General features: G+C 59.3%; 112 protein-coding genes (2 of these 112 only partly in view). 64 read left to right on the top strand and 48 right to left on the bottom strand.

What is annotated here, in order from left to right; translation table 11 throughout:
• On the top strand, positions 1–177 hold the end of the coding sequence (locus BM074_RS11010) for a cell cycle histidine kinase CckA (RefSeq protein WP_091921950.1). 2,421 nt of this gene lie to the left of the window's left edge; 177 of the gene's 2,598 nt are visible here — the last part of the coding sequence; its start codon lies beyond the left edge, outside the window; the stop codon is at positions 175–177.
• Between the two features lie 472 nt (positions 178–649).
• On the opposite strand, the gene cysK is transcribed toward BM074_RS11010, so the two are convergent.
• Both cysK and BM074_RS11000 read right to left on the bottom strand, forming a co-directional pair.
• Positions 650–1,624: a cysteine synthase A gene (gene cysK / locus BM074_RS11005; protein WP_091921948.1), complete on the bottom strand. Its 975-nt coding sequence runs from the start codon at positions 1,622–1,624 to the stop codon at positions 650–652.
• Positions 1,625–1,765: 141 nt separating this feature from the next.
• Positions 1,766–2,386: a LysE family translocator gene (locus tag BM074_RS11000; protein WP_091922431.1), complete on the bottom strand. Its 621-nt coding sequence runs from the start codon at positions 2,384–2,386 to the stop codon at positions 1,766–1,768.
• 135 nt (positions 2,387–2,521) lie between these two features.
• On the opposite strand from BM074_RS11000, the gene mbfA reads away from it, so the two are divergent.
• Entirely contained in the window at positions 2,522–3,505 is a 984-nt protein-coding gene (gene mbfA / locus BM074_RS10995) for an iron exporter MbfA (RefSeq protein WP_091921946.1), read from the top strand.
• A 227-nt stretch (positions 3,506–3,732) separates the two neighbouring features.
• Positions 3,733–3,873, top strand: a complete 141-nt coding sequence (locus BM074_RS23010) for a hypothetical protein (RefSeq protein ID WP_153669021.1) — start codon at positions 3,733–3,735, stop codon at positions 3,871–3,873.
• Here BM074_RS23010 and BM074_RS10990 read toward each other — a convergent pair.
• A complete protein-coding gene (locus BM074_RS10990) occupies positions 3,870–4,217 on the bottom strand; it encodes an antibiotic biosynthesis monooxygenase family protein (protein ID WP_091921944.1) in 348 nt (115 codons plus the stop codon). The two genes, BM074_RS23010 and BM074_RS10990, sit on opposite strands and share 4 nt — an antisense overlap.
• A complete protein-coding gene (locus BM074_RS10985) occupies positions 4,214–4,546 on the bottom strand; it encodes an NIPSNAP family protein (protein WP_091921943.1) in 333 nt (110 codons plus the stop codon). Before BM074_RS10985 ends, BM074_RS10990 begins: the two co-directional genes overlap by 4 nt.
• A gap of 132 nt (positions 4,547–4,678) precedes the next feature.
• On the opposite strand from BM074_RS10985, the gene BM074_RS10980 reads away from it, so the two are divergent.
• Complete coding sequence (locus BM074_RS10980; protein WP_027231656.1) at positions 4,679–5,374, top strand: ArsR/SmtB family transcription factor; 696 nt, start codon at positions 4,679–4,681, stop codon at positions 5,372–5,374.
• On the opposite strand, the gene BM074_RS10975 is transcribed toward BM074_RS10980, so the two are convergent.
• On the bottom strand, positions 5,371–6,084 hold the full coding sequence (locus BM074_RS10975; protein WP_091921941.1) for an SDR family oxidoreductase: 714 nt from the start codon (positions 6,082–6,084) through the stop codon (positions 5,371–5,373). The genes BM074_RS10980 and BM074_RS10975 overlap by 4 nt on opposite strands.
• Before the next feature lie 186 nt (positions 6,085–6,270).
• On the opposite strand from BM074_RS10975, the gene BM074_RS10970 reads away from it, so the two are divergent.
• From BM074_RS10970 to BM074_RS10960, 3 genes are all read left to right on the top strand, one after another.
• Positions 6,271–6,507 carry a hypothetical protein gene (locus tag BM074_RS10970; RefSeq protein WP_091922430.1) on the top strand — a complete coding sequence of 79 codons (237 nt, stop codon included), beginning with the start codon at positions 6,271–6,273 and terminating at the stop codon, positions 6,505–6,507.
• Positions 6,508–6,709: 202 nt separating this feature from the next.
• Positions 6,710–7,225, top strand: a complete 516-nt coding sequence (locus BM074_RS10965; RefSeq protein WP_244532817.1) for a GNAT family N-acetyltransferase — start codon at positions 6,710–6,712, stop codon at positions 7,223–7,225.
• Between the two features lie 220 nt (positions 7,226–7,445).
• Positions 7,446–8,108, top strand: a complete 663-nt coding sequence (locus tag BM074_RS10960) for a YiaD family glycine zipper/OmpA-like lipoprotein (protein WP_091921937.1) — start codon at positions 7,446–7,448, stop codon at positions 8,106–8,108.
• On the opposite strand, the gene BM074_RS10955 is transcribed toward BM074_RS10960, so the two are convergent.
• Positions 8,101–9,018, bottom strand: a complete 918-nt coding sequence (locus BM074_RS10955) for a pseudouridine-5'-phosphate glycosidase (RefSeq protein ID WP_091921935.1) — start codon at positions 9,016–9,018, stop codon at positions 8,101–8,103. The genes BM074_RS10960 and BM074_RS10955 overlap by 8 nt on opposite strands.
• 14 nt (positions 9,019–9,032) lie before the next feature.
• Positions 9,033–9,983 carry a carbohydrate kinase family protein gene (locus BM074_RS10950; protein ID WP_027231650.1) on the bottom strand — a complete coding sequence of 317 codons (951 nt, stop codon included), beginning with the start codon at positions 9,981–9,983 and terminating at the stop codon, positions 9,033–9,035.
• A 317-nt stretch (positions 9,984–10,300) separates the two neighbouring features.
• On the opposite strand from BM074_RS10950, the gene recA reads away from it, so the two are divergent.
• Both recA and alaS read left to right on the top strand, forming a co-directional pair.
• Entirely contained in the window at positions 10,301–11,392 is a 1,092-nt protein-coding gene (gene recA / locus BM074_RS10945; protein ID WP_027231649.1) for a recombinase RecA, read from the top strand.
• A gap of 250 nt (positions 11,393–11,642) precedes the next feature.
• On the top strand, positions 11,643–14,306 hold the full coding sequence (alaS, locus tag BM074_RS10940) for an alanine--tRNA ligase (RefSeq protein ID WP_091921933.1): 2,664 nt from the start codon (positions 11,643–11,645) through the stop codon (positions 14,304–14,306).
• 421 nt (positions 14,307–14,727) lie between these two features.
• On the opposite strand, the gene BM074_RS10935 is transcribed toward alaS, so the two are convergent.
• On the bottom strand, positions 14,728–15,042 hold the full coding sequence (locus tag BM074_RS10935) for a YciI family protein (RefSeq protein WP_027231647.1): 315 nt from the start codon (positions 15,040–15,042) through the stop codon (positions 14,728–14,730).
• Between the two features lie 152 nt (positions 15,043–15,194).
• The gene (locus BM074_RS10930; RefSeq protein ID WP_027231646.1) at positions 15,195–16,409 is read right to left on the bottom strand and encodes an NADP-dependent isocitrate dehydrogenase; all 1,215 of its coding nucleotides are present in this window, start codon (positions 16,407–16,409) and stop codon (positions 15,195–15,197) included.
• Positions 16,410–16,596: 187 nt separating this feature from the next.
• On the opposite strand from BM074_RS10930, the gene BM074_RS10925 reads away from it, so the two are divergent.
• The 4 genes from BM074_RS10925 to BM074_RS10910 all read left to right on the top strand — a co-directional run bounded on the left by BM074_RS10925 (position 16,597) and on the right by BM074_RS10910 (position 20,390).
• On the top strand, positions 16,597–17,448 hold the full coding sequence (locus BM074_RS10925; RefSeq protein WP_027231645.1) for an RNA methyltransferase: 852 nt from the start codon (positions 16,597–16,599) through the stop codon (positions 17,446–17,448).
• Positions 17,423–18,289, top strand: a complete 867-nt coding sequence (gene murI / locus BM074_RS10920) for a glutamate racemase (RefSeq protein WP_244532816.1) — start codon at positions 17,423–17,425, stop codon at positions 18,287–18,289. Before BM074_RS10925 ends, murI begins: the two co-directional genes overlap by 26 nt.
• Positions 18,290–18,460: 171 nt before the next feature.
• On the top strand, positions 18,461–18,904 hold the full coding sequence (locus BM074_RS10915) for a hypothetical protein (RefSeq protein WP_091921929.1): 444 nt from the start codon (positions 18,461–18,463) through the stop codon (positions 18,902–18,904).
• A gap of 262 nt (positions 18,905–19,166) precedes the next feature.
• Positions 19,167–20,390, top strand: coding sequence for a hypothetical protein (locus tag BM074_RS10910; RefSeq protein ID WP_091921927.1), 1,224 nt, complete (start codon positions 19,167–19,169; stop codon positions 20,388–20,390).
• Between the two features lie 10 nt (positions 20,391–20,400).
• On the opposite strand, the gene BM074_RS10905 is transcribed toward BM074_RS10910, so the two are convergent.
• Together BM074_RS10905 and BM074_RS10900 are read right to left on the bottom strand one after the other, a co-directional pair.
• Positions 20,401–21,447, bottom strand: a complete 1,047-nt coding sequence (locus BM074_RS10905; protein ID WP_091921925.1) for an LLM class flavin-dependent oxidoreductase — start codon at positions 21,445–21,447, stop codon at positions 20,401–20,403.
• A 145-nt stretch (positions 21,448–21,592) separates the two neighbouring features.
• On the bottom strand, positions 21,593–22,234 hold the full coding sequence (locus BM074_RS10900; RefSeq protein WP_091921923.1) for an NAD(P)-dependent oxidoreductase: 642 nt from the start codon (positions 22,232–22,234) through the stop codon (positions 21,593–21,595).
• A 147-nt stretch (positions 22,235–22,381) separates the two neighbouring features.
• On the opposite strand from BM074_RS10900, the gene BM074_RS10895 reads away from it, so the two are divergent.
• The 3 genes from BM074_RS10895 to BM074_RS10885 all read left to right on the top strand — a co-directional run bounded on the left by BM074_RS10895 (position 22,382) and on the right by BM074_RS10885 (position 23,828).
• A complete protein-coding gene (locus BM074_RS10895) occupies positions 22,382–22,798 on the top strand; it encodes a winged helix-turn-helix transcriptional regulator (RefSeq protein ID WP_036814544.1) in 417 nt (138 codons plus the stop codon).
• A 165-nt stretch (positions 22,799–22,963) separates the two neighbouring features.
• Positions 22,964–23,503: a DUF992 domain-containing protein gene (locus BM074_RS10890; protein WP_091921921.1), complete on the top strand. Its 540-nt coding sequence runs from the start codon at positions 22,964–22,966 to the stop codon at positions 23,501–23,503.
• A 136-nt stretch (positions 23,504–23,639) separates the two neighbouring features.
• Complete coding sequence (locus BM074_RS10885) at positions 23,640–23,828, top strand: DUF3008 family protein (RefSeq protein ID WP_027231638.1); 189 nt, start codon at positions 23,640–23,642, stop codon at positions 23,826–23,828.
• Between the two features lie 18 nt (positions 23,829–23,846).
• On the opposite strand, the gene BM074_RS10880 is transcribed toward BM074_RS10885, so the two are convergent.
• On the bottom strand, positions 23,847–24,776 hold the full coding sequence (locus BM074_RS10880; RefSeq protein ID WP_244532814.1) for an extensin-like domain-containing protein: 930 nt from the start codon (positions 24,774–24,776) through the stop codon (positions 23,847–23,849).
• A gap of 368 nt (positions 24,777–25,144) precedes the next feature.
• On the opposite strand from BM074_RS10880, the gene rpsD reads away from it, so the two are divergent.
• The 3 genes from rpsD to ttcA all read left to right on the top strand — a co-directional run bounded on the left by rpsD (position 25,145) and on the right by ttcA (position 27,672).
• A complete protein-coding gene (gene rpsD / locus BM074_RS10875) occupies positions 25,145–25,762 on the top strand; it encodes a 30S ribosomal protein S4 (protein WP_027231636.1) in 618 nt (205 codons plus the stop codon).
• Between the two features lie 70 nt (positions 25,763–25,832).
• Positions 25,833–26,762, top strand: a complete 930-nt coding sequence (locus BM074_RS10870) for a glutaminase (protein ID WP_091921917.1) — start codon at positions 25,833–25,835, stop codon at positions 26,760–26,762.
• 67 nt (positions 26,763–26,829) lie between these two features.
• Positions 26,830–27,672 (top strand): tRNA 2-thiocytidine(32) synthetase TtcA, encoded by an 843-nt coding sequence (gene ttcA, locus BM074_RS10865; protein ID WP_027231634.1) that lies wholly within the window; start codon positions 26,830–26,832, stop codon positions 27,670–27,672.
• Positions 27,673–27,846: 174 nt separating this feature from the next.
• Here the strand turns inward: ttcA and BM074_RS10860 are convergent, their stop codons facing one another.
• Positions 27,847–29,262: an aminotransferase-like domain-containing protein gene (locus BM074_RS10860; RefSeq protein WP_091921915.1), complete on the bottom strand. Its 1,416-nt coding sequence runs from the start codon at positions 29,260–29,262 to the stop codon at positions 27,847–27,849.
• A gap of 93 nt (positions 29,263–29,355) precedes the next feature.
• Here BM074_RS10860 and BM074_RS23160 point away from each other — a divergent pair, with 93 nt between their 5' ends.
• Positions 29,356–29,589, top strand: a complete 234-nt coding sequence (locus tag BM074_RS23160) for a DUF1127 domain-containing protein (protein ID WP_210186479.1) — start codon at positions 29,356–29,358, stop codon at positions 29,587–29,589.
• 84 nt (positions 29,590–29,673) lie between these two features.
• Entirely contained in the window at positions 29,674–29,895 is a 222-nt protein-coding gene (locus BM074_RS10850; RefSeq protein ID WP_027231632.1) for a DUF1127 domain-containing protein, read from the top strand.
• Between the two features lie 456 nt (positions 29,896–30,351).
• On the opposite strand, the gene BM074_RS10845 is transcribed toward BM074_RS10850, so the two are convergent.
• The 6 genes from BM074_RS10845 to purC form a co-directional block, all read right to left on the bottom strand.
• Positions 30,352–30,768, bottom strand: coding sequence for a hypothetical protein (locus BM074_RS10845; protein WP_091921912.1), 417 nt, complete (start codon positions 30,766–30,768; stop codon positions 30,352–30,354).
• A 104-nt stretch (positions 30,769–30,872) separates the two neighbouring features.
• Positions 30,873–31,532: a glutathione S-transferase family protein gene (locus BM074_RS10840; RefSeq protein ID WP_027231630.1), complete on the bottom strand. Its 660-nt coding sequence runs from the start codon at positions 31,530–31,532 to the stop codon at positions 30,873–30,875.
• 402 nt (positions 31,533–31,934) lie between these two features.
• Positions 31,935–32,603 (bottom strand): phosphoribosylformylglycinamidine synthase subunit PurQ, encoded by a 669-nt coding sequence (purQ, locus tag BM074_RS10835; RefSeq protein WP_091921910.1) that lies wholly within the window; start codon positions 32,601–32,603, stop codon positions 31,935–31,937.
• Positions 32,600–32,857 (bottom strand): hypothetical protein, encoded by a 258-nt coding sequence (locus BM074_RS10830; RefSeq protein ID WP_091921908.1) that lies wholly within the window; start codon positions 32,855–32,857, stop codon positions 32,600–32,602. The genes purQ and BM074_RS10830 overlap by 4 nt, the downstream gene beginning before the upstream one ends.
• A 19-nt stretch (positions 32,858–32,876) precedes the next feature.
• Entirely contained in the window at positions 32,877–33,116 is a 240-nt protein-coding gene (purS, locus tag BM074_RS10825; RefSeq protein ID WP_027231627.1) for a phosphoribosylformylglycinamidine synthase subunit PurS, read from the bottom strand.
• A 34-nt stretch (positions 33,117–33,150) separates the two neighbouring features.
• Positions 33,151–33,915 (bottom strand): phosphoribosylaminoimidazolesuccinocarboxamide synthase, encoded by a 765-nt coding sequence (gene purC, locus BM074_RS10820; RefSeq protein ID WP_027231626.1) that lies wholly within the window; start codon positions 33,913–33,915, stop codon positions 33,151–33,153.
• A gap of 315 nt (positions 33,916–34,230) precedes the next feature.
• On the opposite strand from purC, the gene BM074_RS10815 reads away from it, so the two are divergent.
• Together BM074_RS10815 and BM074_RS10810 are read left to right on the top strand one after the other, a co-directional pair.
• Entirely contained in the window at positions 34,231–34,548 is a 318-nt protein-coding gene (locus BM074_RS10815; RefSeq protein ID WP_027231625.1) for a DUF1476 domain-containing protein, read from the top strand.
• Between the two features lie 119 nt (positions 34,549–34,667).
• Entirely contained in the window at positions 34,668–35,435 is a 768-nt protein-coding gene (locus tag BM074_RS10810; protein WP_091921906.1) for an HpcH/HpaI aldolase family protein, read from the top strand.
• Here BM074_RS10810 and BM074_RS10805 read toward each other — a convergent pair.
• Positions 35,432–35,980, bottom strand: coding sequence for an RBBP9/YdeN family alpha/beta hydrolase (locus tag BM074_RS10805; protein ID WP_091921904.1), 549 nt, complete (start codon positions 35,978–35,980; stop codon positions 35,432–35,434). The two genes, BM074_RS10810 and BM074_RS10805, sit on opposite strands and share 4 nt — an antisense overlap.
• Positions 35,981–36,283: 303 nt before the next feature.
• On the opposite strand from BM074_RS10805, the gene BM074_RS10800 reads away from it, so the two are divergent.
• On the top strand, positions 36,284–37,096 hold the full coding sequence (locus tag BM074_RS10800) for a VOC family protein (protein WP_091921902.1): 813 nt from the start codon (positions 36,284–36,286) through the stop codon (positions 37,094–37,096).
• A gap of 47 nt (positions 37,097–37,143) precedes the next feature.
• On the opposite strand, the gene purB is transcribed toward BM074_RS10800, so the two are convergent.
• The 5 genes from purB to BM074_RS10775 all read right to left on the bottom strand — a co-directional run bounded on the left by purB (position 37,144) and on the right by BM074_RS10775 (position 42,092).
• Complete coding sequence (purB, locus tag BM074_RS10795) at positions 37,144–38,448, bottom strand: adenylosuccinate lyase (RefSeq protein WP_027231621.1); 1,305 nt, start codon at positions 38,446–38,448, stop codon at positions 37,144–37,146.
• A gap of 90 nt (positions 38,449–38,538) precedes the next feature.
• Positions 38,539–39,276 (bottom strand): DUF2259 domain-containing protein, encoded by a 738-nt coding sequence (locus BM074_RS10790; protein ID WP_091921900.1) that lies wholly within the window; start codon positions 39,274–39,276, stop codon positions 38,539–38,541.
• Positions 39,273–39,938: a ribulose-phosphate 3-epimerase gene (rpe, locus tag BM074_RS10785; protein ID WP_091921898.1), complete on the bottom strand. Its 666-nt coding sequence runs from the start codon at positions 39,936–39,938 to the stop codon at positions 39,273–39,275. The genes BM074_RS10790 and rpe overlap by 4 nt, the downstream gene beginning before the upstream one ends.
• 70 nt (positions 39,939–40,008) lie before the next feature.
• The gene (locus tag BM074_RS10780; RefSeq protein ID WP_091921896.1) at positions 40,009–41,013 is read right to left on the bottom strand and encodes a P1 family peptidase; all 1,005 of its coding nucleotides are present in this window, start codon (positions 41,011–41,013) and stop codon (positions 40,009–40,011) included.
• The gene (locus BM074_RS10775; protein ID WP_091921894.1) at positions 41,013–42,092 is read right to left on the bottom strand and encodes a branched-chain amino acid ABC transporter substrate-binding protein; all 1,080 of its coding nucleotides are present in this window, start codon (positions 42,090–42,092) and stop codon (positions 41,013–41,015) included. Before BM074_RS10775 ends, BM074_RS10780 begins: the two co-directional genes overlap by 1 nt.
• A 225-nt stretch (positions 42,093–42,317) precedes the next feature.
• On the opposite strand from BM074_RS10775, the gene BM074_RS10770 reads away from it, so the two are divergent.
• The 8 genes from BM074_RS10770 to BM074_RS10735 all read left to right on the top strand — a co-directional run bounded on the left by BM074_RS10770 (position 42,318) and on the right by BM074_RS10735 (position 49,122).
• A complete protein-coding gene (locus tag BM074_RS10770; RefSeq protein WP_051615011.1) occupies positions 42,318–42,773 on the top strand; it encodes a flavin reductase in 456 nt (151 codons plus the stop codon).
• Positions 42,774–42,780: 7 nt separating this feature from the next.
• Positions 42,781–43,722, top strand: a complete 942-nt coding sequence (locus BM074_RS10765; protein WP_027231615.1) for an AAA family ATPase — start codon at positions 42,781–42,783, stop codon at positions 43,720–43,722.
• On the top strand, positions 43,712–44,989 hold the full coding sequence (locus tag BM074_RS10760) for a vWA domain-containing protein (RefSeq protein WP_244532813.1): 1,278 nt from the start codon (positions 43,712–43,714) through the stop codon (positions 44,987–44,989). Before BM074_RS10765 ends, BM074_RS10760 begins: the two co-directional genes overlap by 11 nt.
• Before the next feature lie 17 nt (positions 44,990–45,006).
• Complete coding sequence (locus BM074_RS10755) at positions 45,007–45,342, top strand: XdhC family protein (RefSeq protein ID WP_175498985.1); 336 nt, start codon at positions 45,007–45,009, stop codon at positions 45,340–45,342.
• Positions 45,343–45,344: 2 nt separating this feature from the next.
• Positions 45,345–46,058 carry an XdhC family protein gene (locus BM074_RS10750; protein WP_091921890.1) on the top strand — a complete coding sequence of 238 codons (714 nt, stop codon included), beginning with the start codon at positions 45,345–45,347 and terminating at the stop codon, positions 46,056–46,058.
• On the top strand, positions 46,055–47,674 hold the full coding sequence (locus BM074_RS10745; RefSeq protein ID WP_091921888.1) for an NTP transferase domain-containing protein: 1,620 nt from the start codon (positions 46,055–46,057) through the stop codon (positions 47,672–47,674). The genes BM074_RS10750 and BM074_RS10745 overlap by 4 nt, the downstream gene beginning before the upstream one ends.
• Before the next feature lie 11 nt (positions 47,675–47,685).
• On the top strand, positions 47,686–48,558 hold the full coding sequence (locus BM074_RS10740; protein ID WP_244532841.1) for an alpha/beta hydrolase: 873 nt from the start codon (positions 47,686–47,688) through the stop codon (positions 48,556–48,558).
• A gap of 120 nt (positions 48,559–48,678) precedes the next feature.
• Positions 48,679–49,122 (top strand): hypothetical protein, encoded by a 444-nt coding sequence (locus BM074_RS10735; protein ID WP_091921884.1) that lies wholly within the window; start codon positions 48,679–48,681, stop codon positions 49,120–49,122.
• 54 nt (positions 49,123–49,176) lie between these two features.
• Here the strand turns inward: BM074_RS10735 and BM074_RS10730 are convergent, their stop codons facing one another.
• Positions 49,177–50,079 (bottom strand): diacylglycerol/lipid kinase family protein, encoded by a 903-nt coding sequence (locus tag BM074_RS10730; RefSeq protein ID WP_091921882.1) that lies wholly within the window; start codon positions 50,077–50,079, stop codon positions 49,177–49,179.
• 128 nt (positions 50,080–50,207) lie between these two features.
• Positions 50,208–51,473, bottom strand: coding sequence for a glucoamylase family protein (locus BM074_RS10725; protein WP_091922426.1), 1,266 nt, complete (start codon positions 51,471–51,473; stop codon positions 50,208–50,210).
• 136 nt (positions 51,474–51,609) lie between these two features.
• On the opposite strand from BM074_RS10725, the gene BM074_RS10720 reads away from it, so the two are divergent.
• From BM074_RS10720 to BM074_RS10705, 4 genes are all read left to right on the top strand, one after another.
• On the top strand, positions 51,610–52,305 hold the full coding sequence (locus tag BM074_RS10720) for a fumarylacetoacetate hydrolase family protein (RefSeq protein WP_091921880.1): 696 nt from the start codon (positions 51,610–51,612) through the stop codon (positions 52,303–52,305).
• A gap of 263 nt (positions 52,306–52,568) precedes the next feature.
• Complete coding sequence (locus BM074_RS10715; RefSeq protein ID WP_091921878.1) at positions 52,569–53,048, top strand: hypothetical protein; 480 nt, start codon at positions 52,569–52,571, stop codon at positions 53,046–53,048.
• 186 nt (positions 53,049–53,234) lie between these two features.
• The gene (mprF, locus tag BM074_RS10710) at positions 53,235–55,865 is read left to right on the top strand and encodes a bifunctional lysylphosphatidylglycerol flippase/synthetase MprF (protein WP_091921877.1); all 2,631 of its coding nucleotides are present in this window, start codon (positions 53,235–53,237) and stop codon (positions 55,863–55,865) included.
• A gap of 5 nt (positions 55,866–55,870) precedes the next feature.
• Positions 55,871–57,244: a virulence factor family protein gene (locus BM074_RS10705; protein ID WP_228018170.1), complete on the top strand. Its 1,374-nt coding sequence runs from the start codon at positions 55,871–55,873 to the stop codon at positions 57,242–57,244.
• Between the two features lie 14 nt (positions 57,245–57,258).
• Here BM074_RS10705 and BM074_RS10700 read toward each other — a convergent pair whose 3' ends face one another.
• Entirely contained in the window at positions 57,259–58,260 is a 1,002-nt protein-coding gene (locus BM074_RS10700) for a bile acid:sodium symporter family protein (RefSeq protein WP_091922425.1), read from the bottom strand.
• A 217-nt stretch (positions 58,261–58,477) separates the two neighbouring features.
• Between BM074_RS10700 and BM074_RS10695 the strand changes: the two genes are divergently transcribed.
• From BM074_RS10695 to BM074_RS10680, 4 genes are all read left to right on the top strand, one after another.
• Complete coding sequence (locus tag BM074_RS10695; protein WP_091921873.1) at positions 58,478–59,494, top strand: iron ABC transporter substrate-binding protein; 1,017 nt, start codon at positions 58,478–58,480, stop codon at positions 59,492–59,494.
• 202 nt (positions 59,495–59,696) lie between these two features.
• On the top strand, positions 59,697–61,202 hold the full coding sequence (locus BM074_RS10690; protein ID WP_244532840.1) for an ABC transporter permease: 1,506 nt from the start codon (positions 59,697–59,699) through the stop codon (positions 61,200–61,202).
• Positions 61,199–62,230 (top strand): ABC transporter ATP-binding protein, encoded by a 1,032-nt coding sequence (locus BM074_RS10685; RefSeq protein WP_091921871.1) that lies wholly within the window; start codon positions 61,199–61,201, stop codon positions 62,228–62,230. Before BM074_RS10690 ends, BM074_RS10685 begins: the two co-directional genes overlap by 4 nt.
• 20 nt (positions 62,231–62,250) lie before the next feature.
• Positions 62,251–62,823, top strand: a complete 573-nt coding sequence (locus BM074_RS10680) for a DUF1349 domain-containing protein (protein WP_091921870.1) — start codon at positions 62,251–62,253, stop codon at positions 62,821–62,823.
• A gap of 27 nt (positions 62,824–62,850) precedes the next feature.
• Here BM074_RS10680 and BM074_RS10675 read toward each other — a convergent pair whose 3' ends face one another.
• Complete coding sequence (locus BM074_RS10675; RefSeq protein ID WP_175498983.1) at positions 62,851–63,555, bottom strand: GntR family transcriptional regulator; 705 nt, start codon at positions 63,553–63,555, stop codon at positions 62,851–62,853.
• Between the two features lie 93 nt (positions 63,556–63,648).
• Between BM074_RS10675 and BM074_RS10670 the strand changes: the two genes are divergently transcribed.
• From BM074_RS10670 to BM074_RS10655, 4 genes are all read left to right on the top strand, one after another.
• Complete coding sequence (locus BM074_RS10670; protein ID WP_175498981.1) at positions 63,649–65,223, top strand: sugar ABC transporter ATP-binding protein; 1,575 nt, start codon at positions 63,649–63,651, stop codon at positions 65,221–65,223.
• Between the two features lie 38 nt (positions 65,224–65,261).
• Positions 65,262–66,536: an ABC transporter permease gene (locus BM074_RS10665; RefSeq protein WP_091922423.1), complete on the top strand. Its 1,275-nt coding sequence runs from the start codon at positions 65,262–65,264 to the stop codon at positions 66,534–66,536.
• A gap of 28 nt (positions 66,537–66,564) precedes the next feature.
• A complete protein-coding gene (locus tag BM074_RS10660; RefSeq protein ID WP_091921865.1) occupies positions 66,565–67,530 on the top strand; it encodes a substrate-binding domain-containing protein in 966 nt (321 codons plus the stop codon).
• A 132-nt stretch (positions 67,531–67,662) separates the two neighbouring features.
• Complete coding sequence (locus tag BM074_RS10655; RefSeq protein WP_091921863.1) at positions 67,663–68,061, top strand: hypothetical protein; 399 nt, start codon at positions 67,663–67,665, stop codon at positions 68,059–68,061.
• 6 nt (positions 68,062–68,067) lie between these two features.
• Here the strand turns inward: BM074_RS10655 and BM074_RS10650 are convergent, their stop codons facing one another.
• Complete coding sequence (locus BM074_RS10650) at positions 68,068–68,724, bottom strand: PAQR family membrane homeostasis protein TrhA (RefSeq protein ID WP_244532811.1); 657 nt, start codon at positions 68,722–68,724, stop codon at positions 68,068–68,070.
• 240 nt (positions 68,725–68,964) lie between these two features.
• On the opposite strand from BM074_RS10650, the gene BM074_RS10645 reads away from it, so the two are divergent.
• On the top strand, positions 68,965–70,677 hold the full coding sequence (locus tag BM074_RS10645) for a cache domain-containing sensor histidine kinase (RefSeq protein WP_027231596.1): 1,713 nt from the start codon (positions 68,965–68,967) through the stop codon (positions 70,675–70,677).
• A 60-nt stretch (positions 70,678–70,737) separates the two neighbouring features.
• On the opposite strand, the gene BM074_RS10640 is transcribed toward BM074_RS10645, so the two are convergent.
• The 11 genes from BM074_RS10640 to BM074_RS10590 form a co-directional block, all read right to left on the bottom strand.
• Positions 70,738–72,336 carry a bifunctional aspartate transaminase/aspartate 4-decarboxylase gene (locus tag BM074_RS10640; protein WP_091921860.1) on the bottom strand — a complete coding sequence of 533 codons (1,599 nt, stop codon included), beginning with the start codon at positions 72,334–72,336 and terminating at the stop codon, positions 70,738–70,740.
• A 10-nt stretch (positions 72,337–72,346) separates the two neighbouring features.
• Entirely contained in the window at positions 72,347–74,038 is a 1,692-nt protein-coding gene (aspT, locus tag BM074_RS10635; RefSeq protein ID WP_091921858.1) for an aspartate-alanine antiporter, read from the bottom strand.
• 46 nt (positions 74,039–74,084) lie between these two features.
• Entirely contained in the window at positions 74,085–75,074 is a 990-nt protein-coding gene (locus BM074_RS10630) for a formylglycine-generating enzyme family protein (protein ID WP_091921856.1), read from the bottom strand.
• A 68-nt stretch (positions 75,075–75,142) separates the two neighbouring features.
• On the bottom strand, positions 75,143–76,501 hold the full coding sequence (locus BM074_RS10625) for a BatD family protein (RefSeq protein ID WP_091921855.1): 1,359 nt from the start codon (positions 76,499–76,501) through the stop codon (positions 75,143–75,145).
• The gene (locus BM074_RS10620) at positions 76,498–78,066 is read right to left on the bottom strand and encodes a VWA domain-containing protein (RefSeq protein ID WP_091921853.1); all 1,569 of its coding nucleotides are present in this window, start codon (positions 78,064–78,066) and stop codon (positions 76,498–76,500) included. Before BM074_RS10620 ends, BM074_RS10625 begins: the two co-directional genes overlap by 4 nt.
• Positions 78,063–79,076, bottom strand: a complete 1,014-nt coding sequence (locus tag BM074_RS10615) for a VWA domain-containing protein (RefSeq protein ID WP_091921852.1) — start codon at positions 79,074–79,076, stop codon at positions 78,063–78,065. The genes BM074_RS10620 and BM074_RS10615 overlap by 4 nt, the downstream gene beginning before the upstream one ends.
• Positions 79,063–79,566 (bottom strand): DUF4381 domain-containing protein, encoded by a 504-nt coding sequence (locus tag BM074_RS10610; RefSeq protein WP_175498979.1) that lies wholly within the window; start codon positions 79,564–79,566, stop codon positions 79,063–79,065. Before BM074_RS10610 ends, BM074_RS10615 begins: the two co-directional genes overlap by 14 nt.
• Entirely contained in the window at positions 79,566–80,531 is a 966-nt protein-coding gene (locus tag BM074_RS10605) for a DUF58 domain-containing protein (RefSeq protein WP_091921848.1), read from the bottom strand. The genes BM074_RS10610 and BM074_RS10605 overlap by 1 nt, the downstream gene beginning before the upstream one ends.
• 5 nt (positions 80,532–80,536) lie before the next feature.
• Positions 80,537–81,511 carry an AAA family ATPase gene (locus tag BM074_RS10600; RefSeq protein ID WP_027231588.1) on the bottom strand — a complete coding sequence of 325 codons (975 nt, stop codon included), beginning with the start codon at positions 81,509–81,511 and terminating at the stop codon, positions 80,537–80,539.
• Positions 81,508–84,039: a fused MFS/spermidine synthase gene (locus tag BM074_RS10595; protein ID WP_244532809.1), complete on the bottom strand. Its 2,532-nt coding sequence runs from the start codon at positions 84,037–84,039 to the stop codon at positions 81,508–81,510. Before BM074_RS10595 ends, BM074_RS10600 begins: the two co-directional genes overlap by 4 nt.
• Before the next feature lie 75 nt (positions 84,040–84,114).
• Positions 84,115–85,776: an arylsulfatase gene (locus BM074_RS10590; RefSeq protein WP_081815869.1), complete on the bottom strand. Its 1,662-nt coding sequence runs from the start codon at positions 85,774–85,776 to the stop codon at positions 84,115–84,117.
• Positions 85,777–86,096: 320 nt separating this feature from the next.
• On the opposite strand from BM074_RS10590, the gene BM074_RS10585 reads away from it, so the two are divergent.
• Positions 86,097–86,750, top strand: coding sequence for a hypothetical protein (locus BM074_RS10585; RefSeq protein WP_091921847.1), 654 nt, complete (start codon positions 86,097–86,099; stop codon positions 86,748–86,750).
• Positions 86,751–86,756: 6 nt separating this feature from the next.
• Here BM074_RS10585 and BM074_RS10580 read toward each other — a convergent pair whose 3' ends face one another.
• Complete coding sequence (locus BM074_RS10580) at positions 86,757–87,506, bottom strand: hypothetical protein (protein WP_348271657.1); 750 nt, start codon at positions 87,504–87,506, stop codon at positions 86,757–86,759.
• A gap of 417 nt (positions 87,507–87,923) precedes the next feature.
• Here BM074_RS10580 and BM074_RS10575 point away from each other — a divergent pair, with 417 nt between their 5' ends.
• The 3 genes from BM074_RS10575 (at position 87,924) to BM074_RS10565 (ending at position 91,613) form a co-directional block, all read left to right on the top strand.
• Positions 87,924–88,151, top strand: a complete 228-nt coding sequence (locus BM074_RS10575; protein WP_228019418.1) for a hypothetical protein — start codon at positions 87,924–87,926, stop codon at positions 88,149–88,151.
• 149 nt (positions 88,152–88,300) lie between these two features.
• A complete protein-coding gene (locus BM074_RS10570; protein ID WP_091921844.1) occupies positions 88,301–90,040 on the top strand; it encodes a tetratricopeptide repeat protein in 1,740 nt (579 codons plus the stop codon).
• A gap of 127 nt (positions 90,041–90,167) precedes the next feature.
• A complete protein-coding gene (locus BM074_RS10565; RefSeq protein WP_091921842.1) occupies positions 90,168–91,613 on the top strand; it encodes an MltF family protein in 1,446 nt (481 codons plus the stop codon).
• On the opposite strand, the gene BM074_RS10560 is transcribed toward BM074_RS10565, so the two are convergent.
• The 3 genes from BM074_RS10560 to BM074_RS10550 form a co-directional block, all read right to left on the bottom strand.
• Positions 91,610–92,791 (bottom strand): hypothetical protein, encoded by a 1,182-nt coding sequence (locus BM074_RS10560; protein ID WP_091921840.1) that lies wholly within the window; start codon positions 92,789–92,791, stop codon positions 91,610–91,612. The two genes, BM074_RS10565 and BM074_RS10560, sit on opposite strands and share 4 nt — an antisense overlap.
• A gap of 9 nt (positions 92,792–92,800) precedes the next feature.
• A complete protein-coding gene (locus BM074_RS10555) occupies positions 92,801–94,039 on the bottom strand; it encodes an alpha/beta hydrolase (protein ID WP_228018193.1) in 1,239 nt (412 codons plus the stop codon).
• A 167-nt stretch (positions 94,040–94,206) separates the two neighbouring features.
• Positions 94,207–94,839, bottom strand: coding sequence for a response regulator (locus tag BM074_RS10550; protein WP_091922417.1), 633 nt, complete (start codon positions 94,837–94,839; stop codon positions 94,207–94,209).
• A gap of 233 nt (positions 94,840–95,072) precedes the next feature.
• Between BM074_RS10550 and BM074_RS10545 the strand changes: the two genes are divergently transcribed.
• From BM074_RS10545 to BM074_RS10520, 6 genes are all read left to right on the top strand, one after another.
• Entirely contained in the window at positions 95,073–96,032 is a 960-nt protein-coding gene (locus BM074_RS10545) for an ABC transporter substrate-binding protein (protein WP_091921836.1), read from the top strand.
• The gene (locus BM074_RS10540; protein WP_027231578.1) at positions 96,029–96,721 is read left to right on the top strand and encodes a L,D-transpeptidase; all 693 of its coding nucleotides are present in this window, start codon (positions 96,029–96,031) and stop codon (positions 96,719–96,721) included. The genes BM074_RS10545 and BM074_RS10540 overlap by 4 nt, the downstream gene beginning before the upstream one ends.
• A 22-nt stretch (positions 96,722–96,743) precedes the next feature.
• Complete coding sequence (locus BM074_RS10535; protein ID WP_027231577.1) at positions 96,744–97,073, top strand: hypothetical protein; 330 nt, start codon at positions 96,744–96,746, stop codon at positions 97,071–97,073.
• 72 nt (positions 97,074–97,145) lie between these two features.
• Positions 97,146–98,633: a DUF3300 domain-containing protein gene (locus tag BM074_RS23005; protein ID WP_175498977.1), complete on the top strand. Its 1,488-nt coding sequence runs from the start codon at positions 97,146–97,148 to the stop codon at positions 98,631–98,633.
• A 43-nt stretch (positions 98,634–98,676) separates the two neighbouring features.
• On the top strand, positions 98,677–99,609 hold the full coding sequence (locus tag BM074_RS10525) for a DUF2950 domain-containing protein (protein ID WP_027231575.1): 933 nt from the start codon (positions 98,677–98,679) through the stop codon (positions 99,607–99,609).
• Positions 99,610–99,638: 29 nt separating this feature from the next.
• The gene (locus BM074_RS10520) at positions 99,639–100,427 is read left to right on the top strand and encodes a hypothetical protein (protein ID WP_091921833.1); all 789 of its coding nucleotides are present in this window, start codon (positions 99,639–99,641) and stop codon (positions 100,425–100,427) included.
• Positions 100,428–100,478: 51 nt separating this feature from the next.
• On the opposite strand, the gene BM074_RS10515 is transcribed toward BM074_RS10520, so the two are convergent.
• The 3 genes from BM074_RS10515 to BM074_RS10505 all read right to left on the bottom strand — a co-directional run bounded on the left by BM074_RS10515 (position 100,479) and on the right by BM074_RS10505 (position 102,556).
• On the bottom strand, positions 100,479–100,895 hold the full coding sequence (locus BM074_RS10515) for a hypothetical protein (protein ID WP_139217650.1): 417 nt from the start codon (positions 100,893–100,895) through the stop codon (positions 100,479–100,481).
• A 208-nt stretch (positions 100,896–101,103) separates the two neighbouring features.
• A complete protein-coding gene (locus BM074_RS10510; RefSeq protein WP_091921829.1) occupies positions 101,104–101,559 on the bottom strand; it encodes a tetratricopeptide repeat protein in 456 nt (151 codons plus the stop codon).
• A gap of 22 nt (positions 101,560–101,581) precedes the next feature.
• Positions 101,582–102,556, bottom strand: coding sequence for an MBL fold metallo-hydrolase (locus BM074_RS10505; protein WP_091921827.1), 975 nt, complete (start codon positions 102,554–102,556; stop codon positions 101,582–101,584).
• A gap of 309 nt (positions 102,557–102,865) precedes the next feature.
• Here BM074_RS10505 and BM074_RS10500 point away from each other — a divergent pair, with 309 nt between their 5' ends.
• The 9 genes from BM074_RS10500 to BM074_RS10460 all read left to right on the top strand — a co-directional run.
• Positions 102,866–103,606 (top strand): sigma-70 family RNA polymerase sigma factor, encoded by a 741-nt coding sequence (locus tag BM074_RS10500; protein WP_091921825.1) that lies wholly within the window; start codon positions 102,866–102,868, stop codon positions 103,604–103,606.
• Positions 103,603–104,391: an anti-sigma factor family protein gene (locus tag BM074_RS10495; protein WP_091921823.1), complete on the top strand. Its 789-nt coding sequence runs from the start codon at positions 103,603–103,605 to the stop codon at positions 104,389–104,391. Before BM074_RS10500 ends, BM074_RS10495 begins: the two co-directional genes overlap by 4 nt.
• Before the next feature lie 408 nt (positions 104,392–104,799).
• A complete protein-coding gene (locus BM074_RS10490) occupies positions 104,800–105,843 on the top strand; it encodes a PstS family phosphate ABC transporter substrate-binding protein (protein ID WP_027231569.1) in 1,044 nt (347 codons plus the stop codon).
• 85 nt (positions 105,844–105,928) lie between these two features.
• Positions 105,929–107,395: a phosphate ABC transporter permease subunit PstC gene (pstC, locus tag BM074_RS10485; protein WP_091921821.1), complete on the top strand. Its 1,467-nt coding sequence runs from the start codon at positions 105,929–105,931 to the stop codon at positions 107,393–107,395.
• The gene (gene pstA, locus BM074_RS10480) at positions 107,392–108,708 is read left to right on the top strand and encodes a phosphate ABC transporter permease PstA (protein WP_091921819.1); all 1,317 of its coding nucleotides are present in this window, start codon (positions 107,392–107,394) and stop codon (positions 108,706–108,708) included. Before pstC ends, pstA begins: the two co-directional genes overlap by 4 nt.
• Before the next feature lie 70 nt (positions 108,709–108,778).
• Complete coding sequence (gene pstB, locus BM074_RS10475) at positions 108,779–109,552, top strand: phosphate ABC transporter ATP-binding protein PstB (protein ID WP_244506641.1); 774 nt, start codon at positions 108,779–108,781, stop codon at positions 109,550–109,552.
• A gap of 22 nt (positions 109,553–109,574) precedes the next feature.
• The gene (phoU, locus tag BM074_RS10470) at positions 109,575–110,300 is read left to right on the top strand and encodes a phosphate signaling complex protein PhoU (protein ID WP_027231565.1); all 726 of its coding nucleotides are present in this window, start codon (positions 109,575–109,577) and stop codon (positions 110,298–110,300) included.
• Positions 110,301–110,318: 18 nt separating this feature from the next.
• The gene (phoB, locus tag BM074_RS10465) at positions 110,319–111,005 is read left to right on the top strand and encodes a phosphate regulon transcriptional regulator PhoB (RefSeq protein WP_027231564.1); all 687 of its coding nucleotides are present in this window, start codon (positions 110,319–110,321) and stop codon (positions 111,003–111,005) included.
• 161 nt (positions 111,006–111,166) lie between these two features.
• Positions 111,167–111,362, top strand: partial view of a metal/formaldehyde-sensitive transcriptional repressor gene (locus BM074_RS10460; RefSeq protein WP_091921815.1) — the 5' portion only. 83 nt of this gene lie beyond the right edge of the window; only the first 196 of its 279 coding nucleotides appear in the window; its start codon is at positions 111,167–111,169; its stop codon lies off the right edge, out of view.

Here is a 111,362-nt window from a genome sequence, read left to right as displayed (position 1 = left end):
CTGCTGCGCGAGTTGCGCAAGGAATATGGCGACATAAAATTCATCTTCGTCTCGGGATATGCCGAGGACGCCTTTGCCCGCAATCTGCCCGAGGACGCAAAGTTTGGATTCCTGCCGAAGCCGTTCTCATTGAAACAGCTCGCGACGGCCGTCAAGGAGATGCTGGAGGGCGAGTAGGGAAGTAGGGAAGTAGGGAAGTAGGGAAGTAGGGAAGTAGGGAAGTAGGGAAGTAGGGAAGTAGGGCCCCCCTTCCTGGTCAGTCGACAGCGGGGCTTAAACCACGCACCAACGTTATTCTGCCCGCCTTATTCTCGCATCATTACCGACATCCTGGGGTCACCACCGCCATCCTCCCATTACTACGTCATCCTCCGGCCACTACGGCCAGCCGCCTACGGCCATAATTCGCCCACCGCCTGCGTGATCCTTGCCTACAGCTTTTATAGTCGCGTGACGATCCGACCTCACGCCACCAATGTCGGGCAATTACGCATCCTTCCCACCCCTGCCATCATCCTCGCAGCACTGCCGTTATCGTCGACCTACCACCACCGTCATCCTCGGGCCCTTGTCTTGAGGACCCACCTTCCGGCCGGATAATGGATCCTCGGGACGAGCCAAAGTACACAGTCGCGCGGATGCGCGAATCCTAGCTATCGAGCCCGTCGAACAGTGCCGTCGAAAGATAACGTTCGGCGAAGGACGGGATTATCACAACGATGTTCTTGCCCGCATTTTCCGGGCGTTTGCCAATCTCGATCGCTGCCGTCAGCGCGGCGCCGGAGGAGATACCGACCGGAACGCCCTCAAGCCGGGCCACGAGACGCGCATTGGCAAAGGAATCCTCGTTCGAGACCTGGATCACCTCGTCGTAGATATGCGTATCAAGCACGGCGGGGGCGAACCCAGCGCCGATGCCCTGGATCTTGTGCGGACCGGGATTGCCGCCGGAAAGCACCGGCGAATCCTTTGGCTCCACCGCAACGATCCGAACTTCCGGCCTGCGCTGCTTCAGCACCTGGCCGACGCCCGTGATCGTGCCGCCCGTGCCGATGCCGGCGACGAAGATATCGACCTTGCCCTCGGTATCGTTCCAGATTTCTTCGGCGGTGGTGCGACGATGGATTTCAGGGTTGGCCGGATTGTCGAACTGCCCCGGAATAATCGCATCGGGCGTCGTTTCGACGAGCTCATTGGCCTTGGCAATCGCGCCCTTCATCCCCTTGGCACCTTCGGTAAGCACAAGCTCGGCGCCAAGCAGCTTCAACATCTTGCGCCGCTCCACCGACATGGTTTCCGGCATGGTCAGGATCAGGCGGTACCCCTTCGCGGCGGCGGCAAAGGCAAGCGCAATGCCGGTATTGCCGGATGTAGGCTCGACGAATGTCGTCTTGCCCGGCGTCGCTTTGCCTTGCGCCTCAAGCGCTTCAATGAGCGCGACGCCGATACGATCCTTGACGCTGGCGATGGGGTTGAAGAATTCGAGCTTGGCGAGAAGATTGGCGCCCACGCCCTTTTCCTTGGCGAGCTTGTCGAGCCGGATGATGGGTGTATCGCCAATCGTATCCACGATCGAATTGTAGATGCGGCCACGGCCCGGCTTGCGCGCGTCATTGTTGCTCATTGATGAACTCCCATCCTGGATTGCGTCGTTGGGCCGATCTTATGGGGCAGCGGCGGAATTTCCTAGTCGAAGCCGTTCGGTCGACGCATCCTCATTGGAAAATCCTGCCATTATCGCGCGAAAACTGGAAAATCATTCCAGTCAGGAAGCGCGCCCGGCGATCGCAAGCGCTGCTCCGGCCATGAAGGCGGCGGCAGTCCGGTTTAGCCGCTTCAACGCACGGGGCGATGCAAGGAGGCCGCGCGCCCTTGCTGCAAGGGCGAGGTAAGGAATCAGCACGACCAGCAACACCAGGACGGTAATCGTCGCCAATATCGAATAATCGGCGAGGGTGACAGCGTGAAGATCAACCAGCGTCGGCGTCAGGGCGATATAGAACAGCATCGTCTTTGGATTGCCGAGCGTGACGGTAAGTCCCGAAAGAACGCTTGCAGCCGGCCCGCCGCGGCTTTTCTTCGCCTCGATCTTTTCTGCGGAAATACCTGCGGACCAGAGACCCCAAGCAAGATAGGCGAGGTAGGCAACGCCGGCCCATTTGATGATGAGGAAGACTGTTCCAAAAGTCTGCGCCACCACGGCGAGGCCTAGGACGACTGCGGTAAGGTAGGTGAGGTCGCCGATAATGAGCCCGATCGACATGAACAGCGCGGAGCGAAAGCCGGAACCGAGCGCCCGTGCGATCAGTGCGGTGAGGCCCGGGCCGGGTATGGCCGCGGCGATGGCAAGAGCGCCCGAATAGGCGACAAAACCGGCAAACGTCATGTTAAGTTCCTGGGTGATTGCGACCGAACGGACCATATCCGTGTGGTTTCTTTCTGTCCATTGAAAGGCCCGCGCGGACTTGAACAATGATGCTGGAAACTATAGTTTAGAATTATTCTAAATTAGGATGTTGTCATGCTCAGCCGGTTCTTCTCCCATCGCCGCCATTCGCTCGAATCGCTCACCGAACAGGAGATTCTTGCGCTTGCCATTTCGTCAGAAGAGGACGATGCGCGAATTTACCTCGCCTATGCGGATGGGTTGCGCGAGAATTTTCCCGACAGCGCCAAAGTGTTTGAAGACATGGCCGAGGAAGAAAACCGTCACCGGCAAGTGCTGATCGAGCTGCATCAGGAGCGCTTCGGCAACCAGATCCCGCTCATTCGCCGGGAGCATGTGCGCGGTTATATCGAGCGCCGGCCCGATTGGCTGATGCGTCCGCTTGGCATCGACAAGGTGCGCGAGATGGCCGAGAAAATGGAGGAGCAAGCCTACAGATTTTATACCGCGGCGATCAAACTTGTCAGCGATGCCTCGACCCGCAAGCTGCTTGGCGATCTTGCCATTGCGGAAAAGGCCCATGAATCGCTGGCGCACCGGCTTGGTCTGAGACATACGCCCGACGCGGTTCAGGACGCGGAAAAGCAAACGGAGCGCCGCCAGTTCATACTGACCTATATCCAGCCCGGGCTTGCCGGTCTGATGGATGGTTCCGTTTCAACCCTGGCGCCGATCTTCGCGGCGGCCTTTGCCACGCAGGACACCTGGCAGACCTTTCTGGTCGGTCTCTCGGCCTCACTTGGCGCCGGCATTTCCATGGGGTTCACCGAGGCCGCCCATGATGACGGCAAGCTCTCCGGTCGCGGATCGCCGCTGAAACGCGGCCTTGCCAATGGGTTGATGACGGCGATCGGCGGTCTCGGTCATGCCTTGCCTTACCTGATCCCCGATTTCTGGACAGCCACCACTGTCGCTGCCCTTGTCGTCTTCGTTGAGCTTTGGGCCATTGCCTATATCCAGCATCGCTTCATGGAGACGCCCTTCTTCCGCGCGGCGATCCAGGTAGTCCTTGGAGGCAGCCTTGTGCTCGCGACGGGTATCTTGATCGGCAATGCGTGATCGAACGTAGGGACAAGCCCGAAGCGGTCGCAATGCTTTAAAAGGGGCATTCTCGCGGCAATATCCGTTGCAAAAACGTCTTTTTGCCCAAGTGGTTAAGGCTAATAATTGATGAATTTATCGGTCTTTAACCAATGGCATTCAGGAGCTGTTCATATTTATGAGTTAAATTTTAGCTAATTGATCGCTACCGGTTCGCCCGGCAGCCAAAATGCAAGAGACCAGACATGATGACCATGATTATCCAGCTGCGCGATACGCTTCGCGTCGTCCGCGAGTTCATTGTGCCGAGCTACCGGCCCGAACGCCACTATATGCGTGGTCCAGGACCGGCATGCGCCGAGCGCAATCACGGACAACGGGCCTAGGCATGATGGTAAGCCCGCGCATCAGACGGAGCCTCATCACGGGCTCTGAGGCCGTAGTCACGCACAACGGACGCAATCCGCAGCCGATAGTCGGCAAAGATCCCACCACGGCCGTCGCGTTGGGCAAGGCGATGTTCCTCGGTCTGGCGCCAAGCCGCCACTGACGCTTCGTCGCGCCAGAAGGAAAGGGAAAGGTAGCGGTTCGCGTTGGCAAGGCTGCGAAAACGTTCCACAGAGATGAACCCGTCCATCGTCTCCAGCAGCGGACGCAGATCCGCTGCCCGATCAAAATAATCCCCGGAGCGGCCCTCTGCCGGTTCGACCTCGAAAATCACTGCAATCATCGGATCAGTTCCTTCCCGTTCAATCCGGAAACGTGAGTGAGAAACGTGCGATCCTCGCGGCGGATGAATTTCCTCTCCATTGAGAACGCATAGTTCGCACGGCCGACCGGATCGTCCCGCAGCTTGGCACGGTAGGCCTCGTAGGCTGCGAGGCTTTCAATATTGTAGATACCGTAGGCCAGGGTAGCAGAACCTTCATGCGGGGCGAAATAACCGATCAGGTCGGCGCCGCAGCGCGGGATCGCCTCATTCCAGTTGCGGGCATATTCTTCGAATGCACCCCTTTGATAGGGATCGATTTCGTATTTGATAATGCAGGTGATCGCCATTTCTCTCGCTCCATCGCGTTTCTAACCGGCCATCAACATAGGCCGCGAAGGCGGCTTGATACTTCGGCCGTTTTCGAAGCATTGTCGTCAGGGGCAAAGCAAATTAGGGCAAGATGGCGTGAGGAAGATGCGATGTCGAACAACGCGAAATTTGCCGAAATTGCAGCGCTGGCGGGAGATCCCGGGCGCGCAAGCATGCTGAACGGCTTGATGGACGGACGCGCGCTGACGGCATCGGAACTCGCGCAACTCGCCGGGATCACCGCGCAGACCGCGAGCAGCCACCTGACACGCATGACCGACGCCGGATTGCTGGCGGTGGAAAAGCAGGGACGGCATCGCTACCACCGCCTGGCATCGCCCGCCGTGGCGCAGATGATCGAGAGCATCATGCGCATTGCGGCGCCGGGCGTCGCTGCCAAGCCCGTTCGAACAGGGCCGCGCGACGCAGCCTTGCGGGCAGGGCGAACGTGTTACGATCATCTGGCCGGCCATCTCGGCGTCGCAATCACCGACGCGCTGGTTGACGCGGGTCACCTCGAGCTCGGCCTCGACGCCGGCGAGGTGACGGAGAGCGGGCGCGCGCTGCTTGACCGCGCCGGTATCGACATTGCGGCCTTGACCGCAGCCCGTGGCCGTATTCTCTGCCGGCCCTGCCTCGACTGGAGCGAAAGACGCCCGCATCTAGCCGGGGCCATCGGCGCGGCTCTCTGCAGCCATTGCTTCGAACGCGGCTGGATCAGGCGCGTGGACGGGACGCGGGCCGTAACCGTCACGCCGAACGGGCAAAGGCAGCTGCGTGAGACGTTCGGCGTCAGCCTTTCCTAGATGTGACGCGTCATCCCGCCATCGACACGGATATTCTGCCCGGTGATATAGCCTGCATCGTCCGATAGCAGGAAAGCGGCCGTCTTGGCGATTTCGTTCATCGTGCCGACGCGCTTCATCGGGACCTTTTCGGCAGTCTCCGGCTTGTGGTCCAGACTGTCGATGAAGCCCGGGAGCAACGCGTTCATACGGATATTATCGGCCGCATAACGGTCCGAATAAAGCTTGGTATAGGCGCCTACCGCGGCGCGATAGGCGCAGGAAACCGGAAAGACCAGGCTCGGCTCGAAGGCCGCGAAAGTCGTGATGTTCACGAAGGCCCCCTTGCCTTGCTTGAGCATGTAGGGCGTCACCAGCCGCGCCATGCGCACGACGCTCATCACCATCAGGTCGTTGCCAATCGCCCATTTATCGTCGGTGATGTCGAGAAGATCGCCCTTCGGCGGATGTCCCGTGTGATTGACCACGGCATCGACACGGCCGTATGCCTCCACGGTTTGTGCGACCAGCGCCTCGAGATCGCTGGCTTCGCCAGCGGACCCTTTCAGACCGATCGCGCCAAGTTCGCCTGCAAGCTCGACGGCGCTGCCTGAGGGCGACATCAGGCCGAGGCGGTAGCCGCGGCCATGCAATTCGCGCGCGATGGCGGCGCCCATGCCGCGTCCTCCGCCGGTAATGATTGCAACAGGAGCTTCTTGTGATTGCGTCATGGTTCTCGCCCTTCTTCTCGAATGGCGGGGAGCATCATTGATTGTCCTGATGGACGCAAATGAATTCAGGATGCAAAGGCTGTCAAATTTTTTGAAGAACGTTGAGAAAATGAGTCAAAAGTCGAATTGAAACCTCTGATGTTGTTATGCGAATTTTTGGCAGTTCCAATGGGAAAAGACATGACGATGGCGATAGCATTTGATACGCTTGGATATTCAAAACGATTGCGTGCCGGTGGTATCGACCAGCAGCACGCAGAGACCCATGCCGAAGCAGCGAGGGATTACATCATGTCAGAACTCGTTACAAAGGCCGATCTCGCAGCGGCCGTCAACGCGATTAATCTGACGTTGACTTTGCGCCTCGGTGCAATGCTCGCCGTCGGCTTTGGCATACTCGCAACACTGATGAAGCTCATCTGACAAGCTTTCATTGAATTCGCCCGCTCAGTACGTTTTAATCGCCGCAATGACACTTCGTTCGACCACCATGATGCCGCGCGGAATCCCCGTCGGGGATGGTGGGATCCTGTTGCGCTGAATCGACCGCGATAAATCCACCAAACCCTGCCACCGAGATGAGCAGGGTTGGAACTCCGCTCTCTCAAACAAGATGGAGAGCTTCATGAGTGAACCCAAACCACAATCTGCTCCAGAATTCCTGATCCGCGCCACGCGGGCGGAAGATGTCGAGCAGATCACCGCGCTTTCGAATTTGCCCCACTACCGCGCCGGGACATTGCGCCTGCCTTATCAAAGCGTCGAGCAGACGCGATCGTGGCTCGCCGGCCATGGCACCGCAACGCTTAGCATCGTTGCCGAAATCAACAGCCAGATCGTCGGACTTGCGGGGCTCACGCGATTCCAGGGCAGACGCCAACATGCGGCGGGCCTTGGCATAGGTGTCCACGATGAGTTTACCGGCAGGGGCATCGGCAGGGCGCTCGTCGGTGCCTTGCTCGACGCGGCTGATAATTGGCTGGATATCAAGCGCGTTGAGCTGACGGTTTTCACCGACAATGAGGTTGCCATTCACCTCTATGAGACGTTCGGCTTTGAACGCGAGGGGCTACTCAAAGCCTATGCCTTCAAGGAAGGTCGGTATGCCGATTGTCTCGCGATGGCACGGATCAGAGCGTAGCCGTGATATCGGTGAACTGGTGGATGGCGACGCCACGGCTTTAAGCCCCACGCGCCGTCATACCGTGCCTTCACAAAATCAGTTCGACCTTAGTCTAACGGCCGCAAGCCAAGTCGCGAGGATGGCTGTATAGGTGCGTCCAGCACGCATTTTTGGCCTCCCATATTTTGCCCGAATCGCTTGTATAGTCCGCGCCACATCCAAACGGGGACTTGATTCGATGATGAAGAAATTTGCCATCAGCTGCCTGGCAGCGACCTTTCTGGCGGGCTGCACGACGACGGACCCCTATACGGGTGACCAGAAGATGTCGAACACCGCCGGCGGCGCCTTGATCGGGACGGCAGCAGGTGCGCTCGCTGGTTTTGCCATTGGCGGCGGCAGCGGCAAGTCGGGTCGCAATGGCGCGCTGATCGGTGCAGGCATCGGTGCGCTCAGTGGCGGCGCGATCGGCAACTACATGGACCGCCAGGAAGCGGAGTTGCGCGCGCAGCTTCAAGGGACCGGCGTCTCGGTGACCCGAAATGGCGACCGGATCATTCTGAACATGCCGTCAAACATTACCTTTAACACCGACCAAGATCAGGTGAAGCCGGAGTTCTACGCGACGCTCAGTTCCGTCGCTGTGGTCCTGCGTAAATTCAACCAGACCATCGTCGATGTCGCCGGCCATACGGATTCAACCGGCAGCCTGCAGCACAACGAGCTTCTGTCCGAGCGCCGGGCTCTTTCCGTATCCAACTACCTGACCCAGCAGGGCATCGACAACCGCCGCTTCGACGTACGCGGCTTCGGCCCCTCGCAGCCGGTGGCAACCAACGCGACCGAAGCCGGGCGCGCCCAGAACCGCCGCGTCGAAATCCAGATCGCGCCGCTTACCTGATAGCGAGCGCCACGGCGATCTTCGCTGCAAGGCGCGCATTGTTCTCGACGAGAGCGATGTTCGCCTTGAGGCTCTCGCCCTTGGTGATGTCGAGAATTTCGGAGAGCAGATATGGCGTCACGGCCTTGCCGGTGACGCCATTTTTCGTGGCGCGAACGATCGCCTCGCCGATATAGCCTGCCATTCTCTCCGCCGGAATTTCGTCCGCCGCCGGAATGGGATTGGCGATCAGCATGCCGCCGTTGACGCCGATGGCTTCGCGCGCCCGTTGAAACCCGGCGATTGCCTCGGCTGAGTCGAGCCGCAGCGGCGCCTTGATCGGCGATTGGCGCGACCAGAAGGCGGGAAGCACATCGGCGCCATGGACGACGACCGGAACGCCCTTGGTTTCAAGCACTTCCAGCGTCTTTTCGATATCGAGAATGGCCTTGGCCCCGGCCGATACGACGATGACCGAGGTTCGACCGAGCTCTTCAAGGTCAGCCGATATATCGAAACTCAGTTCTGCGCCCTTATGCACGCCGCCGATGCCGCCCGTGGCAAAAACCTTGATGCCTGCAAGGTGCGCGGCAAGCATGGTGGCTGCAACCGTCGTGCCGCCAGTGCAACCTTCGGCAAGTGCAAAGGCAAGGTCGGCGCGCGACAGCTTCATGGCGCCTTTCACCTGCGCGAGCGCTTCACGTTCATTGGCGGAGAGCCCGATCTTGAGCCGGCCGTCGACAATGGCAATCGTCGCTGGAACAGCGCCTTCTTCCGCAATGATGGCCTCGACATCCGCGGCCATGCGGCTGTTGTCGGGATAGGGCATGCCATGAGTGATGATTGTGCTTTCCAGCGCGACAACCGGCTTGCCCGCATCAAGTGCCTGCTTGACCTCGGGGGCAATATCGGTAAAGGGATTGAGGGTCATGTCGGCTCCTTTGATCAACGCAGCAGGGTCGCATCGGGTATCAAGGAAAGCGCTGCGTCGAATTCCTCGGGGGTAAAGATCGGGCTGGCGGAATGTGTCTTCAATGTCAGCATCGACGCGGTCATACCTTGACGGACTGCCTCGTGAAACGCGACACCTTGCATCAGCCCGGCAATCGTTCCGCCGGCAAGCGCGTCACCTGCGCCGGTCACATCAGCAATCCCGTCGACGCCAGGCGGTTCGAGTGTATAGGCTAGATCGTTATGGTAGGCGAGGGTGGGACCGGCGCCATTGCTGATGACGGCGACTTGAAGGCCCGCCGCGCGCAACGCTGCGCAGATTTCCTTTAGCTCCGCCGATTGGCCAAGGCCTGTCAGGGCCAATGCTTCACGGCGGTTCATGAAAAGGCAGTTGAGATTGCCAAGGATCGTGCGCAGGCGCACCGCCTTTGCCGGGGATATCGCCAGGGCATAGATCGGCCGATGTTCCGCAAGGCCCGCAAGCCTTTCCAGCGCATCGGCCGGAAGGTTGGCATCACAAAATATGGCGTCGGCCGCTGCCACGGCATCGCGCACCTTCCGCCGGCGCAGTTGCCGGGGGAGCGCGACTTCATAAAGCGCCATGTCGGCGATTGCGGCGACGACATCGCCATGTTCGTCGAGGATTGCCGTATAGCTCGGCGTCGCCCGATCCATGAAGACGACGGAGCTATCGATGATGCCGGCTGACTCGATCGCTGCGCTAATCGTCTCGCCGATACGGTCGCCGCCGCGTATGGACAGGAGTTCAGCTGCGATGCCGCGCTGCATCGCCAGCCTTAACGCATTGAAGACACCGCCGCCCGGCTCTTCGCGCATGATACCGGGGTTTGAAGCGCCGGGCACAAACGGTACGGTGCTTTGGCCGCGCCGGTCGAGATGGGCGCCGCCAACAGCAAAGAGCAGCGGTTTGTTGCCTGACGTCATGGGTGATTGCTTGTCCGATTTAAAACCACGGATTGAAGGGCTGGCGTTGCGCTACTTCTCTAAAGTGTCAGTCGGACAGGCGCAATAATCCGGCCGATTCGATTTTCGCAACTTCGGTTTGTCCGGCAACGCCTGGAAACAGCGGAAAGCTTGCCTGACAGCATGTCGCGCCCCTACAAGAACATTTTACGAACATTTTAAAGTTACGCATTTATTTCAATCACTTATGTCTATTGCAAAATGAGAACAAAACAGATACAAATAAGTTCATCAGAAGCGACATCCGGACTTCATGCACAACACAGGGGTAGTGTAACATGGCTCAAAATTCATTGCGGTTGGTTGAGGGTAATTCGGTGGATAAAACGAAAGCGCTGGATGCGGCATTGTCCCAGATCGAGAGGGCCTTTGGAAAGGGCTCGATCATGCGGCTTGGCCGCAACGAGCAGGTTGTGGAGATCGAAACGGTTCCGACCGGCTCGCTGTCGCTCGATATTGCCCTTGGCGTCGGCGGATTGCCGAAAGGCCGCATCGTCGAAATTTACGGGCCTGAAAGCTCAGGCAAGACCACGCTTGCCCTGCATACGATCGCCGAAGCCCAGAAGAAGGGCGGCATTTGCGCCTTTGTCGACGCCGAGCACGCGCTCGACCCCGTATATGCCCGCAAGCTTGGCGTTGATCTTGAGAACCTTCTGATCTCGCAGCCGGATACGGGCGAGCAGGCGCTTGAAATTACCGATACGCTGGTGCGATCCGGCGCCATCGACGTTCTCGTCGTCGATTCCGTTGCGGCGCTGACGCCGCGGGCGGAAATCGAGGGCGAGATGGGCGATTCCCTGCCGGGTCTGCAGGCCCGTCTGATGAGCCAGGCGCTGCGCAAGCTTACCGCATCGATTTCCCGTTCCAATTGCATGGTCATCTTCATCAACCAGATCCGCATGAAAATCGGTGTGATGTTTGGTTCGCCAGAAACGACGACGGGCGGCAATGCGCTGAAGTTCTATGCATCTGTTCGCCTCGATATCCGCCGCATCGGATCGCTGAAAGAGCGCGACGAGGTCGTTGGCAATCAAACCCGCGTCAAGGTCGTCAAGAACAAGCTGGCGCCGCCCTTCAAGCAGGTCGAGTTCGACATCATGTATGGCGAGGGCGTCTCCAAGACGGGCGAGTTGGTCGATCTTGGCGTCAAGGCCGGCATTGTCGAAAAATCTGGTTCATGGTTCTCCTATAATTCGCAGCGCCTCGGCCAGGGCCGCGACAACGCGAAACTGTTCCTGAAGGAGAATCCGGAAATAGCCAATGAGATCGAACTGGCGTTGCGTCAGAATGCCGGTCTCATTGCCGAGCAGATGCTCGACAAGAATGTTGGGGAAGTAGAGGATGACGAACCCGACGCCGCCGAAGGCTGAGCCGCCTCCAGAATTGACTGAGGATTTGAGACCCGCGGCCGGTGACGGCTGCGGGTCTTGGCATTTTGCCGTCGCCAATTCCCTGGCCGGTCGCGCTTTGGCTTGGCCAATTCCCTGGCCGGTCGCACCTCGCGGCAATAGGGATTTTCTGGACAGCACGCAGCCCTGTCGCTACAAGCGTTTCGTTCCGCTCCTTCGCACAGAATGGGGCTAATTCCATTTGGATATAAGAAGTCAGAAGGCAAGCAGCATGAGTGGCGTCAACGAGATCCGGTCGACATTTCTGAACTATTTCAAGAAGAACGGCCATGAGATCGTGGCGTCGAGCCCGCTCGTGCCGCGCAATGACCCGACGCTGATGTTCACCAATGCGGGCATGGTGCAGTTCAAGAATGTTTTCACCGGCATCGAGCACCGTCCCTATAATCGGGCGACGACATCGCAGAAATGCGTGCGCGCCGGCGGCAAGCACAATGACCTCGACAATGTCGGCTATACGGCGCGTCACCATACCTTCTTTGAAATGCTCGGCAATTTTTCCTTTGGCGATTACTTTAAGGAAGAGGCGATCTCGCTTGCGTGGAACCTTATCACCAGGGAGTTCGGGCTTCCAAAGGACAAGCTGACGGTAACCGTCTACCACACGGACGATGCAGCGGCAGGTTTCTGGAAGAAGATCGCCGGGCTTCCGGAAGAGAAAATCATCCGCATCGCCACGAGCGATAATTTCTGGGCGATGGGCGATACGGGTCCTTGCGGTCCGTGCTCGGAAATCTTCTACGATCACGGTGCTGAAATCTGGGGCGGCCCTCCCGGCAGCGCCGATGAGGACGGCGACCGTTTCATCGAAATCTGGAACCTCGTCTTCATGCAGTTCGAGCAGGTGGCGAAGGAGCAGCGCATCGATCTGCCGCGCCCGTCGATCGATACCGGAATGGGGCTCGAGCGCCTTGCCGCTGTGCTTCAGGGCAAGCACGACAATTACGACATCGATCTGTTCCAGACGCTGATCCACGCATCCGAGGAGGCAACGGGAGTAAAGGCCGAGGGCAAGTTCCGCGCCAGCCACCGGGTTATTGCCGATCACCTGCGCTCCTCAAGCTTCCTTATCGCTGATGGCGTGTTGCCGTCGAACGAGGGTCGTGGCTATGTGCTGCGCCGCATCATGCGCCGCGCCATGCGTCATGCGCAGCTCCTTGGCGCACGCGAGCCTCTGATGTGGCGGCTGCTGCCGGCGCTGGTGCGCGAAATGGGCCAGGCCTATCCCGAACTCGTGCGCGCCGAAGCGCTGATCTCGGAAACACTCAAGCTTGAAGAAAAGCGCTTCCGCAAGACCCTCGATCGCGGGCTGGGCCTCCTCGGCGAAGCGACCGAATCCCTCGGCGAGGGCGACAAGCTCGATGGCGAGACCGCGTTCAAGCTTTACGACACCTATGGTTTCCCGCTCGACCTGACGCAGGATGCGCTGCGCCAGCGCGGCATCGGCGTCGACACGGAAGCCTTCGACGCGGCCATGGAAAGGCAAAAAGCCGAGGCGCGCGCGAGCTGGGCGGGTTCCGGGGATGCGGCGACCGAGACCGTATGGTTCTCGGTTCGCGACAAGGTCGGTGCCACTGAATTTCTCGGTTATGAGACCGAGCAGGCTGAAGGCGTCATAACCGCGCTCGTTGAGAACGGTGCCAGCGTCGAAACGGCGGGCGAGGGCGATGCTGTGGCCGTCGTTGTCAACCAGACGCCTTTTTATGGCGAATCCGGCGGACAGCAGGGCGATACCGGAACGATCACCGGCGACGGCCTTGTCATCGAGATCAGCGATACGCAGAAGAAGAATGACGGCGTCTTCGTCCATATCGGCAAGGTGACAAAGGGAACGGCGAAGGTCGGTGCACCGGTCGAACTTATCGTCGACAAGGCGCGCCGCACCCGCATCCGCTCCAACCATTCGGCAACCCACCTGTTGCATGAGGCGCTGCGCGAAACGCTCGGAACCCATGTTGCCCAGAAGGGCTCGCTTGTTGCCCCGGACCGGCTGCGTTTCGATTTTTCGCACCCGAAGCCGATTTCCGACAAGGAACTTGCGGCAATCGAAGACATCGCCAATGAGATCGTGTTGCAGAACGCGCCGGTATCGACGCGCCTCATGGCGGTCGACGATGCGATTGCCGAAGGCGCTATGGCGCTCTTCGGTGAAAAATACGGCGATGAGGTTCGCGTCGTCTCGATGGGCACGGCAGTGCAGGGCGAGAAGGCCGGAAAAAGCTATTCTACCGAGCTTTGCGGCGGCACGCATGTACGTGCCACGGGTGATATCGGGCTTATTCGCGTGGTCTCTGAAGGCGCTGTCGCTGCTGGCGTGCGCCGCCTTGAGGCGCTGACCGGAGAAGCTGCGCGGCGCTATCTCGAGGAACAGGACGACCGCGTCAAGGCGATCGCTTCGGTTCTGAAGGCGACGCCGGCCGATGCGCTCGCCCGCGTAACGGCGCTGGTCGACGAACGCCGCAAGCTCGAACGCGAGCTTACCGAAGCCCGCAAGCAATTGGCTCTTGGCGGCGGTTCTTCCGGAGCCGCGGGCAGCGCGCCGGAGACGGTCAACGGTATCGGCTTCATCGGCAAGGTGGTGAGCGGCGTCAATCCGCGCGACCTGAAGCCGCTCGCCGATGATGCCAAGAAGAGCGTCGGCTCGGGGGTCGTGACCTTCGTCGGCGTCTCGGAAGATGGCAAGGCGAGCGCGGTTGTCGGGGTCACCGAGGATCTGATCGGCAAGTACAGCGCCGTCGATCTCGTCCGCATTGCGTCTGCCGCTCTCGGCGGCGCGGGCGGCGGCGGCCGGCCCGACATGGCCCAGGCCGGTGGCCCGGATGGCGCAAAAGCGGAAGACGCGATTTCGGCAGTGCGCCAGGCGCTCGGCGCCTAGGTTCGAATGCCCGGTCATGCTGCGGTATGACCGGGCCAACTCGCCGCTATGCGTATTATACTTATTGGCAATAGTACTGCGTTAAAATGCTCTTGCTCCTTCAAGCGATGCGTGATGTAATTCTTAAATAGTATTTGGGTTATTAAGTTTTTGGATTGGTATAAGCACTAAAACTACAGTGACTGTTACAGAAGCACCGATTGATATTGGCCGGTTAAAGTTTTATTATTTGTTGTTTGTACGAAGAATTTCCGGAGCGGGCACTTCCATTGCTGGAGCAAAAGAGCAGGTTCGCTGAGGTTGCTGCCGCTCCGACCTTTACTGCCGCTCTGACATGTGCCGCAGCGACAGCTACTCCACCTCGGCAAAACGCGGTCGGGGCCGGGGAAGCGGGTTCAGGCAACGAAAGCTGGCGCCGCGCTTACTCCTCGCGCGGAGCCTGTGCAGCCGCGATATGCATGGGCGCTATCGTATAGCTGTTGAGGCCAGCGAGTACGGTCGGGTCGTTGTCGCCGAAGCGGACCGCTTCCGCATGATCATTTACCTCAAGAAGAGCGAGCCCGAAGCTGCCGTCGGGCTCATGCACCGGGCCATAGGCGAGGACGAATCCCTCGTTGAAACATTCCTGCACATAGCTTGCGTGCTGGCGCATCAGCTCTTGCTCGTCATCGTCCATGTCGTCCGCAAAGGTCGGCCGTGGCGGGATCAGGCGGAAAAAGAACTGTTGCTTGCTCATCTTCGGTCCCCTCGGGTGATCATAGCATCACGCATAATACCCAAAACAGAGCTTTTTGGCGCGCCATTTTCGCATCGCTCATTCGCGAAGCGCACAAACAAAAAGAGCTCCGGTTTTCACCGGAGCTCTTAGCATTGATGCTCTCAGATGGCTCAGGCAGCCATCGCCTTCGACAGGTTTTCGTTGATCTTGTCGAGGAAGCCGGTGGTCGACAGCCAGGGCTGATCCGGGCCGATCAGGAGTGCGAGGTCCTTGGTCATGTAACCGGCTTCGACTGTGTCGACGCAGACCTTCTCCAGCGTGTGGCTGAAGCGCTCGAGTTCGGCATTGCCATCGAGCTTGGCGCGATGCGCAAGGCCGCGCGTCCAGGCAAAGATCGAAGCGATCGAGTTGGTCGATGTTTCTTCACCCTTCTGGTGCTGGCGATAGTGGCGGGTCACGGTGCCGTGGGCAGCTTCCGCTTCGACCGTCTTGCCATCCGGCGTCATCAGAACCGAGGTCATCAGGCCGAGCGAGCCGAAGCCCTGCGCGACGATATCGGACTGCACGTCGCCGTCATAGTTCTTGCAGGCCCAGACATAGCCCCCGGACCACTTCAGAGCGGAAGCAACCATGTCGTCGATCAGGCGATGCTCGTAGAAGATCTTCTTTTCAGCAAACTTCGCCTTGAACTCTGCCTCGTAAACTTCCTGAAAGATGTCCTTGAAGCGGCCGTCATAGGCCTTGAGGATGGTGTTCTTGGTCGACAGATAGCAGGGAACGCCGCGATTATAGGCATAGTTGAACGAAGCGTGGGCGAAATCACGGATCGATTCATCGAGATTGTACATCGCCATGGCAACACCGGCGCCGGGCGCGTCATAGACCTCGTGCTCGATCGTCTGGCCGTCATCGCCGACAAACTTGATCGTAAGCTTGCCCTTGCCCGGGAACTTGAAGTCGGTCGCGCGGTACTGGTCGCCGAAGGCATGGCGGCCGACGATGATCGGCTGCGTCCAGCCCGGAACGAGGCGGGGAACGTTCTTGGCGATGATGGGCTCGCGGAAGATGACGCCGCCAAGAATGTTGCGGATCGTGCCGTTGGGCGATTTCCACATCTTCTTCAGGCCGAATTCCTCGACTCGCTGCTCATCCGGCGTGATCGTCGCGCACTTGACGCCGACACCATACTCCTTGATGGCATTGGCCGCATCGACCGTCACCTGATCATTGGTGGCATCACGGTGCTCGATCCCGAGGTCGTAATATTTCAGATCGATATCCAGGTAAGGATGGATCAGCTTTTCCTTGATATATTGCCAGATGATGCGGGTCATCTCGTCGCCGTCAAGCTCGACGACCGGATTTGCAACCTTGATCTTTGCCATGGATAGTCAGCCTCTATTTTGCTGGGTGTGGGAATGTCAGCATCGGTTTTCAGTGAGGGTTCGCGCCCCTATAGCATCGGGATCGCCGAACGCAAAGCTGCCGACCAGCCATGCCGTTATTTTAAGGCAGGATTGCCCATCAAAAGATCGCGCGTTATGACGGCGGCAATATCAGCAGGAACAAGAGATGGCCGGTACAGATAGACAACGCACGCTTATTGCCGAAGGCCCGGCAATTATTCTCGTTGAACCGCAATTGCCCGAGAACATCGGCATGGTGGCGCGCGCCATGGCCAATTTTGGCCTGGCCGAACTGCGGCTCGTCAAGCCGCGCGAGGAATTTCCCAACGAGAAGGCGCGCTCCGCGGCGAGCAGGGCGGACCACATCATCGATGCGGCGCAGGTTTTCGAGGATCTGCCTTCTGCCATCAAGGATCTGAATTTCGTCTATGCAACGACGGCGCGCGAGCGTGATGCGTTCAAGCAGGTGCGGGGGCCGGTGGAAGCGGGCGTGGTGCTGCGCCAGCGCTTCAACCGCGGCGAGCGAACCGGAATTCTTTTCGGGCGCGAGCGCATCGGCCTCAATAATGACGAAGTCAGCCTTGCCGATGAGTTGGTGACGTTTCCGGTCAATCCGGCATTCTCGTCACTCAACATTGCCCAGGCGGTCCTGCTCATGTCCTATGAATGGATGAAATCCGGCCTCGAGAAACATACAGATACCGCCTTTCGCGGCCCCGAGCTTGCGCCGGCGTCAAAGGATCAATTGCAGGGCTTCTTCAACCATCTGGAAGAAGCGCTGCAGGCGAGGGGATATTTCCGGCCGATGGCCCGCAAGGAGATCATGGTTAATAATCTGCGCGGCGTCCTCACCCGGCCGGGTTTTTCGGATTCGGAGCTGAAGCTTCTGCGCGGCGTCCTTGTCTCTCTCGACTTCTTCAGCCCCGATACGCCGCGCGGCGCCGGAGCGCCGGAAGGGCGCAAGCGGGCAAAGCCAATCGATGAGCCGGCTAATGAAAGGCCGACAGACGATGAATGAGCGGGTCGCAGACCGACCGATCCTTGTCTTCGACAGCGGCATTGGCGGCCTCACCGTTCTGCGCGAGGCGAGGGTTCTGATGCCAGACCGGCGCTTCGTCTATATCGCGGATGATGCCGGCTTTCCCTACGGCGATTGGGAGGAGGCGGCCTTATGCGAGCGCATCGTTGAGCTCTTCGGTGGATTGATCGCGAAATACAACCCCGAAATCGCAATCATAGCCTGCAATACGGCATCGACGCTCGTGCTCGACGATCTGCGCAGAGCCTATCCGGGCGTCCCGTTTGTCGGCACGGTACCGGCCATCAAGCCAGCCGCCGAGCGGACTTCTTCGGGCCTCGTCAGCGTTCTTGCAACACCCGGAACGGTCCGGCGCGCCTATACACGCGACCTCATCCAGTCGTTTGCCTCGCAATGCCATGTGCGTCTTGTCGGCAGCCAGAGCCTCGCCCGCCTGGCCGAAGCCCATATTCGCGGGGAATTCGTCGACGATGCCGAAATCAGGCAGGAGATTGCCCCCTGCTTCTACGAACGGGACGGCAAGCGGACGGACATCGTCGTCCTCGCCTGCACCCATTATCCTTTCCTCGCCAATGTCTTTCGCCGGCTCGCTCCCTGGCCGGTTGACTGGCTCGATCCCGCCGAGGCCATTGCTCGCCGTGGTCTTTCATTGCTCAAGGTCAACGGTACCGGCGAAGAACCCGAACATGGCGACGATTTTGCCATGTTCACATCGGGCAATCCCGATTTCTCCACGCGCCGCCTGATGCAGGGGTTCGGTCTCGACACCAATCTTGGATTGCAGTTGGTTTCGGACGGCAACTCTCCCACTTTCGCCTAAAACATAGGCCATGTTGCGTGGCGTGGAAAAAACGGGCGTGTTGAACTTTCGAATAATTGACCCCACGCTACCGCGCTCCTAGGCTCGCATTTTATCGAGTTGCCATTGGTGATACCATTTGGGCGGTACAACATACCGCGCCCATCTATTACATTGGACTGGGAGTATTTTATGCGATTTGTCGAACTTCTATCGGGGATGATGTTGGCAATTGTCGCCAGCATCCTATTCTTCTCGCCTGCGAGTGCGGGCGAGAAGCTGGGCTTCCCACCGCCCGATCCGCCTGGCACGGTGCGTACGCCGATGACGCCGCAGAACATTCAGAAGGAACTCGATCAGCGGTTGAAGAGGCAGTTCGAGGCGGCGGCCGGCCCCTCGGGCCGCTTGACCGCACAACAGGCAAAGGATGCCGGTTGGGGCTTCATCGCCGACCACTTTGATGAAATCAGCCGAGGCAATGGCGATACGGTCGGTCTCAACGAAATCCAATCGTTCATGGATGCCCGCTCCCCCGTGGCGCGGACTGCAGAGCCGAGCGTTGCCCCGAAGAAAAAGGGGAAAACCACCGAGCCACCAAAACCGGTGGACAATTCGCCAATCCAGATCATCGAATAAACAGGGGCTGCCAATGAGGCAGCCCCTCTTCAATTGTCCCTCTGCCTGAAAGTGTGGCGATAAGAGTGGAAGTGGTGGCGATAGTCCGTGCCGGACGGCATGACCTCCGCGACACCTTCCAGTTCCATCGGTCACTGCGCGCCGATCCTTCATTTGCAATATTCACAGCACCTGCGTGCCGCCGGGTTTTGACAGCGCGCCGTGCCCCGCCGCCGAGACTGCCGATCAGATACAACGCTTTCCAATATCGCCGAGGGCTTTCGTGAGCATTATTCTGGGACTCGTCTTCTCTCGCCAAGAAAAGATCAAATCTTCAAAGCAGCGGCCAAGCGCCAAGGATCTCGCCCGCAAGTTTTGCCTGTTGGCGCGCAAGGAGCCGACTTTGGGACCGCTGGCTGTCATCACTGCCGAGGGTGATGACGGCAAGGCGAGGTCAAGCTGCTCGATCTTGCCGACGGACGAGGATGTGCATTTCTACCAAGACGGCGCGCAGGTTAATTTCTCGGCGGCGACGGTGGCAACCGGCCCGGGTTATCATGATTATCTCGTGGCCTTGCTGGACGAACTGGTCGAACAGGAAAAACTTGTGGTCACGCAGGATGAGGAATTCAGCGACGACACCCAGTATTGGACGGACCGAAATTACGATGTCCTCCAGACTCACATGAGCGTTTATTTCAACTCGGTCTCGAAAGTCGTCGTCGAGCGCAGCCGCGCCAGCAAGCATGGTCCGCTGTCGCTTTCGCTGTCAGCGCAGGAAGCACTTGATGTTTTCAAGGATCGGATCATGACAGTTCGCGGGCCCCGCGACGTGGATTTCTTTGGCTTCAAGGGCGAGGCTGCCAACTTTTTCCCGTGGTGGGATTTCGGCTTGCCTGCGCGGGCGGCATTTGGACTGGCGGAGGCGATGTTGTGGCGCTCGTTCCCCTGGCGTGGCCCGATCGACCAGTATGAAGCACTTTTCATTCAAGTGCTCTCGGAACTCATCAAGATCGCAAGGGAAGAACCACGCCTCGAGACAGACAAGAAGTTGAATGTCGCCGCATTTGAGGCTGCGAGCCGGTCGAAGACGTGGCCGAGGCCACCCGGCATGGGCTATCTGCGCTATCCACGGCCGCAACCCTTTGGCGATAATTGGTGGATCACGCTGCCCGGACATTTCATTCTGGGCTGGGACGATCGTTTCAAACAGAATGTATTCAAGAGTATCGGCTGCATCGTCGTGCCGGCCGCGACAACCATCGAACATGATGACCGCCGCCCGCCGGAGGGGTTTACCGGCAAGCTCGATGTTTCAGTCGTCAAGGACAAGCTCAGCTTTTACGGCATATGGAACTACAATAAACAAGAAGACGGCAAGACCGATCAATGGCTCGAGGGCTGCGCCGTTGCGAGGGACGGTGTGACCTACCTTTTTATCCTGATGGACGACCCCGGTTTAAAGCAATGGGCAGTTGATACGCTGCTGTCGATCGAGCATCGCTAAGGCGACCTCCTCAAGATGGCTTCGCGCCGCCAAGCTCTTTGCGGATGACCGGTGCGACTTCGGTCCCGTAGAGTTCGATGGCCTTCAGGGTGTTGGTGTGCGGCAGGCTGCCGAGATCGATCTGCAGCATGAAGCGGTCATGCCTGAAATAGGTATGCTGCAGCATAATCTTGTCGATCACTTCCTGAGGCGAGCCGACAAGCAAGGCACCGCGCATTGTGCGGCCGGCTTCATACTGGGCGCGATTGCTCGGCGGCCAGCCGCGTTCGCGGCCGATCTTGTTCATCACGACTTCATAGGACGGCCAGTACTCGTCGGAGGCAGCCTGCGATGTCGCGGCAACATAACCGTGCGAGTTGATGCTGACCTTGAGTTTGTCCGGGGAATGGCCGGCCTTGGCTCCCGCCTCGCGGTAGAGTTCGACCAGCGGCGCAAAACGATGCGGCTCCCCGCCGATGATAGCGACGGCAAGCGGGAGACCGAGCGTTCCCGCGCGGATCACCGATTGCGGCGTCCCACCCACGGCAATCCACACGGGCAGGGGATTTTGCAATGGGCGCGGATAGACGCCGAGATCGTTCAGGGAAGCGCGCAAATTGCCCTTCCACGTTATAAGGTCGCTGTCCCGCAGCTTGAGCAGAAGGTCGAGTTTCTCGGCAAAGAGTTCGTCGTAGTCATTAAGATCATAGCCGAAGAGCGGAAAGGATTCGATGAAGGAGCCCCGGCCAGCCATGATCTCGGCGCGCCCGGAGGAAATCAGATCAAGCGTCGCATACTCCTGAAATACCCGCACCGGGTCGTCGGAACTCAGCACCGTGACGGCACTCGTCAGGCGGATGTTCCGAGTGCGCGCCGCACCGGCTGCGAGAGCTACGGCCGGTGTCGAGATGACGAAGTCCGGCCGATGATGTTCGCCGATGCCAAAGACGTCGAGCCCTACCTGGTCGGCCAGTTCCATCTCCTCGAGGAGATTCTGCATGCGCTGGTGCGCGCTGATGGCGACGCCGGTTGCAGGATCCGGGCTCATCCCGGCAAATGTATAAATACCAAGTTCCATTTTTGACGCCCCGTTGAAACCTTGTCGAACAGGTAAGCACAGAAAGTGGTTCTGTGAAGAACGCACATCACGGTGTCCGAGGCACAAAAAGGATACTGGCGGGCCGCGTGGCGCCTGAAAGCAACGCCACGCACGCCGCGTGCGGTCAATAGCCGACGGTAAAGCGCTCCTGTGCGTGCGCCGGCTTTTCAGCCTCGTCGAGAATTGCCACCGCCAGGTCGCTGGTGCTGATCGTGCTCTTGCCGTCGGCACTAAAGACAGGCTCGTCCTTGCCTTGGCGGTATTTGCCGGTCCGCTCGCCGGGAACAAGCTCAAAGGGCGGCGAGACAAAGGTCCAGTCAAGTGCGGTTTCGCTGCGAAGATCCTCGAGTGCCTGGCGTGCACCCAAAGCGCCCTCCTTGTACTCTGCCGGGAACGCGGCGCCATCGACGAACTGGGAACCGTCTGGCGCACGCAGGCTACCGGCACCACCGACGACGATCAGGCGCTTGATACCGGCCTGTTTGGTCGCTTCGGTGATCGATTTGCTGCCAGCTATATGGACGGCCTTGATATCGGGATTGTCCCAGCCGGGATTATAGGCTGATATGACGATGTCGTTTCCCTTCAGCTTGGCTGCGAGATCGGCGGTGTTGAGCGCGTCCGCTTCCACAGCCTTGATGCCATCGCGCTTCTCTACCTTGTCGACGTTGCGTACCAGCGCCGTCACGACATGACCGCGCGACGAAGCCTCTTTCAGGATCTGCGTGCCGACGAAACCGGTGGCGCCAATCAATGCGATTTTCATGGGATGCTCCTTTGATGCGGGTACGCATCGTTTTGTAGTTACGATTGATAACTACCTATGCTAGGAAACATGCATTGGGAAGAACGCACTTTTTCCGTTTCAGGGCACATCCAGGTAACCGCCCGCCACAGCAAGGACATCGAGCGCATGAGCATTCACGCGAAAACCGAAGGCAAGACGCCGCTTCTCGCTTCCATGGCGGCAATGGAATCGGACGGCAGCGGTTCATGTCCGATGCGCGAGGTGCTGGATATTATCGGCGATTCGTGGAGCCTGCTAACAATCATCAATCTCCAGGCAGGACCGCGTCGCTTCAATGTGCTGCGGCGAATGATCGAGGGTATTTCGCAGCGCATGCTGACGGTAACGTTGCGTTCGCTCGAGCGCGAAGGGCTTGTGTTGCGGACGGTCAAGCCAACCTCGCCGCCGGAAGTTACCTACGCGCTGACGCCGATGGGCCATTCGATTGCGGTGCCGATCGGGGCGCTTGGCGAATGGGCGGTAAAAAACCGTGACAATCTCAGGGACGCGCGCAAGGTGTTCGACGCGGCGCCAATAGGCTGACACACGGCAATTGCTGCGCCAATTGCGAAATTGGTTGCACGGCCGCCGGAACCATCCAATCATGTGAACGTTTAAGGCAGCCCTCGGGATTTTCCGGGGAATGGTTCATTGAGGCGCGTCATGTGCCGATAGTGATTTCATTAAGATCAACGGAGAAAGACAATTATGGTACGATTCATTCCGGCGCTCATTGTGGCGGCGACCGCCCTTACCGGTGGCACGATGGTAGCAACTGCCAAGACGACGAAAGCCGAAACACCAGCGAAAGCAACCCATATCGGAATCCTGTCGTGCCAGGTCGATGGCGGCGTCGGGCTGGTTTTCGGGTCGAACAAGGCGATCAACTGTGCCTATAAGCATCGCGACGGTTCGGTTGAAAATTACAAGGGCCGCCTCGGTAAACTCGGCCTTGACCTGGGTATAACGCAAAAAACGTATCTGAGCTGGACCGTTGTGACGACAGCCGACAACAAGCCGGGCGCCAATGCGCTTGCGGGCAAGTATGTTGGCGTGTCGGCGGGTGCTTCCGTCGGGCTCGGCCTTGGCGCCAACGCCCTTATCGGCGGATCCAACAAGAATATCGGCCTGCAGCCGTTCAGCACCGAAGGCACGCAAGGTTTTAATGTCGCCGTCGGTGTCAGCAGTCTGTCGCTGGAGCCTGTAGAAGCGGCCAAGCCGGTTAAGAAGCATAAGCATCGCAGCTAACCGATTAGCCAGAGGTGAACGAAGGGGGCCAGCGTGCCCCCTTCATACTTTCCAAGTCAGCGGAAATGTGAACGTGGAACCGAGCCATAGCGCTTGCGTTTCTTTCCTTGTGCAACCACCCACAGGGAGAAATCCGATGCCCGCAAAATCCCAAGCCCAGCAAAAGGCCGCTGGTGCTGCACTTTCGGCCAAGCGCGGAGAAACCAAGAAGAGCGAACTCCAGGGTGCCTCGAAGAGCATGTATGACTCGATGAGCGAAAAGCAGCTGGAGGAATTTGCCGAAACCAAGCGCAAGGGCCTGCCGAAGAAGAAAACCAGCGAGTGATAGATCGAGGCGCGTTTCTTACTGACAGATACGCGCCTCGCACTTCTTTCCGTGACAGCCCTGATCGAGGTGCAGGTTGCCTTGGTGTGCGGCATCACCGTCGGGGCCGATGACGGTCATGAAGCGGTCGCAGCTTGCCTTGTGCAAGGCGCGCCAGAATGTCTGCTCCTCAGGCGAACCCTTCCAGCCTGAACCGAGCTCTGTCTTCTTCCCATTCTTGAATTTGAACGCGACGATATCGAGGGCGTTGGCAAAGGCATGCTCCGAAACACGGCCCTTATGCCCGTTGTTTACCTTACGGCACTGGTAGTCCGAGCCGGTGGTGATGCTTTCGATTTCCGCTCCGAAATCCTTCTGGGCTTCCGCCTGCACCTCGACGATCCAATTCGCCAGTGAACCCGCCATGCCGCAGTTGGTGGTGATGGCGGCCGCAAATTTCACCGGATTGTCCTTGCCGATCGCCGTAATCTTCAAAGGCGAACGTTCGCCGCAGATGCCCTCCGACAATGGCGGTATGAGTGAGCCCTCGACTTCCCCGTTCATCAACGCTGGACAGGCGTTCTGGTAGACACGGTCCGGCGAGATGGAGGGATCGACTTTGTCAACACTCTCTTCCTGATCACTCTTCTCGGTGTTTTTGCCGGTTTCTTCCGGTTTTGGCAGCGGATTGGGCCCCAGTTGCTCGCCAGCCTTCACGTCGGGCTTCGACGCTGGTTCGGGCTTGCTTTCCCCTGCAGCAGGTTTTTGCGAAGGAACCGGCGTTTCAGGATCCGCTTTCTGGATTTCCTCCTTGGGCTTCTCTTCCGGTTTGGGCGCTTCGGTCGATTGGGCCGCCCGGGGATTGGATTCAGGGATTGGCGGTACGACAGGCAGTGGCGCTGCCGTTGTGACCGCACGGGGCGGACGCCGGCGCCGTGCATCGGCGTCGTCGGACGTCGTGATGATCATTGTGCTTGCGATAAGGGCGGTGAAGGATAAAAGAAGTACGGACCTACGAGAATGCTGCGAGAATAGGGTCATTATCGGCTCTACTCCTGTTGAGCGTCTAACCTAACGCCTCAACCGGGCCATGGGTTTCAAATAATGTGAGCCGCTGAAACAGGCGCGCCCCCGCTTGACATCCCTGGCCCTTCCCACTAGAAGCCACCCCAGCGCAGGGCCCAACGGCTCTGCGTTTCATTTGACGTGTCCCGTGAGTGATTTCGCAATGCGTGCGTGAATCATTCTGTCAGTCTTCACACAAAGGAGGCAGAGGAGGGCGCGTTTCCTTGAACCGGCGCGTGAGCTCCGGTTCGTATTTGTTGAAAGGAAATGCGATGAGCAAGCGCGAATCGTCCAAGTATAAAATTGACCGCCGTCTTGGCGAAAACATCTGGGGCCGTCCGAAGTCCCCGGTAAACCGCCGCGAATACGGCCCGGGCCAGCATGGCCAGCGCCGCAAGAGCAAGCTTTCCGACTTCGGTGTGCAGCTGCGCGCCAAGCAGAAGCTCAAGGGTTTCTACGGCGACATTTCGGAAAAGCAGTTCCGCAAGACCTATGAGGAAGCTGCACGCCGCAAGGGTGACACCGGCGAACAGCTGATCGGTTTGCTCGAGTCGCGTCTCGACGCAATCGTTTATCGCGCCAAGTTCGTTCCGACCATCTTCGCCGCGCGCCAGTTCGTCAACCACGGCCACGTCAACGTCAACGGCCGCCGCACGAACATCCAGTCCTACATCTGCAAGGCTGGCGACGTTATCGAAGTTCGCGAAAAGTCGAAGCAGCTCGTGATCGTTCTGGAATCGGTTCAGCTCGCTGAACGCGATGTTCCCGAGTATCTCGAAGTCGATCACAACAAGATGGTTGCCAAGTACAGCCGCGTTCCGGCTTTCTCCGACGTGCCATACGCTGTACAGATGGAACCGAACCTGGTCGTCGAATTCTATTCGCGTTAATCAGTTCTGAATTTCAGAAAAAGCCGCCCGGAGAAATCTCGGCGGCTTTTTTTTCAACCGGAGTCCGGCCATGACCGACCTTCAGGCTATCGTCGACAGTGTCTACAGCGACCTTTCCGGCCGCATCGGTGAGGGCAAACTTGCCGATTACATTCCGGAACTCGCGACGGTGGACCCGAAACAGTTCGGCATCGCCATGATAACGGTTGACGGGAAAGTCCATGTCGCGGGCGATGCCGAAACCAATTTCTCGATACAGAGCATTTCCAAGGTTTTCACGTTAACGCTTGCGCTCGGCAAGATCGGCGACGGGCTGTGGAAGAGGGTTGGGCGTGAGCCTTCCGGCAATGCCTTCAACTCCATCGTCCAGCTGGAGCAGGAGAAGGGGAAGCCGCGCAATCCCTTTATCAATGCGGGCGCTATCGCGGTTGCGGACGTGGTTCTTGCCGGGCATCAACCGCGGGAGGCGATCGGCGAAATCGTGCAGTTCATTCGCCACGTCGCCGATGATGATACCATCGCCATCGACGAGAACGTTGCGCGTTCCGAAACGCAGACCGGCTACCGCAACATTGCGCTTGCCAATTTCATGCGCGCTTTCGGCAATCTCAATCATCCCGTCGAGCATGTCCTCGGGGTCTATTTCCACCATTGCGCTATCGCCATGTCGTGCCGCCAGCTGGCCCATGCCGGACTTTATCTCGCGTCGGCCGGCCGCAATCCGCTCAATGGCGGCAGCGTCGTTTCACCGGGCCGGGCGCGGCGCATCAACGCGCTGATGCTGATGTGCGGGCATTATGACGGCTCCGGCGATTTCGCCTATCGCGTCGGCCTGCCGGGCAAGAGCGGTGTTGGCGGCGGGATTCTTGCCGTGGCGCCGGGCAAAGCCTCGATTGCGGTCTGGTCGCCGGGATTGAACGAGAACGGCAACTCGCTGCTCGGGTCGGCCGCGCTCGAATTGCTCGCCCAGCGCACCGGCTGGTCCGTCTTCGGACAATGAAGGACTTGCCTTCGGCGATCCTGCGATGCAATTAAGGCGACGAACCGGATCGTAGCGGGATATTTCCATGACCATCCATGAGCTTGACCTCACCGACGCAAGCGGCTGCCATCCGATGTTTCTCGGCGTGCCGTCCTCCGTCGAGTTCAACAAGTTGCGCAAGCGGCTCCTGCGCCAAACGCGCCAGTCGCTCGAGGACTTCGCCATGGTCAAGCCCGGCGAGCGCTGGCTGATCGGACTTTCGGGCGGCAAGGACTCCTATGGTCTCCTGGCCTTGTTGCTCGACCTAAAATGGCGCGGTCTGCTCCCGGTCGAACTCCTCGCCTGCAATCTCGACCAGGGACAGCCGAATTTTCCCAAGCATATCCTGCCGGATTTCCTGAAGGCGAACGGTATCGAGCACCGCATCGAATATCAGGACACTTATTCAGTGGTCACGGATAAGATCGCCGAAAACCAGACCTATTGTTCGCTGTGCTCGCGCCTGCGTCGCGGACATCTCTACCGCGTCGCCCGGGAAGAGGGTTGCGCTGCGCTGGTACTCGGCCATCACCGCGAGGACATTCTCGAGACCTTCTTCATGAACCTCTTCCACGGCGGGCGGCTCGCAGCAATGCCGCCAAAGCTTCTCAACGACGAAGGCGACCTGATGGTGCTGCGGCCGTTGAGTTATTGCGCGGAAGATGATCTGGAAAAGTTTGCGGGCGCCATGCAGTTTCCGATTATTCCTTGCGATCTGTGCGGCAGCCAGGAGGGCCTGCAGCGCAACGCCATGAAGGCCATGCTGGCCGACATCGAAAGGCGCGTGCCGGGCCGCAAGGAAACGATGATCCGCGCCCTCGCCAACACCCGGCCGAGCCATCTGCTCGACCGCAAGATCTTCGATTTTGCCGGACTTGTGACGGGGTGAAGTTGGATCCTCGGGCTATGCCCAGAGGGATGACCGCCACAACACCGCCGTCATGCGCGGAAAGCACCCATCATTCGAAGGGCGAGGATTATACAGTCACGCACGCACCGACAGGTGTCCACCTACCTACCCAAAGACGCCCTCGCTTAACTACTCACTCGCTCACTACTCACTTCACGAATAGCTATCGTAGCTCGCGTTGTCGGACTCCATCAGGCGGCGCAACACCGACAGACCCTGGCCGAGCTCCTGTCGGGTCGTCGGGACGGTCAGGCCGACGCGAACACGGTGAAATACCTTTTCGCTGCGTCCGGCCTTGAACTCGTCCTCGTCGTCAATCATCACGCCCTCATTGAGCGCGGCATTCTTGAACGTGCCGGACAGCCATGGATCAGGCAGTTTCATCCACAGGAATGGAGAATGCGGCTGCGACGCGAATTCCATACCGGTGAAGACGGAGCGCGCCAAAGCCTCGCGTGCATTCACTTCGGCGCACACCTCGTTGCGGATGCTGTAAGCTTCGCCGGTATTGACCAGTTGGGCGCTGAGCTCCATCATCATGAAGGGAACGCCGCCGCTGACCATCTTGTGGGCCGTGAGGACGCGGGCCGAGAGGTGAGGCGGGCAGGCGACCCAGCCGCTGCGAATGCCGGCGGCCACGGATTTCGACAGCCCGCCGATGTGAAATGTCCGCTCCGGCGCGAGTTCGGTAAGTTTAACATGATCGTGGCGGGTGAGCGAACCGTAGATCTCGTCTTCGATGAGCCAGACATTGTAGCGCCGCGCAATATCAACAATTGCGCGCCGGTCGTCTTCCGGCATGGTGACGGCCGTTGGATTATGCAGCGAAGGCATCAGGAAGACGAGCTTCGGGTGCTGCTGGGCGCAATGCCGTTCGAAATCGCCAGGGGTGAGCGAGCCGTTCTCGGTCTGAATGATGATGCTTCGCCGTCCCATGAGGTTGGCGCTGCGGGCAGCCGAGCAATAGGTCAGTTCCTCGAAAGCGATGCGGTCGCCGGGAACCGTTACGGCGGCGATGATTGCGAGAATCGCGGAGTGAGCACCAAGGGTCGGAACAATCGAAGCGGGCTCCGGCACCCATCCCGCAGCTGATAGCCAGCGGCTGCCGGCTGCCTGCCAAGAGGCGGGCAGGGTGCGGCAGTAGCTCGCGACCTCCGAGGGATATTGCTTGGTGATGCCAGCCAGCAACCCTGCCATCGTTTCCGATTGGCCGACGTCGATGGCGGCCGTACTATCGAGCCGTATTCTGCCCGGTTCGACCGCCTGGTTGCGCGTACCGCCAAACGTCTCGGTGCGGGGGGAGGGCTGTTCAAGTGCCAGCTCCCTGCGCTCGGTGACGTATGTCCCACGACCGACTTCGCCGCTGACGAGGCCTCGCTCCCGAATGAGATTGTAAGCACGGCCGACGGTGCCAATCGTGACACCGATATCGAAGGCAAGGTTGCGCTGCGGCGGAAGCTTCGTGCCGGGGGCGAGCACGCCCTCGGCGATGTCGGATTCAATACGTTCGGCCAACTGCAAATAAAGCGGGCCTTTGCCAGGTTCAAGATTCGGAAGCCAATTTGTCATGGTGACAATTAATATATTGCGCTTTCAATTGAGTCAATACATAGAGACAATCATACAAAGTAAGAGTCAATGATCGGCTTAAAGGAGCCAATTATGAGCACAATAGAGACAATAGGCGCGGATCGCGCTGGCACGAGCGAAATTCGTCGGTCATCGACACCCTCGCGGACCGTGACAATTGTTGCGCTCGTCAGTTGGTTCGGTTGCGCAATGCTGAAGCGGCGCACGCGCATGCATCTAAGCGAGCTGAGCAACGATCTTCTCGAAGACATTGGCATTGCACCCGCCGAAGCGCGACGCGAGGTGAAGCGCTTCTTCTGGGATTGATGCAACGTGCGGGCGCCGTACGCTCTAGTGCGACGCAACACTTATGACGAGATATTACGCAAGTGATGACATATGGAGGCAGTAATGGGTACGACCTATATCGATCCCGCCAGGCCCGTTCATCCAGGCTTGGCAGTACATGCGCAGAGCAATCGTTTCGGCCGTCTATTCGGCTGGGTGGGAAATGCAATCGACCGGCGGCGGTCGCGGCTTGAGCTTGGCTCCCTCGGCGAAGACGGGCTTAAGGACCTCGGCCTAACGCGCGATCACATCGAAGCCGATCTCGGTAACTACTTCTCGGGATAATCCCGCTATCAGTCCTACCGACGTTATCTTCGGGCTGTAGGTCCGAGGATCCGCCTGGAAACCAATTTCCGCGGTATATTTTACCCCCCTTTGCGTCATCCTCGGGCGCTTGACCCGAGGATCCACGTGGAAGCTGTTGACCGTCGAAAGAAAAATGGGTCCTCGGGTCAAGGGCCCGAGGATGACGGTGGAGAGGGAGGCGCGTGCAACGCCGAGAGGATCGGTGGTGGAGAGCCTCTCGCCAGAATAGGGTTTTTCGGGACGAGACGCTCGTGGCGAATATTCACCCCCTTTCCGTCATCCTCGGGCCCTTGACCCGAGGATCCACCTGGAAACCATTGACCGTTTGAAGGAAAAATGGGTCCTCGGGACAAGAGCCCGAGGATGACGGTGGAGAGGGAGGCGTGCACGACGGTGGAGAGGAAGGCCCGGGCAACACCAACGATGACCGCGACTCTAGCCGCTCGTTGCGCAGGACGATTGTCCGCCCGCCCAGCGGCGAACGTCTGCTGCAATGCGATTGCCTAAAGAATGCATCATCAGCGGACCAAACGCCTCGACTTTTGCAGGGTTACCCTCGGCATGAACGACGAGCAAAGGCCGTCCTCCGGGATTGCTCGCCGGTACGACGAGGATGCGCGGCCTTCCCGAATAGGAATCGAGTTCGGGGGCGAGACGGTAGGGCTTGAATGTTGCATCGCCGGACTTGAACCAGCAGGCATTGGCGGCAAGCGCAACGCGTTCCATCGTTGGCAGCGCGGCCTTCTCAGAATTGAAGGCAAGGCTGCCCGGTCCAGGCTTGCTCTTGGATTGGCATCCGGCGAGTGCAGCGAGCGAAATCATCAGGGCAATACCGATCGTCGGCGTCTTCATGCGGCGTTCTCCACGACTGCGCCACTTCGCATGGGCGCAGAGGACATCTATGCATAAGCTATCCGGAGCCACTGTTCGGCACCGGGATTATGCGGGAAAGGGGATCAGGCGGTTTCGAGCTCCCCGAGGAATATTTTGAGGCCGTCCACCATCTCGTACCAGACGAGCGATAGCACCGGATCCTGAACAATCCGTTGCTCCAGCGCGTCGAACCTCGGGTAGGGAGCGAGCAGGTCAGGACGATTTGCCAATTGGCGGAAGGGGTTCATGACGAATCTGGTCGGCGTCAGCCATGCATCGGCCAGCGTCATCTCTTCACCGAGTGCATAAGGTCCATGGCCGAGCCGGTTTTCTACTTCCGCAAGACCGATCTCCATCTGCTTGAACAATTTGCTGATGCGCGCCTCGTCCTTGGATTTTCTAAACAGCAGTTCGAGGAGTTCCATGGTGGGCGCGAGCACCTCGAGCTCCGCCGCGCGCGCCAGCATCCGCACAATAGCGCGGTCGCGCGAGTCGGCCGGCAAAAGCGGCGGTTCGGGAAAATGCTCTTCCAGATATTCGGCGATGACGGTGGCTTCGATCACCGTAAGGCCAGAGCCGGTAATCAGGACAGGGATTCGGTTGAAGGGCGAAATCGCGCGAAATTCCTCCGGGATGGGCGAGCCGGGCGGCGGTGCAACGATCTTGATTGGCGCCTGCTTGTAATAGGCAATGCAACGGATGATGGAGGAATAGGGAGACAGCGGCCGGGAATATAGCTTCATTGAACTTTCCTCCAATTGAGCCGGCTATTTCTATGATTTGCCGGGCTCCTGCAGGAGCCTAACGAAATGGCGGGCGATATCAAGGACGACCAAACGGATTGCTGATTGTCAGGCGATCTATGGTCATTCCATCCCCCATATCTTCGGACCAGAGCACCGAACTGCCGCTGTTGATGGCGCAAGCGACAACGAGGGAATCGAAGAGCTGACGATTATAACGACGCGCAATCCTGATCGCAGCGTCGTGCGTGGCTAGGTCGAGTGTGACACGACGGTGGGGCACAGACTGCGTACAAGTGAAAGCGCCTCCTCGGTTTCTGTCCAATCCATGCGCAGCTTGCGGCGGGCGACATGCGTGAACTCGTTCAGAATCTGGACGCTGATGACTTTGTTCAGAAGTTCTTAGGCAGCCACTCCGAGGATACCGGCAAAAAGGGCGCGTCCGTCAGTGCCGCCATGCGCAGCTTCGATAAGGTTTTCCGGATGGGGCATGAGACCGAGCACATTGCCCGCTTCGTTGACGACCCCAGCAATATCGTTGATCGAGCCGTTGGGATTGGTGCCCTCGGCGTAGCGGAAGACCACCTGGCCGTTGCCTTCGAGACGGGCAAGCGTTTCCGCGTCGGCAAAATAGTTGCCATCATGATGGGCGACGGGGGTGCGGATGATCTGGCCCTGCGAATAGCCGCGCGTAAATGCGGTGTTGGCATTGGTGACTTCGAGCTTCACCTGGCGGCAGACGAATTTCAGTGACGCATTGCGCATCAGCGCGCCAGGCAGCAGGCCAGCCTCGACGAGAATCTGGAAGCCGTTGCAAACGCCGATGACCATGACGCCCTTGTTCGCCTTCTCGCGGATTGCCTGCATGACCGGCATACGCGCCGCGATAGCGCCGCAGCGCAGATAATCGCCATAGGAGAACCCGCCAGGAATGACGATAAGGTCGACATCGGGGATCTCGGTGTCCGTCTGCCACACCGTTTCGGGCGCGACTCCGGAGACGTCGGTCAAGGCCGCGATCATGTCGCGGTCACGATTGAGGCCGGGGAGAAGAACGACTGCTGATTTCATGGGTGTGGTTCAAACCTTGCTTGTGCTTCCGCGAGTTCCCGAAGTTCGAGACGGTTTTCGATGCGATCGAGACGGTCGTGAAGCGAGGACATCGACGCCCTGAGATTGTTCATCTCACCCTCGAGCAGGTGCAGATGACTGCGGACGCTAATACTATCCTGGCGCTGTTCGCGCCCGTTTTCCTTCAACGACGCAATGTCGCCCTGCATCTTCCGAAGAATTTCGTAAATCAGATCGGGCGATATACCGTCCATGGCGAATCCTCAAAAGTGATCAATCAATCGCCACACTATAATCTTCGATCACCGTATTTGCGAGGAGCTTCTCGCACATCGCCTTGAGATTGGCTTCGGCCGCGGCGCGGTCGGACGTGTTGAGTTCGACGTCGAACACCTTGCCCTGGCGCACGGAACCAACGCCATCAAAACCGAGACTGCCCAATGCGCCGACAATTGCCTTGCCCTGCGGATCGAGAACGCCATTCTTCAGGGTTACAGTGACACGTGCCTTCATCGACTTGTCTTCTCCGAGCTGATTGGATGAGTGCTTATTTGACCAGAACCGGTCCCGCGGGGCGGGTCGGCTCGTTTTCATTCATGATTCCGAGACGCCGCGCGACTTCCTGGTAGGCTTCGATAAGCCCGCCCATGTCGCGGCGGAAACGGTCCTTGTCGAGTTTCTCAGCGGTCTGGCTGTCCCACAGCCGTGCCGAATCCGGCGAGAATTCGTCGGCGAGAACGATCCGCATGAGATCGCCTTCGTAGAGACGGCCGCATTCGATCTTGAAATCGACGAGCTGGATGCCGACACCGAGGAAAAGGCCGCTCAGGAAATCATTGACGCGGATGGCAAGCGCCATGATGTCGTCGATCTCCTGCGGTGCAGCCCAGCCGAACGCCGTGATGTGCTCTTCCGAAACCATAGGATCGTCGAGCTCGTCATTCTTGTAGTAGAACTCGATGATCGACCGCGGAAGTACGGTGCCTTCCTCGATGCCGAGACGCTTGGCCAGCGAACCGGCGGCGATATTGCGCACGACGACCTGGAGCGGAATGATCTCGACTTCCTTGATCAGCTGTTCGCGCATGTTGAGCCGGCGGATGAAATGCGTCGGGATGCCCATGCGGTTGAGCTGGCTGAAGATATACTCGGAAATGCGGTTGTTGAGGACGCCCTTGCCGTCGATCACTTCCGATTTCTTAGGATGCAGCACGGTGGTGTCGTCTTTGAAGTGCTGGACGAGTGTGCCTGGCTCTGGTCCTTCATAAAGGATTTTGGCTTTGCCTTCGTAGACACGGCGGCGACGGTTCATTGCAAATCTCGGTATTGGAGTTATCGGTCGGCCCCGGTTCTTAGCAGCGCCGTCATGTTGGCGCGCTAACTATCGTAAAAGCAAGCATTCTACAATGATCCTTTGTTAAGGTGCGCTGATTTGTGGAATATAGGTGCTCCATGAACGATCTACGACAAATTGATTCCAGCGGTTCATTTCGGTCTTTCGATTTCGTGCAGAATGGCTATATGAACCCAAGAAGCGAAAACATTGGGGAACTGCCTGAAAAACGCCCGAGGCCCGGATGTAGTTTAAGCATTGAACCAACCGATCATATTGCGGGAGCAACTGAGGATGACAATGGAAGATCGCAAAAACGCTTTTGAAAACAAGTATGCGCATGACGCAGAACTGCGTTTCAGGGCGGAGGCCCGCCGCAACAAGCTCCTCGGTCAATGGGCGGCCGAAAAGCTTGGCAAGAGCGGTGACGAAGCGGATGCCTATGTAAAGGAAGTCATCAAGGCGGATTTCCAGGAAGCTGGTGACGACGATGTCTTCCGCAAGATCCGCGCTGATTTCGACACGGCGGGTATCGACACGTCCGACCATCGTATCCGCCGCACCATGGAAGAACTGATGGTCGAGGCGATCCGCCAGATCGAAGGTTCCTGATCCGAGCCTGATGAACCCAAAAGCCCGGCCACAGCGCCGGGCTTTTTCATGGCGGTGACTTGACCCGCCGTGGCGGCGTTTCCCATACTCCGCCGCGAAATCGAAGAAGGATAAGAAACATGTCATTTGCGTCGCGCCTGAGGGCTGGGGAGACACTCTATTCCGGCTGGTCGAGCGTGACCGATCCACTGGTCATGGAAGCCTTGTGCCGGACCCCGCTCGATGCGGTGCTTCTCGACATGCAGCACGGCGCCCACGACACGGCGAGCGTCGTTGCGCTGACCGGCGTCTTGCGCGCAAACCAGAAGCCGGCATTGGTGCGTATCCCGGTCGGACGTTTCGACATGGCGAGCCGCGCGCTCGACATCGGGGTCGATGCCGTGGTGGCGCCTATGATCAATAGCGTCAAGGATGCGCGGCTCTTTGCTGCTTCGATGAAATATCCGCCGCTGGGCGAACGGTCATGGGGACAATTGCGCGGTCGGCCCGCGAGCTATGGGGCGGGCGGCTCCGGCGCGTATCTGCGCGAGTCCAATGAGTCGACGCTGGCCTTTGCAATGATAGAAACCATCGCCGCCTACGAGGTATTGGACGACATTCTGGGCGTCGAAGGCATCGATGGCATTTTCGTCGGCCCGTCGGATTTTTCCATCGCCTGGAGCAAGGGCGCCGAGGTCAATGCAGCTTCAGACGCGATCATTGAGCCACTGACAAAAATTGCCGCCAAAACCAAGGCCGCTGGCAAGTTCGCCGCGATCTATGCGGCGAACGCCGACATGGCCAATCGCTTCAGTGCGCTCGGCTATACTTACCTGGCGCTTGCCGTTGATACGGGCTACCTGACACTCGGCGTGCAAAGCATCCTTGATGGGCTGAAGAAAGCCTAAAGCCGCGACAGGAACTGCGCGAAGACCATCGAGCCTTCCGGCCAGGGGCCATGGCCGGATTCGGCGTTGAGGTGGCCGGATTCGCCTGCATCGATGAAAAGCGATCCCCAGGCGGCGGCAAGGTCCTCGGCGACCGCATAGTCGCAATAGTGATCGTTGCGGCTGGCAACGACAATCGAAGGAAAGGTGAAAGGTTCGCGCGGGTAGGGGCCGAACGTCATCAGGTGCTTTGGTCTGATCTTCGGGTTCGAAACGTCCGGCGGGGTGACGAGAAACGCGCCCTTCACCTTGTCGCCGATCTCGGGAATTGCATGGACGAACGTCGGAACGCCAAGCGAATGGGCGACGATCACCACGGGTTTTGTCGCCGATTTGACCGCCTTGACGACCGCGGCCACCCAGTCCTCGCGCACCGGTTTCGTCCACTCCGCCTGCTCGACGCGGCGGGCCGTGGATAGCTTGGCTTCCCAGCGGGTCTGCCAGTGATCGGGGCCGGAATTGGTGTAACCGGGAACGATGAGAATATCGACGTCTTTGACTTTCATGCGGCGTATTTAGGAGAATCACTTCGGGATCGCAACATTCCAAAAGTGTAGCACGCGCAGGGAAGTGGCAGGAATGAGGGCGCCTTCACCGGGCTCGCATTGTTAGTAAACAATCATGCCTTTTAAGTTCATTATCTGTGAACAAGCTGTTCGCTGCTTTCGGCTTGTATCAAGCGCCAATAAATCCGACCTTACTGCGAACGAGATTTTTTCGAGGAAAGCATAGCGATCACACGCCGGGAACTGGTTGGTGGGTCTATTGCTTTCGTCGCAACAGTGGGAACTGCCCGCGCGGAGACGAGAATGGAAAACACATCTTTTGCGGCAACGGCGCCGGTCCACGTGTCGAAGGTCGGCATCAAGGCCAAGGACGCCGACACGCTGGCAAAATATTACCAGGAGGTCGTGGGCCTGCGCGAGATTTCGCGCAAAGGTCAATCGGTCACTCTCGGAGCGGGGGAGACGCCCTTGCTTGAGATCGAGCAGGCAGATGCGGTGCGCGCGGACGATCCGCACAGCGCCGGACTTTACCACACCGCATTCCTTCTACCGGCCCGCGCTGATCTTGCCCGCTGGGCCAAGCGCGCCATCGAAAAGCGCACGCCTATCGTCGGTGCTTCCGACCATCTCGTCAGCGAGGCGATCTACCTGACCGATCCCGAGGGCAACGGCATCGAGATTTATGCGGATCGCCCGCATGAAAGCTGGACCTGGAACGGTTCGTCGGTGGCAATGGGCACAGAGGCGCTCAATGTAGGCAGCCTGGTTGCGGAACCCGGCAGCGAGACGCCCTGGTCGTCGGCTCCCGACGGCACAATAGTCGGACACCTGCATTTGCGCGTCGGCAATGCCAAGGACGCGGAGGCATGGTGGCACAAGGAGCTTGGTCTTCAAACCGTGGCGGGCTTTGGCGGCAGCGCCGTGTTCATGTCGACGGGCGGCTACCACCACCACGTCGCGGCAAATTCATGGCAAAGCCGCGGCGCGGGCCTTCGGGACAATGACCGCTCCGGGCTTGCCTGGGCGGAATTCAGCTCGGCTATGGCCAATGACGAACGCGAAATCGTCGACCCCTGGGGCAATGTGATCCGCATCGTTCCCGCCAAACGCGGCTGATCGCCATTTGGCAAACGCTCGGCCTTTAAGGTCGAGCGTTTGCTGCATCAGTTTCCGAACACGCGCTTGAAGATCGTATCGACATGCTTGGTATGGTAGCCGAGGTCGAACTTCTCGCGGATTGTCTCTTCGGGCAGGGCGGCACGCACGTCCGCATCGGCGAGAAGTTCTTCGAGGAAATCCTTGCCCTGCTCCCACACCTTCATGGCGTTGCGCTGCACCAGACGGTAGGAATCCTCACGCGACACGCCGGCCTGGGTGAGGGCGAGCAGTACGCGCTGCGAGTGAATGAGGCCCCGGAACTTGTTCATGTTCTTGAGCATGTTGTCCGGGTAGACGAGAAGCTTCTCGATGACGCCGGTGAGACGGGCCAGTGCGAAGTCGAGGGTGATCGTCGCATCCGGACCGATCATGCGCTCGACGGATGAATGCGAGATGTCGCGTTCGTGCCAAAGCGCAACATTTTCCATCGCAGGCAGGGCGAAGGCGCGGACCATGCGAGCAAGGCCGGTCATGTTCTCGGTGAGGACGGGATTGCGCTTGTGCGGCATGGCCGAAGAACCCTTCTGGCCCGGAGAGAAATACTCTTCGGCTTCTAGGACTTCGGTGCGCTGCAGGTGGCGGATTTCAACGGACAGCCGTTCGATCGATGAAGCGATGACGCCAAGGGTGGCAAAGTACATGGCGTGGCGGTCGCGCGGAATGACCTGTGTCGAAACTGGTTCCGGCTGCATTCCCAATGCCTTGGCCACATGTTCTTCAACGTATGGATCGATATTGGCGAATGTCCCGACCGCACCGGATATGGCGCAGGTGGCGATCTCGGCCCGCGCCGCGACGAGGCGGCTGCGGCAGCGTTCGAACTCGGCATAGGCCTGGGCGAGCTTCACGCCGAAGGTGGTCGGCTCGGCATGGATGCCATGGCTGCGCCCGATGGTGACGGTATCCTTGTGCTCAAATGCGCGGGTCTTCAGCGCGGCGAGAAGCTTGTCGAGGTCGGCGAGAAGGATATCGCTTGCGCGCATGAGCTGCACGTTGAAGCAGGTGTCGAGAACGTCCGAGGACGTCATGCCCTGATGGACGAAGCGCGCATCCGGACCGACAATCTCGGCAAGGTGGGTCAGGAAGGCAATGACATCGTGCTTGGTCTCGCGCTCGATATCGTCGATGCGGTCGATGTCGAATGTTGCCTTGCCGCCCTTTTCCCAGATGGTTTTCGCCGCTTCCTTGGGGATAACGCCGAGTTCGGCAAGCGCATCGCAGGCATGCGCCTCGATTTCGAACCAGATGCGGAATTTCGTTTCCGGGGACCAGATGGCGACCATTTCCGGCCGCGAATAGCGCGGGATCATATGTGTTCCTGTCGGCGAAGAATTAAAAGTTGAGTGCGGTCTATCAGACCTTTGCCGATCGCTCAACGCAGGTTTTCGTCGTCGGCGCACCTAGCGGCGGGTGGTCACTGCCATCCAGCGGTGATCGGGACCTTCGAAGCCGAACGCCCTAATGGCGACAAGAACGGCAACAACCGGCGATGCGCCTTGAGGATAATAGGTTTGCACGGCGCCGATGCTGTAACCGAGCGGGCAGCCCCGGCTTGTCGGTACCGTTTCGTCGGCATGCAGTAATTGCGGCGCAGCGCCGGGCTTGTCATCGGCAAGTGTCAGGCGAAACCCCTTGATATCGCCCATGTTCTGGCACATCTCGCTTGCTGGCGCGGCGATTTCCTCGAGCGTGATGGCGAGGGCTGGATCAAGCGCCGGAAAAATCGGCCGGGGGTTCACCCTTACCTTAAAGGGATCGGCAGAAAGCTCGGTTACCGGATTCGAAGCTACGGTAAAGCCGATGTTTGCCCGCAACTCAACGTCGGTGAGCGATGTCAGGCCCTGCGCATCCCGCGCTGCCTTGTCGCGCGCCTCCTCCAGCGAAGAATGTTCATCATCGAGGCGGACGCGCACCGGCGTCTTCGGCAGGAACTTGTCGTTCGCGGTATCGACGTAGAACCGGTTGGCATAGGGAAAGCCGGAACCGTCCTGAATACCGTATTCCTCGAAGGCGAAAACGCCGCCATCCTTGGAGAAGCCGAGAATATTGAGCTTCGCCGCGTCGCCTGCATATGATGCAGTTGCCGCTGGAAACAGACCGAGCAGCAAACCGATGGCAAGTCGGCGATACCGGCTCACGCGCTGTTCACGCAGGCATTGCGAATGAGATCGATGTTATCGCGGTAAGATGCGCCCTTGAATACTGAGGATCCGGCAACCAGGGCATTTGCGCCGGCCGCCGTAGCAAGCGCTGCGGTTTCGGCGGTGACGCCGCCATCGACTTCAAGATCGATCGGCCGCTCACCGATCATCGCCTTGATTTTGCGTATCTTTTCCACCGTCTCGTGGATGAATTTCTGGCCGCCGAAGCCGGGGTTCACCGTCATGACCAGAATGAGGTCGATATCGTCCAGGACGTACTCAATGGCCGATTCCGGGGTTGCGGGGTTCAGCGCAACGCCAGCCTTCTTGCCAAGTGCGCGGATCGTCTGCAGCGAACGGTGCAGGTGCGGGCCGGCTTCGGCATGAACGGTGAGGATATCGGATCCGGCCTTGGCGAAGGCTTCAAGATATGGATCGCAGGGTGCAATCATCAGGTGCGTATCGAAAACCGCGTCGGTCAACGGGCGGATGGCCTTAACCACTTCCGGTCCAAATGTGATGTTCGGAACGAAGTGCCCGTCCATGACATCGATGTGCACCCAATCGGCGCCCGCGTCGAGGACGCTCGTTACTTCCGCGCCGAGCTTGGAAAAATCCGACGCGAGAATGGATGGGGCAATGACGAGCGGACGGCTCATGTTCAGTCTCCGGAGTTTAAAACTTGCGCGCCGTTACCATGCGCGTTCCGGTGGCACAACCGAAACCGGTCTAGATCAGCGATTTCCACACCGGATAGGGATCGTTCGGGGCTGGCGTCGCGGCATATATGCCGCGGGCAATCGCCCGTGACATGGTCGAAGCGGCTGCCGCGCAAAGATCGATGAATTCGCCAACCTCCGGCATGCGGCCGCTCGTGCCGGTCGCAAGTGTGAATATGAGGTCGCCGTCAAACGGCGTATGGGAAGGCCAGATGGCACGGGCAAATCCGTCATGGGCCGCGATGGCCAGGCGCTTGGCCTGCGCCTTGGTCAGCACAAGATCGGTCGCGATGACGCCGATAGTGGTGTTCGAGCCCGTTGCTTCGCTGAATTTGGTTTTTATTTCACTGGTGTCGGCGGGAAGCGGATGGGGCAGGCCATGACCCCCGAACTCTGCGCCGATTTCAAAAGGCGCGGCCCAGAAATGCTTACCTTTGCCAATCGTTACCGACCCAAGCGCGTTGACCGCAACGAGCGCGCCGATGGTCGCGCCGCTCGCCAGCATTGAAGAGGCTGAGCCGAGCCCGCCCTTCAATCCGGCCACCGTGGCACCAGTACCAGCTCCGGCGGTCCCGATTTCGAATGCGGGCGATGCCGACTGGACGGCGGCGTAGCCAAGTTCGCGATAGGGCGGGAAGCGCCCCCAATCCTTGTCGCCGCCATTCATCATGTCGAAGAGGATCGCAGCCGGAACGATCGGAATGCGGTGGCCACCGACCTCGAAGCCGACACCCTTTTCGCGCAGCGCCGCCTGAACACCCGAGGCTGCGTCGAGCCCGAAAGCAGAGCCACCCGACAGTACGAGCGCGTTGATCGATTCAACCGTGTTGTGCGGTTCGAGAAGGTCGGTTTCACGCGTGCCCGGAGCACCGCCGAGAACCTGCACGGCGGCGGTCGCCGGCGTGTCGCAGAGGATCACAGTCGTGCCGGACTTTACCTTCTCGTCGCTCGCATTGCCGACACGCAGGCCAGCCACATCGGTGATGAGGTTGCGGGGACCTGTGACGCTGGCCATCACTTCGCCTCCAGGACGAATTGTGTTCCGTCGAACTTCTGCACCCAGTAAGTATCCGCGATACGCTCGCCGAGGGCGTCAAACTGGACCGAGCCCAGCGCTGTCTCAAAAGCATTCTTGTGCAGGAGTTCGCTGAGGGAACCCGGCTGCGCCTGCGCACCGGCAAGAACCTGCAAGGCGATCTCGGTCGCGGCATAGGCCGGTATGACGTAGCCTTCCGGGACTTTCCCGGCAAGCTCGACAGCGTTTTTCGCGTTGCGGGCGCTGTCGAGCTTTTCCGTGTCGCGCGGTGCTATCATCAGGGTTCCGGCGGCAAGGTCGCTGCCGTTGCCGACAGTACCGAGCGCCTCGCCGCTGACGATGGTGAGCGGGTAGGACAGGGCGACGGCGCTGCGGCCGATGGCTGCAACGTCGTCGCGCTCGCCGCCGACGAAAACCTGCGTGGCGCCCGCGCGCTTGAGCCGGCCGACCAGTGCGTTCTGATTGTCGAGGCCAGGGCGATACGTATCGGCAAAAACCGGCTTCAGGCCCTTCTCCTCAAGCCGCGCGCGCACGCCGGAGGCAAGTTCACGGCCGAAGATGGTGCCATCGTCAATGATCGCGAAGGGTGTGGAATGCCATAGCTGCGCAAGAATATCGCCGGTTTCCGTTACCTCGCTCTGTTCGGACGGGGCGAGCCGGAAAACGGCATAGGGTTGCTCGGCTCGCCGCTCGGTCAGCGTTCGCGACCGCACCCCCGGACTTATGACCGGGATGCCCTTCTGGTTGAGGATCGGCAAGGCAGCCTCCAATGCGTCGGCGCAAAGGAAACCGACGACGATCATGACGTTGGCCTGTACCATCTGCCTCGCAGCGGCCTCGCCACCGGCTGCGTCGCACTTGTCGTCGGCGGTGGTGATCGATATCGCCTGGCCTTTTCCGGCAGTATTTAACGCCACGGTGCTGCCGTCGACCACTTGCATGCCGAGGCGCGCAAAGGGACCCGAAAGCGGCGCAATAACGCCAATCCTGTCCTCCGCATGTGCGACACTCGTGACCAGAAGGCCAAGGAATGTTGCGGCGCGTAGCAAGCGATTCATCAAGAGCGGGCCATTTCGTGTTGTATGGTAACCAGTTACATTATTTCGGTAACTGTTTCCTTCATTCCGCGCAATTGGGGTCTATATAATAATAGGATCGAACAAAAATTTGTCCGCACTCTTTGGTTGTGGCGATTGTTGCGATACTGATGCTGCAGATACGGAATTGAAAATTTGCTTATAGCCAAGGATCAGAAGATCGAGCCGCTCGCGTTCCGCAATGCGATGAGCCATTTCGCGGAAGCCGTGCATATTATCACGACCGATGGTCCGGCCGGACGTCGTGGCGTGACGGTTTCGGCTGTCTGTTCCGTTTCCGACAATCCTGCAACGATGCTCGTCTGCCTCAACCGCGAGCATGAACTCAATCATCTCTTCATCGAAAACCAGGTCTTTGCGCTGAACACCCTCTCGCTTGGCCAGCAGGCGTTGTCCGAAGCCTTTTCCGGCAGGGGCGATCTTGCGCAGCAGGACAGGTTCTCCCTCGGCCACTGGCACACGTTGCAGACAGGTGCGCCCGTTCTCGTCGATGCATTGGCAAGCTTTGACTGCCGCATCGTCGCCACGCACGAGGTCGCCACCCACTACGTGATCTATGGCAAGGTGACGGCGCTCAACATGGGTGATCCGGCCAAATCCCTGATCTATCTCAACCGATCGTACCACTCCGCCGGAGACTAGGACCAGCATGGGCAAGCAAGCCGTTTCGTCCCTGCCGCAATCGATCGAGGCCACCTTGGCCCTGCTCGAATCCGGCGGGTACGTTGCGGACCGGGCCTTGGCGACCGTCTTGTTCCTGAGCTTGCGCATGAAGCGCCCCCTGTTTCTTGAGGGCGAGGCGGGCGTCGGCAAGACCGAGATCGCCAAGGTGCTGGCGACGACCCTCGGCCGTCCGCTTATCCGGCTGCAGTGCTATGAGGGCCTCGACGTATCCTCGGCGGTCTACGAGTGGAACTATGCGGCACAGATGATCGAGATCCGGCTCGATGAGGCGAGCGGCGTCATCGACAAGAATGCGATCGAGCGGAACGTGTTTTCCGAAAAGTTCCTGATCAGGAGGCCGGTGCTGCAGGCGCTTTCAGGCGAGCAGGGCAAAGCGCCGGTCTTCCTGATTGATGAACTCGACCGCACGGACGAGGCGTTTGAAGCCTTCCTGCTTGAAGTTCTGTCGGATTATCAGGTGACGATCCCGGAGCTTGGCACCATTCGGGCGAACGAGCCGCCTCTTGTCATCATAACCACCAATCGTACACGTGAAATACATGACGCGCTGAAGCGGCGCTGCCTCTACCACTGGGTGGATTACCCCTCGGCGGAACGCGAGCTCGAAATCGTCCGCCGCAAGGTGCCGGCCGCCAATGAGCGCCTCTCGGACGAGATCGTCCGCTATGTCCAAAAGCTGCGCGAAGTCGACCTCTTCAAGTTGCCGGGCGTAGCCGAGACCATCGACTGGGCCGGAGCCCTGACGGAGATGGACAAGCTCGCCCTCGATCCTGAAGCCGTATCCGATACGATCGGCGTGCTCCTGAAATATCAGGACGACATTGCCCGCATCGCCGGCGGCGAGGGGCGCCGCATCCTTGACGAAGTCAAGTTGGAGATACGCCAAGCCAGCTTGAATGCCGTCTGACATGGCGGCGCTCGAACGATCACCGCAGGCGGCGGGTTCGGGCAGTCATCTTGCGGACAATATCGTCTATTTCGCCCGGACCCTGCGCAAGGCAGGCATGCGCGTCGGTCCAGCCTCGGTCCAGGATGCAATCCAGGCGGTGCTCTTCGGTGGCATCGGCTCGAGGGATGATTTCTACTGGACACTGCACAGTGTTTTCGTAACGCGCCGCGAGGACCACGCGACATTTGACGAGGCGTTCCGCCTTTATTGGCGCTCGCGCGAACTGATCGAAAAGATGCTGGCAATGTTCTCCCCGGTCGCGATGGCGCAGGACCGTGAACGGTCAAGGGCTGCCGAAGCGCGGGTCGCCGAGGCGTTGCTCAGGGGAAATGGTCAGCCAGAACCGGGTCAACGGCCGCCAGAGATCGATATCGACGCCCGCTTTACATTTTCCGGCAAGGAAGTCTTGCGGGCCAAGGATTTTGCGCAGATGAGCGCCGCTGAGCTCGTTGAGGCGCGACGCGCCATGAGCGAACTCACCCTGCCGCTCGACCAGGTCGAAACCAGGCGCTACCGCAGCGATCCGCGTGGGAGGCGCATCGACCCGCGGGCCATGATGCGGGCAAGTCTGCGCACGGGAGGCGATCTGATCCTGCCAAAGTTTCGATCGCGCCGCGTCGTGCACCCGCCGCTCGTCGTACTTGCGGATATATCCGGCTCGATGAGCCAGTACACGCGCATCTTTCTGCATTTCATGCATGCGATCATGGAGAGGCGACGGCGAGTCCATTGTTTCGTCTTCGGCACGCGTCTCAGCAACATTACGCGCCCATTGCGCTACCGCGATCCTGACGATGCCATTGCGCGGTGCACCGATGTTGTAAAAGACTGGTCCGGCGGCACGCGCATCGGTGAGACATTGCATGAATTCAACAGGCAATGGTCGCGCCGCGTCCTGACCCAGGGCGCCGTGGTCCTGCTCATTACCGATGGTCTTGAGCGGGAGGATACAAGCGAACTCGAAGCGGAGATGGAGCGGCTGTCGAAATCGTGCCGGCGTCTGATCTGGCTCAATCCCTTGCTGCGCTTTGAAGGCTTCGAGCCGCGCGCCCGGGGCGTTCGGGCAATGCTTCCCTATGTCGATGACTTTCGCGCCGTGCATAACCTTGAAGCCCTGGACGATCTGTGCAAGGCGCTCGGCCGGCCGCGCGAGCGCAACGACGATCCGAAACGCTGGCTTGCCCGGGCGACCCCTTTCCATGCGCCGGGATCGCACCCATATTGAGCCTGCTGGAGGGCACGATGATGCTGGAATCCAATCAACAAACACTTGATCCGCTGATGACGGCGCAGGATTGGATGTCCGATGGCCGTGATGTCGCCATCGCGACTGTCATCGAAACGTGGGGGTCGGCGCCAAGGCCGGTCGGCAGCCATCTCGTCATCGATCGCTCCGGCAATTTCGAAGGTTCGGTATCGGGCGGCTGCGTCGAAGGCGCGGTTATCGCTGAGGCCATGGAGGTGATCGAGAGCGGCCAGCCGCGCATGCTCGAGTTCGGGGTTGCCGATGAAACGGCATGGCAGGTCGGGCTTTCCTGTGGCGGACGCATCAGGGTTTATGTGGAGCGGCTGGGCTGATCGTGGATCCCTTTTGCCTCAAGAAACTCAACGAAGAGCGACGCGCACGCCGCGCCGCGATCCTCCTGACTGATATTGGGGATGGCCGGGACCGGGTGATCCGTCAGGGCGATCCTGTTGCCGGTGCGCTGGGCCACGCGGTTCGAACTGCATTCCTGTCGGGCCGGTCCGGAATTGCCGATGTGGATGGCCGGACCTTTTTTCTGAATGTGCATCTGCCGCCGCCACGCCTCGTTGTCATCGGAGCGGTCCACATCAGCCAGGCATTGGCGCCCATGGCGAAGGTTGCCGGCTATGACACGGAAATCATCGATCCGCGCACGGCCTTTGCGACACAGGAGCGCTTTCCGGATGTCGTGCTTCACGCCGAATGGCCGCAAGACGTGCTGAAAGCCCGCCCGCTCGACCCCTATACGGGCGTGGCCGCAGTGACACATGACCCGAAGATCGACGATCCGGCGCTCGCGGCTGCACTGACGTCCGGCTGTTTCTACGTCGGCGCGCTCGGCAGCCGTAAAACACATGCAAAGCGGGTGGAGCGGCTCAAGCTTCTGGGGCTTGCTGACGAACAGATCAGCCGGATCAGCGCGCCAATAGGACTTGATATCGGGGCCGCCAGTCCCGCGGAGATCGCCGTCGCGATTATCGCCGAGGTCGTCACGACATTCCGTGCGCGCGAACTGCAGCCATTGCAGCAATTGGACCGAACCGCATGATATTCGGTGAAATGCCACTCGACGGTGCGTTCGGCGCGATACTCGCCCATTCGACCCATGCGGGCGGGCTCAAGCTGAAAAAGGGGCATGTGCTTACAGCCGCGGATATCACGGGGCTACGGGCAGCAGGCGTCAGGCACGTCATTGCAGCGCGGCTGGAAAGCGGCGATCTCGAAGAGAATGCCGCCGCCGAAAAAATCACCAAATCGCTTGATGTATTCAATGTCCGGCTGGGGACCGCAACGACGGGCCGCGTCAACTGCTACGCCGAAAAAGCCGGGCTTTTTGCCGTCGATGCCGATCTTGTCAGTGCCATCAATGCGGTTGATCCGGCCGCAACAATTGCAACCTTGAAACCATTCGAGCGCGTTGAACTCGGCCAGATGGTTGCGACGATCAAGATCATTCCATTTGCAGTTCCGGGGCAAGTCATTGACCGCATCTCAATGCTGGCGCGCGGGCGCGGGGCGATTGGCGTCCATGCCTTTACCGGCGCGCGCGTCGGCCTGGCCCAGACGACCCTGCCATCGGTGAAGACGAGCGTTCTCGACAAAACCCGCCGCGTCATCGATGCGCGCATAGCCGGAAATCATGGTGAACTGACTGCCGAGCGGCGGACCACCCATTCCGAAAGCGCGCTTGCGGAGGCCATTCGCGAATTGCATCGATCGAACGACATCGTCATTGCATTCGGCGCGTCTGCAGTGGTCGATGCCGGCGATGTCGTGCCGGCGGCCATCAGGCAGGCCGGGGGCGTGGTGCATCATGTCGGTATGCCGGTCGACCCAGGCAATCTTCTGGTGCTTGGCGAACTCAGCGGCAAGCCGGTCATCGGTGCGCCGGGCTGTGCGCGCAGTCCAAAGGAAAATGGCTTCGACTGGGTGCTCGAGCGCCTCATGGCAAATGTGCCCGTCACGAAGGAAGATGTCATCGGCATGGGCGTAGGGGGCTTGCTTATGGAGATAACATCTCGGCCGCAGCCGCGCGATCCACGACCATCCGCGTCGCGCGCCGATGTGGCGATCGCGGTGCTTGCGGCGGGACAGTCGACACGCATGAACGGATCAAACAAGCTGCTCGCGACTTTCGCCGGCATGCCTTTGATCCGGCGCTCGACCCTGACTGCGATCGAAGCGGGCGGACGTCCGGTCATTGCCGTTCTCGGCCATATGGCCGAGCAATGTAGCGCGGCGCTCGAGGGCCTGAATGTCGTCATCGCGCTCAACAAGGATTACGCGAGCGGCCTTGCATCCTCGCTGCAAACCGCGATCCGGCATGTGCCCGCTTCGGCGGACGGTGTCCTGATGTTGCTTGCCGACATGCCGGCGCTTTCGAGCGAGCACGTTGAGACGATGATCAGGCGTTTCAGCGAGGCAGGGGGTCAGTCGATCGTGCGGGCGACCTTTGACGGTAAGCGCGGCAACCCCGTGCTTTTGCCACGCCAATTATTTGACGAAGTCTTCACGCTTGCCGGTGATGTCGGTGCCCGTCATCTGATCGAGCGGGGCGATTTTCCGCTGATCGATGTTGAACTTGGCGAGGCAGCGGCTATTGATGTCGACACGCCGGACATGCTCAATCGCGCCGGCGGCACGATCGCCCTGCCGAACCCTTAGGACTAACATTGCTGAAACCCATCCTCTTCGCCGCGTTCGCTCTGCTGTGCCTCACCGCGCCCGTTTCCGCCGTGCAGCTCGATCCGTACAAGGACGATCTGTTTGCCTATCCCGGTCTTCTCAAAAGCGCGGATGGCGGCGACTATGTGGTTGTGGATTATAATGAACTGCGGGATATCAATGGCCGCGACACGGTGCCGGAACGGCGGGTCAAGCCGAACTATGTGTCCTTGCAGCCGAAACGCTCGCAAAAGGATCTGGTGGTCACGACCGACAGCGGGTCGGTCAAGGTCATGGCAGTCGGCAATCTCGACAGCCCGGCCATCATCACGATCTACCTGCACGGGCAAGGCGGAAATCGGCAGCAGGGGATGAACGATTTCACGTTCGGCGGCAATTTCAATCGGCTGAAGAACCTCATGGAGCGGAACAACGGTCTATACCTCACGCCGGATTTCACCGATTTCGGCGAAAAGGGTGCAGCGCAGGTCGCTGGCTTGATTGCGCATTTCAAGGCGCAGTCGCCGCAAGCAAAACTGTTCGTCGCCTGCGGATCGATGGGCGGAATGTTATGCTGGCGGCTCGCGAACGATCCAAAGGCGGCAAAGGATATTTCCGGTTTGCTGATCCTCGGATCGCTTTGGGACGATCACTTCATCGGCTCTGCTTCGTTCAAGCGCCGCATACCAGTGTTCTTCGGCCACGGTAGCCGAGACCCTGTCTTTGCCATCGACAAGCAGGAAGCGTTCTACCAGCAGATCCGGGCTTCCGCCAAAGGCTATCCCGTGCGCTTTACCCGGTTTGAAAGCGGCAACCACGGCACGCCTATCCGAATGACGGACTGGCGCGGCGCGTTAAACTGGATGCTGTCGGTCGCACCCTGAGTGTCCTGGTGTTGTGGCAATAAAGTCCCATTGTGGCAGTTGTGCCACTAGACAAATGGCGAAAAGCGAATAGTTTCCGGCCTATATCCAATACTGCGATGAGACTTTGCGGAGAGACCCATGCGCCTGCCTGAAATACTGAGCCGAATTGCCCCTTTGGCGGTTCTTATTCCCCTGGCAGCATGCTCCACGACCGGCCAGCCTCCACTGGTTCCGATGATCCCCACTTTCGCGCCGGTTCGCCCGCCGGTGGATTCAGCACTGGCAGAACCCTGCATCCAGGCGGCGGCAGTCAAATACTTCCTCTCCGAAAGCAACATCAAGGCCGTTGAAGCGGAATCGATGGGCGGTGGCGTAAGCCAGGTGCGCCTCAAAGCGGATATTCGCGATGCCATGTGCACCGTAACCGACAAGGGCAAGGTCCGCTCGATCGTCGACACCATGCCGAAGAGCGCCGACCAGGCTGCAGCCGACGAGGCTGCGGCACGCAAGGCCACGAACCCGGCCCCAGCGGCAGCGCCCGCTGCGATGCCGGCAAAAAAGAACAAGAATACCAGCAGCTAAGCGGTCTTTCCCTTATAATTTCAGCAGCGCGGCCATCGCCGCGCTGTTTTCATTTCAGGGAAGCTTTGGCGCAAGCACTTTGAGTTCGCCGGCGCGAACGGCAATCTTGACGTCGCGTGGCAGCGGGATCAGCTCGCCATCGATCGTGGCCTTGGCGCCGCGCCGCAGGTGCGGGAAGTGCAGCTCGACCTTTCGGGCCACAACTTCATCGACATCCGGGTTGCTGCGCCACGAGCCGGTGAGCACCGTGAAGGCCAGCTTGAGAAGGGCGGCCGGCGTCAATTTTCCAGCAATATAAACGCCGAGTTCGCCACGGTTGACGACTTCGGGAACCGGCAGGACACCGTGGCCATAGGCATTGTTGGCGACCGAAATGGCAGAAACGGTTCGCTCGATGGTGGTTCCGTCGACGACCATGCGAACGAGAAATTTGGGCGGGCGGCCCATGGCTTTGGCAAAGGCACGCATGCTGGCGAGCCGCTTGCCCCAACGCGAGCGATATTCCAGCGTGTTGCGAACCTGAATCATCTGCGGCTGGAAGCCGATCGAGAACTGATGGACGAAACTCTCGTCATTGGCCGTGGAAATATCAACAGCTTCGATCGATCCGGTCGCGAGACTTTCAAGCGCAGCGCTGAGGTCGAGCGGGATCTTCAGCGCCCGGGCGAAAAGGTTCATCGTGCCGGCTGGCAGGACGGCGAGGGGTATTTGCGACTTCCATGCGAAATCCGCGGCCGCGGAGATCGTACCGTCACCGCCGCCGGCCATGAGCACGTGGTCGCCCGGCTCGGCGCAGACGCGTTCAAGCGCTTTGATTAGCTTCTTGCCCGGGATGATCTCGCTTTCGAACGTATGTCCATGGCTTTCGAAGATGGACTTTGCCGTCGCTGCGAACGCTTCCATGTCCATCGTGCGAAAGGTGCCGCCATCGCGGTTGAAAACGGCATGGACTTTCATGTCTGATCCTTGTTCAGAGGGAAGCGCGGCGAGGTGAGCGGAAGATGGTCAATTGCCCCACTAAAAACAATCCCTCAGGTGTGTTTTCGTTCCTCGACTTTCGTAGCGCATTAAGGGCCATAACGGGCCTACACCTGTGACACGTGCGGGCTGACAAACCCAAGCTTGCACAGCCCATCCCTGATTTCCGGCGCGCTCATGAAGAGTTCCCAAAGCAGCCCGCTGCGGTGGTTCTCGATCATGGCGACGATCGGCCCCTGATTGATCGCAAGATAAGTGCGGGCATACCAGTTGCGCGCCGGTGCAAAGGCATCGACGAACCCGAAACGTCCGGCAATCCGGCTTTGCGGCAAAGTCATGAAATGGCGCAGCGCCCGCATCGACTCGTAGGGCGTGTAGGGGAGGCTGCTTAGGGCCGCTGTCGGTGCAATCAGACCTCTGTCGGAAGCCGGTGAACTGACGGCGTAACCCTTGGGCGCGTGGCTCGCGGTTAGCCCCCAACAATCGTCGGATTGGGTTTTTTCCACGCTGTGCAGATAGTTGATACGCGTGTGATTGCAGTTCTGTTCCCAGTAGTCGGCGTAGCGATCCTTGAGACCGCGCGGGTCGAGGCCGCAGAAGGAGTAATGGGCAAAGAATAGGGGGCCGCCATAGTCCGGACCCAGCGGCAGCGTTACTCCATAGTACTCGCGCCCGTTGGCGATTGCGCCATTGCCAGCAAAGCCCTCGTGGTAAATCCGGGGTTCGATCGCGTAGTCGGGGGAGGCGGCGGCGAGAACATAGGTAATCAGCGCTTCGTTCCAGCCGCGGATCGGCACATTGCGCGCCCAGCCATGTTTCGGGCTGTGATGCCAGTAAAGCGCATTCGTTCCGGGCTTTACGTGCGCTCTCCAGTTGACCGCGCGCCAGAGACGATCGATCCGGGCCCTCAGGTCGAAGCTCCCCGCATGTTGCGAGGCGAGATACTGGCGGACGCAAATAAGCCCCTGAAACAGCAAGGATGTCTCGACGAGATCGCCGCCGTCGTCGAGGCGCGAGAAGGGGACGGTGGAGCCGTCGCGGCCGTTGATGAAATGCGGATAGACGCCCTGGTAGCGCGTCGCTTGCTCGAGGGTCGATACCATCGCATCGAAACGGGCAAATGCATCCCGGCGTTTGATCCACCCGCTTTCGAGAGCGACAATGATCGCCATGAATGCAAAGCCAGAGCCGCTTATCGAGACGAGGTCATTGTTCGGATCGGCCGTCCGGCCAGACCTGTCGCGGGCAAGGCCGCTATGGGGATGCGCGCCATCCCAGAAATAGCCGAAGCTGGCGCGCTGCACCCGCTCAAGCAGTGCTTCATCGCTGTCCTCGCCATGAAACGCTGGGGCCGAGTCAAATCGAAGATGCATGGGAGGCGCAATATCCTTGCCAAGGGCATTATGCCGCTGCATATGCCGGGTTGCATCAGGCGGGCGTCTCGACTCTATAGTACGCATGGCGCTGAGTGAGAAGGCGCAACCGGTAAAACCCGAAAGAGGCAAATAGATGTTTGAAGCCCGTTTTGTTTTTGACCCGCTTCCGCAACCGGCATTGCCCGTGGCCGGTCTGGACAAGCTTTTCCCGGTTCACCGGATATACTGTGTCGGACGCAACTATGCTGACCACGCCATCGAAATGGGACATGACCCGAGCCGCGAGCCGCCATTCTTCTTCCAGAAGAACCCTGATAGTGTCCTGACCGAGGGGCGCGATTTTCCGTATCCCACAGCGACCAACGATGTTCACTTCGAAATGGAGCTCGTTGTGGCGCTTGCCAAGGGCGGCTCCGACATCAGCGTCGAATATGCGCTGGATCATGTGTACGGCTATGCCGTCGGGCTCGACATGACGCGGCGTGACTTGCAAGGCGAGGCCAAGAAGCTCGGCCGCCCCTGGGAGGTCGGAAAGGCGTTCGAGGCATCGGCGCCATGCTCGCCGATTGTGCCGGCGACGGCGATCGGCCACCCGGTCGCCGGAGCCATTTGGTTGAAGGTCAACGGGACCGAACGCCAGCGCGGCGACCTCGACCAGATGATCTGGAAGGTTCCGGAGACGATTTCTTACCTCTCGACACTATTTACGCTGCAGCCGGGCGACCTGATCTTTACCGGCACGCCCTCCGGTGTCGGCGCCGTGCAACGCGGCGATGAGATGCATGGTGGCGTTGATGGAATCGGTGAAATTCAGGTTCGGGTCGTCTAGGACGGCCTGCAACCCAACACAATTTTGCCAGCGAACCGAACTTGTTTCTTCCGAGATCGATGGCGACGGCGAAAATAATTTTTTGCGCAATGTGGCGGGCCGTTGCGGGGATTTCCACGCTATTGGCGCAGCTTAGGCAAATATGTGCCGGCTAAGCGAAATCCCCTCGCATTTCCGTGAGGAGTCGCGGCCTTGTGTTTGAAAATAAATGAGGTATTTGAGATCCATCTTCTTCTATTTCGTATCTCAGAGCACCGATTTTGATGGAACACCGCATTCTGTTTGGCTCCTATCCCATCCCGCGATTCGGCGGGATCGCCAGCCACAACTTTGTGGTCTGGACAGATGAGGCCGGGCGTCCGTTGTTTGAAATCAACGGTGGCGCCGCAAATCCGGATGGAAGTTTCAACTATTGCGCGATTGGCGGCGCGCTGACTGCTGTCGTCACCGACTATGCCAAGCGCGATCTCGTCTATTTCCCGGAATTTTACGTGCGGCCCACTTCGCGCACGACGATGATGCTGGAGGGCAGCTACGCGACGATTGCTGCGCGCTGGCGGGCGGCACTCGATGTAGCCGAGCGTATCCGGCAATTGGATCTGCGCTACTCTTTCCTGATCCAAAACAGCAACTCGGTAGCAACCGCCATTGCCAAGGGAATGGGTCTCAACCCGCCGCGAAAGGCCGTCGGCCGCGTGCGTGCGCCGGGGAGCCATCGGCAACTATTGCTCGACGCGGCATGATCCAAGATTGATCTCCCAGTAAGACTGTAATAACTGATCGCATATCGTCATCCGGGCCACCGGAAGATGAAAGATTATTTAGCCTTTATTCTGGGCTCAATCCCGCCATTATTGCAGGGCTAATGCGCCAACCTTGAAACGGTGCAATTCGCTTCCTTCAGATCCATTCTGATTTTGGAATAACCCATGACGACGGCTGTGGCAGACCACGAAAAGCAGATGCAAAGGCTGGAAGCCCGCGCGAAGTCTCGCCTTCCCTGGTGGGGCAAGAAGGCCAGATCGGCGATGTTCGCCGCGCTGGGCATTGGCGTGGCCATCGTTAGCCTGCTCGTCCTCGCCCATTTTTCCAGCGAGATTTCGCTGCATGACGTGAAGCGGTCGCTGCATGCCATTCCGACAAGCACGCTACTGGTCGCGCTTGTTTTCACGATCGTCAGCTTTGCCGCCGTTGCACTTTACGACGTTGTTGCAGTTGAGACGATTGCGCCGAAACGCGTTCCGTATCACATTTCCGCCATGGCCGGCGGCGCCGGTTACGCCATTTCCAACGCACTCGGATTCTCGCTTCTGACCGGCGGAGCGTTGCGCTACAGGGTCTATGCCGCCGAGGGGATCGATATCGCCGATATCGGTCGCATCATCGGCACGTCGTGGCTGGCGATCTGGTTCGCATTCACGATTCTCATCGCCGTTGCCCTCGTTATCGACCCGACACGCATTCCCTGGGTGGTCTCGTTCGGCCCCATCGTCGATCAGGTGATTGGCACGGGAACTCTTATTGCCGTCGCGGTGCTCCTCTATTGGCTTTCGCGCCGCGAGCGTACGCTGCGGATCGGCCGCATGTCGGTGCGCCTCCCGTCGTCGCAGGGCGCGCTGCTGCAGATCATCGCCGGGCTTGTCGATGTCGCCGCCGCTGCTGCAACGCTCTACGTTCTCCTGCCTGCGGGCTCGGTTGGAAGCATTCCGGCCTTCGCGCTCGTATACGTGGTCGCAGTCGCGCTCGGCATCGTCAGCCATGCACCAGGCGGTATCGGCGCTTTCGAAGCGACGATTATTGCCGGCCTTGGCCTTGGCCAGAATCCCGACGCTATCGCCGCGCTGGTCGCCTACCGCCTGATTTATACGCTTATCCCTTTTCTGATCGCGATCGCCGGTTTCGTCGTTTCCGAGATTTTGCGCAAACGCCATCTGCTCGCCGCGCCGACGATGATGGCTGCGCGAATGTTCGAGCCGCTGATACCGCCGCTTTCAGCCGGCATCGCGTTCCTTGGCGGCATCGTTCTCCTGATTTCGGCCGTGATTCCGGGCCTGCACTCGCGCCTCGAAGTGCTGGCAGACATCCTGCCCATGCCGTTTCTCGAAATGTCGCATCTTGGCGCGAGCTTCGTTGGCCTCGCGCTGCTCATCGTTGCTCGCGGCCTGGCCCGGCGGCTCTGGCGCGCCTGGTTTCTCGCCCTCATTCTGTTCAGCCTTGGCGCGATCTTCGCGCTTACAAAGAGTCTCGCTTGGGAAGAAGCGCTCATATTGACCTTGATGGCGGGAACGCTGCTCCTGTTCCGCGATTCCTTCTATCGCAGGCCGCTCAATGAACGCTTCACGCTCACATGGGGTTGGCTCGCCAGCATCGGGACCACGGCCTTTGCGGTGATCTGGCTCGGATTCTTTGCCTATCACCATGTCGAATATGCCAACGAGCTCTGGTGGGAGTTCGCCTGGGATGCTCAGGCCTCGCGGTTCTTGCGGGCGACGGTGCTGGTCCTCACCATTCTTGCGGCCGTCACGATCAACACGGTCATCAATGGCGTCGGCCGCAGCAAGCTCAAGGCCCAGCCCATTCCCGATCAGGTGCCCGAGGTCGTCGCCACATCGCCGCGTGCCTCCGATGCGCTGGCACTGCTCGGTGACAAGCGGTTCCTGATGGATCCGCAGGGCAGGGGTTTTGTCATGTATGCCCGCTCTGGCGGCAGCCTCGTCTCGATGGGCGAGCCCGTGGGCAACGACGGGACCGTCATATCGGATCTCGCCTGGGCGTTCCGCGGTCTTGCCGACCGAACGGGATCGCGCACGGTGTTCTATGGCGTAGGTCCTGAAAGGCTGCCACTTTTCCTCGATATGGGCCTGACGGCGCTGAAGCTTGGCGAAGTTGCACGCGTAGACCTGACCGACTTTTCGCTTGAGGGCTCGAAGCGGCAGCCGCTGCGCTACGCGGCGCGCCGCCTCGAAAAAGAAGGCATAACATTCGACGTCATTGCGAGGGACAATACGCCGGACATCATGGACGAGCTGCGCGAGGTCTCGGACGCTTGGCTCGAGATGAAATCCGGTTCGGAGAAGCGGTTTTCGCTTGGATCGTTCGAAAACGCCTATCTTGCCAATTTCGATGTTGGTGTCCTGCGCAAGGAGGGCAAGATCGTCGCATTCGCCAATATGTGGCGCGGCGCCAACAAGGAAGAAATTGCCGTCGACCTGATGCGCCACGTACCGGATGCGTCCAGCGTCGTCATGGATGGGCTCTTTGCCAATCTGCTGATGGCGGCAAAGAACGAGGGCTATCATTGGTTCAATCTTGGCGCGGCGCCATTGTCGGGCTTATCCGACAGCCATCTTGCCTCGCGATGGAACCGAATCGGCTCCTTTATCTACCGGCGCGGCGCCGAGTTTTATCGATTTGACGGATTGCGCGCTTTCAAGGATAAGTTCGGCCCGAAATGGACACCCTACTACCTGATTTGCCCACCGGGCCTCGCGACGCCCCGCTCGCTCATTGATGCGACGAATCTGGTGAGCGGCAGCCCCTTTGAGGTCTTTAAACGATGAAATTCATGCGCAGGCGCACCCTGCTCGTCATTCTTGCATTGCTGATCGTCAGTATCGGTCTTTCTGCAGCACTTCACTACCTTCCGCGGTTCGGGTTTGGCGGCGGAGGCAAGCGCATTCTTGTTTCGTCCGAACGGCTCACGGACGTGCCGTTGCTGCAGCCGGATGGCAAGCCGTCGGGTATCGCTATCGTCGTTTCGCAAAAAGGTGGCTTGGCTGCCGACGACGAAGCGCTGAGCAAGCTCCTGCTCGACCGCAACTTTCTGGTCTTGACCGTCGATCTTGAGAAGTGGCGCAAGGAACTCGATCAGGATACCGGCGATTGCACTTATTTCGTCTCCGACCTCGAAGGCATTGCCAAGGAGGCGCAGCGCATGATCGCTGTCGATACCTATATGCATCCGGTGATCGTTGGCATCGGCGAGGGTGCCGTGATGGCCTATGCCTCGGTGGCCGATACGCCGGCGGCAACCCTGGCGGGCGCGGTCCTTGTCGATCCCTCGGTCGGACTCAAGACCAAGCTTCCGTCGTGCGAGGGCGCCGATTATGAGGCCGTGGGCAATGACGGCTTCAGCTACTCCTACGATGCCGATCTGCCCAATCCGGCAACGATCGTGCGCGAGAAGCCGGATGCCGACCCCAAGGGCCCACCCAGCACCGGCTTTTTCCTTGCGCAGGAAAAGCTCGGCGCAACGCGTCCCGAGCGGCTGCAGATCGCTGCGGACGCGGCGGTCGAAATCGCCAAGGAAGATGCTTCGGCTGAGTCGCTGCCGATCATCGACGTGCCGGCAACAAACGGCGATCCTAAATATCTCGCCGTCTTCTTCTCGGGCGATGGCGGCTGGCGCGATATCGACAAGTCGGTCGGCGACATCATTGCCAAGGAGGGCGTTCATGTCGTTGGCGTCGATTCGCTTCGCTATTTCTGGACGCTGCGCAAGCCCGAGGACATCGCCAAGGATATCGGCCGGATCGTCGCGAAAGCCGATCCATCCGGCAAGCTGCCGGTGGTTCTCCTCGGCTATTCATTTGGCGCCAACACCATCCCCTTCTCATGGCCATCCATGCCCCAGCAATTGCAGGACCGGGTGCGGATGATCGGCCTGATCGGCACGGAAGAGACGACGCCGTTTCAGGTGTCGGTCGGCGCATGGCTCGGGCTCGGCGGCGACAACGAGGTTGCGCCCGCGGTTGCCAAGCTGCCGCTCGACAAGGTTTTATGCGTTTACGGTTCCGAGGAAGACGATACGGCGTGCAACGATCCATCGCTTGCCTCAGTCGAGAAAATCGAACTTCAGGGCGACCACCACTATGACGAGAAGTACGACATGCTGGCCGCAAAGCTGATGCAGGCGATCGCGGCGCGCCAGCCCAAATAGTCTTGGATTTTCCGTCAGGTCTGCGCGGCGGGATGTGCTTCCTTCGCGCGGGCCCGCTTTCCGGCATCCGCATATTTCTGGGCAATGACAGCGCACACCATCAGCTGGATCTGATGAAACAGCATCAGCGGCAAGACTATGCTGCCGATGCTTTGCCCGGCAAAAATGACCGTTGCGATGGGAATGCCGCTGGCAAGGCTCTTCTTCGAGCCGCAGAAAGTTATTGCAATCTCGTCCTCGCGTGAAAATCCGGCCCAGCGGCTGCCGAACATGGTGACCGCAAGGACGATGGCAAGGATTGCAATGTCGAGCAGGATCACGACGGCAAGGTCACGAATCGAGATCGTATGCCACAGGCCCTCGGTCACGGATTCGCTGAACGCCAGGTAGACCACCATCAGGATCGACCCTCGATCGAACGGCATCAGCAGCTTGCGCTGGCTGCGAATGAAATTGCCGATGAATGGCTGGAGGATCTGCCCGAGAACAAAGGGCGCGAGCAATTGCAGGAGAATAGACTGCAGCGCATCAAGCGAAAATCCGCCATGGCCGCCCGCCGTCGAAAAGAGCAGGCCGACCAGAAATGGCGTCAGGAACATGCCGAAAATGTTCGAAGCAGAGGCGGAACAGATGGCTGCGGGCACGTTGCCGCCGGCGATCGAGGTGAATGCGATCGACGATTGCACCGTCGAGGGTAGCACGCACAGGAAAAGAATGCCGGAATAGAGCGCCGGCGGCAGTATCGCTGGCACCAGAATGCCGGCGCAAATACCAAGCAGCGGAAAGAGGACGAAGGTCGCTGCGAGAATCGTCAGGTGCAGTTTCCAGTGCAGGAAGCCGGCAATGACGACATCGCGTGAAAGGCGGGCGCCGTGCAGGAAGAACAGTATGCCTATCGCTATCTTGGTCGCGATGCCGAAATAATCCGCCGCTACGCCGCTGATCGGAAAGAACGAGGCCAGGATCACGGCCCCGACCAGCATCAGCGTGAAATTATCAGGCAAAAAGCGACGCATTGCGACTTCCATTCGTGAATTCAACGCGTCCGTCTAACATACGCAGGCCACTCCCGAAACGATGAGGACAATCATATTTGCACACGCATGAGAATTGAAAATATGAGTCGTTCGCTCACATAAATGTCACTGGTCTAAGTTGACGAGTTTTATCATAATTGTTTATCGAGTGAACGGACATCCGGGGGTCCGGATGCTTTTGACAGGGGAATTTTCCATGAAGAAGTCATTTTCGCAATTTGCCGGTACGCTGATCGTTGCTGCCGGGGTCGCAAGCGCGACCATGGTGGCGTCGGGGCGCGCCGAGGACGGGATCACCGTCTACAATGCCCAGCACGAGAGCCTTACGCAGGCCTGGGCCGATGGATTTACCAAGGAGACCGGCGTCAAGGTTACGATCCGCAACGGCAAGGACATGGAGTTCGCCAACCAGATCGTACAGGAAGGTGCAGCTTCGCCGGCGGATGTTTTCCTGACCGAGAATTCGCCGGCCATGGCGCTCGTCGACAATTCGAAGCTCTTTGCACCGCTCAACGCCGATATCCTCGCGCAGGTCCCGGACAACTACCGGCCGGCCAATGGAAATTGGATCGGCGTTGCTGCCCGTTCCACCGTTTTTGCCTATGACAAGAACAAGCTGACCGAAGACAAGCTGCCGAAATCGATGGTCGATCTTGCCGATGAAAGCTGGAAGGGTCGCTGGGGCGCAGCGCCCGCCGGCGCCGATTTCCAGGCCATTGTCAGCGCCTTGCTTGAACTCAAGGGCGAAAAGGTCACGGAAGACTGGCTCAAGGCCATGAAGGAAAACGCCAAGCCCTATAAGGGCAACAGCATTGCCATGAAGGGTGTCAATGCCGGCGAAGTCGATGGCGCGATTATCTACCACTACTATTATTACGGTGATCAGGCCAAGACCGGCGAAAACAGCAAGAACGTCGCCCTGCACTTCTTCAAGAACGAAGATCCCGGCGCGTTCGTCAGCATTTCCGGTGGCGGTGTTCTCGCATCGAGCAAGAACAAGGATCAGGCGCAGGCCTTCCTGAAGTGGGTCACAGGCAAGGGCGGCCAGGCCGTCTTGCGCGACGGCAATTCGTTCGAATACGCCGTGGGCAAGGATGAGGCATCGAATGCCGCTCTCGTGCCGCTGGCGGACCTGAATGCGCCCAAGGTTGAACCTTCGAAGCTGAACAGCAAGAAGGTGACGGATTTGATGACTGCGGCTGGCTTGCTCTAAACGTCAGTCACGTTCATAAGGCGTCGTCCTGGCACCCCGGCATCAATGTCGGGGTGCTGTTTCATTTCCGTGCGGGCGCGCAGGCGTCTGCGCCATAACGAAGAAAACAATGTCTCCATTGCCGCCAAGCCAGTCAGACCAGCCAGGCGCGTTGTTGCTGCAAGCCCCATTTCCCCTGGTGCGCCGCCGCGGACTGCCACGCATGTGGGTTTTTGCTGCGGCGGCGGCAGTTTCGGCGCTTTCGCTGCTACCGGTCGGGTTTGTCATCTGGATTGCCGTTCAGACCGGTTGGGAAGCCGTATCGGCATTGATTTTTCGGCCGCGCGTCGGCGAATTGTTGATCAATACGCTTCTGCTGCTCGCCTTCACCATTCCAATATCGATCGCTCTGTCGGTGACGCTCGCATGGCTTACCGAGCGGACGGACCTTCCCGGCGCCCGTTTCTGGTCCTGGCTGGCGGTTGCGCCGCTCGCCGTTCCCGCTTTCGTCCACAGCTACGCCTGGGTCAGTCTCGTCCCCGGGCTGCAAGGCCTCTTCGGCGGCGTACTCGTTTCGGTTCTCGCCTATTTTCCGTTCCTCTACCTTCCGGTTTCGGCGCAGATCAGACGCCTTGATCCGGCGATCGAGGATGCTGCGGCCTCGCTTGGCAATGGTCCGTGGCGCGTTTTCTTCTTTGCGGTGCTACCGCAACTGCGCCTTGCGATCTGCGGCGGTTCGCTGCTGATCGGCCTGCATCTTCTTGCCGAGTACGGCCTCTATGTGATGATCCGGTTTGATACCTTCACCACGGCGATCGTCGACCAGTTCCAATCGGCCTTCAACGGTCCCGCCGCGAACATACTGGCCGGCGTGCTGGTCATCTGCTGCTTCGGCCTTCTTGGCCTTGAAGCCCTCGCTCGCGGCAACGAGCGCTATGCCCGCGTCGGCTCCGGCGCAGCCCGCGTCCCCGTCAAGCGGACGCTCGGCTGGATGGCGGTGCCGGGAATGTTGCTTTGCGCGCTGACCGCAGCACTCGCAATCGGCGTTCCGTTCACGACGCTTGGCCGCTGGCTTATCCTTGGCGGCGCCGGCGTCTGGCGTCTCGACCTTATCGGCAACGCTCTTGGGCAAACGATCCTGTTCGCACTCGCGGGTGCAGCCCTGACGACGGCGGTGACCTTGCCGATGGCATGGCTCTCCGTCCGCGCGCCCGGCCGTATCCAGCGTATTCTTGAGTCGTGCCATTACTATGTGGGATCGCTTCCCGGCGTGGTTGTGGCCCTGGCATTGGTCACGATTACGGTCCGCGTCGCCCTGCCGCTCTACCAGACTCTGGCAACGCTGCTCCTCGCTTACGCCCTCCTGTTCCTGCCGCGATCCCTCGTCGGATTGCGCGCCAGCATCGCCCAGGTTCCCGTCGAACTCGAACAGGCGGCGATGGCGCTGGGGCGCACGCCGATCAACGCCGTGGCGCAGATCACCATGCGGCTCGCCGCGCCGGGTTTTGCCGCCAGCATGGCGCTCGTTGCATTGGGCATAACCAATGAACTGACCGCCACGTTGATGCTGTCGCCCAACGGGACGCGCACGCTCGCAACGCAATTCTGGTCCCTGACCAGTGAGATTGACTACGTTGCCGCTGCGCCTTACGCATTGTTGATGGTTCTGTTGTCACTGCCCATGACTTTGCTGCTCTACACACAATCCAAGCGAATGACCGGACAATGACTTTTCTTTCAGTAAAGACCGTCACCAAACGTTATGGGCGTGTCACAGCCCTCGAAAATGTCAGCATCGACGTCGTTGCCGGCAGTCGCACGGCCATCGTTGGACCGTCGGGGTCGGGCAAGACAACGCTGCTGCGCTTGATCGCTGGCTTCGAGGTACCGGATGCGGGCCAGCTTGTGCTGGATGGAGAGTTGCTGGCCGAGGGCAGGGCCGCCACACCCCCGTACAAGCGCAGCATCGGCATTGTCGCGCAGGATGGAGCGCTGTTTCCCCATCTGACGGTTTCGGACAATATCGGTTTCGGGCTGGACCGAAAGGCGCCCCACCGCGATCGGCGCATATTGGCGCTGATGGACATGGTGGAACTCGCGCGGGAAATGGGCGACCGGCGGCCGCACCAACTCTCTGGCGGCCAGCAACAGCGCGTCGCCCTGGCGCGTGCCCTGGCCCGCCAGCCCAAGCTGATGCTGCTCGACGAACCTTTTTCGGCGCTCGACACCGGCTTGCGCGAGGCCATCCGCACGTCCGTTGCCGAGTTGCTGCGGGCGGAGAAGATCACGGCCATTCTGGTTACGCATGATCAGGCGGAGGCGCTGTCATTTGCCGATCAGGTGGCGATTCTGCGCGAAGGGAAATTGCTCCAGTCGGGACCGCCGCGCGACCTCTACATGAAGCCGTCCGATCCCGGCATCGCCTCGTTCTTTGGCGATGCGATCATCCTGCCGGCGGAGATTGATGATGGATGGGCCGAGTGCGAACTCGGTCGCGTCGAGGTATCGAGTTCCTATCGCGGCAAGGGCCGCATCATGCTGCGTCCGGAACAGGTGGTCCTCTCCTTGTCCAACGGCGCGCAACCTTGCCAGGGGACCATTTTGTGGATCGATTTCAACGGTCCGTCCAGCTTGATCGCGCTGTCGCTCGGGAAAGACACAGCGCCGCTGATGGTCAAAAGTGCGCGGCTGGACTTGCCGCCTGTGGGCAGCCATGTTCAGATCAATTTGATCGGTCAGGCGCACGTCTTCGCCTGATCACCCGCGCGGAGAGACGAATGAGCAGGCAATTTACCTGGCTGAATGAACCCGCGGTGCATCGCGGCGATGCCGCAGAACTGCAACTTACCACCGATCTGCAGACCGATTTCTGGCAAGAGACATTCTATGGTTTCAAGCGAGACAACGGTCATGCTTACCTGACACCGGTGGCAGGCGATTTCACCGCGCGGGTCAGGTTCAAGGGCGACTACCGCAAACTTTATGATCAGGCCGGGCTGCTGCTGCGGATTGATCCGGAAAATTGGATCAAGACAGGCATCGAGTTTACGGACGGGCAGATGCATTTCAGCGTCGTCGTCACCAATCGCCAGTCGGACTGGTCGGTCTTTCCATTGCCCTATGCAGGTCCCGACGATGAGGTTGCGGTGCAATTGACCCGGCACGGTTCGGCGGTCCGCGTGCAATTCTGCCTCAACGATGCGCCTTGGCAGATGGCGCGCCTTGCCCCGTTTTCCGATGCCGACGCCTCGGTCGGAATGATGGCCTGTTCGCCGGAGCGGGCAGGATTTACGGCGCGTTTCCGTGGTTTCGAACTTGGTGCTGCCATCGACCGCAAGCTGCACGACTAGAGCCTGTCCTGTTTGAGCAGGACTTTTCTAGCTTTTGAACAATTCCGGTCGCTTGTCGCGCAGATGCAGCAACATGCGGCCCATCTGGGAAATATGTGTTTCCATGGTCTTTGCCGCCCGATCGGCATCCCTGTCGGCAATCGCCGCAATGATTGCCTCGTGTTCGACGAGCGTTTCCGCCATCCGCGCTTCGTAATGGAGAAGCAGACGTCGCACCCGGTCGATCTGGCTGCGCTCACGCGAAGCGATCTCGCGCAGGCCCACCAATCCAGCCGCATCGCTGACCATGTCGTGCAACGCCTCATCGAGTTCATAGAAGTGTTCGAATTCCCGGTGGGCCGCGGCGTGGCGCTGCTGCTCGAGGTTCTGCTGCATCCGCTCAAGCGTTTCCGGCGTCAGCTGCTCCGTTGCCCGGCGTATTGCGGCGGTTTCGAGTGCGACACGGACGAATTGCGCCGTTTCGATTTTCTCGAGCCACAGGCGCGCGACGAACGTGCCGGTCTGCGGATAAATCTCAACCAGTCCTTCATCGGCGAGCCGGTTGATCGCATCACTGACGGGGGTACGGGAGACGCCGAGCTGCGCTGCGATCACTTCCTTGCGGATAGCTTCTCCCGGCGCGAGCTGCGATGAAATGATCGCCTGCCGTAATATCGTATAGACCTGGTCCTTGCGTGTGACGGCGACGACCTTCTGTTGCTTGAAGTCCCTGCTCGCAGAGCGAATCTGCACGGTCGAAACTCCCCCCATTGTTCGCTGAAACCAGTGGTTCCAGCAATTGACTCCCGTGCCAACATCTAACATGTTACATACCAACGGGGAAGAATGTTTTGGGAGGAGCATTTGGACAGCCAGCCTCCAATTGTGTCGCTGCGCGGGATCAGCAAGACCTTCGCTCACGTGGTTGCCCTGCGCCGTATCGACCTCGATATCCATGCTGGAGAAATCCATGCAATCATGGGCGAGAACGGTGCGGGCAAGTCGACACTTGTCAAGATTTTGAGCGGCGTGCATCGGCGCAGCGGCGGACACATGGAAGTTCGCGGCGAGCCGGTCGATTTTGCAACGCCGAAGGAGGCGGAGCGCAACGGCATCGCCATCATCCATCAGGAACTCAACCTCATCCCCACTTTAAGCGTCTCGGAGAACATCTTCCTTGGCCGCGAACCTCTGAAAGCCGGCCTCTTCATCGACTATGCCGAGATTGAAAGACGCAGCGCCGAAATCCTGACGCGCTTCGGTATCGATATCGACCCGCGCGCCGATATCGAGAACCTGCGGGTGGGCGAGCAGCAATTGGTCGAGATAGCACGCGCCCTTTCGCTCAATGCCGATGTGCTGGTGCTGGACGAACCTACATCGGCCCTGTCGGAAGCCGAGGCACAAAGGCTTGCGAGTTTCGTGCGCGATCTTGCCCGGCAAGGCGTCGCCATCGTCTACATTTCGCACCGGATGAGCGAGGTCTTTGCACTTGCCGACAAGATCACGGTCCTGCGCGACGGCAATTTTATCGCAACCCGCCGCTCGGGCGAGATCAGCGAACGCGACGTTATTCGCATGATGGTGGGCCGGGACGTGAAGAAGCAGCTTGCTGCAGCTTCCGTATCGGAGCGGCCGATTGTACTTTCGGTGCGCAATCTCGGGCTCGAAAGACCGAACTCGCGCGGCCGGATACACAGCGTTGTCAATGATGTAGGCTTCGATCTTCACGAGGGCGAGATACTCGGGATAGGCGGGCTCCTGGGCTCGGGCCGTACCGAAGTGCTGGAACTCATTTTCGGCGCTGCCATCGGAAAACGGTCGGGTACGATAGAACGCGGCGGTACCAGGCAGGCGGCGCAGTCGCTAAACCCGCGCCGTTCCGTCGGCAACGGCATCGCCTTCCTGACCGAAGACCGCAAAGGGACGGGTCTGCTGCTTCACGCCGACATCCGCTCCAACGCGGTGCTCCCTTCGCTGCCCTGGCTTGCGCCGCTTGGCTGGATCAGCAAGGCCCGCGAAGACACGGTTGCGGGTCGCATCATCTCGGCCATGCGCGTGCGCTGTCAGGGGCCAGACCAGGGCATCGATGAACTCAGCGGCGGCAACCAGCAGAAGATCGTACTCGGCAAATGGCTGGAGACGCGACCGCGGGTCGTGCTGCTCGACGAGCCGACGCGTGGCATCGACGTCGGCGCGAAGGAGGAGATTTACGATCTTCTCAAAAAACTGGCGGAATCCGGGGTTGCCATCGTGATGGTAAGTTCGGAGCTTCCGGAACTGCTTTCGCTGTCGAATCGCATTCTTGTCATGTGCGAGGGCAGGGCGACAGGCGTCATCGACGCCCAGGAATTTTCAGAAGAACGGGTCATGGAGCTTGCAACGCCGCAGGGCAATGCCCTGACCGGAGCAGCGGCATGACCGATACAGGCGAGCGGGCAATGGCATCATCGAACACCATGGAATGGCTGAAGGGGATCGTAAAGGCGACGAAGCTCTATTGGGGCCTCGCATTGCTGTTTGCAGTCGGCGTTCTGTCCTCGCCCGTCTCATCGAAGGGACACAACATCTTCCTGTCCTTCGGCAACCTTTCCGACGTTTTCCGGCAAATTTCCGTGACCGGCATCACCGCTGTCGGCATGACGCTTGTGATCCTTATCGCCGGTATCGACCTTTCGGTCGGGTCGGTGCTTGCACTGGGCTCCGTGGTCTGCGCGATGCTCCTGACCAATGAGGGCTGGTCTTCCGCCTATCTGCTCGGTGTTCCCGCTGTGTTTCTCCTGGCGTTCCTTGTCGTCCTCGGCGTCGTATCGTTTGCTATCAAGGTGCAGCGGCGCGCAACACAAACCGGAGCGGTTCCCGGACTCTCCAAGATCGCACTGGTTGCTGCCTTGGCCGCCGCGTTTGTCGTCGCCGCCCTGGTCGCGTCCAGTTCCGCAAGCAAGGCCAGCGTCCTGCTTGTTCTGCTTGTCGTGCCCGCTGTTGGCCTGATGCTCGGGGCAATCAACGGTGTCGTGATCGTCGGCGGCAGGCTACAACCCTTCATCGTTACGCTCGCCATGATGGTCGCCGGCCTCGGCATTGCCCGCCTGACTGCTGGCCAGAACACGGCCGTTTGGCCGGTCTATACGGGAAGCAATGCCACCGAGGATTTCGAGGCGCTGCGGGCGCTCATCTTCGGCATCATTCCGGTACCCGGCGTCATTTTTGCGGGCGTCATACTGCTCTTCTGGATCATTCTCAGATTTACGAAGTTCGGCCGCTATGTCTATGCGATCGGCGGCAATGAGGAAGCGGCCCGGCTTGCCGGTGTCCCGGTCTGGCGCGTCAAGATCACCGTCTACGCGATTTCGGGCTATCTTGCAGCGCTGGCAGGCATCCTCTACGTCGCACAATACCGCCAGGGCAAACCCGATGCCGGCATGGGCCTCGAGCTCGATGCGATCGCTGCCGTTGTCATCGGCGGGACCAGCCTCATGGGCGGCCGCGGATCGATGATCGGCACGCTCGTTGGCGTACTCATTTTTGGTTTCCTTAGCAATATCCTCCAGCTCAACAATATCGACAGCAATACCCAGCTCGTCTTGAAGGGCATCATCATCATTGTCGCGGTCCTGCTGCAGGAACGCCGCTCAAGTGGTTGGATGTTCTTCCTTTCTCAGCTCAAGGTGCGCGACGCACCCGAGAGATCCGTGTCCAGCCAGCAGACGGAGACAGGCCGGCACGGCGAATAATACGCATAACCACAAAGGGAGAGAGAGAATGAAGATTACCCGCAGGCAGTTTGCCACCTGGGCCCTCGCGACGGCCCTGATCGCTCCAGTCGCCTTCCACGTATCCCTGGCTGAAGCCAAGGATAAATACGTCATCGGCTTCAGCCAGGTGACCACCGTCGAGCCATGGCGTGTCCAGTTCAACAAGGACCTCGAAGCAGAGGCCAAGAAACACGCCAATGTTGAGCTTCTGGTTGCCGACGGCCAGGACAAGACGGAAAAGCAGGTCGCTGACGTCGAAAACTTCATCCGCCAGGAGGTTGACGCCATCCTGATCTCGCCAAAGGAATCCGCCGGCCTTACCGGCGTCGTCGAAAAAGCGATGGACGCAGGCATTCCCGTCATCGTTCTCGATCGCAACGTCGATACCGAAAAATATACGCAATGGATCGGCGGCGACAATGTTGTGATCGGCGAGGCGGCCGGCAAACATGCCGTGGAACTCCTCGGCGGCAAGGGCAAGGCCAAGGGCACCGTCGTCGAAATCTGGGGCGGGCTGGGCACGCAGGCAAGCCATGATCGCAGCGACGGCTTCCACAAATATACGGATGCGGAACCCGGCATCAAATATTTGCTCGACAAGCAATCGGGCGACTGGAAACAGGATCAGGCCTACAACATCATGGCGACCGCCCTGCGCAACCATGAAGATATTACCATGGTCTACGGCCACAACGACCCAATGGCCTATGGCGCCTACCTTGCCGCCAAGGATGCGGGCCGCGAAAAGAATATCCTTTTCCTCGGAGTCGATGGGTTGCCCAATGAGGGCGTCCAATGGGTGAATAAGGGCGAACTGGCTGCGACATTCCTCTATCCGACGCCGGGTGCTGAAGGACTGCGCCAAGCCTTGAAGGTTCTCGCGGGTGAAAAGGTCGAGAAGAAGATCGTGCTTGGAACGGAAACGATCACCAAGGAAAACGCACCTGCGATCCTCAAGGCGAACGGGCTCTAACGCATTGCCCAAGGCGAGCCGCACTTCCACGTGCGGCTCGAATTTCTCCGACATCTTGTTGTTATCGCAGCCTTTTGCGCTATGATTTGGCCCGGCCGCACCTGTGCGCCGCATGTTGTTGGAGGTACCGTCATGAAAACGCAGGCCATTGCCGCGGCAATTTTCTTCGCCGCGGCTGCCATATCGACAAGCAAGGCCTCCGCCGAACCGCTGCAGACGATGGATGACGTCGGCCAGGCGATTGCCGCCTGCTGGAAGCCGGCCTCGGATTGGAAGGGCACGGTAACGCTCAGCTTCAGCTTCAAGCGTGATGGAACGTTGATTGGTCCGCCGAAGCCGACGAACATCGCTGTCGATGGCGATGACAAGGCGCGGCAAAAGTTCGTTGGTTCAGCAATCGAAGCGATCCAGGCCTGCATGCCATTGTCGTTTTCCACCGATCTTGCGGCCGGAATTGGCGGACAGGTGTTCACGATGCCTTTCACCGCACCAATAAGCGGGCAGGATCAGCCGACGGTCGATACGCAGTAGAATTTTTCAGACGACGACTGAATAGACGGCCGCAAAGTGGATGCCAGCCGCGGTGAGGACGAAGCCGTGCCATATCGCATTGTGAAACGGCAGGCGTTCGAGCACGTGAAAGATGACGCCGCAGGAATAGACAATGCCGCCAGCGAGGATCAGCCACAGCACTGATGCTGACAAGGCCCCTTCAAGCTGGTGATAAGCGGAAACCCCGCTCCATCCAAGCAAGAGATAGAGCCCGATGGCGAGGCGATCAAAGCGTCCTGGCATCACCAGCTTAAGGACGACACCGACCACGGCCGTGGCCCAGACGCCTGCGAGCAGCCACCATGTACCAGACTTCGCCATGAAGGGCGTATAAGTGCCGGCAATCAGGAGATAGATCGCCGAATGATCGAAACGGCGCAGCAAGTACTTGATCGGCGATTCCGGCCAGATGTTGTAGGTGGCTGACAGGACCATCGAAAGCACGAGTGTTCCGACATAGATGGCGGTCGCGGCCGAGGTGCCGATCGCCGACTGACCGAGCACGATCGTCAGGAGTATGATCGATCCGACAATGGCGAGAGTGGTGCCCAGAACGTGCACAACGCCATCTGCCCAAAGCTCCGCCACCGAATAGCGCCGGAAGATCGTCACGGGTAGGGCTCGTAGCTTTGGTCCGGTCAAAGGGGCTCCTGCAATCTTGATCATGGCATCCAGCGTATTTCATTCTTCGCTTTTGACAACCCGAAATCCCCTGACCCAGGCATTGCGCATGGCGATTAGGAGAATTCCCGATGCGTATGGCGGGAAAATGTGTAACAATGATGGGCAATTACATTCGTAATTACTTTCCTTTTTACTTGATAGAATTGCAGTATAACAGGGCGGATCCGCTGTGGCGGACGTGGTGACTGGGGACTGGTGTTGAGCATTCTGCGCAGAAGTGGTGATCGATGGGCGCTTGCGGGACTTCCTGCACTCCTGCGCCGCCTTGGCCTGATGGCGCCCGCCGGCAAAGCGCTGAGCGGCAGCGTCCGCTCGCATTCGCGTCCGCTGGAGCTGCTGCCTTACGGACTTCTCCTCTTCCTCAGCGTCGCCGCGATCATTCTCGTTTTCATTATCGGCGTCGGTGAGAGCAGGGACAGGATGATCACCGAATCGACGGTTCAGTTGCGCCAGAAGACGGCGCTGCTTGAAGCCTATGTCAGCAAGATCCTCGAAGCCAATGAAATGGTCTTGCGCAACATTTCTTCTGAAATCGATCCGATGCCCTGGAGCGACATCGTGGCGTCGCCGAAAGTGGCAAGCCTTCTCGCCGATCAAAAGCAATTCCTGAAGCATTCTGGCGTCATTGCCCTCGTCAACAGGGAAGGTTCGCTCGTCGCCTATAGTGAGGGCTTTCCGGCCAAGTCGTTCAGCGTCACCGATCGCGATTATTACCGCTACCTGCACGATAATCCCTTGAGCGAGACATTCATTGGCGAGCCGCTCATAGGCAGGGTCCATGGCAAACTCTCGCTGACCATGAGCAAGGCCCTGCACCGGCAGGATGGCTTGTTCGACGGCTTGATATTGATCACCATGCCGCTCGAGTATTTTTCCAACCTGTTCAACGGGGCGGCTTCGCCGTCCGATGTTGCCCAGCTCCTGCGGAACGATGGCAGGGTCATCGTCAATGTCCCCTTTGCCCAAGGCGGCAACCAGGCGCCCTTGTGGTTCGCGTCTGCCGTGGGAGCCAATCCGGCCGCAGGGGTGGTAAACAGCGTGTCTGCAAGTGACCAGACGAACCGGCTGGTGGCTTACCGAAAGGTTGAGGCGTTTCCGTTTTACGTGAGCTACGCCATCGATGAAGGCAAATTGCTGAACGGCTGGTGGCAATCGGTTTTCGTCTATGGCGCGGTTCTCGCGACCGCCCTTGCAGCATTCATGGCGACCGCATGGATGGCGCGGCGCAATTCGATAGCGCTGCTCCATTCCAACGAGTCGCTTCGTGAGGTGAGCGAGCGGGTGCTAGTCTCTCAGGATGAGGAGCGACGTTCGATTGCGCGCGATCTGCACGATTCAACCGGTCAGCATCTGATCGGCGCGGCGATGGAACTCGACAGCGCCCGTTCCCGCGTTTCGGAGACTGACGATGACACGTCGCGGGCACTGCACCGCGCCGCCGCATTGATCATGCAAAGCAATGAGGAATTGCGAACGCTGTCCTACCTGCTTCACCCGCCGATGCTTGACGAGTCCGGGCTGCCCAATGCTCTCGAACTGCTCGTCGTCGGTTTCGAGGAGCGGAGCGGTCTTGAGATCGAGCTGCGTGTGGCGCCCGAAATTGGCACGAAGCGGCCGCCCGCCGGCGTCGAGCTTGCGATATTTCGCATTGTCCAGGAGGCGCTAACAAATATCTACCGCCATGCACGCGCAAGCCACGCCACGATCAGGCTTGTGCGCCAGGGCAGCGATGCATACCCGATGCTGTCTTTGACCGTGAAGGATGACGGCATCGGCATAGAGCGCAGAAATCGCAATACGATCGGCGTCGGACTCTCCGGAATGGAGGCGCGACTGCGACCCTTCAACGGACTGCTCGATATATCCACCGGAAAGAAGGGAACCACGCTCTCCGTGCGCGTACGGGGTTGATCGCAGCTCATTACAGTCCTCGGGATTGGCCCCGAGGATGCTGATACAGGACCGGCTAGCTCAACCCTTCTTCTTGCCTTTATAATCCTCATAAATCTGGTCGGCCAATTTGCGCAAGGACCGCCCGATATTCGCGTATTCGAACTCGTTGAGATTGGCGAGCGAGGCGCGCCCCGAAGGATGCAGGGTACCGAAGCCGCTACCGGGCAGGAGTACAATCCCGGTGTCGCTGGCAATCCGGAACAGGAGCTCGGTCGGCGCCACATTTTTCTTCACCCAGTCGGCGAATGCATCTCCATAGAGCTTGCGGGCAATATGTTCTAGATCAAGCAGCGTATAGTAATCGACGGCATTGACGTCGTGTTCCGGCGGCAGCCCGAGTTCGCGGTAGAGCGCAGCCTCACGGCGGCGGATGAGCTTCTTCAACTCTGCCTTGTAGCCGTCGCTCTCGTCCATCAGGGCAAACAGCGAAAACAGCACCATCTGTACCTGCTGCGGTGTGGAAAGTCCGGCTGTGTGGTTGAGGGCAACCGCCCGGCTGTCCGCAACCACCCGGTCGAGGAATTTCAGCTTCGATACGTCCGGAACAAGCGTCGAATAACGCTCGTCCAGTTCCTTACGGTCTGACTTGGAGAGGCCCTTGAGCTTGGCGTCGAAGATATTTTCGCGCTGCGTTGCGATGACGCCTAGCCGCCATCCCGTTGCGCCGAAATACTTCGAGAAGGAATAGACAAGAAGCGTATTGGCGGGGCAGGTCGCAAACAGCGACTTGAAGTCGTCGGCGAAGGTCCCGTAGACGTCATCGGTAAGGATCATCAAGTCCGGCCGCTTCTCCGCGACCATCTTCGTGATGCGTTCGAGGCTGCGATCATCCATCTTCACCGAGGGGGGATTGCTCGGATTGATGCAGAAGAAGATCTTGATGTCCTTGTCGAGAAGCTTGTCGATCTCCTTATCGGGATATTGCCATTCCTGAGTAGGATCGGCGTTTATATGAACCTGCTTCAGGTCGTATTCTTTGAGCTCGGGAATTTCGATGTAGGGCGTGAAGGCGGGCATGCCGATTGCCACCTTGTCGCCGGCCGATATCAGCTTGTTCTGCTTCAGCGAGTTGAAGATATAGGTCATCGCCGCGGTGCCGCCCTCGACCGCGAAAAGGTCGATGTCGTCCGAACTGATGAAGCCGCCGATCATCTCCTTGACGATATAGTGCTTCACGATTTCCTCGCTGACGCGAAGCATGCGCGGCGGTACGGGATAATTGCAGCCGAGAATCCCCTCCACAGCTTCATGCAAAAAGTCCGATGCATTGAGCCCGAGCTGGTCGCGGACATAGCTCAAAGCCCGCCCAAGAAACACTACCCCGGGCTGATCGCGATGTTCGTCGACATAGCGGGCAAAGCGCCCCTCGATACCCGCGATTTTCGGCAGGCCGCCGACACCGTTCTCCATATACGAGAATGAGAGTTCGGCTTCGGCAACGGCAAAGAGCCCGAGGCGGAAAAAGGCGCGTCGCGGCAGGGTGGCGAGAAAGTTCGGGTTACCACGTCCTGCATTAAGAATGAGGCGGTTTTCCTTGCTGGAGGCAACCTGGATCAACGCATCCTTGAGTTCGAACGGGCTAAGCTTGGCATATTGGCTGTAGTCTGTGCGGGACATGGAACTCTCCTCAGGCAAATGCCACGACCAAAGGGCCGAGCAGGGTCAGGAATACATTGGCAAGGGCATAGGTGATGGCGAAGGGGGTCGTCGGTATCGTATTGCCTGCCTTGTCGAGGATTTCGCCGAAGGCAGGATTGGCACTGCGCGAGCCGGACAGCGCACCGGCAAAGATCGCCGTATTGTCATATTTGAGGACATAACGGCCAAAGACCATGGTGATCAGCAGCGGCAGGATGGTCACGACCACGCCGATGAGAAAAATTGAAAGACCGCTTGTGGCGATGGTTTGCACTGCCTGCAGGCCGGATTGAAGTCCGACCACCGCAACGAAGCCTGCCAGACCAAGGTCGCGCAGCAGAGTCGACGCCGCGGTCGGCATGTTACCGATGGCAAGGTTGCGGCTGCGATACCAGCCGAACAGAAGACCGGAGAGCAGGGCACCGCCGCCGCTTCCAAGCGTCAGAGGAATCGAGCCAATGCGGATCACGGCGAGGCCGATCAGCAGGCCGGCAACGATGCCAAGGCCGTGGAAGACGAAATCGGTCTTGTCGCTGGGGACGATGACCGTGCCGATGGATTTGGCCACTCTCTGCAAATCCTGGTCAGTGCCGTAAAGGCTGGCCACGTCGCCGGTTTCGATGCGCGTGTCAGGCAATAGCGGCAGCGGCTTGTCGGCGCGCTTGATCCCGGTGACATAGATGCCGTGACGCAGGTCATCGGCGGTTGCCGCCCTGATTTCCGCGACGGTCTTGCCGACCAGCGCCGGGCTGTTGATCGTTATATCGCGGGTCACGATGACAAGGTCCATGCCGTCCGACGATTGAAGCTCGGGACCGATGCCTTGTGCTGAAGACACCACGCCCGCACGCCGGCCGACGACCAGGATTACATCGCCGGATGCAAGCCGGAGGTCAGGCTGGACACCAATAAGCGCGCCGGCGCGCTTGACGCGTTCGATGGTCATCGGCGCGTCCTTGGTCGTCGGCCCTTCGATCTGGGCAATTGTCTTTCCAGCTGCCGTAGTCACCCGATAGATGCGGCCGACGAGATCGGGCGCGGCGGGTACTTCGCCCGGACCGAAGACCTGCGCGCCGGCGAGCAGTTCGGCCTCGGCCTTCATCGCATCATCACGAATACTGCGGCCCATGAACTTCGGCAGAATGTTGACGCAAACAATGATCGCGCCGAACGAACCGAAGATGTAGGTTACCGCGTAGCCGACGGCGACATTGCCTTGCAGGCGCTGGACTTCATCGGCGGCAAGGCCGAGCTTGCCGATGGCGGCGGAGGCCGTGCCGATGATGGCCGATTGCGTAAGGCCGCCCGCCGCGATACCGGCGGCGAGGCCTTTGTCGAGCCCAAACATCCGAGCCAGCACGATGACGGTCAGCAACCCGCTGAGAGCAAGCACCACGGCCATAGCGATTTCGCGCAGCGATTGCCGGCCGAGCGAGCGGAAGAATTGCGGGCCGCTTTCAAAGCCCACGGCATAGATGAACAGCGCGAAGAGCACGGATTTTACGCCATTGTCGACGGAGACGCCGACCTGGCTTATCAGCACCGCTACAAGCAGCGATCCGGCAACGCCGCCGAGCTGGAATTTGCCGAACTGAACCTTGCCGATGGCATAGCCACCGGCAAGCGACAGGAACAAGGCAATTTCGGGCGATTGACGAAAAATCTCATGAAGCCAGACCATCGAGATCCTCCAACGATTGTATCAGCGCGATTGTGGTGTTTGAGCGTCAGGTCGTAGTCGAGCGTTGATCCGGGCGCTTGACGCAGCGAAAACCAACGTGACTGGTTGAAGTGTCCTCGGGTTCGGCATGCCGCGCGGCCGGACGGTAACGCCGGCAATAATTCGGTGCGCAAAGATGCGAACCGCCCTTGAGGACGCGCCGGGGAATAAGGATTTGCGGCGTGTGCGGATCATAGCTCGCGTCGATCGGACCGCCGCGCGGGTTAAGCGGGATGCAGCAAGCCTTTGCTGCCGGCTCCTCATGACGTGTGGACCAGAAATCGCCCGTCCACTCCCAGACATTTCCGATCATGTCGTAAACGCCATAACCGTTCGGCGGGAATCTGTGGACGGGCGAGGTCCGGTCGTCGCCTTGGGAGCGAAGGTTGTGATGTGGAAATATGCCTTGCCAGGTATTGGCCATCTGCCGGCCCCCGGGGTTCAGTTCTTCACCCCAGGCAAACTCGGTTTCGTCGAGCCCACCGCGGGCTGCCAGTTCCCACTCGGCTTCCGTCGGCAGGTCCTTGCCGGTCCAATCCGCGTAGGCCTTGGCATCGTGCCATGCCACATGCACCACGGGATGGTCGAGTTTGCCGCGCAAGTCGCTGCGCCGGCCATAGGGGTGACGCCAATCAGCCCCGAATTTGTAAGTCCACCACTGGGAAATATCGGGGCTTGTGACTGGGCGGGTCGGCGGATCGAACATCAGCGAGCCCGGCTTCAACATATGTGGCAGCGCACCGGGATAATCCTTTGGATCGGGGGCCTTTTCGGCAACCGTTATATGGCCGGTCGCCTTGACGAATTCCATGAATTGACGGTTTGTGACCGGGGTGGCCTGGATCCAGAATCCGTCGACCTCGACCGGGTGCGCAGGGGACTCCTCCGGATAGTGCTTGTTCGAACCCATCATGAAGGTTCGTCCGGGGATCCAGATGAGGCCGTCCTCCGATTTCAACTGGTCGTTGAAGCCATCTCTTTGGGCTGCGGCGGGCATTCTACCTCTCCGAAAGTCAACTTGTGCGAGCATTGCCGCGAATTCGCTGCGACTGAAGTACGTTACAGTTACATAGTGTTGTTTCTGGCCGGACGCTGCCAGTTGTCGAACGGCGGATTAAGCGGAGGAAGCGCTGGCGTAACTATAAAGGATCGCCGGTCGCGGCGGCGATACTTCACACGCCAGGCCAGTATAGCGGACGCAAGAATTCGCGCACTGCCTTGTGTCGGTGGATGTGGTGGACCGAAGAGATCGCGTTCAAATCCTGCCAGAGCGTCCTGCACCGACCGGTCATTGCTTGCCTCAGCCCAATCCGTTGCGCTTCGAAATCCCATCGCTTTCGTCCAGAGGTTGAGCGCCGAATAGGCACGCTTCGCGTCGCCCGAGTTGAGCGCTGCCAGGAGTTCACGATAGCGCGTGGGCTCGGATTGGGCCCGAGCCTGCTTGCGCACATCAACCCAGCGTCTCATGCGGGGCCACAGGCGATGGAGGAGGAACGCCAGGACAAGGGCGGCGAGTATGGTGATGCCAATGCCAAGCATGGCGCGGATGGAAAGGCGGTCTGGTGCTTCCTTCGCCTGCGGAAGATCGGGCGCAATAGCGTTGGCCGTCGCTGGCTTTGCCTTGGCGGCGAGGACGAGGGGCTTCAGTTCGGCCCGCTGCGCCTGCATGTTTTCCGTGTCGAACCAAGTGACGGTCAGTGCGGGAAGCGTGAACGTGCCCTCTCTATCCATCACGTAGGTGACGCGCTCGGTGCGGCTGCTCCCTCGCTCACGGCCACTGCCATCGACATTGTCCGCCAGTGTCGGGGCCTGGCGATAGAGTTTTACGCCATCCGGCACGTCGAACGATAATTGCGGCAACATCATTGCCCGCGTCCCTGTCGCAAAGAGCGTAACCGTGCGCACAAGCGTGTCGCCGACCTTGAGATTGGCCGGGTCGCCGTCGAGGCTCTCACTAAGTTCGGCACGCGCGGCGGAAAACGCCGATGCTTCCGCCCCGGGTGGCAGGTCCGCGGCGACAAAGGTGACTGCGGGAAGGTTTACAGTTGCTGGGGTGGACTGACCCGGCACCTTGGCGTAGGCGAGCGGGACGCTTGCTGTCGGAAGCGTAAATTCGCCGGCGATCTGCGGAATAATGAAATAGGTGCGGCGAATGCCGGAATATTCTTCGCCGTTGACGGATTTGACCAGGTTCTGAGCCTGCTCGTCGGGAAGCGTCACGATTGCGTTCGGGACGTCAAGCAAGGGAAACTGCGGCGGCGATGTGAAGAAGTTCGGAACGTAGACATCGACATCGATGCTCACCTGTTGGCCGACCACAATCTTGCCCTGTGTCGCCAGCGACGTTTCCGCGAATGGCTCGGCGGCGTAAACCGGCGATGCAAACAGAAGAGCAAGCGCGACAAGCCAGCCAAAATATCTCATTGCTTGCCTCCTCGCGCCTCGATGGAAAATTTGCGGGCAAGAAGATCGGCCGGACTGACCTCGATATTCTTCATCCACAGATCCGCTGTCTGTTCAGAAACGTTGACCTGCCCCTTTTTGCCCTGCTTGCCCTTGTCGTCGAACTGGACCTGGTCAGGTTTGAGATTGGGGTCCTGTTGCTGTTCCTCTTCTTCCTGCTTTTGCAGCGACACGAGTTTCTCTGCAATGGCGAGATTGGCCTTGGCCTCGGGCCAATCTGTTCGAAGTTCCAGTGCGCGCTTGTAGGCGGCGATCGCCTGATCCAGCCGATTGAGGTGAAGCAGAGCGTTGCCCTGGTTGTACCAGGCTTCTGGCGTATCCCTTGCCGCGAATGCATCGACCGCTTCGCCGAACTTGCCAGCGCGATAGAGTGCGATGCCGCGCCATTCATTGTCCCTGAAGGCAGCCGCGGCGGCGGGATAATCGCCGCGCTCATAGGCGAGGCGTCCTTGCTGGTCCGGCGTCAGCCACATATCGGCAAGGCTCAGATCGGCGGCGCTTGAGGTATCGGGGCTGAAAATGAGATGGAAGGCGACAAGCGCGCCGGCCCAGCGCACGACCCAGCCCCGCCGGAACGACAGCGCGGCAAGTAGCACGATCGGTATGGTCAACCACCAGCCGAAGTCGCGCCAGCGCGTTTCGGCTTCGGCGGCCTTCTGCGCGAAATGCGTCTTGATCCGCTCCACGACCCAGCGCACGTCGCTGTCGTCGCTCGTAAAGGTTGCAACGCTGATGTTTCCGGCGCCTTGCAACCGTTTCAGTTCGTCCACGTCAAGCTTGGCGAAGAGGCGACCTCCGGCAGCATCACTGGCGAAACCTCCATCGCTGGTTTTGACCGGACCGCCCTCGGCTGTGCCAATCGCAAGGAGCACGACGTTGTTGCTACCCCCGAACCGAGCCACCTGATCGAAGGAGGCCGCATCGACACCGTCGGTCATGAGAAGAATCGTTCCGGGCGCTTGCGCACTTTCAAGCGTTTTCTCTGCCGCTGCCAATGCGACAGCAGTATTTTTGCCAGCAACGGGCATAATCCGCGTGGCCAGCGAGTCGACATAGGTGCGCACGAGCGCTGCATCGTCGGTTAACGGAAGAACCAGATGCGCCGAGCCCGCATAGGCAATGATGGCGGTTCGCGCTGCGGGCCGCGCGGCAAGGATGTCGTGGACCTTGAGCTTCGCCCGTTCAAGCCGCGACGGGGTGACGTCGATAGCGTCCATCGTCTGCGACAGGTCGATGGTGATCACCAGCGGCGCTTCGTCCTGAACGAAGGGCGGGAGTTCGCGTTGCCAAGTCGGACCGGCAAGGGCGAGTGCTGCGAGGGCGATGAGCATTGCTGTCAGGTGATAGGGCCGCAGCCGCCCCTTGGATGGATCGTCGGAGACGAGATGATCGAGCAATTGCGGCGCAATCATATCGCGCCAGCGCAGCCTCATGTCGGACTGGCGCGATGCCAGCCACAACATTGCGATCGCTGCGAGGATCGCGAGCAGCCACCACGGCCGAAGGAAGTGGAAATCGGCGATCATTGGCTGGCTGCCGGTTCAAGCGCAGCGCCGCTGCGGTTTCGCAGCCTTGCGAACAGGAGCGCCAGAAGATGATAAGCAATAAGGAGCGAAAGCGCGGCACCGAGAGGATAGTGGAACAATTCGATGCGCGGACGCCAGGATAGTGTTTTCTGGTTCATGGGCGTGATGCGGTCGAGCGTCGTATAGATGTCCTGAAGCCCGGTCTGGTCCTGGCCGAAGAAATATCGTCCGCCCGTCGTCGCTGCGATTTTTTCGAGTGAGGCAGTGTCGAGCTTCTCTTCACCGGTGGCTTGGGGATTGCCGATGCCGATCGTATGGATCGTGATCTTTGCGTCCCTGGCTATGTCCGACGCCTTGGCCAGCGGCATCTTGCTTGCCGTATCGTTGCCGTCAGTAAGAACGATGAGCACCTTCTCGGGGGCGCTCGTGTCCTTGAACATCTTGATCGCCAGCCCGATGGCATCGCCGAGTGCCGTCCGCGGCCCGGCAATTCCGGGCAACGCCTCCGCGATCATGGTCTGCACGGTGGGATGATCCATGGTGAAGGGGACGAGCGGGTAGGGTGCGTCGCCAAAGGCGATGAGGCCGATGCGATCAGCGGGGCGCTTCTTGACGAAGTCGCTGACGACGCTGCGAACCGCGTCTATCCGCGAGATGAGGTTGCCGCCGGGATCGCGAAAGTCCTTTGTCTCCATCGACTGCGAAAGGTCGATCGCCAGCATCAGGTCGCGCTGCGGCTCGGTCTTCTCGATCGGCGGTTCGACATATTGCGGACGGGCGAGAGCGATAAGGACAAGAAGCCAGCAGATCGTTCCCACGATCAGCTCCGGCCAGGTTCTACGCGTAACCAGTGAGCCGGTCGATGGGGCTATTCCCGCGGCCTGCGTGACTTCTTCGAAGAATGGAATGCGTACCGAAGCAGATTGCGAGCGATATGGCGGCAGGAGCCACCAGACGAGGACCGGCAATGGCAGCAGCACCAGCAACCACGGGAAATCAAGCTGGTACATGGTGCTTCTCGATCCAGTGGCGTGCGGCTGCGAGCAATTGCTTGGGGTTACCTGAAGGATCGCTCTCCCGTGTGGGGTGATATTCCAGGTCGTCGAGCATATGGACAAGATCTGCGCCGAGGTTTCGATCCGGCAGGGCATTTTGCAGGAACGCGACCCATGCCCCGCCGCTTTGCGCGGCAACCGCATCGCGCGGCCAGACGGCCAACGCAACGCGCTTGACCAGAATCGGTACCTCCCGGGCGATCGTATCCGCATCACCATCGCTCTCGAGCCGATCGAGAATTTGCAAGGCTTCGCGCCGGTAACGATTGGCTCGTCGCTTCTTGAACCAATGCCAGCAAGCCATTGCCAATGCTGCAAGAAGGAGGATTGCCACCAAGGCCCAGCCCCAGGTCTGCGGGAACAGCGCAACGGGGGCGGGGGTTGCGATATCAGCCAGTGATTTCAACGCCTGTTGTATTGCGAGATCGAGCGGCGTATCGGCCATCATCGCCTCCTTTGCCGCCAGGCGGTCTGCGCCAGCAATTGGCGCAATTGTGGCGCCGTCTCAATCGCGGTCGATACCGGCAGCATCGGCAGGCCGAGTTCCTGCTGCCAGGCCAACAATTCGCGCCCTCTGCTTCGGGCAAAATCGCCGATCGCGTTGCGTGCCTTTGCCTGCTGGAAAGCGAGTTCTGCTTGCATGGAGCCGCCCCTGATGACAATCTCGCCTTTGGTTGGCAATTCGAGCAGGAACGGGTCATAGACCAGAATGGCGAGCACGTCATTGCGCACGCTGAGGCGCAAAAGGAGATCGCGCGTTTCTGCCGAATGTCCGTCAAAATCGCTGACGATGATCACTAGGTGATCGTGATGCGCGACATTCTCCACGGTCCGCAGCACCGTGTCCAGCTGTCCTGTGGCGCGCTCGCCGGGCGTGCGCGCATTCAGCGCCTGGTTCATGGCGGCAATGCTGTCGCCCAAGGCAATGACGGACTCTCGGCTGCGATGCGGCCGCAACTGCGTTGTGCCGCTATCGTTGAACACCTGCCCGCCGACCCTGTCGCCCGAGCCGAGAATGCGCCAGGCGCACAGCATGGCGGCTTCCGCAGCCGTGACCGATTTCATGACGCGACGGCTGCCGAAGAACATATTGGTGCGCTGGTCGACGACGATGAGGGCGGGACGTTCCTTTTCCTCGCCGTAGATGCGCACGAAGGGTTTGTTGGTGCGCGCCGTTACCCGCCAGTCGATGGTGCGTATATCATCGCCCGGAAGATATTCGCGCAGTTCCTCGAAGGTCAGTCCGCGTCCGCGCATCCTGGAACTGTGGCGCCCGGTCAGGGGCTGCTGTACCGCGTTCCTCTGGATGAATGTTAGGTCGCGCGCTGTCGATTCGAGTGCGGCGAGCTGTTCGACTGAGACATAAACGCCGTCGGAGATTTCTTGCGTGGACGAGGAAGCGGGCGCCATGGCACTCAGGCCACCGCTACGCGTTCGACAATCCGGTCGATGACTTTGTCGGGACCGATATCCGCGGCATGTGCCTCATAGGACAGGATCAGCCGGTGCCTGAAAACATCATGGACGATCGCCTTGACATCGTCGGGCGTGACATAGTCGCGGCCCTTTAGCCACGCATAGGCGCGTGAAACCTTGTCGAGGCCAATGACGCCGCGCGGGCTGACACCGACTTGCAGCCATTTGGCGAGGTCCGCGTCGATCTTGTCGGGGTAGCGTGTCGCGAAAACGAGTGCCACCATGTAGTCCTCGACCGGCTTGGACACGGTGATGGCGGATATTTCGGCACGGGCATCGAAGACTGCTTTGGGATCCAGCCTGTCGTCGGTTTTTCCGGCCTTGGACTTGGTTGAAGTCTCCTCACTGCGAACGAGCCGCATGATCGCCGCCTCCGACTGCTCATCTGTGTAGCCCACTTCGACGTGCATGAGAAAGCGGTCAAGCTGAGCTTCGGGGAGCGGATACGTCCCTTCCTGCTCAATTGGGTTTTGCGTCGCCATCACCATGAAAAGGTCAGGCAGGGGATAGCTTTTGCCCCCGACGGTCACCTGGCGTTCCTCCATCGCTTCAAGCAGCGCCGATTGCACCTTCGCCGGCGCACGATTCACCTCGTCGGCAAGGATCAGGTTGGCGAAGATCGGGCCCTGCTGGAATTTGAACTCGCCCTTGCCGCCCTCGCTGAAGTAGATTTCGGAGCCGGTGATGTCGGCCGGCAAAAGGTCTGGCGTGAACTGTACGCGCGACAGCTCGGCATCGAGATTTTTCGCCAGACTCTTGATCGCCCGCGTCTTCGCAAGGCCGGGCAAGCCTTCCACCAGCAGATGGCCATTGGCAATGAGGCCAAGCAGCAACCGCTCGACCATCGTGTCCTGGCCGATGATCGACTGGCCGACCCGCTTGCCCAATGCGAGAATGTCGTCACGTGCGCTCATTGTGTGTTCCCCCCTAAAAACCAGGCATAGTAGGCATTGTCGGGTGCATGGTCGCTGACGAATCCGGCGTTGCGGTGCCATGCGTCCCGATCACCGCGATAGGCGCTTAGGCCGGCATTATAGAACGTGTGGAGAATTTCCCGTTCCTGCTTCGTGGATGTGATGAAGGCCGCATCGGCATTGACCAGAGGCGGTTCACTGGCAAGGGCGAGAAGTTTCGGCAGGACTGTCGGAAAGGTGTCGGGTCTCACCCACGCCGCATATTCGATGCGAGGCCTATCGTCGGTCACGGGGGCCGCGTCTCCGGCATAGGTTTCAAGTCCCTTGCGATCCATCACGAATGTGGCCATCAATTCAGGAAGTGAATTGACGCCGACTTCGCGCAAGGCCTGCCTCACACCGGGTTGTTCGAACCGCGCACTCATCTGAGCGACATCGAGGTTCATGGGTTCGAACGAGCCGACGAGGAGCATTTCATGCAGTTCGGTTGTCCATAGGGATGCGTGCGGAAAGACATCGATGAAGCTTCGAACGAGCGAGCGCGTATCCTCATCGTTTTGCGTCGGCAACGGGAGCCATTGCGCGACCATGCCACCTGGCCGCAGCCGCGCGGCGGCAAGCCTGTAGAAATCGGTGGAGTAGAGATTGGCTACCCCTGCGGCCGAGGGAGGCGGCGGTTCGAGCGTTACGAGATCGTAGGACTCTTCGCTTCCAAGCAGTTCCCGCCTGCCATCCCGCAGCCGGATATCGAGGTCGGGCGAGGAGGCAGCATTGAAATTGCCGTTGAACAGGTTCGCTGCCCGCTGTACGCCTGGCAGGAGTTCAGCCGCGACGCGCTGGTTGAGCCCGTCATAGGTAAGGAGCGCACCTGCGGTTATGCCGGTTCCGAGGCCGACAACCATCGCCGCCTGCGGCCGCTTTTGCATGGTTATCAGGGGAAGGAGCGCCTGGAGCCGCATGTAGCGCAGGGAGGGCAGGGAGTCTCCCGTATTGGAAACACCCTGGATATAGAGTCGGCGGAACTTGCGGTCGCGGCCCTGTTCGACGACCGCGACGGTAGCGCCAAGGCCTTCCTCGTAGAAGACCAGCCTTCCGGCCTGTGCACCGGGCAGCAGACTGGCGAAGCGATCAGAGGGGACGAGGAAGGCCAGGGCCAGCGTCAGGATGCAGACCGATGCGATGGCAATGCGGTGGAGGCGTACAGCTGCGACGTTGCGAAACACGGCGATCAGGCCAATGGCGGTGGCAGCGACGGCGAGGATGCCGAACGAGCCGACGAAGCCGAAAGTGGGAACGAGGACAAAGCCCGTAAGGACCGTCCCAACAATGCTGCCGAGCGTGTTCCAGCCGCTGACGAGCCCGACGCCGCTTCCCGTCCGGCCATCTTCAACCACGAGCTTAAGCGCAAAGGGAAAGGCGGCGCCAAGCAGAAGAGTCGTTGGAAGCACGATGAGGATCGCGGCGACCGCAAAGCGTGCCGACATTCCCGCAAGCTGGTTTCCTGTCAGCTGAAGCAGCCAGTACTCGGCCATGGACTGCAGCATGATGATCCAGTTGCCGAGGAACGCGATGCCGCAAAGACCGACGAGGCCCGCGCCGGCGATTAACAGGCCGAAAATGCTCCAGTGGTCGCGAACGCGATCGACCCATCTCGAGGCAAGTGCGGAGCCTGCCGCCAAACCAATGAGGTAGGTGGCGAGCACGATGGCGAAGGCAAATGTCCGTGTGCTCATGAACTGGACGATGGATTGGGTCCAGATGACCTCGTAGCCGAGTGCGATGCCGCCCGCCACAGAATACAGAAACAGGGCAAGACGAACATTCCGGTAATTCACATTGGCAGGCGAGATGGTTTGCGCTTGAGCAGGCGACGCAAGGACCAGCGCAAGGGCAGCTGCAAGAAGGCTCAGCGCCGCCGCAGCATAGGCGGTGCCGGAGACACCGAGATAGGGGATGAGGAGGAATGCAGCGGCGAGGGTGCCGGCAATGGCTCCGGCGGTATTTGCCGCATATAGGCGTCCGCCCTTGCGGCCGACGTCGCGGTTCGACGCGGCTACCGATCGCACCACCGCCGGAAGGGTGCCGCCCATGAGGACACCGGGAACACCGACGAGAGCGAAAACGATCAACCAGGCGACGGGTGCAGCGGAATTCTCGATAATTGCAAAGGACGGCGCAAAATGTGCGAGCGCGACGGTAACTGCAATGCCGCAAAGGGCGACACCCGCCTCGAGCAGCGCATAAAACCGAAAGGGATAATTGCTGCGATCGATTGCGGGCCCGAGCAACAGACTGCCGAGCGCCAACCCTGCCATGAACGCTGCAACGCCAGCCGTGACGGCATAGACGTCGACGCCAACGATCAGCGAGAGTTGCCGTACCCAGACGACCTGAAAGACCAGAGCTGAAAAGCCCGAGGCGAAAAGCAGAAGGGCAGGCGGCGCCGTGAGGGTCAATCGTTGGGGCATGGAAACCTCAAACTGTTCGGCACCGGCAGGCTGGTTGGAAAGTTGCGTATCAACGCTCATCTGATGCGCTCCGCAATGGATTGTTCGGCTGGCGCATCTTCTGGGCGCCAGCCGGTTATCGAAATCAAACGGGCGTTATTGCGCCTTGTTCTGCTTTGCCAGTTCCTCGTCGATCTTCTTGTGAACGGCTTCCTCCACCTGGTCGACACTGAAGCTTGCCGGCTTCTGGCTCGGCGGATAATCGACGAAGGTTTGAAGGAACTCCGAAGCTTTCAACGTGGCTATACCCGTCAGATACGCGTTCTTCGCCAGCCAGTCATTGTACTGGTCCGAAGTGATGTCGGCGCGCTCATAGGGGTCCATGCGCAGGTTGAAGATCTTGGGAAGACGCAGGCAGGTAAAGGGCTCCTGCCAGATGTTGAGGTTGCCTGGCGCGCGCTGCTCGCAGAACACCGCTTTCCAGTTGTCCCAACGCATGGCGACAAGTTTACCGTCGTCGTCGAAATAGTAGAATTCGTTGCGCGCACTCTTCGGCTGCTGACCTTCGAGATAGGGCAGCTGATTGTAGCCGTCGAGATGCACCTTGAAGTTCTTGCCGCCGATATCGGTACCCTTCAGCAGCCGGTCCTTGATATCCGTGTCGCCAGCAGCGGCGAGCAGGGTCGGGAACCAGTCGAGGCCCGAGAACATGTCGTTGCTGACGGTATCGGGTTTGATCTTGCCTGGCCAACGGATCATCGCCGGGACGCGGAATGCACCCTCCCAGTTGGAATCCTTTTCGCTGCGGAACGGCGTCATCGCCGCATCCGGCCATGAGAACATGTTGGGCCCGTTGTCGGTCGTGTAGACGACGATCGTGTTGTTGGCGATGCCTTCGTCGTCGAGTGTCTTCAGAAGCTTGCCGACGTCCTGATCGTGTTCCCACATGCCGTCGGCATATTCATTGCCCGGCATGCCGCTCTTGCCGCGATACTCTTCCCGCACATGAGTAAATACGTGCATGCGGGTTGTGTTCATCCAGACGAAGAATGGCTTGTCGCCCTTGCTGTGCTGCTTGATATAGTCGATCGCGGCACCCGTGGTCTCGTCGTCGATCGTTTCCATCCGCTTCGTCGTCAACGGACCGGAATCCTCGATCTTGCCATCGGCCGTTGCCTTAATCACGCCGCGCGGCGAGAAATTCTTGACAAAGGGATCATTGGGGTCCTTTGGCCAATAGGGTCGTTCCGGCTCTTCCTCCGCATTGAGGTGATAGAGATTGCCGAAAAACTCGTCGAAACCGTGCTTTACGGGCAGATATTCATCTTTGTCGCCAAGGTGGTTCTTGCCGAATTGGGCGGTGTTGTAGCCAAGCGGCTTAAGGGCCTGGGCGATTGTTATGTCGCGGTCCTGGAGCCCGACCGGCGCTCCGGGCGCGCCCACCTTGGAAAGACCGGTGCGCAATGGCGTCTGGCCGGTGATGAACGAAGAGCGACCGGCGGTACAGCTGTTCTCGGCATAATAATCCGTGAACATCATGCCTTCCTTGGCGATGCGGTCAATATTCGGTGTCTGGTAACCGACGAGGCCGCGGGTATAGGCGCTGATATTCGTCTGGCCGATATCGTCGCCGAAAATGACGAGGATGTTGGGTTTGGGAGCGTCCTGCGCCTGCGCGGCCTGAACCCCGGGCCATTGCGCAAAAGCAATCCCTGTTGCTATGGCCGCGCCAGCGAGCAGGGAGGTTCTCGCCTTGGCTCCGCTCGGAACGCAAGCTTGCCAAAGCCTGCTTAAATCAATCTTCCATTCAACTGACATCAGGATCCTCCTGGAGACGGGGGGCAAATTTCGTGCTGAAGCATTGTACTCTCGTGTCTGGGCCGAGGCATTATCAGGCCCCTGCAACCGCTGCGCGTGTTTCTGCCCTGGATTGGGCTTTTGGACGACCAGCATGCTTTCGGGCTTCGGCTTCCGAAGGAAGTACGTAACTGTAACGCAATGCTTGATTTTACCGGGAACGGGACGAAATTTTATCTGCCTGTCGCAGAGCGTTCTGTAACAGTTAAGTACTTTGTCTTCGGATGAGATGCGCTCATGATGTCTGCACGCTAGACGCGAAAACTCAGCAGGAGACGTGAATGAAGGCGGTCACCGTGAAGACCCTATGTGCAATGATCATCGCCACCGGTCCCTTGATATGGGCTTTGCAGGCGAAGGCTGACGACGTACGGCTTTCGGGCTTTCCATCGCTGATCCTGTCGGGTGGCACAGCCAAATCAACGTCCTATCAAATGCCCAAGCCCTTCAACAATATGCTCAAGGCGGACATGCTCGACATTTCGTTCGGAGCAACGACGCTCGATGCAATCCAGAAGGCGTTTGGCGGCGAGATCAGGACGCGCGGTTCGGGCGCCAATGGTGTCAGCTGGCTCTGCTACCAGGTTGCGCTCGATGGCCATGCGTCGAATCTCTGGTTTATTTCCAATGGTGAAGCAGCGGGTTCGAAACGGCTCCTGACGATGGTATCGGCCGAGGAGAGCGAGACTGCGCGGTCAGGCTGCTCGCAAGGTCCTGAAACCTTGACGGCGTGGATGCTGCCGGTACCAGGCTTGAAGGATGACGAGACGGATCTGCAAAAAGCTTTCGGCATGAGCATTCATGACGGGATTATCCGTTACTCGAATGAACAGGGCCCAAACAGCAACGGCGTGACGACCCTGCAAGCCCTCGTCTACCGGCTCGACGAAGGCAAGATCGACGGCATGTCGTTCAGTCAGGTTACGGCCAAATGATCTCGTCTATTTGCCGAGCGCAAACTGAAAGTTGACGCCGACGAAAACCTGCCACTCGGGGTTGCCGCGGCCGTGATCGAAGACGGTGTATTGCGGCTCGACGAAGGCGTTCATCGTCACCTTGTCGTTGACCTGAAACACCTTGCCGACGCCAAAACCGACCGGAACCGAGTAGTTTCCGCTCTCCAGGTCGAAGTTCCAGATGGCGGATGACCTGAGGTAGAAACCCTTGCTCAAGTTGAAATTGACGATGGGCTGGAAGGTTGCGAGTGAAACATCGTCCCGGTCGCTTTCGCCGGCAAATGACGTCTGGTAGGTGACGAGACCGCCGAGCAGACCCCAACTTTGCGGTGCGACCACGACCCCGGCGGCGCCCGCCTGCCATTTGCCGGCGCCAAGGGCATCGTCCGTCGCAGTCGGGAGGACGACGAGCGGGCCGGCGCCGAATGAAATCTCCTTGCCGGGCACCAGGAAAATGTCCATCAGCGTCAGGTCGCCCAGGCCCGTCGTATATCCTGTCGGAAATTCCGGTGCGGTCGCGACTGGAAGGGTAAAGCGGATCAATTGCGGTGCGCCGAAAAGGTCCGAAGGCACGAGACCACGCAGCAGGAACTGGTTAGCGTAGCGGTCGCCCGGCAGTCCGCTCAGTTCGGGAACGTAGTAGTCATGAACATTGAGCGTGATCTTGGGCGTCAGCGGGTTGTTTGCAGCATTTACGTCGGCGTGTTCCTGCGCTGATGCAGCTAGCGTACCCAACGAAATCGCGCTGACGGCCACAATCAATACATCTAATGAATAACTTAAATATCTCATGAACTTCATCCCTTAATTGAAAGCCAACGTGAGCCAGATTCCATCCTCCATAACAAGTTCGTAACTGTAACGTTTACGGCCTCCCGCCCATGCCGGGGTAGAACGAGCAAAAAGGCGCAATCCAAATTCATCCAAGGCAAAACATTTCGTTTTTTGGGCTCGCGGATTTGCGGCAACGGACCCCCTGTTAACCGTTACGTACTCCCATAAGGCGAGACATCATCCTATGATCGATGACCGAGCGGGGCCTGGGGATATAATTGCTGATTGCGGCCCGACCGGAGCTCGACGGAACAACGAGCAGGGGATGCAATTGAAGCGATGTCGACCGCGTCTGCCCAAAGGGGACTGTGGAAATTGATGCTCAGGCTGCCTGCGATGCGTGGGCAGCTACAGGTCCTCAGTGCGCGGAATACGACATTGCAAAGCTTGTGCGATGCCTTCGACGAGGCCAGTTCCACGCTTGATCGCTTGCGCCGCAACGGCTCGAAAGATCTCAAGCTGATTGCTGAATATGAAATGCTCTGCGCTGACATCGAGAGTGAAGTCATCGACATCTGCATCGCCACGCGCGGCAGGAGCTACTGAGGCAGAGCGTCCCCACTATCGACCGCTGATCTCCTCAACCTGGTCTTGCGTCAGGACAATTCCATCGCAACCTGGGGGATTTCCCGTATGGCGTTGCGTAGCGTTCCGTTCAATTCTACTATCCAGTGAAACTGGGGTGGGGCGCGAACATGGAAGTTGACTTCAATGTCGACATGCCAGACTCGGAGAGGATTTCCGAAGAAGAGGCGCGGGCGGAGCTCGACAGGCTCCTTTCGGACCCACAATTCCATTCGACCGAACGTAACCGGAATTTCCTGAGGTTCGTCGCCCAGGAGATGTTCGAGGGCCGGGCAGCCTCGGTAAAAGCCTATACGATTGCCGTCGACGTCTTTGGCCGGCCCTCGAGTTTCGACCCGACGACCGATCCCATCGTCCGCATCGAAGCAACCCGGCTTCGGGCCTCCCTGGCGCAATATTATGAGAGCCGGGCCGAGGAGGGCAGCGTACGCATCGAACTGCCGCGCGGCCGCTACATACCCGTATTCACCAAGGCGCCGCCGCAAGCGGAGGTCGTGGAGGAATGCGAGGAGGCGGAAGAACAGCCCGTCTTGCCCCCGGCGCAGCCTTCCCATAGCTTCATTACCAAGCGGCATCTTGCCGTTGCAGCAGGCGTCGTGTGTATCACAGCGATTTCTCTCGTGGCAGTTGCGGCCAACCGCCGTGTATTTTCCGACAAGCCGGTCGTTGCTGTCGAGATGAAGCTGGCAGGCGATGGCACCGATGCTGAAGCCGGCCTCATCCGCGACTATCTGATGACGGCGCTTTCGCAATTTCAGACTTTGACGCTGGCGGCGGCAGAAATGCCTTCCCCGGTAAAGGCGACGGTTCCAGCGCTTAGCTGGTTCCGTAGCGCCCGGCGTGCTGCGAATCCCTACCATGTCGTCCTAAAGTACCATCCGGACATAAATGGTCGCGCAGTCTGGTGGCAGGTCGTCGATCCGGTGAGCGGCGAAGCCCTGCGGTCGGGGGTCGAGCGTGCGAACCCGGACGACCGGCCAGACACGGAGGTTCGCCGCGAGCTTGTCACCGATCTCGCCACCCGCTTCGCCGGCCCGCAAGGCGTCATCAACAATATCGAGTATACGCGAGAACTCGCAGCGCCCAGTCTCGGTAATGGCTGTATCCTCAGAACCGGGGTGGCGCTCGAGCGGCAAGATGCTACTGAGCTCGACGCCGTTCGCGACTGTCTCGCCGACACTTTGCAAGCCATGCCGAACAATCCCGATGCCAACGCCGCCATGGCGGTCACCATGATCGAGTCCGCGGCGCCGGAAGTCGTCAACGGCACTGCAGCGCAGGCGCTGCTTCTGGCCAATAAGGCCGTTGCATTGGCGCCGATGTCGGACCGCGCCGGCTATGCGCAAATGCTGGCGCTCTATCACAACGGACAGAGTGAAGCGGCTTTCGTTGCGGGCTATCGGGCGATGGCGCTCAATCCCAACAATAGCTTCATTCCAGCCAAGCTTGGCGCGATGTTCTTCGCCAACGGCAATTGGACGGAGGGCGCAAACCTCGCCTCCAGGGCAGAACAGATCAACGGCACGCAGGATGATGCCGAGTTGATCCTTGCGCTTGATGCCTATCGCAAGGGCGATTTCACCAAGGCGGTGCTTAAGGTTCAGCAGATGGGTCATTCGGGGAATTATCTGGCCGATGTGCTTGAACTTGCAGCCTTCGGCCAATTGGGTGATGCCTCGGGCGTCCGGGAAACCATGGACCGTGTGACCCGCTATCGCGACCGCTTCTGGACGACGTTCCGCGCCGACATGATTGCGCGCCGCTATGCTCCGGCCATGATCGATGGGCTCGAGGCCGGGCTGGCCAAGGCCGGTCTTCCGTTGGCCCAGCCGCTTCCTGCAACCAATTAACAGTTACGTACTTGCAGGGAGTGGTGGTGTCGGTGAAATCTCACCAGCGCACTGCCGTTGCTCATCCGGGATAGAACCTGGGAAACCATAACGACACGGCGCTGCTGGGCGGGGAGGCCCAAAACAAATGAATAAGAGGTGGTTCGTCGGTGCTGTCGCGCTCGCGCTGGCACTCTTGTGCGTCCCTGCAGGCCTGGCGCTGGCGGAAAAAAAATCCCTCGTCCAGCCCCATCTGGACGATCTTGACGGAATGAAGCAGCGGCGTCTGGTCCGTGTCCTCGTTCCTTACAGCAAGACGATCTTTTTCCTGGACAAGGGCCGAGAACTTGGCACAGCCGTGGACTTCGGGCTGGAGCTTGAGACAGCCCTCAATATCGGCAAGAAGCGCGAAGTCGATCGCATTCACGTTGCCTTTATCCCGATGGGACGCGACCGGCTTATACCGGCGTTGAACGAAGGGCTTGGTGACATTATCATGGCCAACCTGACGATCACGCCAGACCGCCTGAAGCAGGTCGATTTCACCATCCCTATCTATGACAAGGCAAGCGAGGTGCTGGTAACAGGGCCGGCCTCCGAAGAGGTAGTCAACCTTGACGGTCTCTCCGGCAAGGAACTCGCAGTGCGGGAAACGAGCAGCTATTACGAGCATCTTTTGAAGGTAAACGAGGACCTTAAGTCGCGCGGCGAGGAGCCGATCAAGCTCAGGATCATGGACGACAATCTGGAGGACGAAGACATCCTCGAAATGGTCAATGCCGGCATTTTGCAGTACACGGTCGTCGACAAGTACAAGGCGGATATCTGGGCGACGATTTTCACCGACATCAAGGTGCATGAGGATATTGCAGTCGCCAAGGACGGCGAAATCGCTTGGGCGATCCGCAAAAACAGCCCGCAACTCAAGAAGGAACTCGACACTTTCGTCGCCGCCCACCGGGTAGGCACTGCGTTCGGCAACATGTTGCGCAGCAAATATTTCAAGAGCGACAAGATCCTGCAACGCGCCTATTCGGGCGAAGACGTGGAAAAGTTCAAGCAGCTTGTCGAGATATTCCGCAAGCACGGCAAGACCTATTCGTTCGATTATCTGATGCTGATGGCGCAGGGTTATCAGGAATCAAAACTCGATCAGGCGAAACGCAGCCCGAGGGGCGCCGTCGGAATCATGCAACTGCTGCCCGCCACGGCGCGAGACAAGGCGGTCGGCATAAACGGCATCGACAAGGACCAGGACCGCAACGTCGAAGCCGGGTCGAAATATTTGCGCTATCTTATCGATACCTACCTCAACGAGCCGGACATGAAGGAACGCGACCGCCAATTGATGGCATTTGCCGCCTATAATGCCGGCCCGGGCAACCTCAACAAGTTCCGGAAAAGGGCCACGCAGATGGGGCTCGATCCGAACATCTGGTTCGGTAATGTAGAGAATTCGGCGGCCGATATCATAGGGCGGGAGACGGTGCAGTACGTCAGCAACATCTTCAAATATTACGTTGCCTATTCGATGCTCGTCGAGCGCCTCGGCGAGCATGCCGACGCGGTCAATGCCGGAGCCAAAGGCGGCTAGAGAAGCAGCAGGCGCTTCAGCACTGGTACGAGTTCCTTGATCGGCAGTTGCGTTATCGCGACGGCCACGAATGGAAGCAGGGCGGCCGCGGACACCGGTACCAGGGTCGAGCGCGTCACCAGCATGGGTGAAAGCTTCTTGGCGGCGTCGTAGAATTTGCCGGGATCGCCGAGTTCATCGTCGGCCATCGCCTTGCCATCATCGGCCACGAGGTTCTCACCGAACGTTTTGCGCTCGACCTGCCGCTGGAAGTCCGTTCCGCGTTCGCTCGCCGCACGCAGCGCGCGCTTCTTGAAGTTGGCGAGAAGCGATATGAAGCCGGCGAGCGGTATGCCGAAATAGGCAAAAATGAGGGCCAGCCACAGCCCCATGACCTGCGCGATTGCAGTAACGGTAAAGCTGCCATGCAGCACCTCGTGGGTCACCGATGCTGCGATCACACAACTGACGGCCACCGTAAAGAGCACATAGGCGTTGGGGTATTGGCCGACGAAACCGAGGCCGGCGTGCCCGTCCGGGTGCGTTGCGACAAGTCGCGTTTCCAGCTTCGAAAGATCAGCAAGCAGCATCGACCAGATGATATGGCGCCAGAATGCGCGGGCAGCGAGGAACCAGAATAGCGTGTTGCTGACGGCAACCGCCCACCAGGCCGCGAGACTAGGTGTCGGACCTTCCGGCCCGACGGTCGCTGCCCAAGCGGCGAGTGGCTGGTCCTGCATGTTGTGGTAGAGGAGGAACGAGGAGACGATCGCCAGAAAGAGACTGACCAGGTCACCGGCCGGCGCGTTTCTTCGCCGAAGCGCCTTGGCAACGGCAGCGCTGGCCGCGGCCCTGGATGCCTCGGGAAGCAATGGGCCCGAAAAGAAGTTCCGCACACCTTGCCGAAGATTATTTTCGATCTGGGTTTCGGCAAGCACCAGCAGGCCGATGGCAACGCAAAAGCGGGCCCAAGGTCCAGGGTCGAGCAGAAAAGGCCGCTCGGCAAGCGGCCCGAAAGCAGTGCCCGCGAGCAAGCTCAAGAGTAGTGGCACACCCCAGCTGAGCGCCACGAAGAGGGCGGCACGCAGTGCGGGCTTAAGGTCTTGGCGACCGACGAGTTTCGCTTGCAGCTGCAGATCATAGAACGGCCCCCCACGCGCAATGAGGAACTGCTGGCCGTCCTTGTGATCATCGGTCATCGCATCTCCCTAGTAGCTCAGTTCCTTCGATGGTGTCGGGCTGCCCAAGGTCGAACCCAGTTCGTCGCTCTTCTTCGGCATGCGCTTCGGCTCTTCAATCACGGTCAGCGGCGCTGCAACGGTTTTGGCGGCGATATTGCCGACGGTGCTGACCGAGCCGGCGACGACTGCCGTGATGCCCTGTCCAAGCGAGACGTTGGAGTCCGTCAGCGTCTGCCCGGTCACGAGGCGCTGGCCGATAAGCTGGACCACTTGCGGGCTCTCGGCGAACTTGCCGTGGTTGAGGCTATCGCCGGCTTTCACCTTGGTAAGGTCGATAACGGTGATGCCTGCGTGTTCCAGCTTGGAGCGGTAGGGCTCCTCCGCCGGATTGATGGCTCCAAGCCGCTGCACATCGCCGGAGATGAAACGCGACGCGGCGAGAGCGCGGTCGTCCTGCGAAACGAAAATCGTGAACTTCGGGCGCTTCTCTCCCATCTCGGTGAATTGCCGCGCGAACACATCGACATCGATATCCGGCGAAGCGAGGATCACATTGTCGATCTTCGGCGCTACGCGTCCGTCGCGAATTGCCATTTGGCGCAGCGACTCCATGGCAAGCCAGGTGCCCATAGAGTGGGCCATGACCGTGATATCCTTGACTTCGGGATCGTTGGCGAGAGTGCGCAAGGTTTGCTCGAAGGCAACGCGCGAATAGTTCGTGCTTTCCTTGTCGTAATTGTAGTCGAAGACGCTGGCGCGCGAAGGCCAGGTGAAGAGGATCGGCGTCACCTGTGCGCCGGAGTCGTGGACGATCTGGGCAAAGCGGAAGACGGAGTCCTCGTAGCGATTGTTGAACCCGTGCACGAAGACCAGCGCATGGCCGCCGACGACATGTTTGCGGAACCAGGCGCGTCCTTCGGCAACCGAATTCAATTCCTTCACGTGGGTAACCGCGAAGTCGGTCTTCGGATTGGGCGGTAGCCGCTTCGGCCACTGTACGGTACCGGGCTTGCGAATCTTGTCGGATGGGATCGAGACTGTAATATCGGTGAGGTAGGGTTTTGGACTGCGCTCGCCGGTAAAGAGCGTTGCCGGATCGTCCGAGGGCACACGGCTTGTCACGACCAGCATGTCGACAGACGAGCCACCGGTCGCACCGGTGGTCATAACCGGCGCCATCACGCCTTTGGGATGCCCTGCGCATCCGGCAAGGGCCAAACCAAGGACAATAATGGCAGGGGAAAATGTGCGGACGGACAGGAACATGCGTGCTTTCGAATATTGACGAACCATGGTCAGGCTTTCAAACAGGCGGATTGCTCCGAACTAAAACAAAACGAGACGCGCCGAACGACGACACTGTGTACATGCTGGCTTGAGCTAGTAGTGGACGAAAATGTCAGTTTGTTAAAGCTCATGCGACGGCCATCCGGTCAAGCTTCGATCAGCCGATTGCGAATCGCGTAGCGCACCAGCGAGGCGGTCGACTTCGCATCGAGTTTGCGCATCGAGGCCGCCCTATGGCTTTCCACCGTCTTTTCACTGAGACCGAGGATGGCTGCCGTCTCCTTGTTGCTGTGCCCCTCGGCGATGAGCTTTACCACAGCGGTTTCGCGCGACGTCAGGATACTCGGTGAAGCGTCCGCCTTGGCGAGATAGGACGAGACCAGGATGTCGGAGACCGTTTTGGTGAAAAACGGCTGGCGATGTTCCAGGGCCTCGACGGCCTGTACGAGATAAAGCGTTGCATCCGATTTCAGAAGGTAGCCGCGAACGCCGGCCTCCAGGATGCTGCGCAGCAACGCCTCGTTGTCATGCTGCGTGAAGATGAGGACTTCGGTTTTGGGACTGTGCAGCCTGATCTGGCGCGCCGCTTCCACGCCGTTGATGAAAGGCAGGGCATAGTCGAGGATGGCGATGTCAGGCTCACTGAGGCGCGCCTGTTCCACGGCGTCGCGACCGTCGCCGGCTTCCGCCACGACCTCCCAGCGATCGCGCTTCGACAGGATCGCGCGGACGCCCTGTCTGACGATCTCATGGTCGTCCGCGATCAGAATTCGTGTCATGCCAATCCTCGTATTCATCTGCCACGATCATCTCGCCGGCACGGTTTACCCCTACACTGGAAACGACGATGCGGCAAAAATTAACTGTTACGTACTTCCGGTAACGGACGCGATGTTGGCTAATGCGCGCAACGAAAACAGCGGGAGCGCTGCACATGAGTCAACGATCGTTCGGGAGCCATTTACAATCTGTGGATGAGCTTGGCTTTGGGAGACCGCCGCGGCGAAAGAGGATGGCACGGCTGGGACAGACCGCAGCGTTGACGTTGCTGCTGGCAATGGCGCAATCCGGACTGGCCGCGGCCGCCGATCTTGTGGTCGCAATGCCGAACTGGCCTTCGGGGCAGGTGACGGCCAACATCATCAAGAGCGCCCTGAAGAAGGAACTGAGCCTCGATGTCGAGGTTCGCGAGATGGGTACGATGATCGCCTTTGCCGGCCTTGCGTCGGGCGAGGTCGACGTGCATCCCGAAGTGTGGCTGCCGAACCTCAATTCTCTCGTCACCAAATATGCCGACAAGGTTCAACTCGCCGATACTGGCGTCGATGCGTGGCAGGGAATTTGCACGACCAAGCAGACGGTCGAAAAGACCGGAATTCACTCGGTGACCGATCTCTTGGACGCCAAGAAGACCGCCGCGCTCGATACTGACGGCGATGGCAAGGGCGAGATGTGGGTCGGCGCCGAAACCTGGTCGTCGACGGCCATCGAGCAAATCCGCGCCAAAAGCTATGGTTACGACAAGGGCCTGCAGCTTCTGCAAATGCCCGAGGACATGGGCATGGCGTCAGTGGATGCGGCCGAGGCTGCGGACAAGCCCGTGGTCTTCGCCTGCTACAGCCCGCACGTCGTCTTCAAGCTGCATGATATCGTCAAGCTCGACGAGCCGGCCTTCGACCCGGCCAAGTGGCACGTCGTCCTTCCCGCCGACGATCCCGACTGGCTCGCCAAATCGAACGCGCCCGTCGCATGGGACAAGGCGCATTTTCACATCGCCTATGCCAAGGCGTTGGCGACGCGCAAGCCCGAGGTGACCAAGTTCCTCGAAAGCATCGATTTCACGCCCGAGGAAATCACCGACATGAGCTATGCGGTGGAAGTCGACCGCCAGACACCGGAAGACTACGCCGAGGCCTGGGTGGAAAAGAACCCGGATCGTATCGCGAAGTGGGTAAAGGGGGGAGGGCAATGACCATGCACCTGCGTAATCCTTTGAGGGCGAAGCTCGTTGCCGGGGTGGCGGTGGCAAGCCTGGTTCTGGTCGCTCCGTTCGGACTTGGTTTCGCGCAAGTTCCGAAGACCCAGATTTACGATGTGAAGACGCGTACCTGGATACCCTACGACAGCCGCAAGGCGCGCAAATACTACGCCGCCAATGGCCAGGTGCCGGAAGCGTTCCGACGGCAGATGGTCACGTTCCGCACGGCCGAAAAGCCTGGAACGATCATCATCGATGGCAACCAGCATTTCCTTTATCTGGTCAAAGGCGGCGGTCAGGCTGTTCGCTACGGTATCGGTGTCGGCCGTGACGGGTTTGGTTGGGCGGGCATCGTCCGCGTCGGTCGCATTGCCGAGTGGCCGACCTGGACTCCGCCCGCAGAAATGGTGGCGCGCGATCCGAACGCCGTCAAGTTTGCCGGCGGCATGCCCGGCGGGCCCGACAATCCGCTCGGCGCAAGGGCGCTCTATCTCTATGATGGCGACCAGGACACCATCTACCGCATCCACGGCACGCCTGAACCCTGGTCGATCGGACTTAACGTCTCGTCGGGCTGCATCAGGATGAACAATGACGATATCGTCGATCTTGCCTCACAGATACAGGTCGGCGCCAAGGTGATAGTGCTCATGCAGGGCGCTTCACTTTACAAAGGTGTTTAAGCAACTGGAGCAGGGGGACACGATGCTTTGGAAGTCTGATAGGGAATACACGAAAACGCTTGTCTGGATGGCGCTTGCCGCTGGCGCCTTCTCGCTCGGGGGATGCGTATCGAATACGCCTGCGCCAGAAAACATGGCGAGAAATACACAGCAGACTGCTCCAGCCGACCTGCAGGTCGCCTGTGCCAACGCCGCGACGCAAAAGTTCGGCGCCGATCACGCTTCGGTGCTGCCGGTCAGTTCGAGCGCGCTCGACGGCGGGAAATACCAGATCATACTCGAGGCCAAGGGTCAGCGCTCGACCTGCCTGATCGACCAGACGGGGCAGGTGCTGTCGCTCGAAAAGATGTGAGTATTCTTACGTAACCATAAGCAAGCAATGAAATTGCCTGTCGCGAAAGCGAACCACCAAGGAGATTCCGGAATGCCATTGCACTACAAGACGATTGCCCTCATTTCATCAGTCGCATTCATTTTATTTTCCGGACCTGATTTAAATTATGCCTTCGCCCAGACCGCCGCCGCACCTGCACCGGCGTCGGCGCCAGCCGCAACGCCTGCAACGCCCACCGCTGAAGCGCCGGTACTGATGACGGCGGACGAACTGCAAATCCTCGTTGCGCGGATCGCGCTCTATCCCGACGATCTTGTCGCATTGGTATTGTCGGCCAGCCTCAACCCGCTGCAGATCGTGCAGGCCGAGCGGTTTATCGAACAGAACAAGCCGAACGCAAAGCCGGACGCTGCATGGGATGGAAGCGTGGTATCGCTTCTCAACTATCCGACGGTCCTGAAGATGATGAGCGACGACCTTGATTGGACGCAGCAGCTCGAAACCGCCGTCGTCAATCAGCAGAAGGACGTGCTCGTCGCCATCCAGGATTTGCGTGACAAGGCGGTTGCGAATGGCACCATCAAGTCCAACGACAAGGTCGTCGTCGAAACCAAGAACGACAACGTGATCATCCGCCCGGCCAAGAAGGAAGTGACCTACGTTCCGACCTATGATCCCGTCATCCTGACGAGCCCTACCTATGTCGCCGCCGCGCCCATTGTCTACGGCGACCCCTATCCGTCCTACTATTATCCTTACGCGCCGTATTGGGCCGGCTTCGTGACCGGGGTCGCGTTCGGTGCCGCCGTCGATTGGGATAACTGGCATTCGTGGGGAGGTAATGACGTCAACATCAACGTCAACAACTTCAACCGCGACGATTTCCATTTCGACAGGAACAACATCAACAATCTCAATTTCGACAACAGCAAGTTCAATTTCGATCGCGATTCGATCACGAACAATCTGCGCGAAAACAATGCGAACCGTCTCGATCTCAAAAACGGTGGCTTGCAGAATCTTGGCGCTGGCGGCGGCCTGGCCGGCGTCGGATCGCGGCTGCAGAGTTCTGATGTGCGGCGCGACGTCCAGAATCAGCTGAAGCAGGGCGGCGGCAATCTGGCCGGCAAGCTGCAGGGGCAGGGTGGCAACCTCGCTGGCAAGCTCCAGGGACAGGCCGGCAGCGGCAATCTTGCTGGAAAGATCCAGAATCAGGCTGGAGGCGGCGATCTCGCAGGCAAGCTGCAAAATCAGGCCGGGAACAGGAATATTGGTCAGAACAAGGGCAATGTGCGTGCCAATGCGCAGAAGGCCGCGGGCCGCGTCGACAATCGCCCAAGGCAGCCGAGCGCCCTCGGCAATTACGGACCGGGTCGCGACGCGCGTTCTGCCTCGCAACGTGGCAATCTGAGCCTCGGCGGCGGTGGCGGCGGACAGCGCTTCCAGGGCGGCGGCGGTGGCTTCCAGGGCGGTGGTGGGCGCTTCCAAGGTGGTGGCGGCGGGTTCCACGGTGGTGGCGGTGGTTTCCACGGCGGCGGTGGTGGTTTTCACGGCGGCGGTGGCCGTTTCCATCGCTGATCGCCATCAACACCAATTGCGCATTCCTTGAAGGGATTTCGATATGTACAGGACAACTTTCAAAATACTGCTTGCCTCCGCCTTCATTGCACTGGCGGCCCCCTCTGCACCGTCATTCGCGGCAGAACCCTCCTTGCAGCGTTTCGTCGGCGCTGAGCCGCAAACGTTCAAGGAACCGGGCGAAGCGCTCGATGCCTTGAAGAAAGACCTCGATGCAAAGGACGTGGATGCCTTGGCAAAGGTTCTGGGCCTCAACGCAGCGGCTGCGAAGAAATCCGATGATTTTGACGATCGGCTGAGCGATCTCCAGAAGGCATCGAAGGAGCGTGCCGAACTTAAGGATCGCGAGGATGGCTCGAAGACCGTTATTCTGGGAAATCTCGACTGGCCCTTCCCATTTCCGCTGGTCAAGCACGATGCCGGTTGGCAGTTTGATACGCTTGCCGGCCTCGAAGAGGTCTTGGCGCGGCGAATCGGTGAAAACGAACTCGAAGCTATCAAGACCATGCGCAATTACGTCGCAGCGCAGGTGCTTTACGCCCAAAGCGATCACGACGGCGATGGCGTGCTTGAATTTGCCCAAAAGCTCATTAGCGACAAAGGCAAGCAGGATGGACTTTATTGGCCATCGGCAGGCGGCGAGGAGAGCCCTGCCGGCAATTTCGGCGAAGCAAGCAAGATCGAGGGCGCTCCTGCCTCGGATCATGGGTATTTCGGCTATCGCTACAGAATACTCAGGTCACAGGGCGATAACATCGCCGGCGGCAAGTATGATTTCGTCATCAATGGCAACATGATCGCAGGTTACGCGCTGATCGCCTGGCCGGCTGTCTATGACGAAACGGGCGTCAAGACATTTGTTGTGAGCCATCATGGCACCATCTACGAAAAAGACCTTGGCCCGGCTACCGATAAGCGCGCAAAGGAGATAAGGTCATTTAATCCTGACAAGTCATGGGAACCGGTCGAGGATTGAGTGCTTTGCGCAGAACTCGGGGGAATGACATGAAAAATCCTATCGCACTTGTGTCCGTACTGGCTGCGGGTCTGCTCGCCGCCAGCCCGGTACGCGCCGCTGATATTTACTCCGCCATGGCGCCGGAAGTGAACCAGGTCGAGAAGGACGGCTGGACCTTCGCGGTCAGTCCCTACTTCTGGGCTGCGGGAATGTCCGGCGATACTGGCGTCTTCGGCCTCCCGCCCGTACACACGGATATGAGTTTCAGCGATATCTGGGACGAGCTCGACTTTGCCGCGATGACAATCGGGGAAGCGCGCTACGACCGGTACAGCATTTTTGGCGACGTGATCTACAGCAAGATTTCAGACGCATCGGGGACGCCGCGAGGAATATTGGCGGATAGCGTCGGTGTGTCTTCCGAAACGTTCGCCGGCCTGCTCGGCGGCGGCTATTCGGTGCTGCAAAACGACCGAGGCAATCTGGATCTCGTCGCAGCCGCCCGTCTCTGGTACGCCAAGACTGAGATTTCATTCAACGGCGGCATACTTGACGGCGTCGATCGAAGCGACAGTGCTACATGGGTTGATGCGCTTGCCGGCGTGCGCGGCAAATATTCGCTTACCAACAATATCTATCTAACAGGCTGGGGCCTGGTTGGTGGCGGCCAGGCAAACCTTGATTGGGACGTTGCAGGCGGCATCGGCTATTCGTTCAACGAGAAGGTATCGGCCGTAGCCGGCTATCGTGCCCTCGGGGTCGACTACAGTGATGACGGTTTTGTTTTCGACGTTGTCCAGCAGGGCCCGATCCTCGGCGTCGTCTTGCATTTCTGATCAGGAAACGTCAAAGGGCTCGCCGCATTATAGCGGCGAGCCCTTGTCTATTCACATGTCGCACTTCTGGTAGGTGACATACATATTGTCGCCGAACGGATCGTAACGCTGGAAAGTCTTTGCGTCGACGATCTTGAACGTGACCGTCATGTCATTCTGGATCATCGAGTCGACGCAGCTGAGATTGGCCGAAACCCGGTCCTTCTGCTTGCGAACGCTCTTTGTTGTGCAGATCGCGTTGGGCCCTGCGACCTTGCTTCCCGTAACCAGCAACCCGGTGGACGTTGACGCCGTTCGGTCCTTGAAGACCGTCGACTTGCCCTTCTTGGTGAAGGTGTCCTCGCATTTGGTGCCGTCCATAGTCCAGGCCCCCTGCAGTTCCTTTATCGTCGCAGCCATCACGCCCGTTGCCATGCAAAGGCTGATCACACTGCTCAAGAGCGCGACCTTGCTCATTCTACCCGTCATCGAGTTCACTCCGATTTGTTTTAGTGGTGGCGCGATAGGGATCCGAGTTCTTGCCGGACTTGGCGCTGCCAGTCGATATACGGCTACGGAATGCCAACCATGTCAACGGCTTCCGGCTCATTTACTGCAAGGAATGGTTGCATATATCGCGACGGAAAAATGCGGTCGGCGCACGTCGCGGGCGGCAAGTAACCCCCGCGTCGTTGGTTCACCTCGACGCAATGAAGTTGCGCAGATCATCCAGTTCTTCGCAACCAGCCGGACATAGCTTGGTCAGTGAGGCAAGCTGTTCCTGCGCCTTGTCCATCTTGCCGGTCTCGACATAGAGCTCGCCGAGATATTCGTGGGCGCCCTTATGATCCGGTTCAAGTTGCAATGCCTTGTCGTAATAGGTGAGGGCGGTGTCGAAGTCGCCGGTCTTGCGCAAGGTGAACCCGAGGAGGTTGTAGACATCAGCCTGCTGGTCGGTCTCGGCCAGGTCGCGAAGCTCGGCCAAAGCACCGGCATAGTCCTTTGCATCGATCTTCGCGCGAACCGAGGTAAGGTCAACCGTGGGGTCGGGCTCGATGTTGTCGACCGCGTAGGCTGGCGTTATTGAACCCAGCGGCGTGAAAGCCGTGGTGGCGGCGAATGTCAGCAGGCCGATAAGTACGTGCTTGATCATAATTTCATGCTCCTTTGTTTGGTCAGGCTTGAACGGTCGGGGTAAAGGCATAGGCGTTGCCGTCCTTTACGAATGTTCCCGATCCCGGAAACGGGAAGTGCGACCCGCAGATCTTGATGTTGTCAGCGATGACGCGGTCGATAAGCTTGTGCCGGGTAGCGATCGCCATGGGACCGTCCTGATCATAGCTCCCCTGCCACTCCGGATGCGGCGCCAGCAATGCGGGCACGTACATCGTGTCGGCCGACACCATCAGTTGCTCATTGCCCGAGGTGACGAGGAAGACCGAATGTCCGGGCGTGTGGCCGGGTGCGGCGATCATCTGAATGCCGGAGGTTACCTCGGCTCCATTCTCGACGCGGTTCCAGTTCTTCCAGGTGGGGAACACCGAGGCGATGCGCCGTCCTGCTGCTTTGCGGCCCTCGGCCAGCTTGTCGACCCGGCCGGGGTCCGTCCACCACTGATACTCGGCGTCATTGACGATGATTTCGGCATTGGGGAAGATTGGGGCGTTGGTTTGCTTTTCCATGAGTCCCCAGACGTGGTCGGGATGGAAGTGCGAAATCATCAACGTATCGATCTTGGTATAGTCGATGCCCGCCGCTTTCATATTTGCCGGCAGATGCGTTGCGTTGGCCTGCCACTGGCCGACGCCCGAGCCTGCATCCATCATGATCAGGCGGTCACCCACCTTGAGGACGACGACGGTGAGCGGTATCGGCATGAAATCGGTAGTAAGCCCGGCCTTCGCCAGTGCTTGCTTCGTCTCATCGACGGAAGCGTTCTTGATGAACGCCGGATCGTGCGGCTTGCGCCAGATGCCGTCATAGATGGCGGTCACTTCAATGGATCCGACCGTGTATTTGTAGAAGCCGGTTGCCGGCTCAACTTGCGCTTCGGCACGCGCGGGCAGGGTGACTTCCAATTTGCGCGCGAGGCCGAAGGCGGTGGCCGAGGCGGCCGCTCCAAGGACTGTGCGGCGTGTAATATCAAACATGTGCTCGTCTCCTTCGTGAATGGTTCATTCCGGGCGGAGAACTTTGTCCGTTCGACTGTTCGATCCGCTGCACAAGGAGACTGAATGGAAGGCGATTTTATTCTCGCTCTAAGTCGAAAAATCCATCAAGTCTTTGAATTGAAATGAATATATTTGGTTTTTTCGAAAGAGGGAGGTCACGCCGGCATTTTCGGCCCAGCCAAAACCGAGGGCGTCTCAAAAAAATCATCGATGTGGAGAATATTTCACGCGGCAGAACGATCTACCTGATGAATGCGGCTTTTGCCGCCCGATGTTCAGTAGGCAAAAATGACAATTGTACGAGGCATGCGCATGGCGCTTACATCGACTTTGCTGCCGCAAAATCCGGCCTTCACATGGCTTTCCGGGCTATTGGATTTCAGGAGTGCGGGCGACCGTGGTTTTAAGCCACGGGCGAATACCACACTGCTTATGGTTTCGTCGGCAACTGCAAGAACGCCTATCGTGGACGAGGCCCGTTCGGCCCGCTTCAACCAACTCATGCTTCCGCAACTGGACGCGGCCTATAATTTCGCACGCTATCTCAGCCGCGATAGCGATGCCGCGCAGGATATAGTCCAGGATGCCTTTTTGCGGGCTTATCGCAATTTCGACGGCTATCTCGGCGGCGATGCCCGCGCCTGGATATTTGCAATCGTCAGGAACTGCTACTTTGCGTGGCAGCAGGAGCGGGGCCGCAAGCGCCGGTTCGAGGCGCCTCTTGCCGAAAATGCGCATTCCGACGAAGCCGGAGCCGAGGCGTCCGACATAGCGTCGGAGGAAGATACGCCGGAAGACGTGCTTATCCGCGCGTCCGAATCGAAGCGGGTTCGCTCAATCATCAACGCGCTCGCCGACGACCTGCGGGAAATACTGGTTTTGCGCGAACTCGAACAGCTTTCCTACCGCCAGATCGCCGATATCATCGATGTGCCGATTGGAACCGTGATGTCGCGGCTCGCCCGGGCACGACGGGAATTCGGCCGGTGCTGGCGCAACGAGAACGGCGATGAGGAGGTCGCAAAATGAGCAAGACCTCTCACGCCTGCCCGGACTGGTTTGTAATGATGCACGGTTATATCGATGACGAACTCGATGCGGTCCATGCTCTCGCATTCGAAGAGCATCTCCATACCTGCGCGAACTGTGCAAGGGAACTCGACAACGTCCGATCGCTGAAGCACATGATGTCCCAGGACAATGTTCGGTGGGCGATGCCGCCGCAGGTTCGCGAGACAATTCTCGCAGCGATTACGCACGAGCAAAGCGGGGCGCGCGCGCAAGCCAACCACTGGGCTACGCGGTTGCTGCAATTCACCAAGCGCTGGAGCTATATTCCTTCCTTTGCCGCCCTGGCGGCGAGCCTCTTCTTGGTCTTCTCGCTGCCGCAGACGCACACGTCGCTGCAGGATCAAATCCTCGCCAGCCATGTCCGCTCCCTGATGGTCAGCCATCTGACCGACGTGCTGACCTCAGACCAGCACACCGTAAAGCCGTGGTTCAACGGGAAGGTCGATTATTCGCCGCCGGTGGTCGATCTTTCGGCGCATGGCTTTCCCCTCGTCGGCGGCCGGATGGACTACATTGACGGCAAGGTCGTCGCAGCGCTCGTCTACCGACGCAACGCCCATGTTATCAACGTGTTCGTGTGGCCATCCGCACCAGCGGCAGGCAGCGAAAGCGTGCGGGAAGGGTATAATCTGATCAAATGGTATGAGGACGGCCTGACGTTTTGGGCGATTTCCGACGTCAATCCCTCCGACCTTCGAGTGTTTCGCGAGCTATTTGCCAATGCTGTCGCGAAATCGGGCTAGAACGTTCGCCCACTCTTTTTGATGCCCTCAGCGGCGCGTACACGATTGTGACGGCCTTATTGCGGGCCCGGAGAATTTAGCGATACTTTCGAGCGTGACGGGGCATGTTAAGCTGGCTAAGTTCCTGTTGTCACGGAACCTGGCCGGCTTGTCGCCACCTGTCGCAATTTTATCGGGAGAAGCTGCTGGAATCATTGATCATATTCGATTGCGCCCATCTACACCCAATTCAGTAGACTCATAAGGTTTTGGTTTCAGTGTGATTTTCGATTCAGGTGGTTGATGCGAGCCGGCGCAACCCCTGCAACATAACTGTTACAATGCTGTCATATGACTGTAATAAAGCTTCTATAGACCGCAGCCGACGTTAGAGGCGTCACACGAATTAAACCAACAGGAGCTGCTCCTATGAACAAGCTAATTTCCACGGCCGCAGTGCTTGCAATTGCGGTGGCCGCATCGACGGTGGGTGCATCTGCCCGCGACCAGATTCAGGTTTCTGGCTCCTCGACCGTGCTGCCCTATGCCAAGATTGTTGCCGAAACGTTCGGTGAGACCTTCCCGAACTTCAAGACGCCGGTAGTTGAATCCGGTGGTTCTGGCGCAGGCATCAAGGAATTCTGCAAGGGCGTCGGCGAAGACACGATCGACATTGCCAACTCTTCGCGCCCGATCAAGGACACCGAGCTGAAGTCGTGCGTGGACGCTGGCGTTAAGGACGTTGAAGAAATCCGCATCGGCTATGACGGCATCGTTTTCGCCACCGACATCAAGGGTCCGGACTGGAAGATCGTCCCGAAGGACATCTACACCGCTCTCGCCGCTCAGATCGTTGTTGACGGCAAGCTCGTAGACAATCCGAATACCAAATGGAACCAGGTCAACCCGAACCTTCCGGATTGGGACATTGCAGCGTATATCCCCGGCGAAAAGCACGGCACCCGTGAAGTTTTCGAAGAGAAGCTGATGACGGGCGGCTGCAAGGCTTCCGGCGCTGCTGACGCAATCAAGAAGCTCGGCCTCGACGAGAAGGCTTCGGCTGCTGCCTGCGTCAAGATCCGCAAGGACGGCAAGGCCATCGATATCGACGGCGACTATCCCGAGACGCTCGCCCGCATCGACGCCAACAAGACCGGCGTTGGCGTATTCGGCCTCGCTTTTTATGAGAACAATGCCGACAAGCTGAAAGTCGCGACGGTTTCGGACGTTGTGCCGAGCACCGAGACGATCGCTTCGGGCAAGTATCCCGTTTCGCGTCCGCTGTTCTTCTACGTCAAGAAGGCGCATCTCGGCGTTATTCCGGGCCTGAAGGAATATGTCGACTTCTTCCTCAGCGATCAGATGATCGGCGAAGACAGCCCGCTTGCCGAATACGGTCTCGTACCGGCTCCGGAAGCAGAACGTAAGGCCCAGCGCGACGCGTTCGCCGCCGGAACCACGATGAAGAACTAAATTCCTGAGGTACAGGGGCGGCGCGAGCCGCCCCTGTCCCGTTTCGAATTCAAACTGAATTACAGGACAGATCGGGGAAAGCTTGATGTCCACGTCATTGGTGTTTGTCATTGTCCTTGCGATCGGCGTTATCGGATACTTCCTTGGGCGCCAGCGCGCTGTCAGCAAGAATGACGGAAGCGTAAAGCCGCACTCCTTGCCGCATTACCATGCATGGTGGGTATTCCTGGCTTCCGCGTTGCCAGCGATCCTGTTCCTGGTCATCTGGGCCGGCGCGACCAATATCTACCTGGAGCGCTCCGCGATTGCAGAACTGCCGGTCCGCACGGCTGACACCGTCATCGCCAGCCAAAGCCTCGAACTCGGCATGGTCAGCGGCATTGCCCGCGGTCTCGGGAAACTGACGGCCGATGAGGTGACAAATCTGCCGCAGACCTTCGCCGAGTTGCGCCCGCTGCTTTCAGCCAAGGGTGTGGCGCTCGCGCCCGACGGTCAGGACTATATGATCCCGATCGCCGTTGAGTGGAACAAGAACACCCAGCGCGCGAATTATATCGGCGGCATCATGGCCCTCCTTCTGGCGGTCGGCGGCGCACTTTATGGCCTGTCCGGCGTTCATGTTCGGGCGAGGGCACGCAACAATGTCGAGCGCGTCATCCTCGGTGCCCTGCTCGCTGCCTCCACAATCGCCATTCTGACAACCGTCGGCATTATCCTGTCGATGTTGTTCCAGACGCTCACCTTTTTCCAGTCGGTCTCGCCGGCAAGCTTCTTCTTCGGCACCGTATGGGATCCGCGCTTTGCCGCGGCCGGCTCAGGCGGATCGCAAGGCCAGTTCGGACTGATCCCGCTCCTTGCCGGCACGCTCTACATCGCCTTCGTCGCCATGCTTTTCGCTGTCCCGGTCGGCCTCTTCTCGGCCATCTACATGGCTGAATATGCGAGCCGCGGCGTGCGCTCGGTCGTCAAGCCGCTGCTCGAAGTGCTCGCCGGCATCCCGACCATCGTCTACGGCTTCTTCGCGCTCGTCACCGTCGGACCGTTCCTGCGCGACCTCAGCGCGGCGCTTTCCGGCGGCTATGCCTTCATCCAGGCGCAGAGCGTGCTCACCGCCGGCATCGTCATGGGCGTCATGCTGATCCCGTTCGTCTCGTCGCTTTCCGACGACATCATCACGGCCGTACCGCAGTCGCTGCGTGACGGATCGCTCGGGCTCGGCTCGACCCGTTCGGAAACGATCCGCCGCGTCGTACTGCCCGCCGCGCTGCCAGGCATTGTCGGCGCGCTGCTCCTGACGGCATCACGCGCCATCGGCGAAACGATGATCGTCGTGCTCGCAGCCGGCGTTGCCGCCAATCTCAACATCAATCCGTTCGAGGCGATGACGACGATCACCGTCAAGATCGTCAACCAGCTGACGGGAGACCTTGAGTTCAATTCGCCGCAAACCCTCGTGGCCTTTGCTCTCGGTCTCACGCTCTTCTTCATCACGCTGGGCATGAACATTTTCGCGCTCTACATCGTCCGCAAGTATCGGGAGCAGTACGAATGACCGACATAGCCCTCAATCCCGCTGCTGCATCGGCACGTCCCGCCCGGCGAGACATTGGATTAAAGCGCCGCTACGCTGCCGAACGCCGGTTCAAGATTTATGGCATCGCAGCGATCGCGATCGGCATCTTCTTCCTCATTGCGCTGCTGTTCTCCGTGTTCTCCAACGGCTACACCGCATTCTGGCAGACCGAGGTCAATCTTGCGATCAATCTCGATCCGAAGATCATCGATCCGGACAATAAGCGTGCCACCGATCCGAACGTGCTTCTGACCGCCAATTATCCCGTTCTCGCCCGTAATTCACTGGCGGAAAAGCTCGGGGTCGCCCAGACCGACAAGCCCGGCCTGCGCGAACTTGGGAAGCTTTTCTCCGATGGCGTGCGCGGCCAGTTGCGTGAGCTCGTCGTTGCAAATCCCAATCTCATCGGCACTACCCAGAATGTCTGGGTGCTGACGGGCGCCGACATCGACTCCGCGTTCAAGGGACAGATCGATCTGAGCGTCGACCAGTCGCGCCGCAAGGTTTCGGACAAGCAGGTCGAATGGATGAACAAGCTGAAGGCTGACGGCGCCATGGCCCAGCGCTTCAACACCGGTCTCTTCACCTATGGCGCGTCAAGCCGTCCTGAAACTTCGGGTCTCAGCGTCGCCCTCATCGGTTCGCTCTATATGATGCTGATCGTGCTCGGCCTCTCGCTGCCCATCGGCGTTGCCGCCTCGATCTATCTTGAGGAATACGCCAAGAAGAACCGCCTGACCGATATTATCGAGGTCAACATCAATAATCTTGCGGCGGTCCCGTCGATCGTCTTCGGTCTGCTCGGCCTCGCAGTCTTCATCAACTTCCTGCATATGCCGCGCTCGGCATCGCTGGTCGGCGGTCTCGTGCTGACGCTGATGACGCTGCCGACAATCATTATCGCGACGCGCGCCGCGCTGCGTGCCGTACCCCCGTCCATCCGCGCGGCGGCGCTTGGCATTGGCGCATCGAAGACGCAGATGGTTTTCCATCACGTCCTGCCGCTCGCCGCACCCGGCATTCTGACCGGTACCATCATCGGCCTGGCGCATGCCCTCGGCGAGACCGCGCCGCTGCTTTTGATCGGCATGGTGGCTTTCGTCGCCAACAATCCGGTAACGCCGCTCGATCCTTCGACGGCATTGCCCGTGCAAATCTACATGTGGGCCAACGAAGCGGAGCGCGCCTTCGTCGAGCGGACGTCCGGTGCTATCATCGTGCTGCTTCTCTTCCTCGCGGTCATGAACATCACGGCCATCCTTCTGCGTCGCCGCTTCGAGCGCCGCTGGTAACTGTTCGAGAGAGGACCTAGTTATGAACCTTATGACGGAACGAAATCTCGAAAAGGCGGTAAACGACAAGATGAGCGCCCAGCCCAACGCAATCAAAATGCAAGGCAAGGAAGTCACTGTTCACTACGGCGACAAGCAGGCCTTGTTCGGTGTCAGCCTCGACGTGCCGGAAAAGATGGTCACGGCGCTGATCGGCCCTTCGGGCTGCGGCAAGTCGACATTCCTGCGCAGTCTCAACCGCATGAACGACACCATCGAAGGCTGTAAGATCGGCGGCAAGATCACGCTCGATGACGAGGATATCTACAATCCTAAGATCGACGTTGTCGAGCTGCGCGCCCGGGTGGGCATGGTGTTCCAGAAGCCCAATCCTTTTCCGAAGTCTATTTTCGAGAACGTCGCCTATGGCCCGCGCATTCACGGGCTCGCGAAGGGTCGCCACGAACTTGATGAAATCGTTGAGAAAAGCCTGCGCCGCGCCAGCCTTTTCGATGAGGTGAAGGATCGCCTGCATGAGGCAGGCACCGGACTTTCCGGCGGCCAGCAGCAGCGCCTGTGCATTGCCCGCGCCATCGCCGTCAGTCCGGAAGTGATCCTCATGGACGAGCCGTGCTCGGCGCTTGATCCGATCGCCACCGCAAAGGTGGAGGAACTGATCGATGAATTGCGCGAAAACTACACCATCGTCATCGTTACCCACTCGATGCAGCAGGCAGCGCGCGTTTCGCAGCGCACGGCCATGTTCCATCTCGGCAATCTTGTCGAGGTCGGCGATACGGAAATGATGTTCACAAGCCCCACCGAGAAGCGCACCCAGGACTATATCACCGGACGCTTCGGCTGACGCAGGAACGAGGACAAAGCACATGACCGAGTTGCAGCACACTGTGCGCTCTTACGATGACGAACTGAAGTTCCTGACGCACAAGATCGCCGAGATGGGTGGTCATGCCGAACGCATGGTCGAACAGGCGGTCGCCGCCATGGTCAATTCCGACAATGCGCTGGCGCAGCGCGTTATTTCGGACGATCTGATCCTCGACGCCGGTCAGCGCGAGATCGATGAAAAGGCCATTACCATCATCGGCAAGCGCCAGCCGATGGCGATCGACCTGCGTGAAGTCATCGGGACGATCCGCATTTCCTCCGATCTCGAGCGTATCGGCGATCTCGGCAAGAACATTGCCAAGCGCGTCGTTGCCGTGACCGATACCCGCCAGACGCTCTCGGTCTACCGCGGCTTGCAGACAATCGCCGAACTTGCCTTGACGCAGCTGAAGGACGTGCTCGACGCCTATGCGACGCGCTCGGTACAGCAGGTGAACATTGTGCGCGAACGCGACGACGAAATCGACGCGCTCTATACGTCGCTGTTCCGCGAATTGCTGACCTACATGATGGAAGATCCGCGCAACATTTCCGCCTGTACGCATCTTTTGTTCTGCGCCAAGAATATCGAGCGCATAGGCGACCACGCCACCAATATTGCCGAGACAGTCTATTACATTGTTACCGGTTCGCAACTGCCGGCGGAACGTCCCAAGGAAGACCAGACACATACTATTATTGTGGATGAAACGACCGAGTCCTAATTCAACTGAAGGCTTGATATGGCAATAGCTCCCAAAATCACCGTTGTGGAGGACGAGGAAGCCCTGAGCGTCCTCCTCCGGTACAATCTTGAAGCTGAAGGCTATGTTGTCGAGACGATCGCACGTGGCGACGAAGCGGAAATTGCGCTGCGCGAGAACGTTCCGGATCTTCTGATCCTCGACTGGATGCTGCCCGGCCTGTCGGGCATCGAACTCTGCCGCCGCCTGCGGGCGCGGCGCGAGACCGAAATCCTGCCAATCATCATGCTCACCGCCCGCGGCGAGGAAAGCGAACGCGTTCGCGGCCTTTCGACCGGTGCCGACGACTACATGGTCAAGCCGTTTTCGACGCCTGAACTCCTGGCGCGCATCAAATCCATGCTCCGCCGCGTCAATCCGAGCCTGCTTTCGCACGTGCTGAGCTTCGGCGATCTCAAGCTCGACCGCGAACAGCACCGCGTTTTCCGCAAGGAGCGCGAGCTAAAACTTGGCCCGACGGAGTTTCGGCTGCTCGAATTCCTCATGCAGTCACCCGGACGAGTCTTTTCGCGCGGCCAGTTGCTCGATAATGTCTGGGGTGCGGACATCTATGTCGATGATCGCACAGTTGACGTCCACGTTGGTCGCCTGCGCAAGGCGATCAATATCGGACGTTCGATAGATCCGATCCGCACCGTACGTGGCGCCGGCTATTCGTTCGGCTGATTCTCAATTATTGCGGTTCTAACAAGGGCGTCGCATCAGCGCTAGATGGCTGATGCGACGCCTTTTGGTATTTTGTAGTCCGCCGAGAATGTCCTTAAACCCTCAGTCCTCGGGTGTCCTGGACTTGAAATTTACACAAATATAGGGTAGGGGGCTATATTATGTCTCACACTACGAAGGAAAAATCAAAACTCCTCGCAAGGATCCGTCGCCTCAAGGGGCAGATGGAGGCCGTCGAGCGTGCGCTCGAAGCGGAAATGCCTTGCGGCGACATTTTGAACCTGGTGGCGTCGGTGCGCGGGGCGGTAAACGGCCTGATGGGTGAACTCATCGAAGATCATATTCGCATGCACGTCG

This window comes from Phyllobacterium sp. CL33Tsu, assembly GCF_900113985.1.
GTDB lineage: Bacteria > Pseudomonadota > Alphaproteobacteria > Rhizobiales > Rhizobiaceae > Phyllobacterium > Phyllobacterium pellucidum.
The sequence above is the reverse complement of the archived record's forward strand: the minus strand, read 5'-3'. Positions and strand labels throughout refer to the sequence as shown.

What these genes read in the sequence shown, in the direction of transcription:
- BM074_RS10695 (WP_091921873.1), top strand. Translation starts at nt 58,478, where the DNA reads ATGAAGAAGTCATTTTCGCAATTTGCCGGTACGCTGATCGTTGCTGCC.
- BM074_RS10595 (WP_244532809.1), bottom strand. Translation starts at nt 84,039, where the DNA reads ATGAGCGTTGATACGCAACTTTCCAACCAGCCTGCCGGTGCCGAACAG.
- BM074_RS10615 (WP_091921852.1), bottom strand. Translation starts at nt 79,076, where the DNA reads ATGTACCAGCTTGATTTCCCGTGGTTGCTGGTGCTGCTGCCATTGCCG.
- BM074_RS10660 (WP_091921865.1), top strand. Translation starts at nt 66,565, where the DNA reads ATGAAGATTACCCGCAGGCAGTTTGCCACCTGGGCCCTCGCGACGGCC.
- BM074_RS10870 (WP_091921917.1), top strand. Translation starts at nt 25,833, where the DNA reads ATGACCGACCTTCAGGCTATCGTCGACAGTGTCTACAGCGACCTTTCC.
- BM074_RS10535 (WP_027231577.1), top strand. Translation starts at nt 96,744, where the DNA reads ATGCTTTGGAAGTCTGATAGGGAATACACGAAAACGCTTGTCTGGATG.
- BM074_RS10525 (WP_027231575.1), top strand. Translation starts at nt 98,677, where the DNA reads ATGTACAGGACAACTTTCAAAATACTGCTTGCCTCCGCCTTCATTGCA.
- BM074_RS10655 (WP_091921863.1), top strand. Translation starts at nt 67,663, where the DNA reads ATGAAAACGCAGGCCATTGCCGCGGCAATTTTCTTCGCCGCGGCTGCC.
- BM074_RS10605 (WP_091921848.1), bottom strand. Translation starts at nt 80,531, where the DNA reads ATGGCGCCCGCTTCCTCGTCCACGCAAGAAATCTCCGACGGCGTTTAT.
- BM074_RS10935 (WP_027231647.1), bottom strand. Translation starts at nt 15,042, where the DNA reads ATGAGCAAGCAACAGTTCTTTTTCCGCCTGATCCCGCCACGGCCGACC.
- BM074_RS10880 (WP_244532814.1), bottom strand. Translation starts at nt 24,776, where the DNA reads ATGATCATCACGACGTCCGACGACGCCGATGCACGGCGCCGGCGTCCG.
- aspT (WP_091921858.1), bottom strand. Translation starts at nt 74,038, where the DNA reads ATGGTCTGGCTTCATGAGATTTTTCGTCAATCGCCCGAAATTGCCTTG.
- phoU (WP_027231565.1), top strand. Translation starts at nt 109,575, where the DNA reads ATGACCGAGTTGCAGCACACTGTGCGCTCTTACGATGACGAACTGAAG.
- BM074_RS10565 (WP_091921842.1), top strand. Translation starts at nt 90,168, where the DNA reads ATGAATAAGAGGTGGTTCGTCGGTGCTGTCGCGCTCGCGCTGGCACTC.
- BM074_RS10860 (WP_091921915.1), bottom strand. Translation starts at nt 29,262, where the DNA reads ATGACAAATTGGCTTCCGAATCTTGAACCTGGCAAAGGCCCGCTTTAT.
- BM074_RS10965 (WP_244532817.1), top strand. Translation starts at nt 6,710, where the DNA reads ATGAGTGAACCCAAACCACAATCTGCTCCAGAATTCCTGATCCGCGCC.
- BM074_RS10780 (WP_091921896.1), bottom strand. Translation starts at nt 41,013, where the DNA reads ATGGCCAGCGTCACAGGTCCCCGCAACCTCATCACCGATGTGGCTGGC.
- BM074_RS10915 (WP_091921929.1), top strand. Translation starts at nt 18,461, where the DNA reads ATGCGATTTGTCGAACTTCTATCGGGGATGATGTTGGCAATTGTCGCC.
- BM074_RS10770 (WP_051615011.1), top strand. Translation starts at nt 42,318, where the DNA reads ATGAGCCATTTCGCGGAAGCCGTGCATATTATCACGACCGATGGTCCG.
- pstB (WP_244506641.1), top strand. Translation starts at nt 108,779, where the DNA reads ATGAGCGCCCAGCCCAACGCAATCAAAATGCAAGGCAAGGAAGTCACT.
- BM074_RS10960 (WP_091921937.1), top strand. Translation starts at nt 7,446, where the DNA reads ATGATGAAGAAATTTGCCATCAGCTGCCTGGCAGCGACCTTTCTGGCG.
- BM074_RS11000 (WP_091922431.1), bottom strand. Translation starts at nt 2,386, where the DNA reads ATGACGTTTGCCGGTTTTGTCGCCTATTCGGGCGCTCTTGCCATCGCC.
- BM074_RS10900 (WP_091921923.1), bottom strand. Translation starts at nt 22,234, where the DNA reads ATGAAAATCGCATTGATTGGCGCCACCGGTTTCGTCGGCACGCAGATC.
- BM074_RS10950 (WP_027231650.1), bottom strand. Translation starts at nt 9,983, where the DNA reads ATGACGTCAGGCAACAAACCGCTGCTCTTTGCTGTTGGCGGCGCCCAT.
- BM074_RS10705 (WP_228018170.1), top strand. Translation starts at nt 55,871, where the DNA reads ATGCGCAGGCGCACCCTGCTCGTCATTCTTGCATTGCTGATCGTCAGT.
- BM074_RS10610 (WP_175498979.1), bottom strand. Translation starts at nt 79,566, where the DNA reads ATGGCCGATACGCCGCTCGATCTCGCAATACAACAGGCGTTGAAATCA.
- BM074_RS10840 (WP_027231630.1), bottom strand. Translation starts at nt 31,532, where the DNA reads ATGAAGCTATATTCCCGGCCGCTGTCTCCCTATTCCTCCATCATCCGT.
- BM074_RS23010 (WP_153669021.1), top strand. Translation starts at nt 3,733, where the DNA reads ATGATGACCATGATTATCCAGCTGCGCGATACGCTTCGCGTCGTCCGC.
- BM074_RS23160 (WP_210186479.1), top strand. Translation starts at nt 29,356, where the DNA reads ATGAGCACAATAGAGACAATAGGCGCGGATCGCGCTGGCACGAGCGAA.
- ttcA (WP_027231634.1), top strand. Translation starts at nt 26,830, where the DNA reads ATGACCATCCATGAGCTTGACCTCACCGACGCAAGCGGCTGCCATCCG.
- BM074_RS10805 (WP_091921904.1), bottom strand. Translation starts at nt 35,980, where the DNA reads ATGAAAGTCAAAGACGTCGATATTCTCATCGTTCCCGGTTACACCAAT.
- BM074_RS10925 (WP_027231645.1), top strand. Translation starts at nt 16,597, where the DNA reads ATGGCCGGTACAGATAGACAACGCACGCTTATTGCCGAAGGCCCGGCA.
- BM074_RS10630 (WP_091921856.1), bottom strand. Translation starts at nt 75,074, where the DNA reads ATGCCCGCCGCAGCCCAAAGAGATGGCTTCAACGACCAGTTGAAATCG.
- BM074_RS10575 (WP_228019418.1), top strand. Translation starts at nt 87,924, where the DNA reads ATGCTCAGGCTGCCTGCGATGCGTGGGCAGCTACAGGTCCTCAGTGCG.
- BM074_RS10985 (WP_091921943.1), bottom strand. Translation starts at nt 4,546, where the DNA reads ATGGCGATCACCTGCATTATCAAATACGAAATCGATCCCTATCAAAGG.
- BM074_RS10520 (WP_091921833.1), top strand. Translation starts at nt 99,639, where the DNA reads ATGAAAAATCCTATCGCACTTGTGTCCGTACTGGCTGCGGGTCTGCTC.
- BM074_RS10720 (WP_091921880.1), top strand. Translation starts at nt 51,610, where the DNA reads ATGTTTGAAGCCCGTTTTGTTTTTGACCCGCTTCCGCAACCGGCATTG.
- BM074_RS10490 (WP_027231569.1), top strand. Translation starts at nt 104,800, where the DNA reads ATGAACAAGCTAATTTCCACGGCCGCAGTGCTTGCAATTGCGGTGGCC.
- purS (WP_027231627.1), bottom strand. Translation starts at nt 33,116, where the DNA reads ATGAAGGCACGTGTCACTGTAACCCTGAAGAATGGCGTTCTCGATCCG.
- BM074_RS10620 (WP_091921853.1), bottom strand. Translation starts at nt 78,066, where the DNA reads ATGATCGCCGATTTCCACTTCCTTCGGCCGTGGTGGCTGCTCGCGATC.
- BM074_RS10515 (WP_139217650.1), bottom strand. Translation starts at nt 100,895, where the DNA reads ATGACGGGTAGAATGAGCAAGGTCGCGCTCTTGAGCAGTGTGATCAGC.
- alaS (WP_091921933.1), top strand. Translation starts at nt 11,643, where the DNA reads ATGAGTGGCGTCAACGAGATCCGGTCGACATTTCTGAACTATTTCAAG.
- BM074_RS10690 (WP_244532840.1), top strand. Translation starts at nt 59,697, where the DNA reads ATGTGGGTTTTTGCTGCGGCGGCGGCAGTTTCGGCGCTTTCGCTGCTA.
- BM074_RS10685 (WP_091921871.1), top strand. Translation starts at nt 61,199, where the DNA reads ATGACTTTTCTTTCAGTAAAGACCGTCACCAAACGTTATGGGCGTGTC.
- BM074_RS23005 (WP_175498977.1), top strand. Translation starts at nt 97,146, where the DNA reads ATGCCATTGCACTACAAGACGATTGCCCTCATTTCATCAGTCGCATTC.
- BM074_RS10680 (WP_091921870.1), top strand. Translation starts at nt 62,251, where the DNA reads ATGAGCAGGCAATTTACCTGGCTGAATGAACCCGCGGTGCATCGCGGC.
- recA (WP_027231649.1), top strand. Translation starts at nt 10,301, where the DNA reads ATGGCTCAAAATTCATTGCGGTTGGTTGAGGGTAATTCGGTGGATAAA.
- BM074_RS10830 (WP_091921908.1), bottom strand. Translation starts at nt 32,857, where the DNA reads ATGGACGGTATATCGCCCGATCTGATTTACGAAATTCTTCGGAAGATG.
- cysK (WP_091921948.1), bottom strand. Translation starts at nt 1,624, where the DNA reads ATGAGCAACAATGACGCGCGCAAGCCGGGCCGTGGCCGCATCTACAAT.
- BM074_RS10990 (WP_091921944.1), bottom strand. Translation starts at nt 4,217, where the DNA reads ATGATTGCAGTGATTTTCGAGGTCGAACCGGCAGAGGGCCGCTCCGGG.
- BM074_RS10885 (WP_027231638.1), top strand. Translation starts at nt 23,640, where the DNA reads ATGCCCGCAAAATCCCAAGCCCAGCAAAAGGCCGCTGGTGCTGCACTT.
- BM074_RS10815 (WP_027231625.1), top strand. Translation starts at nt 34,231, where the DNA reads ATGACAATGGAAGATCGCAAAAACGCTTTTGAAAACAAGTATGCGCAT.
- BM074_RS10745 (WP_091921888.1), top strand. Translation starts at nt 46,055, where the DNA reads ATGATATTCGGTGAAATGCCACTCGACGGTGCGTTCGGCGCGATACTC.
- BM074_RS10890 (WP_091921921.1), top strand. Translation starts at nt 22,964, where the DNA reads ATGGTACGATTCATTCCGGCGCTCATTGTGGCGGCGACCGCCCTTACC.
- BM074_RS10730 (WP_091921882.1), bottom strand. Translation starts at nt 50,079, where the DNA reads ATGAAAGTCCATGCCGTTTTCAACCGCGATGGCGGCACCTTTCGCACG.
- BM074_RS10895 (WP_036814544.1), top strand. Translation starts at nt 22,382, where the DNA reads ATGAGCATTCACGCGAAAACCGAAGGCAAGACGCCGCTTCTCGCTTCC.
- BM074_RS10555 (WP_228018193.1), bottom strand. Translation starts at nt 94,039, where the DNA reads ATGTTCCTGTCCGTCCGCACATTTTCCCCTGCCATTATTGTCCTTGGT.
- BM074_RS10545 (WP_091921836.1), top strand. Translation starts at nt 95,073, where the DNA reads ATGGCACGGCTGGGACAGACCGCAGCGTTGACGTTGCTGCTGGCAATG.
- BM074_RS10760 (WP_244532813.1), top strand. Translation starts at nt 43,712, where the DNA reads ATGCCGTCTGACATGGCGGCGCTCGAACGATCACCGCAGGCGGCGGGT.
- purB (WP_027231621.1), bottom strand. Translation starts at nt 38,448, where the DNA reads ATGATCCCGCGCTATTCGCGGCCGGAAATGGTCGCCATCTGGTCCCCG.
- rpsD (WP_027231636.1), top strand. Translation starts at nt 25,145, where the DNA reads ATGAGCAAGCGCGAATCGTCCAAGTATAAAATTGACCGCCGTCTTGGC.
- BM074_RS10640 (WP_091921860.1), bottom strand. Translation starts at nt 72,336, where the DNA reads ATGTCCCGCACAGACTACAGCCAATATGCCAAGCTTAGCCCGTTCGAA.
- phoB (WP_027231564.1), top strand. Translation starts at nt 110,319, where the DNA reads ATGGCAATAGCTCCCAAAATCACCGTTGTGGAGGACGAGGAAGCCCTG.
- murI (WP_244532816.1), top strand. Translation starts at nt 17,423, where the DNA reads ATGAAAGGCCGACAGACGATGAATGAGCGGGTCGCAGACCGACCGATC.
- mprF (WP_091921877.1), top strand. Translation starts at nt 53,235, where the DNA reads ATGACGACGGCTGTGGCAGACCACGAAAAGCAGATGCAAAGGCTGGAA.
- BM074_RS10665 (WP_091922423.1), top strand. Translation starts at nt 65,262, where the DNA reads ATGGAATGGCTGAAGGGGATCGTAAAGGCGACGAAGCTCTATTGGGGC.
- BM074_RS10590 (WP_081815869.1), bottom strand. Translation starts at nt 85,776, where the DNA reads ATGTCAGTTGAATGGAAGATTGATTTAAGCAGGCTTTGGCAAGCTTGC.
- BM074_RS10810 (WP_091921906.1), top strand. Translation starts at nt 34,668, where the DNA reads ATGTCATTTGCGTCGCGCCTGAGGGCTGGGGAGACACTCTATTCCGGC.
- BM074_RS10600 (WP_027231588.1), bottom strand. Translation starts at nt 81,511, where the DNA reads ATGAGCGCACGTGACGACATTCTCGCATTGGGCAAGCGGGTCGGCCAG.
- BM074_RS10540 (WP_027231578.1), top strand. Translation starts at nt 96,029, where the DNA reads ATGACCATGCACCTGCGTAATCCTTTGAGGGCGAAGCTCGTTGCCGGG.
- BM074_RS10550 (WP_091922417.1), bottom strand. Translation starts at nt 94,839, where the DNA reads ATGACACGAATTCTGATCGCGGACGACCATGAGATCGTCAGACAGGGC.
- BM074_RS10930 (WP_027231646.1), bottom strand. Translation starts at nt 16,409, where the DNA reads ATGGCAAAGATCAAGGTTGCAAATCCGGTCGTCGAGCTTGACGGCGAC.
- BM074_RS10970 (WP_091922430.1), top strand. Translation starts at nt 6,271, where the DNA reads ATGGCGATAGCATTTGATACGCTTGGATATTCAAAACGATTGCGTGCC.
- BM074_RS10765 (WP_027231615.1), top strand. Translation starts at nt 42,781, where the DNA reads ATGGGCAAGCAAGCCGTTTCGTCCCTGCCGCAATCGATCGAGGCCACC.
- BM074_RS10570 (WP_091921844.1), top strand. Translation starts at nt 88,301, where the DNA reads ATGGAAGTTGACTTCAATGTCGACATGCCAGACTCGGAGAGGATTTCC.
- BM074_RS10980 (WP_027231656.1), top strand. Translation starts at nt 4,679, where the DNA reads ATGTCGAACAACGCGAAATTTGCCGAAATTGCAGCGCTGGCGGGAGAT.
- BM074_RS10670 (WP_175498981.1), top strand. Translation starts at nt 63,649, where the DNA reads ATGTTTTGGGAGGAGCATTTGGACAGCCAGCCTCCAATTGTGTCGCTG.
- BM074_RS10505 (WP_091921827.1), bottom strand. Translation starts at nt 102,556, where the DNA reads ATGTTTGATATTACACGCCGCACAGTCCTTGGAGCGGCCGCCTCGGCC.
- pstA (WP_091921819.1), top strand. Translation starts at nt 107,392, where the DNA reads ATGACCGACATAGCCCTCAATCCCGCTGCTGCATCGGCACGTCCCGCC.
- BM074_RS10725 (WP_091922426.1), bottom strand. Translation starts at nt 51,473, where the DNA reads ATGCATCTTCGATTTGACTCGGCCCCAGCGTTTCATGGCGAGGACAGC.
- BM074_RS10500 (WP_091921825.1), top strand. Translation starts at nt 102,866, where the DNA reads ATGACAATTGTACGAGGCATGCGCATGGCGCTTACATCGACTTTGCTG.
- BM074_RS10775 (WP_091921894.1), bottom strand. Translation starts at nt 42,092, where the DNA reads ATGAATCGCTTGCTACGCGCCGCAACATTCCTTGGCCTTCTGGTCACG.
- BM074_RS10755 (WP_175498985.1), top strand. Translation starts at nt 45,007, where the DNA reads ATGATGCTGGAATCCAATCAACAAACACTTGATCCGCTGATGACGGCG.
- BM074_RS10975 (WP_091921941.1), bottom strand. Translation starts at nt 6,084, where the DNA reads ATGACGCAATCACAAGAAGCTCCTGTTGCAATCATTACCGGCGGAGGA.
- BM074_RS10700 (WP_091922425.1), bottom strand. Translation starts at nt 58,260, where the DNA reads ATGCGTCGCTTTTTGCCTGATAATTTCACGCTGATGCTGGTCGGGGCC.
- BM074_RS10845 (WP_091921912.1), bottom strand. Translation starts at nt 30,768, where the DNA reads ATGAAGACGCCGACGATCGGTATTGCCCTGATGATTTCGCTCGCTGCA.
- BM074_RS10715 (WP_091921878.1), top strand. Translation starts at nt 52,569, where the DNA reads ATGGAACACCGCATTCTGTTTGGCTCCTATCCCATCCCGCGATTCGGC.
- BM074_RS10495 (WP_091921823.1), top strand. Translation starts at nt 103,603, where the DNA reads ATGAGCAAGACCTCTCACGCCTGCCCGGACTGGTTTGTAATGATGCAC.
- rpe (WP_091921898.1), bottom strand. Translation starts at nt 39,938, where the DNA reads ATGAGCCGTCCGCTCGTCATTGCCCCATCCATTCTCGCGTCGGATTTT.
- BM074_RS10585 (WP_091921847.1), top strand. Translation starts at nt 86,097, where the DNA reads ATGAAGGCGGTCACCGTGAAGACCCTATGTGCAATGATCATCGCCACC.
- BM074_RS10850 (WP_027231632.1), top strand. Translation starts at nt 29,674, where the DNA reads ATGGGTACGACCTATATCGATCCCGCCAGGCCCGTTCATCCAGGCTTG.
- BM074_RS10955 (WP_091921935.1), bottom strand. Translation starts at nt 9,018, where the DNA reads ATGACCCTCAATCCCTTTACCGATATTGCCCCCGAGGTCAAGCAGGCA.
- BM074_RS10560 (WP_091921840.1), bottom strand. Translation starts at nt 92,791, where the DNA reads ATGACCGATGATCACAAGGACGGCCAGCAGTTCCTCATTGCGCGTGGG.
- purQ (WP_091921910.1), bottom strand. Translation starts at nt 32,603, where the DNA reads ATGAAATCAGCAGTCGTTCTTCTCCCCGGCCTCAATCGTGACCGCGAC.
- BM074_RS10735 (WP_091921884.1), top strand. Translation starts at nt 48,679, where the DNA reads ATGCGCCTGCCTGAAATACTGAGCCGAATTGCCCCTTTGGCGGTTCTT.
- BM074_RS10800 (WP_091921902.1), top strand. Translation starts at nt 36,284, where the DNA reads ATGGAAAACACATCTTTTGCGGCAACGGCGCCGGTCCACGTGTCGAAG.
- purC (WP_027231626.1), bottom strand. Translation starts at nt 33,915, where the DNA reads ATGAACCGTCGCCGCCGTGTCTACGAAGGCAAAGCCAAAATCCTTTAT.
- BM074_RS10510 (WP_091921829.1), bottom strand. Translation starts at nt 101,559, where the DNA reads ATGATCAAGCACGTACTTATCGGCCTGCTGACATTCGCCGCCACCACG.
- pstC (WP_091921821.1), top strand. Translation starts at nt 105,929, where the DNA reads ATGTCCACGTCATTGGTGTTTGTCATTGTCCTTGCGATCGGCGTTATC.
- BM074_RS10905 (WP_091921925.1), bottom strand. Translation starts at nt 21,447, where the DNA reads ATGGAACTTGGTATTTATACATTTGCCGGGATGAGCCCGGATCCTGCA.
- mbfA (WP_091921946.1), top strand. Translation starts at nt 2,522, where the DNA reads ATGCTCAGCCGGTTCTTCTCCCATCGCCGCCATTCGCTCGAATCGCTC.
- BM074_RS10625 (WP_091921855.1), bottom strand. Translation starts at nt 76,501, where the DNA reads ATGAGATATTTTGGCTGGCTTGTCGCGCTTGCTCTTCTGTTTGCATCG.